Consider the following 113649-nt stretch of genomic DNA (forward strand, 5'->3'; position numbering starts at 1 on the left):
GTACGAAATGGCCCAGCTGATGCGGGAACGGCACGTCGAAACCCGCGTGAAGCTGAAGGCGGGCTCGCTTTATCACACGGTGGATCGGTTGCAGCGCAACGGTTTCATCGATGTGGTCGAGACACAGCGAGACGGAAAACGGCCAGAGCGCACGGTGTACGCGATGACAGCCGCGGGCAAAGACGCCTTCCAGGAACGAGCCCGGCAAATGCTGGGCGACGTGGTTCCGGACTACAGCGACGTGCTCAGCGGGCTCGCCGTGATCGACGACCTCGGCCGAGACGTGGCACTGCTCGAACTGGAGCACCGGATCACCCGGCTGCGCGCGGGCGTGGCCTCCGACGAGGTGATCATCGAGCGGCTGGAATCCGACGGCACCCCCGAAATCTACTGGCTCGACTTCCGGTTCAGCGCGGCACAGCGGAAGTTCGAGCTCGCGTGGATCGAGCAGCTGTTCGCGGACCTCGACAGCGGCCGGATCCCCTTCCAGGACAAGAAACTCAAGCTCAAGGACAACCATGAACGCAAGACCGGTTAACCCGTGGGCCGCGCTCAGCGCGCTCTGTATCGGGTTCTTCATGATCCTGCTGGACACCACGATCGTGTCCATCGCGGTGCCCGCCATGCTGCAACACCTCGGCGCCGGGCTGAACTCGGTGGTGTGGGTGATCAGCGTCTACCTGCTCACCTACGCCGTGCCGATGCTGTTCACCAGCCGCCTCGGCGACCGCTTCGGCCCGAAGCGCGTGTTCGTCGCCGGGCTCGTGGTGTTCACCGCTTCGTCGTTGTGGTGCGGGCTTTCCGGCAACGTCGAGATGCTGATCGCCGCCCGTGCCGTGCAAGGCCTCGGCGCCGCACTGATGACGCCGCAGACGCTGGCGTTCATCAGCCACCTTTTCCCGCCCGCGAAACGGGGCGCGGCGATGGGCGCGTGGGGCGGCGTGGCCGGCCTGGCCACGATCACCGGCCCGCTGCTGGGCGGCGTGCTGGTGCAGCACCTCGGCTGGGAGTGGATTTTCTACGTGAACGTGCCGATCGGCGTCGCCGCCATCGCGCTGACGCTGTGGCTGGTGCCGGACTGGCAGCCGAAGCACTCCCACTCGTTCGATCTGCTCGGCATCCTGCTGTCCGCGGCCGGACTGTTCTGCGTCGTGTTCGGCGTCCAAAATGGACAGCAGTACGACTGGGGCACGGTATTCGGCGGCATCACGGTGTTCGAAATCATCGGGGCCGGTGTGGTGCTGCTGATCGCCTTCGTGCTGTGGCAACGCCGCAATCGCCGCGAACCCCTGGTCCCGCTGGCCGTATTCGCCAACCGCAACTTCTCGGCGGGCACGCTCACCGCGACCACGGTCGGCTTCACGATGACCGGCATGTTCCTGCCGCTGATCATCTACATCCAGACGGTGCTCGGCCTCTCCCCCACCATGGCCGGTCTGCTGACCGCCCCGATGTCGCTGCTGTCCGGCGTGATCGCGCCGTTCGTCGGCCGCGCTTCGGACCGGATCAACGGCAAATACCTGGTGATGGGCGGCTTGGCCCTACTGGCCGCGGGCGTCGGCATCGTCGCACTGCAAGCCCGGCCGGACACGAGCCCGTGGGCGCTGATCCCGGCCCTGCTGGTGTGCGGTCTGGGCGTCGGCTGCATCTTCTCGCCGATGAGCAACCTGACGATGGCGTCGGTAGAGCCGCGGCTCACTGGAACTGCCTCAGGCATCTTCAACACCGCCCGCCAGGTAGGCGGAGTCCTGGGCAGCGCGGCGATCGGCGTTCTCCTGCAGGCGAGGATCAGCGCCTCGATCACCAGCGAGGCCACCACCGCGGCCGCGCAACTGCCGGAGCAATACCGCGCCCCGTTCACCGAAGGAATCGCCCACGCCGCCGCCTCAACCGGCGAGTTCGGCTCCTCCGGCAGTCCAGCCGCGATGCCAGGCCTCCCGGCGGACATCGCCGCGCAAGCAGGCCGCCTCGCCAGCGAAGTCGTCCACAATGGACTCACCGACGCCGCCCGCGCGACACTGATCCTGCCGATCGCGGTGCTGGTACTGGGAATCCTGTCGGCGGCAGCGCTACGCCGAGTATCGCCCCGGCCGCACACGCCAGCCCCCACCGCACCGACCCCGGAACCGGCCCGATGAATAGCTGACCTCGAAGGCCCGGCTGGGCCAGCAACCCAGCCGGGGTCGGGCGGGCAACGAGTGAGGCGAGGCGAGAGCGGGACACGGAGCAGGATTGAGCACCTGGGCACCTGGGCACCCAGGCGAGCCAGCCAGAGCGGGTCGAACGGGAACAAAGTTGAACCCATGGGCACCCACACGAGTCAGAGCGGGTCGGACGGGCAGGGTTTGGCGAGTCAAGCCGCAGAGCCAGCACGGCCCTGAATTTCCGGCCCCGAAGTCGGGGTGCCCCGAGCCCAACGGACGAGACTTAGCGAATCAAGCCGCCGAAGCAGCGCAGCCCGGACGTTCCGGCTGGGAAGTCGGGGGCGAACCGAGCCAGGCGAGGCTGAGCAAGCCAGACGCAGCCATCTGAACCAGGCGGAGCAAGGCAAGGCCCGCGGCGAGCGCCGAATGGGCCAAGCCTCGGCGCAGGAGCCGCGACTCACTGAGTCGTCCCATCTGAGCAGAGGCAACGAACCCGCACAGCGCACCCGACCGGTAACGGGCAACCCGGCGCGACCCGAGCACGCCTCGCACCACGCGGCATCGGATCTTCCGACTGCAGCACAACGCCAACCCACGCGGCGGTCTCCGCATCTGCAGCCACAAGGTCACCCGCTGCCCCAGCACCCCCCAATCCGCCGGGCGCTCATCCCGCCCAGCAACCCCAGCCCGCCAGACACACAGCCCGCCCGACAACCCCAATCCGCCGGGCACCCACCCCGCACCCACCAACCCCGCCATGCACGCTCGTCGCCCAGAAGCGACCCGGCTGCGCGACCCGGGCACCAAACCCACTCCGCCCAGATCGCACGGCGACCAGCTGCTCGTGTCCGTCACCGAGCCGCACACCGTCGTCGGCACCGGAGCCACCGAGGGGCAGCGGCAGCCAGCGCACCGCGAAACATGCCGCCCAACACGGCAGCGGGTCACGGCCCAGCACCGCACCCCACCGAGGTAGCGTTCGCACGTGCGTCTAGTCCTCGCCTCTCAGTCCCCCGCCCGCCTCGCCGTTTTGCGCAGCGCCGGTCTCGATCCGGCGGTCGTCGTGTCCGGTGTCGACGAGGACGCCGTCGCGGCTGCGCTCACCGATCCCGAGCCCGCCGAACTCGTGTTGGCTCTCGCCAAAGCCAAGGCCAACGCCGTCGTCGAGATGGTCTCCGAGCCGGACGCCGTGATCGTCGCCTGCGATTCCATGCTTTCCATCGGCGGCGAGATGGTCGGCAAGCCCGCCACCGCCGAGGTCGCGAAGCAGCGCTGGGCCCGGATGGCCGGCGGCTCCGGCGTCCTGCTCACCGGGCACACCGTGGTCCGGATCGACGGCGGGCAGCGCACCAAGGAAGCCTCCGGCACCCGGTCCACCACCGTCCACTTCGCCAACCCCACCCAGGCCGAGATCGACGCCTACGTCGCCACCGGCGAACCGCTGCACGTCGCGGGGGCGTTCACGCTCGACGCGCTCGGCGGGTGGTTCGTCGAGGGCGTCGAGGGGGACCCGTCCAGCGTGATCGGGATCAGTCTTCCGCTGCTTCGGCAACTCCTCGCCGAGGTGGGCGTCAGCGTCACCGAAATGTGGAAGTAGTTCACATATTGGGACGATGTGTCACTCGGACGAGTGATCAGGAAAAGTCGATCCCGGCCCGCACCCGGGCCAGCGGAAACTCTCGACCTCTCTGGGGTGGCACATGTCCTTCGTCAGGACGTACACCAAGCCGCGCGTGTTCGCCGCGGCCGTACTCGGCTCGCTTGTCGTGGGCGCTGGCCTCGGCGTGCTCGCGCGGACGACTGAAGCCGGCTGGCTGACCGACACCCTCGACCACATCGGCACGATCTTCACGACCCTGCTGCAGATCGCGGTGATCCCGCTGGTCTTCACGGCGATCGTGGTCGGCATCAACAGCCTCCGCGGCCTCGGCGGCGGCCGCACCGCCGCGCGACTCGGCGGCAAGACCGTGCTGTGGTTCGCGATCACGTCGTTCATCGCCTCGCTGATCGGGATCGCGATCGGCAAGCTGTTCAACCCCGGCTCCGGCGGGCTCGGCGAGGGCGTCGCGGCCACCGCGAAGAACGCCGACAAGGCCGCGAAGAGCATGAGCCACTGGGGTTCCTGGGACGCCTTCATCAAGGGCCTGCTGCCGGAGAACTTCTTCTCCGCCTTCGCCGAGGGCAGCACGCTCCAGGTGCTCTTCCTCGCCGTCGTGATCGGCGCGGCCGCCTACAGCCTCGGCGACAAGGCGAAGCCGTTCGTCGAGTTCACCACCAGCGTCTTCGAAATCGTCCAGCGCTACCTCGGCTGGATCGTGCGCCTCGCGCCCCTCGGCATCATCGGCCTGATCGGCGCCGCCGTCTCCAACTACGGCGACGCGCTGTTCCGCCCGCTGCTGTCGACCACGCTCGCGGTGTACGTCGGCTGCCTGCTGGTCCTGTTCGTCGTCTACCCGATCCTGCTGCGGTTCGTCGCGAAGGTGAGCCCGCTGACGTTCTTCGCCAAGGCAGGCACCGCGATCCAGTTCGCGTTCGCGTCGCAGTCGAGTTCGGCGACGCTGCCGCTGACCCGGCAGTCCGCGGTGAACCTCGGCGTCGACCCCGGTTACGCCGCCTTCGCCACCCCGCTCGCCAGCGCGACCAAAATGGACGGTTGCGCCGCCGTGTTCCCGGCGATCGGCGCGATCTTCATCGCCAACCTCGCCGGGGTGCCGCTGAGCTTCGGCCAGTACGTCGGCATCGTGGTCGTCGCCGTGGTCGGCGCGCTGGCCACCGCGGGCACCACCGGCTGGCTGACCGCGCTCACCCTGACCACCGCGTTCATCGGTCTCGACGCCAAGCAGGTCGCGCTCGGCATCGCGCTGATCTACTCGGTGAACCCGATCATGGACATGATGCGCACCGCCACGAATGTCGCGGGCCAGATCGTGGTCCCGACGATCGTCGCGCGCAGCGAGGGCCTGCTCGACGACGAAATCCTCGACACGCAGACCGCTCGCCCGAACCACCGCGACGAAGGCGGCGCCGCCCGGCCCGTCACCGCCTGACGCCTCGTGAGCGGCGATCCCGGGGAGAACCGGGATCGCCGCTCACGAGTTGCTGGAACAACGCCGCAGCTGGGATTTCCTCAGCTCTACGTCCGGCCAGCCGCGGAAATTCGACGGCGCGGTGACGGTGCTCGTGCAGCCCATCACCTCGCCGTCGAGTTCGTACACCTCGCCCACCACCGGAGCCGCCTCGCAGCGCGGCGTGCCGGAGACCGCCTCCGGGCATTCGTGCCGGACGACGATCACGTCCGGACGGCCGTCCTGGCTCACGTCGTAGAGCGACAGCGAACCGGCATCGGAGAAATACGGCTTCCCGTAGTCGCGCCACACCCCGCCGGACTCGGTGAGCAGTTCGCCGTACGAGCCGCCGGCCGCGTCGCCGCGGATCAGGCACGCGGCGGTCGACCCGTCGATGCAGCGCAAGGAAGTCGCCGTCAGCTTCGCGCCCATGCTCGTGATCGCCAGTTCGAACTCGGTGCCCGGCTGCTGCCCGACCTGGACCCGGCCCGATCCACCCGCCGCGTCGGCCAGCAACACGACCGGGGTACCGCCGACGCTCACCGCGGCCACCTGCCGACAGGGCCCGTTCCCGCAGGTCGAGGACGATCCGTCCACCGGAGCCGCATCGGGCTCGCGCGGCGCCATGGTGACGGCGCCGTCCGGCTTCGGGCGCAGCACGACGACCACGACGAGCGCCGCCGCCGTGACCACCGCCGCCAGAACGGCGGTGAGCAGCGCGGATCGCGGGACGCGCTTCGGCCAAGTCCGCATATCCGAGACTGTAAGCGACCTTGCACACCGTGTCCGTCTATGTTGTCGGAGTGACGAACCCTAATTTGCCCCCGGCCCTTTACCTGCCGACCGGACCCGCCGGCCCGACCACCGACGGCCAGACCGGAGCCAACGTCGAACTCCGCCGCACTCCCGACGGCCGCACCGCGCTGGTCGCGTTCACCGCGCTCGACCGGCTCGTCGACTGCTGCGGCGAGCACCAGCCGTGGATCCTCGTCAACACCGAGAACCTGGCGCTGGTGCACCAGGTCAACCCCTACGACGTCATCGTGCTGGACTCCGAACTACCGGCCGAACTGCGGCATCAGGCTCCGGCCGGACGGGTATAAACAGGACCGAACTGGGTGGTCCACCTCTCAATCCAGGCCCTGCCCTGGTCCGTAGACTCCCGGTTGACCAGCAGCGCGGCGACGGGCACGGGAGGTATGTGGTGAGCGAGCAGGACACCGCGAGCACAGGCGGTCCGGTGACCAAGGTCCTGATCGCGAACCGGGGCGAGATCGCGGTTCGCGTGATCAGGGCCGCGAAGGACGCGGGCCTGCAGAGCGTGGCCGTGTACGCGGACCCGGACCGGGACGCCCCGCACGTGCGCCTCGCCGACGAGGCGTTCGCCCTCGGCGGGACCACCGCGGCCGAGAGCTACCTCGCGATCGACAAGATCCTCGACGCCGCCAAGCGGTCCGGCGCCGACTCGGTCCATCCCGGCTACGGCTTCCTTTCCGAGAACGCCGAATTCGCCCAGGCCGTCCTCGACGCGGGCCTGACCTGGATCGGGCCGAGCCCGCAGTCGATCCGCGACCTCGGCGACAAGGTGACCGCGCGGCACATCGCGATGCGCGCGGGCGCGCCGCTCGTGCCCGGCACCAAGGAGCCGGTGAAGGACGCCGACGAGATCATCGCGTTCGCCGACGAGCACGGCCTGCCGGTCGCGATCAAGGCGGCGTTCGGCGGCGGCGGCCGCGGCCTGAAGGTCGCCCGTACCCGTGAAGAAATCCCTGAGCTGTTCGAGTCCGCGACGCGCGAGGCGGTGGCCGCGTTCGGCCGCGGCGAATGCTTCGTGGAGCGCTACCTGGACAAGCCGCGGCACGTCGAGGCGCAGGTGCTGGCCGACCACCATGGCAACGCGATCGTCGTCGGCACCCGCGACTGTTCGCTGCAGCGCCGCCACCAGAAGCTGGTGGAAGAGGCCCCCGCGCCGTACCTGTCCGACGACCAGCGCGCCCGGATCCACGAGTCCGCCAAGGCCATCTGCAAGGAAGCCGGCTACTACGGCGCGGGCACCGTCGAGTACCTCGTCGCGGTGGACGGCACCATTTCCTTCCTCGAGGTGAACACCCGGCTGCAGGTCGAGCACCCGGTGTCGGAGGAGACCACCGGCATCGACCTGGTCCGCGAGATGTTCCGCATCGCGCGCGGCGAGAAGCTCCGGATCACCGAGGACCCGACGCCGCGCGGCCACTCGATCGAGTTCCGCATCAACGGCGAGGACGCCGGCCGCGGCTTCCTGCCCGCGCCGGGCACCGTCACCAAGTTCGTCGCCCCGTCCGGTCCGGGCGTGCGCGTCGATTCCGGGGTCGAAGCCGGCAGCGTGGTCGGCGGTCAGTTCGACTCGATGCTCGCCAAGCTGATCGTCACCGGTTCGGACCGGCAGAACGCGCTCGAGCGCAGCCGTCGCGCGCTGGCCGAGTTCGAGGTCGAGGGCATGGCCACGGTGCTGCCGTTCGACCGCGTGATCGTGAACGACCCGGCGTTCATCGGCGACGAAAACGGCTTCAGCGTGCACACCCGCTGGATCGAGACCGAGTTCGACAACCAGATCGAGCCGTTCGTCGCCCCGGACGTCGAGGCCGAGGAAGAGGCGCCGCGGCAGAACGTCGTGGTCGAGGTCGGCGGACGCCGGCTCGAGGTCTCGCTGCCGGGCGGGTTCGCCCTCGAAGGCGGCGGCGCGCCCGCGGCGACGAAAGCCAAGCCGCGCAAGCGGGCCGGCGGCGCGAAGGCAGCGGTGAGCGGCGACGCGGTCACCGCGCCGATGCAGGGCACCATCGTGAAGATCGCGGTCGAGGAAGGCCAGCAGGTCGAAGCGGGCGAGCTGATCGTGGTGCTGGAAGCGATGAAGATGGAAAACCCGGTAACCGCGCACAAAGCGGGCACCGTCACCGGGCTTTCGGTCGAGATCGGCTCCGCGGTCACCCAGGGAACGCAACTCTTGGAGCTCAAGGACTGAAGTTGTGCTGAATGTCGTGGGTGCCGCGCCCTCGCGCGGCCTACCATCGACAACGTGACTGAGGTTCCGTCTCCGCAGCTGCGGATCAGCGACCAGGAGCGAGAGTCCGCGCTGAATGCGCTCGGTGAGCACATGAGCGCGGGGCGGATCGACATCGACGAGTTCGGCGAACGATCCGCCCGGATCACCGCGGCCAAAACCCGGGGCGAGCTGGGCGAGTTGTTCACCGACCTTCCGGTGCCGCATCCGGTGTTCGGTGCGGGAGCGACTGCCGCGCCCCCACCGGCCGCGGCGCCGACTCCCGTGCCGCAGCCCGCGGCGTCCGGAGAGGTGGCCGCCCGGCAGCCGGAATGGTCGCCGGCGCAACGCGCGGTCGCCGCCCTGATCCCGCTGGTGTGGATCGCGGCGATCGCCCTGATCGCCACCGGCACCGCGGGCTGGCCGGTGATTTTCGCGCCGATCGCACTCACCGCGGTCGGCCGCGCGCTCTGGGGCAAGGGTTTCGAGCACCATGACCATCACCACCACGACCGGCATCGGGAACGCCGCGAGGAGTTCCGGGCGATGCGCGACGAACACCGGCGCCAGCGCCGACTGGACCGCTGAGGCGGACCATGGCTGATCTGCGGCTGAGCGACGCCGAACGCCAGGACGCGCTCGACGTCCTCTCCGAGCACGTCCGCACCGGACGCCTCGACATCGACGAATACGGCAGCCGCTCGGCGAAGGTCACGTCAGCCAAGCTGGTGAGCGAACTGGTGCCGCTGTTCGAAGACCTGCCTTCGCCGCGCCCGAGTGCGTTGCTGGCCACCGCCCGGCCGGAACCAGTCGTGCCGTCCGCCCGCAACGGCAACGACGGCGGCGGGCTCGGCGCGTTCGTGATGCGGTATTCGCTGCCGCTGTCGATCGCGTTGGCGGTCATCGTGCTCGTCCTGACGCGCGGACGGCTGCTGATCGTGTTCGCGTTGCCGTTGCTGCTGGTCCTCTTCAGCGGATGGCGGCGGCGCTGAGCCCGCCAGAACGCACGCCGCGGCTCAGCCCGATGATGGGGTTGCGGCCGGGTTCGGTCGATCCGAGGGCCGAACGATGGGCAGGCCCGGTGTTCGCCGGGGTCGGGATTCTGGCGCTCGCGGTATGCACGATCATCGCCGCCGGCCAGCCGCACGGCGACCCCGCGCACTGGCGCGCCACTCTGCTTCTCGCCGCGGCGAGCGGACTGTGGTTGCTCTTGCTGATCCCAGTTTTCCCGCGGCGGACGCAAAGCCCGTGGCTGGCCATCGGATTCTTCGTCGTACTGCTGGCTGCCGCGACCGTGCTCACCTCCCGTCTGGATCCGTTCACCGCTTTCGCCTCGATCGGTTACCCGATCGCGTTCGTGTTGTTCCCGACGCGGTGGAGCATTTTCGCGGCGGCCGCGACGGCAGTGGTTCCATTGCTCGCCAAGGGAATTTGGCAACCGTCGCCACCGTGGATCACCGCGGTGTCGATCGTTGGGCCAATTCTGTATGCAGCGTGGTTCGTCGGTGCGGAGAACGAGCAACGCCGTCGTACCAACGAAAAACTCGCACAGTCGAACGCGCGGCTGGAAACGGCGTTGACGGAAAATGCCGCACTGCATGCACAATTGCTGACCCAAGCCCGAGAGGCAGGGGTGCTCGACGAGCGACAGCGAATGGCTCGCGAAATTCACGACACTGTCGCCCAAGGATTAACCGGAATCGTCACGCAACTGCAGGCCGCCGACCGGGCCACCGAAGCCGCGGATCGGCAACGGCATCTCGACCACGTTCACACGCTGGCGAAGGACAGTCTCACCGAGGCGCGTCGAGCGGTTCAGGCGTTGCGACCGGAGCCGTTGGCGGATTCGCACCTGCCGGAAGCGTTGGCCGGATTGGCGAATCGAGTGTCCGACACCTCCGGCGTCAAGGTGACCGCCGACGTCGAAGGAGACACGCGGCCGTTGCTGCCGGAGCTGGAAGTAGCGCTGTACCGGGTGGCGCAGGAAGCCTTGGCCAACGCGGAAAAACACGCGCGCGCCAACCGGATCGGCCTCACCCTGACCTACACCAGCGACCTGGTCATGCTCGATGTCCGGGACGACGGAAAGGGTTTCGCCCCCGGCGACCGCGGCGACGGCACCGGCTTCGGCCTGGAAGCGATGCGCCAGCGCGTGCAACGGGTCGCGGGCTCGCTGACCATCGAGTCCGCACGAGGGGAAGGGACCGCCGTGCACGCGGAGTTCCCCGCGATCTCCTCGCCCGGCACCGCTTGAGTCCGTCAACCATCCGAACGCTGCCACCCGCACAAATTTCACCCTGCGTCCACCCCGGTCGTGACGCGACACGCAGCCGTTTCGCGCCTCCGGACGGTTAGGCTCGAGTCGTGGAACCCGTGGACATCAACGCGGGCGCGTACTACCTGCGTCAACTGCGCGCGGACCGGCATCTCGACGACCGGCCCGCGCTGATGGAGGCGTTCGCGGACCCGCAGCATCGGCGGTACGTGCTGAACTACCGGTTGCGCACGCCCGACGAAGCCACCGAGTACGTGACGCTGCGCGCCGCGCAGTGGGCGTGCGACGAGCGCTGCTCGTGGGCCGTGGCCGAACCGGCGACCGGCCGGCTGCTCGGCGAGGTCGGCCTGCGCGATCTGGACCTCCGCTTCGGCACCGCCGAGGCGTCGGTGTGGACGCATCCCGCCGAACGGGGCAAAGGCATCGCCGCGGTAGCGCTTTCGGCCGCGATCCAGTTCGGGTTCGCCCGTCTGGGCCTGCACGAAATCGCCTACCGGCACGACGAAAGCAACACCGCGTCCGAGGTCGTCGCGAAGCGGGCCGGGTTCACCCGCGTCGGACCCGAAGACCGGCCCTCGCCCACCGGGGAAACGCTCATCCGCTGGGTGCTGAAGCCCTCGTGAGCGCCGGTGCTTCCCGGCACTCACGAGGAAAGGCTCAGCTGACCGGCTCGATCAATCCCGCCCGGGCCTCCGGAGCCGCGGCCCGCAGCGCGTCCGCCGACTCGTCCGTCGGCTGCAGCTGCGAATCCCGCTCCGCCTCGACCCGCGCCCGGTAGACCTCGACCTCGCGCTTGGTCTCCTCTTCCGACCAGCCCAGCACACCGGCCACCAGGTGGGCGACCTGCTCGGCGCAGTCGACGCCGCGGTGGGCGTACTCGATGGAGATCCGCGTGCGCCGCGCGAGGACGTCCTCCAGGTGCAGCGCACCCTCGTGGCTGGCCGCGTACACGACCTCCACGCCGAGGTAGTCCGGTGCCGACTCGATCGGCTTGAGCAGCTCCGGCCGGTCCGCCGCGAGCGCCAGCACCTCGTGCACCAGCGAGCCGTAGCGGTCGAGCAGATGCCGCACGCGGTACGGGTGCAGCCCGTGCTCCGCGGCCAGGTGGTCGGCCTGGTTGACCAGCGCGTGGTAGCCGTCCGCGCCGAGCAGCGGGACCTTGTCGGTGATGGACGACGGCGGGCGGCCCGGCAGGTCGACCACCGCGGCGTCGACGGCGTCGGCCGCCATCACCCGGTACGTCGTGTACTTGCCGCCCGCGATCGCGACCAGTCCCGGCGCGACCCGCGCCACCGCGTGCTCGCGCGACAGCTTCGACGTCTCTTCGCTCTCTCCGGCCAGCAGCGGCCGCAGACCCGCGTACACGCCTTCGATGTCGTCGTGCGTCAGCGGCGTCGCGAGCACCGAGTTCACGTGTTCGAGCAGGTAGTCGATGTCGTGCTTGGTCGCTGCCGGGTGCGCGAGGTCGAGGTTCCAGTCGGTGTCGGTGGTCCCGACGATCCAGTGGTTGCGCCACGGGATCACGAACAGCACCGACTTCTCGGTGCGCAGGATCATCCCCGACTCCGACACGATCCGGTCGCGCGGAACCACGATGTGCACGCCCTTGCTGGCACGCACGCGGAACCGGCCGCGGCCGCCGGACAGCCGCTGCAGTTCGTCGGTCCACACCCCGGTGCAGTTGACCACGGCTCCGGCGTGGATCTCGGTCTCGCGGCCGTCCTCGACGTCGCGCACGCGCACGCCGGAAATCCGGTCCGCCTCGCGCAGGAAGCCGACGACCTGGGTGGAGGTCCGGACCACCGCGCCGTAATGCGCGGCGGTGCGCGCGACGGTCATCGTGTGCCGGGCGTCGTCCGACTGCGCGTCGTAGTACCGGATGCCGCCGATCAGCGCCGACCGCTTGAGCGCGGGGACCATTCGGAGGGCACCCGCGCGGGTGAGATGTTTCTGGCCCGGCACCGACCGGGCACCGCCCATCGTGTCGTACATCAGCAGCCCGGCGGCGGTGTACGGACGCTCCCAGATTCGGTGCGTCAGCGGGTACAGGAAGCTCACCGGCTTCACCAGGTGCGGCGCGATCTTCGTCAGCATCAGCTCGCGCTCGTGCAGCGCCTCGCGCACCAGTCCGAACTCGAGCTGCTCGAGATAACGCAGGCCGCCGTGGAAGAGCTTGCTGGACCGGCTCGACGTGCCGGACGCCAGGTCGCGGGCCTCGACAAGGGCCACCCGCAGGCCGCGGGTCGCCGCGTCGAGCGCCGTGCCCGCGCCGACGACGCCGCCGCCGATCACGACCAGGTCGAAGGTCTCGTCGCCGAAGCGCCGCCAGGATTCCTCCCGGCCCGCCGGACCCAGCTGGGCCGGGTCGCTGCCGCTGCGCGGATTCGTCACCACTCGTTCCTCCTCGTGCTCCACCTTCCCCAGCATTGCACGCTTGCGTGATCGTCCGCTGACCCCGAGGTGACACGTGTGGCGGAACCCATGACGATCATGGTCACATTGGTTCGCCCGGCTTATGGATTGCGAGCGTACGCACCGGTAACGTGCCGCGGACTGGGGTCGGCGACGAGGCTGTGGCCGGACGTGATCGGCCCTGCACAGACTGTCCAGTGTGGAGGTGCGGAGAGCGTGAGTCAGAGTCTGAGTCCGGGCGCGATCATCGTCTGGGAACTGCTGGGCACAGCAGTGCTCCTGTTGCTGGGCAACGGCGTGGTGGCCAACGTCGTGCTGCGGAAGAACAACGGCTTTCAAGCCGGCACGCTGTTCATCACCTTCGGGTGGGGCTTCGCGGTGTTCGCGGGGGCCAGCATCGCGGCGCCGACCGGCGCGCACCTCAACCCGGCGGTCACGCTGGGGCTTGCCATTTCGGGCAAGGTTTCGTGGACGGTCGTGCCGTATTACCTGATCGGGGAAATGCTCGGCGCGATTCTCGGCGCCGTGCTGTGCTGGCTGACCTACAAACTGCAGTTCGACGACCACCCGAATCCCGAGGAGACGCTCGGCATCTTCTCCACCGCCCCGCAGATCCGGAACAAGGCGTGGAACCTGGTGACCGAGATCATCGGCACCTTCGTGCTGGTCGGCTGGATCCTGTTCAACCCGGTCTACAAGAACGCCTCGACCGGGCCGGACTTCGGCAACGCGGCGCTCGGCTACGCGGGCGTGGCGTTCGTCGTGCTGGTGATCGGCATCTCGCTCGGCGGGCCGACCGGCTACGCCATCAACCCGGCCCGCGACCTCGGCCCGCGGCTCGCGTACGCGTTCCTGCTGCCGATCAAGGGCAAGCGCGACCCCGACTGGGGCTACTCGTGGGTGCCGGTCGTCGGGCCGCTGGTCGGCGCGGCGCTGGCCGCGGTGGTGTGGCTCGGCGTGCACAACTTGACCTGATCCCCTTTCCTGGAGGAAATCCATGACTTCATATGTCGCCGCGATCGACCAGGGCACCACGTCGACGCGTTGCATGATCTTCGACCACTCCGGCCGTGTCGTCGCGGTCGACCAGCGCGAGCACGAGCAGATCTTCCCGAAGGCGGGCTGGGTCGAGCACAACGCCGAGGAGATCTGGGAAAACACCCGGGCGGTCGCGGCGGGCGCGCTCGCCAAGGCCGACCTGCGGCCGACCGACATCGCCGCGGTGGGCATCACCAACCAGCGCGAGACGGCGCTGGTGTGGGACCGCAAAACCGGGAAGCCGGTGTACAACGCGATTGTCTGGCAGGACACCCGCACCGACAAGATCGCCAGCGAACTGGGCGCGCTCGGCGGCGGCCAGGAGCGCTATCGCGCGAAGACCGGCCTCCCGCTCGCGACGTATTTCTCCGGCCCGAAGATCAAGTGGATCCTCGACAACGTCGAGGGCGCGCGGGCCAGGGCCGAGGCGGGCGACCTGGTGTTCGGCAACATGGACACCTGGGTGCTGTGGAACATGACCGGCGGCACCGACGGCGGCGTCCACGTGACGGACCCGACGAACGCGTCGCGCACGCTGCTGATGGACCTCGACACCCTGCAGTGGGACCAGGACATCGCGGCGGAGATGGGCATTCCGCTGTCGATGCTGCCGGAGATCCGGTCGTCATCGGAGGTGTACGGCAAGGTTCGTCCGCGCGGGGCCCTGGCCGAAGTGCCGATCGCCGGAATCCTGGGCGACCAGCAGGCGGCGACGTTCGGCCAGGCGTGCCTCTCGCCCGGTGAAGCCAAGAACACTTACGGCACCGGCAACTTCGTGCTGCTGAACACCGGCACGGAAAAGGTCCTGTCGGAAAACGGCCTGTTGACGACGGTCTGCTACAAGATCGGCTCGAACGACACGGTGTACGCACTGGAGGGTTCGGTCGCGGTCACCGGTTCGCTGGTGCAGTGGCTGCGGGACAACCTGGGGTTGATTTCCTCGGCGGCCCAGATCGAGGAATTCGCCCGAACGGTCGACGACAACGGCGGCGCGTACTTCGTGCCGGCGTTCTCGGGCCTGTTCGCCCCGTACTGGCGTTCCGACGCCCGAGGCGCGATCGTCGGCCTGACCAGGTTCGTGAACAAGGGCCACATCTCGCGGGCCGTGCTGGAGGCGACGGCGTTCCAGTCGCGCGAGGTGATCGACGCGATGAACGCCGACTCGGGTGTCCCGCTGAAGTCGCTCAAGGTGGATGGCGGGATGGTCGTGAACGAGCTGCTGATGCAGTTCCAGGCGGACATCCTCGGGGTGCCGGTGATCCGCCCAGTGGTGAACGAGACGACCGCCCTGGGCGCGGCCTACGCGGCCGGGCTGGCAGTCGGGTTCTGGGAGTCGGAGGACGACATCCGCACGAACTGGGCGAAGGACAAGCAGTGGGACCCGTCGATGGACGAGTCCCGGCGGGAGAAGGAATACCGGAACTGGAAGAAGGCGGTGACGAAGACCTTCGACTGGGTGGAGGACTGATCCCGGCCTGAGCAGCGGTGAGGGGAACCCTGCGGGAACTGGCTTCCTGCGGGGTTCCCCTTACTGGCTTTGTGGCCTGTGCGTGGGGACGAGGCAGCCAGCCGGTAGGTGGCTACCCGATTCTGCAACGCCGCATCACCGGGCCCGGCGCCATAACCACCCCGCCAAGATGCGGCCGATGCACCGCAGGCTCGGTCCACAGCTAGCCGCTCGACTCGGCAGCCAACGCCACCAGACGCAACTCAGCCCCGCACCGCGCCCGGCCACGCCCGGCCCGGCACCACAGGTGCGAGCGACAACTCGCCACTCGACCCGGCACCGCAACGCCACCAGGCACAACTCAGCTCGGCACCGCACTCGGCCACGCCCGGCCCGCCAGGCACAACCCAGCCCCGCACCGCGCCCGGCAACACCCGACCCGAGCGCGCAGGCTCCATTACCTCTGGCCCGATCGACAGCTGCCTGCCCAACTCCTCAAGGCCGCATCACCGGGCCCCGCCCAATAACCAGCTCGGCCCGACACACCGCAGGCTCGAGCGGCAGCTAGCCGCTCGGCCCCGCGACGCGACGCCACCAGACGCAGCTCAGCCCGGCACCGCGCTCGCCAACGCCCGGCCTGGCACCGCGGGCCCGGTCACCTCAGGACCGAGAGACAGCTCGCTGCCCGACTCCGCACCGCTGTGCCGCCAAGCCCAGCTGAGCCCAACACTGCGCTCGGCAACGCCCGGCCCGGCGCGCAGGCTCGAGCGACGACTGACCGATCAACTCGGCACCACAACGCCACCAACCGCGACTCAGTCCAGCACCGCACTCGGCCACGCCTGGCATGGCACCGCGGGCCTGATCGCCTGAGGCCCGAGAGACAGCTGGCTCTTCAACCGGCACGCAACGCCGCCAAGCCCAGCTCACCCAGCGCCGCACCCGACAACGCCCGATGCGGCACGGCAGGCTCGAGCGACAACTGGCGGATCAACCGCAACGCCACCAAGCGCAACTCAGTCCAGCGCCGCACCTGGCAACACCCGGCCCGACACCGCTGGCCCGATCAAGACCCGCCTGCTCAGCTCAGTAACGCGGTACCACGTTGGCTCAGCTCAGTCCGAGAACACGGCGACGCGGCAAGGCCCAGCACCTCGCCGCTCAACCGCCTCGCCGCTCAGCCACTTCCCCGCTCAGCCACCTCGCCCCAGCCGTTCCCGACCGGCCGACATCAGCCGTTCCCCGACCTCACCCCCACCCTTCCTGGGTCCCGGATTGGTCGTTGGGCGCCATCAACGAGAACCCCGCTCCCTGGTCGTCCACCGCGGCCACCATCCGGCCGTAGGGGGTGTCGACCGGCGGGCTCACCACCGTGCCGCCTAGTTGCGGGATGCGGGCTGCCGACTCGTCCGCGTCTGACGTCCAGAAGTAGGTCACCCACCCGGGTTGGGCGGGGCTGTCCGCGGCCAGCTCGCCGAGGCCGCCGACCGGCCGGCCGTCGATGTCCAGCGTCGCGTACGTGAAACCTGGCGCGGACATATCGCCGAAGCCGTATCCGAACACATCCGCGTAGAACTGCTTGGCCGCGGCGAAATCCCGGGTCATGCATTCGTTCCACGCGGGCGCTCCCGGCGTCAGCGTGGCCTGCGTGCCGGAGTGCCGACCTGGCTGCCACAGGCCGAACGTCGCCCCGGCCGGGTCGGTCGCGATGGCCATCCGGCCCTCGGTCAGGACGTCCATCGGCGGCGCGATGACCTGGCCGCCCGCCTCGACGATCGCGGCAGCCGTTTTGTCTACATCGGACACGGACAGGTACGTCGTCCACATCGGCGGCATGTCTGCCTGCTCCGGCGGGATCTGGCCGATGCCCGCCACCGGTTTTCCGGCTACCTGCGCCATTCCGTAATACCCGGTCTCCGGGCCGCCGGATTCGACTGTCCAGCCGAGCAGCGACTCGTAGAACGCGACCGCCTTGTCGCGGTCCGGCACCATCAAGTCGCCCCAGCACGGGGTGCCCGCGGGCCACGGTTCGGTCCTGGTGATCATGTGCGCCTCCCAGAATTGTGCCAACCGCCACAGTGTCGCACCGGGCACCGACAAAAACGGGAGCTTCTTGTTCAACGCGGTTTCAGTGCGCGCCATTCACCAGGTGGGCGTACACGATGATGTTGTCCACGTAGCTGTGCTCGGCCCGATCGAACGCGCCGCCGCAGGTGATCAGGCGCAGCTCGGGGTCCGACGTATCCCCGTAGACCGCGTCGGTCGGGAAGATGTCCTTGGGCACCTGGTCCACTTTGGTCACCTGGAAGTGCGCGGTGGTGCCGTCGCGGCGGGCGATGTCGACGTCGTCTCCCGGCTTCATTTCCTTGAGCCGGTAGAAGATCCCTTTTTGCTTGTTCCCGTCGACGTGCCCGAGCACGACCGCGGGGCCGACCTCGCCCGGGGTGGGGCCGTTTTCGTACCACCCGGCCTGCAACGGTGTGCTGACCGGCGGCACCTGCACCGAATTGTCGGGATTGAGGCCGAGCGGCACCAGGCTGGAATGCGCGTCGATGCTCGGGATGTCCAGTGAAACCGGCTCCGATTTCGGCATCGCCGCCGACGAAGCGGACGGAACGCGGGAGGCGGGTGCCGCGGTCGTCGATCCGGCCGAGCATCCGGCCAGCAGCGCGGCGAGCGCGACGGACGTCGCGGCGAGTGTCTTCCTGATCATCTGTCCCCCGATCCGCCTCAGCCTGGCCGCGGTGAAGCAGCCCGGCCCAGCAGACTAGTCAGCCACGCCGGCGGCGACGCGCCGCCACCAGCCCGGTGCCGCCGAGCGCGAGGACGCCCATCGCGCCGGCCGCGATCGGCAGGCCGAGGTTCGACTGGTCGTCCGCGACCGGACCATCCGTGCCGCCGGTCTGCGGCGCGCCGGACGGGACCTTGCTGACCTGCTTGGGCGCAGGCGCAGGCGCAGGCGCGGGCGTCGGCTTAGGGCCGGGCTTGGCACCCAGCACGGTGAACTTCGTGGCGAGGTCGGCGCTTCCGCAGGAGAACGAGACCTTGTACGAACCCGGCTTCACCCCGGCGCGGACGGTCGCGGTGCCCTGCGAGACCGGAGCCTTCGACGGGTCGTTCTGAGCGCCGACCGGGTGCAGCTTTCCGAACTGCAACGCCGCCGAATTCAGGTTCTTGATTTCCGAGGCCTCGCAGCCGACGCGCACCGTGACGCGGTCCCCGGCGCGGCCGGAGGACGGCAGCACCCGGATGAACGCCTTGGGCACGCCAGCGTTGCCGTCCGGCGGTTGTTCCGTGCTCGGAGACGGCGCGGCAGTGCTCGTCGCGGGCGGCGTGGTGGGCGCTTCAGCCGCGAAAGCGGGCGCGGCCGAAAGCATTCCGGCGGCGACGAGGGCGGAGAAAACAACGGTACGCTTCATGACACTCCCCTTTGGATGAAAATGCGGTCCCCGCCGCGCACTGGCAGCGGCTAATCCCCGCCCGGCCGGCAGTTCCCCCTGCGGCCCGGGCGTTTCGCTCCGACAACAACAACCAAGACGTCTCCGCCCGCCGCGGGGTTGCCCGGGAACGAAAAAACCGCCGGAAACAATTTCCGGCGGTTTTCGGCAAGCCTGGACGATTAGCCGGCGAGGCTTCCGTCGCCCGCTTTCGCCGCGCCCTGGGGTACCCGCGACACCTGCGCGGCGGGCACGGTGAACGTCGCGTTGTACTGCTTCCCGTCGCACGTGACGGTGAGCGGATAACTGCCGGGCTGGGTGCCGGGCACCAGGCGCGCCTGAGCGCTCATCGTGGCCTTCACCCCGATCATCTCGCCGTAGGCGTAGTCGGAGAACTTCAGCGCCGGCGAGCTGAACGTCGCCGTGCCCGCCTTGGCCCCGGGGCAGTAAGCGAGCGCCATGTTCGGGTCCGAGCCACGTTGGTAGACGTTCACCTGGCCGTGCAGCACCGCGGTGTCCTGGTTCAGCTGCACGGTCACCGGATCGGGTGCCGGACCGTCCGCCGCCACCGCCGGAACCGCTGTCCCGGCCATTCCGATCGCCGCCGCCACCGCGAAAATCGCGCTCTTGCGCACCCTCAGTCCTTCCCCGTGCCACCCGTCTTCACCCCGCAAGACGCGGCGTGCGACACGGGGTTGCCCGGAAGCGGAAAATCAGTCCAGATCGTCGTGCCGCATGAGCTGACGGCCCGCTTCGGTGATCGATCCGGACAGCGACGGGTACACCGAGAAGGTCAGCGCCAGGTGGTCCACCGTCAGCTGGTTCTGCACGGCCAGCGCGATCGGCAGGATCAGCTCGCTCGCCGACGGCGCGACCACGACGCCGCCGACCACCACGCCGGTGGCGGGGCGGCAGAACAGCTTCACGAAACCGCGGCGCAGGCCTTCCATCTTCGCGCGCGCGTTGGTGGCCAGCGGCAGCATGATCGTGCGCGCCGGGACCTCGCCGGAGTCGATCGCCTGCTGGCTGATGCCGACGGTCGCGATTTCCGGGTGGGTGAACACGTTCGCCGCGACGGTCTTGAGCTTGATCGGCGCGACGCCCTCGCCCAGCGCGTGCCACATCGCGATGCGGCCCTGCATGCTGGCCACGGACGCGAGCATCAGCACGCCGGTGCAGTCGCCCGCCGCGTAGACGCCGGGGACGCTCGTGCGCGACACCCGGTCCACCGCGATGAAGCCGCCGGGGCCGGGCTCGATGCCGACGCGGTCGAGGCCGATGTCGGCGGTGTTCGGGATGGACCCGACGGTCATCAGCGCGTGGCTTGCCTCGATCACGCGACCGTCGGCCAGGTGAACTTCGACGCCCTTTTCGGTGCGCTCGACGCGTTCCGCGCGGGCCTGCTTGGCCACCGTGGTGCCGCGCTGGGTGAAGACCTCTTCGAGCACCGCGGCGGCGTCGGCGTCCTCGTGCGGCAGCACGCGGTCGCGGCTCGACACGACGGTGACCTTCACGCCCATCTCGGTGTACGCGGAGGCGAACTCGGCACCGGTGACGCCCGATCCGATCACCGCGAGGTGCTCGGGCAGCTCAGTGAGGTCGTACAGCTGCCGCCAGTCCAGGATCCGCTCGCCGTCGGGCACCGCGCCGGGCAGCACGCGCGGGGTGGCCCCGGTGGCGATCAGCACGACGTCGGCGGACAGCGATTCCACCGTCCCGTCGGAGTGCTTGACCTCCACCGTGTGGGTGGCCAGACCGGGCTCGTCGTCGGCGAACCGGGCTTCGGCGGTGACTACGCGAACGCCCTCGCGCTGCACGCGGGCGCGGATGTCGGCCGACTGCGCGAGCGCGAGGCCTTTCACCCGTCCGTGGACAGTCGGCAGGTCGACGGTGGTGTCCGCGAGATCGGTGTTGATGCCGAGCTCGCCGAGGTCGTGCATCTTCGCGAGCGCGCCGGACGAGGCGATGAACGTCTTCGAGGGCACGCAGTCGTAGAGGACACAGGCGCCGCCGAGGCCGTCCCGCTCGACGATCGTCACGTCGGCGCCGTGCTGCGCCGCGACCAAGGCGGCTTCGTAGCCCGCCGGGCCGCCACCCATGATCACGATCCTGGTCACCTGGGTCCTCCTATGTCACACGTGCTTGGCGGTGGTCCTGACCCTACGCGGCGAACCTGACCGGCAAGCGAAGTGCCCGGACACGGCATGTGCATCCGAACGCGGCGGGGATGGGTCGCTAGGCTGTGCCGCGTGCCGTTGTATGCCGCTTACGGATCCAACATGGAGCCCGCCCAGATGCTGGAGCGCGCCCCGCACTCGCCCATGGCGGGCACCGGCTGGCTGGAAGGCTGGCGGCTGACCTTCGGCGGCGAGGACATCGGGTGGGAAGGCGCGCTGGCCACCATCGTCGAAGACCCGTCGTCGCGGGTGTTCGTGGTCCTGTACGACGTGACCGCGCTCGACGAGGAACGCCTCGACCGCTGGGAAGGCGGCGAGCTGGGGATGCACACGAAGATCCGGCTGCGGGTCCAGACGATGGACGGGTCGGTGCTGGCCTGGCTGTACGTCCTGGACGCCTACGAGGGCGGGCTGCCCTCGGCGCGGTATCTCGGGGTGTTGGCGGACGCCGCGGAGGCGGCCGGGGCCCCGGCCGATTACGTGGACGACTTGCGCACCCGGCCGTGCACCGGGATCAGCGGCTGACGCTTGCCGCCTTGACCGTCCGTGCGGGCAACCTTCACGGACGGTGATCTCCAGGGGTCCCCTCGCGGACGTTCTGCTGTTCGAGGGGCGAACCACCCCGGCGCGCGAGTGCCGGTTCGACCGCGCGACGGCGGCTGAGAACGCTCGTTTTCCGAGTCATCCACAGCCTGTCTGGACCGTCCCCAGCGGGGCTGGAAGTTGTCCCCAGCGGGACCTCCCTGTGGATAACTCCGCGTGACCCGATGATCCACAACTCCGCCGGACAACCGCCCAATACCACACGGCAGAGGCTCACCCACACGGGCATCCACCACCGCAGAGCGAAGGAAAAATCGCAGCGCGTCACCAAAGATGACGGCAGAAATACGGTCGGCGAAGCTATGCCGACCGCTCCGGATTCCACCAAAGCCGTTGCCACGCAACACGAAATCCGCTCCGGGGAGCCAAGGGCCAACCGCTAAACCCGGACAGCACAAAAGTCCGAAATGACTCTCGGTAAGCGCACCGCAGCAAGGGCACCGGCGGTCTAGACCACAGCGCGTAACTCCCCGCTGACACCCCCGCACGAGGGGTGTCTCTCACCCCTCTGAGTTATCCACATCGGCGCGGCACCTGTGGATAACTCAGGCCAGCGAGGCCAGCGCGGTGTGCACCAAAGTGCGCACTCCGACGAGCAGCGCGCGCTCGTCGAGCACGAACGTCGGGCGGTGGATGTCGGCCTGCGGAGCGGGCGGACCGGACCACACGCCGAGCCGGGCGAAGGCCCCGCCGACGTGCTCCAGGTACCAGCCGAAGTCCTCGCCGCCGGACGATTGTTCCGTCCCGGCGAGCCCCGCTTCGCCGACCGCGGCCTCGACGCCCGCGCGCATCAGCGCGGTCGACTCCGCGTCGGAAACGACGGGCGGCACGCCGCGCCGGTAGTCGAGCGAGAAGCCGACGCCGGTCGGGGCCAGTAGCGATTCCACCGACGACGCGACGAGCGGCTCCAGCGCCTTCCACACCTCGTGGTCGGCGGTCCGCAGCGTGCCGCGCAGCACGCCGTCCTGCGGGACCGCGTTCGCGGCCTGTCCGGCGTGCACCGCGCCCCACACCAGCACCGTGCCGGAGCGCGGGTCGACGCGCCGGGACAGCACCGACGGGAGCGACGTGATGACCGTGCCCAGTGCGTACACCAGGTCAGCGGTGAGATGCGGCCGCGACGTGTGGCCGCCGGGCGAGGTGAGGCGCAGTTCGATCAGGTCGGCGGCGGACGTCAGCGCGCCGACCCGGGTGCCGACCTTGCCCGCTTCGAGCCGCGGGTCGCAGTGCAGGCCGTAGATCCGCTCGACGCCCTCCAGCGCTCCCGCGGCGATCATGTCCAGCGCGCCGCCGGGCATGACCTCCTCGGCGGGCTGGAAGATCAGCCGCACCCGGCCGGGCAGCTCGGGCGCGCCGGCGAGCGCGCGGCCGGCGCCGAGCAGGATCGCGGTGTGCGCGTCGTGGCCGCACATGTGCGCCGCGCCGTCGATGGTGGAGCTGTAGGGCAGGCCGGTGTCCTCGGTCAGCGGCAGCGCGTCGATGTCCGCGCGCAGCGCGACGCAGCGCTCGCCCTTGCCGATGTCGCACACCACGCCGGTGCCGCCGGGCAGCACCCACGGCTTCAGCCCGACCCGGCGCAGGAGCGAGACGATCAGCTCGGTCGTCTCGAACTCGTTGCGCGACAGCTCGGGGTGGGCATGGATGTGCCGCCGCCACGCGAGCACGTCCGTCGCGTTCGCGCGCAGCCAGTCGTCCAGCCAGAACGGGCCGCGGCCCGCGCCAAGGTCTTCCACCGGAGCCATGCTGACGCCGGCTTCGGTCAGCAGCGCGCCGGGCGCCGCGATCGGGTTGTGGTCACCTGGAACGTCCGGCCGTGAATCGAGCACCGTCACGCCGCACCTCCTCCCGCAACACGAGCGCAGGGGAACACGCAACGTGCCGATCGATCTGTCTTACGCATTGCGGTCGATCGTGCACCATGCAGGTGGCAAGCGGCGGTACCGTGCGCTTCGACCAAGACGGCCGGTAGCGGATCTGCGGCGAACGGCTGACGAAGTTCGGCGTGGGTGAACGCCGGAAAGCTCAGCCGCCTTGGGCCTTGCGGCGCTTGATGCGGTGGCGGCGGCCGAAGAACACGATGGCGAGCAGCACGACCGCGGCACCGCCTGCGATGAGGTTCTTCTTCGTCTTCGCCGCGTTGGCCTTGTCGGTCTGCGACGGGTCCAGCACCGGTCCCGGAGGCGCCTGGCGGACCGTGTTCACCTGCGTGATCACCGTCTCGGAAGCCACGGCGGCCGCGGCCGGACCCGAGGTCGCCGCGGACGCCGCCACCGGCAGCACTCCGGTGAGCAGCACGCCGAGCAGACCGGCCAGCAGCAGTCCCCGCACCTTCGCCATGACTTCCCTTCTACGCGGTCCCCGTGCATTGTGCCCGTCGAAGCGCGGGCCCGTCAGCCGCCACGCGGTGGGACCAGGTCCGCTCGCCTCGTGCTGACGACCGCCGGGCGCAACCAGCCCCGGATACGGGCACGAGACACTTGTGCGCACAGCGTTTTCTCTTCTTGGACGACGTTCAAGAAGCGGGGTTCACGACGGTTCGGCGAACGCGGCCAAGATCCGCTCCGCGGCCAGCGTGGCGGTGAGTTCTCCGTCGCGCACCGCTCGTTCCACGTCGGCTACCTGCGCGCGAACGGCCGGATGCGCGGTGAGCCGGTCGAGCAGCTGCTCGCGGACCATCGACCACGTCCAGTCGACCTGCTGCTTCTTGCGCCGCTCGGCAAGATCACCCGATTCGGTGAGCACCTCGCGGTGCTTTCCGATCGCCGCCCACACCTCGTCGAGGCCGCTGCCCTCGAGCCCGCTGCACGTGAGGACCGGCGGCGTCCAGAGCGCGTCCTTGCCGTAGATCATCCGCAGCGCGCCCTGCAGCTCGCGCGCGGCGCGTTTGGCGTCGCGTTCGTGCGGGCCGTCGGCCTTGTTCACGGCGATGACGTCGGCGAGTTCCAGCACGCCCTTCTTGATGCCCTGCAACTGGTCGCCGGTGCGCGCCAGGGTCAGGAAGAGGAAGCAGTCGACCATGTTCGCCACGGTCACTTCGGACTGTCCGACCCCGACTGTCTCCACCAGCACGACGTCGAAGCCGGCCGCCTCCATCAGCACGATCGTCTCGCGGGTCGCGCGGGCGACGCCGCCGAGCGTGCCGGACGTCGGCGAGGGCCGGATGAACGCCTTTGGGTCGACCGCCAGCCGCGCCATGCGGGTCTTGTCGCCGAGGATCGAACCGCCGGTGCGGGTCGAGGACGGATCGACGGCGAGCACGGCGACCCGATGCCCGGCCGAGGTGAGGTCGGTGCCGAGCTGGTCGATAAATGTCGACTTGCCGACTCCGGGCACGCCGGTGATGCCGACGCGTTTCGCCCCGCCCGCGTGCGGGAGCAGCTCGACGAGCAGTTCCTGTGCTTGCCGCCGGTGGTCCTCGCGGTGCGATTCGACCAGCGTGATGGCCTTGGACAGGGTCCCCCGGTCGCCCGCGAGCACGCCCTTGGCGTAGTCGCCGACGTCGATCCGCCGCGGCAAGGTTCAGGACTCCTGCGCGGCCAGCTGCTCGAGCAGGTCGATCGCGGCGTCCGCGAGCACCGTGCCCGGGCCGAAGATCGCGGCCGCTCCCGCTTCGCGCAGCTCCGGGTAGTCCTGCGGCGGGATCACGCCGCCGACGACGACCATGATGTCCTCGCGGCCCAGTTCGGCCAGTTCCCGGCGGAGCGCGGGCACCAGCGACAGGTGCCCGGCGGCCAGCGAGGACACGCCGATCACGTGCACGTCCGCCTCGGACGCCTGGCGGGCGACCTCGGCCGGGGTGGAGAACAGCGGGCCGACGTCGACGTCGAAGCCGAGGTCGGCGAAGCCGGTGGCGATCACCTTCTGGCCGCGGTCGTGGCCGTCCTGGCCCATCTTCGCGACGAGGATGCGCGGCCGGCGGCCTTCCTCTTCAGCGAATTTCTCGACCAGCTCGCGAGCCTTCTCGACGTTGTCCGACTTCCCCACCTCTTCCCGGTACACGCCGGAGATCGTGCGGATCTGGCCGGAGTGGCGGCCCCAGATCTTCTCCAGGGCGTCGGAGATCTCGCCGACGGTGGCCTTCGCGCGCGCGGCGTTGATGGCCAGCTCGAGCAGGTTGCCGTTGTTCTGCGCGCCTTCGGTGAGGCGGCGCAACGCGTCCTCGGTGGCCTGCGAGTCGCGTTCTTCGCGCAGTCGGCGCAGCTTTTCGAGCTGCTGTGCGCGTACGCCCGCGTTGTCGACCTTCAGCACGTCGATCTGCTGGTCGTCGGTGACCTGGTATTTGTTCACACCGATGACCGGCTGTCGTCCCGAGTCGATGCGCGCCTGCGTACGCGCGGCCGCCTCTTCGATGCGCAGCTTCGGGATGCCTTCGTCGATCGCGCGCGCCATGCCGCCCGCGCCCTCGACTTCGGTGATGTGGCCCCACGCCTTGTGCGCGAGGTCGTAGGTGAGCTTCTCGACGAACGCGCTGCCGCCCCACGGGTCGATGACGCGCGTGGTGCCGGATTCCTGCTGCAGCAACAGCTGGGTGTTGCGCGCGATCCGCGCGGAGAAGTCAGTAGGCAGCGCGAGCGCTTCGTCGAGAGCGTTGGTGTGCAACGACTGTGTGTGCCCCTGGGTGGCAGCCATCGCCTCGACGCACGTACGCGTCACGTTGTTGAAGACGTCCTGCGCGGTGAGCGACCAGCCGGACGTCTGAGAGTGCGTACGCAGCGACAGCGACTTCTGCGACTTCGGGTCGAACTGCTTCACGAGCTTCGCCCACAGCAGCCGCGCGGCACGCAGCTTCGCGACCTCCATGAAGAAGTTCATGCCGATGGCCCAGAAGAACGACAGCCGCGGAGCGAACTTGTCGACGTCGAGCCCGGCCTCGACGCCCGCGCGGATGTACTCGACGCCGTCCGCGAGCGTGTACGCCAGCTCCAGGTCAGCCGTCGCTCCGGCCTCCTGCATGTGGTAGCCGGAGATGGAGATCGAGTTGTACTTCGGCATGTGCTGCGAGGTGTAGGCGAAGATGTCGGAGATGATCCGCATCGACGGCTGCGGCGGGTAGATGTAGGTGTTGCGGACCATGAACTCCTTGAGGATGTCGTTCTGGATGGTCCCCGCGAGCTGCTCCGGCTTCACCCCCTGCTCCTCGGCCGCGACGACGTACAGCGCGAGCACCGGCAGCACCGCGCCGTTCATCGTCATCGAGACGGACATCTTGTCCAGCGGGATGCCGTCGAACAGCTGGCGCATGTCGTAGATCGAGTCGATCGCCACCCCGGCCATGCCGACGTCGCCGGACACGCGCGGGTGGTCGGAGTCGTAGCCGCGGTGCGTCGCGAGGTCGAACGCGACCGACAGGCCCTTCTGCCCGGCCGCGAGGTTGCGGCGGTAGAAGGCGTTCGACTCCTGCGCGGTGGAGAACCCGGCGTACTGGCGGATCGTCCAGGGCTGGTTGACGTACATCGTCGGATACGGCCCGCGCAGGTACGGCGCGATGCCCGGGTACGTGTCCAGGAAGTCCACATCGGACAGATCGGCAGCGGTGTAGACCGGCTTCACGCCGATGCCCTCGGGGGTTTCCCAGGCCAGCGCGTCCGGACCCTTGCCGGTGGCGTCCTGCACGGCCTGCGCCCACGCGGCCCGGTCGCCCGGTTCCGGCGTGCCGAGCGGGATGTCGGCGAAATTCGGGATGCTCATGCGGAGACTCCCAGCTGTGCGTGGAGGCTGGTCAGGACTTCGAGCGCGTCGCACCCGGCGTACAGGTTGCCGCTGATTCCGTCGTAGGTTCCCTTGCCCGCCAACAGCACGCTGTCCGCGCCGAGCGACGCCGCGACGGAAGCGGCCTGTTCCTCGTACGCCGCGTCGGTGCCGCAGACGCACGCGATCTTCGCGCCGCTCTCGCGGAACGCGCCGGGCAGATCGTTGGTCGCGCCGGGGTTCACCGCCTCGATGCCGCCCGCCTGCAACAGGTTCGTCGCGAAGGACGCGCGGCCGGTGTGCGCGGCGACCGGACCCAGCGTGGCCAGGAAAACCTTCGGCCGCTCGCCGTGCTCAGCGAGGTAGGCGTCGGACGCGTCGCGCAGCTTCTCGTACTCCTCGGCGTACCGGTGCCGCGGCAGCCCGCCGTCCACAGTGGACGGAAGCGGATCGCGGGTGACCGGCTTCTCGTCCAGGTTCGGGAACTCGCTGACGCCGGTGAGCGGGTCGCGCCGGGTGGCGAGCCGGCTCGCGCGCTTCTCCCAGGTCCGCGCGAGCCGTCCGGCCAGCGCGCCGGAGGCCAGCTCGGCCTCGATGCCGCCCGCCGCCTCGATCGCGGTGAACTCGCGCCACGCGGCTTCGGCGAGGTCGTCGGTGAGCTTCTCGACGTACCAGGAGCCGCCCGCCGGGTCGATCACGCTGCCCAGCTTCGACTCTTCGATGAGGATCGCGTTGGTATTGCGGGCGATTCGGGAGGAAAACGCGTCCGGCAGGCCGATCGCCGCGTCGAACGGCAGCACGGTGACCGCGTCCGCTCCGCCGACCCCGGCCGCGAAACAGGCGACGGTGGTGCGCAGCATGTTCACCCACGGGTCGCGCTGAGTGAACATCGACGGCGACGTGACCGCATGCTGGTGCATCCCGCGTGCTTCGGCAGCCGCGCCGGAGACTTCGAGGACCCGGTCCCACAGCCGGCGCGCGGCGCGGAACTTGGCGATGGTGAGGAACTGGTCCGCGGTCGCGGCGAACCGGAATTCGATCTGCGCGGCCGCCGCGGCGACGTCCAGCCCCGCCTCGGTGAGCACGCGCAGATACGCGACGCCGGCCGCGATCGTCGCTGCGAGTTCCTGGGCGTCGGACCCGCCTGCCTCGTGAAACGGCAGTCCGTCGGCGACGATTGTGCGGACCTTGGGGTACTTGGAGGCAACCTTCACGGCCAATTCGGCGGCCGGACCGAGCGGCAGCGCCTGCCCGGTGCGCGCCGAGGTGCCGAGCGGGTCCGCGCCGAGCGTGCCGACGGCTTCGCTGGCCGGGACCTCGCGCTCGGCGAAGAGGTCGAGAAGGGCCTGAGCAGCGGTTTCGTACTCCGCACCGGCGTCGAGGACGATCGGCGCGAGACCGACGTACACCTCGTTCAGCGCGTCGGCGAGCGCGGAGATCGGGAGCGAACCCTCGCCGAGCCGCAGCCACACCGAAGACGCGCCGCCTTCGAGGTCGGCGAGGATCGCCGCGTTCGCCGCGCGGGCGTCTTCGCGCTGGTGGCGGACCCGGATGTCCCATCCGGTGTCGACGACACCTTCCGGCCGGGCCCCGCGCACGAACGGCGGCAGCCCGGGGAAGCCGAGGTCGCCGCTCGCGTCCTCGGCGGTGTACAGCGGCTGGATCTCGATGCCGTCGTAGGTGCGCGAGACGAGCTTGCTCTCCGGCGCACCCGCGAAATCCTCGGGGAGCCTGCCGCTCTTGCGCAGCACTCCCGCCACCAGCTCCTGCCACTGGGCACGGTCCGCGGTCGGGAACTCCGCCGCGAGCGCGAGCCCGGGCTCGGAGTGCGGCGCCGACTCCGGACCAGCCACGTTCGTCATACCCAGTGATGGTAGAGGCAGGCCACCACCCGCACCTGTGACTCTGCTCGCCCCCCGTACGGGTGAACTCAGGGGTAGCGGTGCTGAGTCGAAGACTGACGGCGGGGTGGGCCACAATCATGGGGTGCCCTCGGAGAACAGCGACCTGGACCAGCCCGGCAACACCGACAGCACCGGCTCCGCGAACGCCGAGCCGTCGACCGGCGGCGACCAGCCGCGGGTAGTCGCCGGGAGGTACCGGCTGCGGTCGATTCTGGGGTCCGGGTCGATGGGCACGGTCTGGTCGGCTTACGACGAGTTCCTGCACCGCCCGGTCGCGGTCAAGGAGATGAAGGTGCCGCCGGGCATCCCGGCGGAACAGGCGGACGAACTGCGCGAGCGCACGCTGCGTGAGGCACGGGCGATCGCGGTGCTGTCCCATCCGAACGTCATCACGCTGCACGACGTCGCGCGCGAGAACGACGCGCCGTTCGTGGTGATGGAGCTGCTGCCGTCGCGCAGCCTCGCGCACCTGCTGCGCGACCACGGCCCGCTGACTGTCGAACAGGCCGCGGCAGTCGGCATCGCAGTCGCCGCCGCCCTCGAAGCCGCCCACGACGCAGGCATCACGCACCGTGACGTAAAGCCGGGCAACGTCCTGGTGGCCAGCGACGGCCGGATCAAGCTCACCGACTTCGGCATCGCCCGCAACGTCTCCGAGGCCACCATGACGCGGACCGGGATCATGCTCGGTTCGCCCGCCTACATCTCGCCGGAAGTCGCTTCCGGCGGCGCGGTCACGCCCAACGCCGACCTGTGGGGCCTCGGCGCGACGCTGTTCGCCGCCGTCGAAGGCGCACCCCCGTACGACGCGGACGGCGACCCGCTGGAAACCGTCGGCAAGGTCGTCAACGGCAAGGTGCCGCGCCCGAAGCCGGGTCCCCTTGCCGACGTCATCACCGCGCTGATGAAGAAGGAGCCGGAAAAGCGGATCTCCCTGCGCGAGGTGCGGCACCGGCTGTACCCGATGCAGAACAAGGCCGCCCTGGACCTGTTCGGCCCCGAACTGTTCCGCACGCCAGACGGCAAGAAGACCGCCGCGCACCTGGACGCCACCGACACCCAGGTCATCAAAACGGTCGCCCCGAAACCGGACTCGACGAATCAACCCGCCGCACTGGCAGCGGATCCAGGCCCGCTGCCGTTCCTGCGCTCGTCGAACACTGGCTCCGCCGCCGCGTTCACCCCTGCGCCTCCACTGCCGGCTCCGCCGCCGCTGCCCGCCCCGCTGCCGCCGCCACCCCCACGCCGAAGCACCAAGGCCACGGCGATGCTGGCAGTCGCCTCAGTAGTCCTGTTCGCCCTGGCCTGCGGCGGCGGTTTCGCATTGGCCCGCCTGGTGAGCGGCCAGAACTTGCTGCCGCCGCAAAGCCCGGAGACCGGAACCCTGGCCACGCTGGGCACGGTGGACAGCTCGTCGAAGCCCCTGAAGCTGGTCCCCCAGCACGGCAACGCAAGCGCAACGGCGAACGTCTCGCGCGACAGCGAATACACCGTTTCAGTGCCCGAAGGCTGGCAACGCTTCATCGCATCGCGGAAATCAGCCTTCGGCACCTCGACGGTCGTCCAATACGTTTCCCTGGACGGCCGTCAATCCCTGCGCCTGGAACGAATCCCGAACTTCTTCGAAAAGTATTCCCAGCAAGACGCCGTAGAAGCCCTGCGCCTTTCGTCGTCGCAAGACTCGTTCACCATCGCGCAACCAGCACACCAAACCCCCAACGGCACCGAACTCACCTACCGCGCGGCCGAACGAGCACAAGCCCACTCCGAAAAACCGGACGCCGTAATCACCCGCGCGACCTTCGCACTCATCAAACAATCCGGCAACGCCGCCTGGCTACTGTCCCTGACAGTACCCACAGAACAAGAAGACAGCGGCTCCACCACCTTCAGCCAAATCGCGCCGACACTATCCTTCCCAGCATCCTCCTAACCACAAAAAACAGGCAGCGGCGCACCCAACAATCGAGGCACCCAGCCCTCCCCCACACCCCGATACGAAGCCTCCCTGCGGTTCGGGGGTGCTTGTCAAGGCATCTTTCCCGCCTTGACAAGCACCCCCGAACCGTCAGCACAATCCAGCTTCGGGGTGCCCCACGCACACACCCACCTGCAATGTCGCCGCCAGGCGACGAGCAGACCCCCCGCCCGGCCCCTCACCCCTCCGAATACCTCCGCGCAGTCTCCGCAGCCTGAGCCAACCTCCGAAACCCCTCAAACAACCGATCCCCCAACACCGTCCCCACCACCGCGGCCTCAACAATCCGATCCATAGACCCAGCCGATTCCACGGTATCCAAATCAGCCTCAGCAATCCGGTCGGCGATCTCCGCATACCGCCCGATCTGATCCAGCAATGCCTGATGCCCTAACGCACGAATCGTCGAAACAGTCCCCACCAGCAATTCCACCACCGGATCGCCCGCCCGGAATTTCCACCCGTGCTCCCGCGCGACCTCCCCCAGCAATCTCATCGCCCATTCCCGATCCCCCTCCGGGACCTCCGCGGCGGATCCGCCCAACGCCCGCTGAGCCACCCCCAGCACGTTGTACGCCGTCCGGTCCGAATCAACCGCCGCAACGACCTCCCGCACGGTCGCCACCGACAACCCGCCGACCTCGACCAACGCGCGGATCAGCTTCAGCCGCCGCACGTGCTCCTCGCCGTAGCGAGCCTGGTTGGGACTGGTCCGGTCGCCGGCCGGGAGCAGCCCCTCCCGCAGGTAGTACTTGATCGTCGCCACCGGGACCCCGGACTCGGCGCTCAGCTCTGCCATCCGCACCCGATCGACCCTACTTCCGGGAAAAACCCTGAGGACTTCTCAGCATGGATAGCTTAACTTCCCATAACGGAGAGCTTCACTATCCATTCTGGGAGGACCCACCGTGACCACCACCGTCGACCCACCCGCGACGCTGAACACCGCGCGGATGCGCACCTGGCACCGTCCCTCGCTGTGGTTCGCCGCCGCGATGGCCGTCGCGACCGTGCTGACCATCGCGGCGATGCTGATCGACCGCCGGACCCTGCTCGGCGCGCCGGTGTGGGCGAAGCTGTTCAAGTTCGCCGTGTCCGGCGGGCTCTACTTCTTCACCTGGAGCTGGCTCGTCTCGCTGCTGCGCGGACGGTTGCGCAAGGTCGCGGGCACCGCCACGACCGTTGCCGTTGTGCTGTTCGCCGCCGAATACGTGACGATGGCCTTCCAGGCGGTCCGCGGCAGACCGAGCCACTTCGCGAACACGTCGCCGTTCGACTTCGCGCTGTTCCAGGCCATGGGCGTGATGGTGGCGGGGCTCTGGCTCGCCACGCTCGTGGGCACCGTCCTGCTCATGTTCACCCGGATCGAAGACCGCGCGGTGTACTGGGCGGTGCGCACCGGCGCGGTCCTCGCGTTGATCGGCGCTGGCCTCGGCGCGACCATGACCCGGCCGACGCCGATCGAACGGGCCGAGATCAAAGCCACCGGGCATTCCGACCTCATCGGCGCGCACAGTGTCGGCGTCGCGGACGGCGGCCCCGGACTCCCGCTGCTTGGCTGGAGCACCACCGGCGGCGATCTGCGCATCCCGCACTTCCTCGGCCTGCACGCGTTGCAAGCGTTGCCGCTCTTGGCTTTCGGGCTCGCGGTGCTCGCGACGCGGCTGCCCCGATTGCGCGAGAGCGCGGTGCGCGTGCGGCTGGTCTGGACGGGTTCGGTCGGCTACGCGGGACTCGTCGGCCTGATCCTGTGGCAGGCCGAACGCGGCGAACCGCTCGTCTACCCGAGCGGCCCGACGCTGGCCGCGGCCGGTCTGCTCGTCGGTGCGATCGCGGCGGCCGCCGCGGCGTCGGTGCTGGTGCCGGTCCGGAAGGCGGTCCGGTGAGCGAGCTGACCGTCTTCGCCTGGACGTTCCCCGTCGCGGTGCCGTTCTGGGCGCTGATGATCTTCCTGCCCGGCTGGCGCGGCACTCGCCGGATCCTGGCCTCGCCGTGGGTGCCGCTGCTGCCGCTGGTCTGGTACTTCGTGCTGGCGATCCCGCATTTCGGCGAGCTGTGGCACGCCATGCAGCGGCCGGATCTCGGTGTCCTGCAAGGGTTCTTGAGCACGCCGTACGGGGCCGCGCTGGTCTGGGCGCACGTCATCGCGTTCGACCTGTTCATCGCACGCTGGATGTTCTTCGAGGCGCGCACGCACCGGATCCCGTGGTGGGTGCTCAGCCCGCTGCTCCTGCTGACGATCTTCCTGTCGCCGTTCGGCCTGGTCGCGTTCCTCGCCGTGCGCGGCGCCCGGATACGCTCGGCGGCATGAGCAACCTGGAGGAGGCGGCCGCGGCCGTCATCGCCGAGCGCACCGGCGTCGAGAAGCACGACATCGCCGTGGTGCTGGGTTCGGGCTGGCGTCCGGCCGCGGACGTGATCGGAACCGCCGACGCGGAGATCCCGTTCGGCGAGCTGCCGGGCTTCACCCCGCCCGGAGCCGTCGGCCACGGCGGCACGGTGCGGTCCCTGCGGATCGGCGACAAGCGTGCGCTGGTCCTGCTCGGCCGCACGCATTTCTACGAGGGCAAGGGCATCGACCCGGTCGTGCAGAACGTCCGCACGGCCGCCGCGGCGGGCGCGCGGACGGTGCTGCTCACCAACGCGGCGGGCGGGCTGCGCGCGGGCATGAACGTCGGGCAGCCGGTGCTGATCTCCGACCACCTCAACCTGACCGCGCGCTCCCCGATCGTCGGCGCGAACTTCGTCGACCTCACCGACCTCTACGCCAAACGGCTGCGCGACCTGGCGCGGGAGATCGACGATTCGCTGGAGGAGGGCGTCTACGCGGGCCTGCCCGGGCCGCACTTCGAGACCCCCGCCGAGATCCGGATGCTGCGCAATCTCGGCGCGGACCTGGTCGGCATGTCGACCGTGCTGGAGGCGATCGCCGCCCGCGCGGCCGGGCTCGAGGTGTTCGGGCTGTCGCTGGTCACGAACCTGGCCGCGGGCATGACCGGCCAGCCGCTCAACCACGAGGAAGTCCTCGAGGCCGGACGGCAGTCGGCGACGCGGATGGGCTCGCTGCTGAAGGAACTCGTCGCCCGCGCCTGAGCTCTCCCCGACCGATGGACGTCCGTGAAGGGCTCCTTGAGGGAATCTGATTCCTTCATGGGGCCCTTCACGAACCTCGGCCGGAGCAGTACTGCGGCAGCTGCGCGGCCACTTCCTCCGGCGAAGGCATCGCCGCGACCTCCGCCGCCAGCTCGCGCACGGCGTCTGCCACCGCGCCGTCGGCCAGCAACTGACCGGCCGTCTCGCGGACCGCGTCCGCCGTCAGTTCGTCGCCGAGGAGCTTCGCGCCCGCACCGGCTCCGACCACCGCGTCCGCGTTGGTGAACTGGTCCGCGCCCTGCGGCAGCACCAGCTGCGGCACCGCCGCGCCGAACGCGCCCAGCGTGGTCCCGCTGCCACCGTGGTGCACGACCAGATCGACGTGCGGCAGCAGTTCCGACTGCGGCACCCACGCCTCCAGCCGCACGTTCGACGGCACCTCGCCGAGCGCGGCGACGTCGACGGCCGGGCCGGTGGCCACCAGCACGTCCGCGTCGAGCGAGGCCAGGCCCTGCAACGCCGAAGTCAGCAGGTGCGCCTGGCTGGCCGGGGTGGTGCCGAGCGTCAGGTACACCAGCGGGCGGCCCCGGTCCCGGCCTTCGATGCCGGACGGCAGATCGCCCGGTTCGCTCCAGCCGACCGGGCGCAGCGGCACGCGCCGGGCCCCGGCGACGAATTCCGGCGCCTGCACCGACGGCGGACAGATGTCCACGAACGGGTGGCCCCAGAAGAGCCTGCTGCTGCCGGTGAGCCCGGCCTCGGCGGCGAACGCGTCGATCTGCTCGCTGATGCGGTCCATCGGGCCGCCGGAGGAAACCCGGCCGAAGCCGTGTCCGACCGCGGGAATCCCCGCCTGTCCGGCGGCGAACGCGCCGCCCGGATTGCCCATTTCGTACACGACCAGGTCCGGTTTCCGCTCGGCGAGCACCGGCGCGAGATCGGTCATGAACTGGGTGGGCAACAGCCGCCCGAACGCCTTGCCGATGGCCTCGTTCAGCTCTCCTTCCGGGATCTCCTTGCGGCTGCGGGTGTCTCCGGCGAACAGGCGGCCGAACGCCTCCTGCATCGTCAGCCCGGCGGCGGCGGGTTCGAGCCCGGCTTTCTCCAGGGTCGGGTGGAATTCGGACGCGGTCGCGTAAACCACCTCGTGGCCGGCGTCGCGCGCGGCGACGGCGAGCGGCAGCAGCGGATAGACGTGCCCGTAAGAGGCGAGGGAAGTGAAAAGAATGCGCACCGCACGAGCGTATCGTCAGCCATCACCGGAGTTTCCGGATCCGCGTAAGCTGGCGCGGGTGTCCGACAGCCTCGATTCCCGCCTTCGCGATTCCGTCTACCGCTGGATCACCGACGACCCGGATCCGGTCTCGCGCGAGGAACTGACCGCCGTTCTCGCCCGCGCGATGGGCAAGGAGCCCGGCGCGGCCGAGGAGATCGCCGACCGGATGGCCGGGCCGCTGGAGTTCGGCACCGCGGGTCTGCGCGGGCCGGTGCGCGCGGGTCCGAACGGGATGAACGTCGCGGTGGTCACGCGGACCACCGCGGGCGTCGCCGCGTGGCTCGCCGCGCAGGGGCACGCCGGCGGAGTGGTCGTGGTCGGTCGCGACGCGCGGCACGGTTCGGAAGCGTTCGCGACCGCCGCGGCCGAGGTGCTGACCGCCGCCGGGTTCGCGGTGAAGGTGCTGCCGGAGCCGTTGCCGACGCCGTTGCTGGCGTTCTCGGTGCTGCACTACGGCGCGGTCGCCGGCATTCAGATCACCGCGTCGCACAATCCGCCCGCGGACAACGGCTACAAGCTTTACGACGCCACCGGCGGGCAAATCGTGCCGCCGTCCGACGGCGAAATCGAGCGCGCGATCCAGTCCGCTCCGGCCGCTCGGAGCATTCCGCGCACGCCCGGCGCCGAGGTCGTCGACCCGCGCGAGGCGTACCTTTCCGCGGTCGGCGCGCTGCCGCGCGGCACGACGCGCGAGCTGCGGATCGCCGCGACGGCGCTGCACGGCGTCGGCGCGGAGACCTTGCGGGCCGCGCTGTCCCGCGCCGGATTCACTGACGTGCACCTGGTTTCCGCCCAGTCCGAACCGGACGCCGACTTCCCCACCGTCTCGTTCCCGAACCCCGAGGAGCCCGGCGCGACCGATCTCCTGCTGGCGCTGGCGTCCGAAGTGGACGCTGATCTGGCGGTGGCGCTCGACCCGGACGCCGACCGGTGCGCGCTCGGCGTCCGCGGCCCGGACGGCTGGCGGATGCTGCGCGGCGACGAGACCGGTGTCCTGCTCGGGGCACACCTTCTGTCCACAACGGACAATCCAGATCCGTTGGTGGCCACCACGATCGTATCCTCGTCGCTGCTCGGCGAGGTGGCGAAGGAAAAGGGCGCGCGGTACGCGGAAACGCTCACCGGGTTCAAGTGGCTGGTCCGCGCGGGCGAGGGATTGGTGTTCGCGTACGAGGAAGCGCTCGGCCTGTGCGTGAACCCGGGCTTTGTCCGCGACAAGGACGGCATCGCCGCCGCGGTCGCGGGCGCGGACCTGGCCGCGACGCTCAAGGCCGAAGGCCGCACGCTGCTGGACGTCCTCGACGACCTCGCGACCCGGCACGGCGTGCACCTCACCGATCAAGTGTCGTTGCGGGTCACCGATCTTTCCGTGCGCGGACGCCTCATGACCGCGTTGCGCTCGGACCCGCCGGCCGCGCTCGGCGGGGTGCCGGTGACGCTCGAAGACCTCCTGCCGGACGCCGACGTGCTGCGGCTGAGCGGCGACGGCGTGCGTGTCGTAGTGCGGCCGTCCGGCACGGAACCGAAACTGAAGGCGTACCTGCAAGTGGTGGCTCCGGTGACCGGTGAACTCGCCGACGCGCGGCGCAGCGCGACGGAAGTTCTCGACGCGGTCCGCGAGGAGATCACCGCGCTGCTGCGCTGACGGGAGAACCATGCCAACGTTGCTGATCGTGCATCACACGCCGTCGCCGTCGATGCAGGCGATGTTCGAGGCCGCGCTCGCCGGCGCGAAGCACCCGGACATCGAAGGCGTCGACGTCGTCCGCCGTCCCGCGCTCGGCGCGACGGTGGCCGACGTGCTCGCCGCGGACGGCTACCTCCTGGGTACGCCGGCGAACCTCGGCAGCATGAGTGGAGCGTTGAAGCACTTCTTCGACACCGTGTACTACCCGTGCCTGGACGCGACGAAAGGCCGTCCGTTCGGGGCGTACGTGCACGGCAACAACGACACGTCCGGGACCGTGCGGCAACTCGACGCGATCACGACCGGGCTCGGCTGGACCCGGGTCGCGGAGCCCGTGCTCGTGACGGGAGAGCCGGACAAAGCCGCACTGGAAGCGGTGACCGAACTCGGCGGAACCCTTGCCGCGACGCTCATGTGAGCGGCGGTCGCTCCGCTGAGCAGGGCCGAAAGCCTTTCCCGGGAAAGTAAAGAGGCCTGTCACCGGAAGCCCTGGGGGTCGACCTCCGGCAACAGGCCAGATCGAGGGTTCGCAACGAAGGCGATCGACCTCGACTACGCAAGGGTACTACAAAGAACCGATCATGACGACCCTGCAACGGCGACCAAGCGTGCTCGAATCAACTCCGAGGGCGCCGACCAGGTCCGCACAGCCGGGGAAACGTGGATCCTTCCCGGCCCGCGTCCCGGTCAACGGGCCTTCGGCACCCCGTCCGGCCCAGCGGACCGGCCCTTGAGTGTCCATTGTGGAGTGTCCGGCTGGTCGGCCGACTCGCCGACGGCCGACTGCGGCGAGTGACGAAATCGCACCCGATCCACCACTCGGCGAACAACCGAGGCGGGCACCGGCCCGAAGACCGATGCCCGCCTCGAGAAATCAAGCAGGCGAGACCATCGCCCGCACCGTGGCCGGGACATCGGCCACGGCGACCTGCTGCTGTTCGCGCGTGGCCAGGCTCCGGACTGTCACGCGGCCGGCCGCCCAGTCCTCCTCGCCCACGATGACGACCGCGACCGCGCCCGCCTTGTCCGCGCGGGTGAGTTCCTTGCCCAGTTTGCGCAGTTCCAGCGGGGTCGACGTGCGCAGCCCTGCCTTGCGCAACGCCGTCGCGACGTCGCGCGCCGGGTCCGCCAGGTCCTCGGTGACCGGGATGACCGTGACGTCGACCTCGCTGCGCGGCTGCGGCGTGAGGCCGTGCGTGTCGAGGAAGTCCATCAGCGTCACGTCGCCCATGCCGAACCCGATGCCGGAGATCTGCTCCTTGGTGAACATCGAGGCGAGGTTGCTGTACCGGCCGCCGCCGAACAGCGCGCGACGGTTCTGCGGCGAGGTGTCGAAGACCTCGAACACGGTCGACGTGTAGTACGCCAGCCCGCGCACGATCAGCGGCTCGTAGCGGACCAGGCTCGCCGCGCTGCTGGACAGCACCTTGATCAGGTTCGACTCGGCCTTGACCTCCGCGGGCAGCTCGTCGAGCAGCGCCGGGCCCGCGCCGAGGGTCTCGGCGAGCTTCTCGTACTGCTTGTCCGACAACCCGATCTCGGCGGCGCTCGCCGCGTGCTCCTCGGCCGAGGTCTTCTCCCACCGGTCGACGAGCGCGAACACCTGCGGCAGGTGGTCCGGCGAGATCCCGACGACGTCGGTCAGCGCCGACGACAGGAGGTTCCGGTCGTTCACCCGCACCGCGAACATGTCCGGGGTCGCGCCGACCGCGCCCATCAGGTCGTGGATCAGCTCGAACATCTCGATCTCGCAGTTCGCGCTTTCCGAACCGAAGATGTCGGCGTTGATCTGCCAGTGCTCGCGCACGCGGCCGCGCTGCGGGCGCTCGTAGCGGTGGCAGTTCGGGTGGCTGTACCAGCGCACCGGGAACGACAGCGATTTCGCGTGACCGGCGATCATCCGGGCCACCGAGGGCGTCATCTCCGGGCGCAGCGCGAGCCGCTCGCCGCCGCGCGTGGTGAGCGTGTACAGCTGCTGGTCGGCGATCTCCTGGCCGGACTTCCGCTCGTAGACCTCCGCCTGCTCCAGGATCGGGCCGTCGTAGCGGAGGTAGCCGTAGCGCTCCAGCACGTCGTAGAGATGGCCGAACACCTGCGTACGGACGGACATTTCGGCGGGGAGGAAGTCTCGGGTCCCCTTGACAGGCGCGGTCGACAGGTATTCAGGCACGTCATCCAGCTTAACGACCCGGTGCCAGCCATTTCGTCAGGGGAACGCGATGCCGTACGCGGTGAGCAGCATGGCCGCGCCGAGCAGCACCGCGCCGCCGGTGGTGACGCTCATGCCGACGCGGGTGCGCAGCATCGCGAGGAAGAACCCGCCGGACTGCGCGAGCACGCCGAACAGGAGCAGGAAGCAGACGATCCAGCGCGCGGTGTCGCCGAGTCCGCCGTGCTCGACCAGCTGCAACGCGGTGAGAGTGAGGACGAGCAGCACACCAGCGTGGGCGTGCCCGGCGCGGAAGAAGCCGCGCTGTTTCTCGGTGAGGTCACCGCGGCGCAGGACGCCGCTCAGCGCGTAACCGCCATACATGACGGTGGGCAGCGATACCAGCGCGATGACGGTGAACAACTGGACTGGGCCGTGCATGGTCGCCTCCTTGGGGTGCGACGACGACCATAACACCGTTTTAAAACACTGTCACGAAACTTCTCGCGGACGGTCACGATGTCCCTCATGGCGGTGGCTGTCACCCGACGGTCGAGGGATGTGGGCAGCGAAGCAGGCCGCGGCGCACTGAACTGAAGGTCATGACTACGACCTCGATGCGGCGCCCCGCCCGATGGGCCGGTCTCGCCTTGTCCCTCGCCCTCAGCGGCCTGTGCCTGACCGCCCTGCCCGCCCAGGCGGCCGTTCCGCAGGCCAGCGCTCCGGCAGCGCACCAGGAGGGGAAGAAAACCCCCGTCCACATCAAGGCCGGACCGGTGAAGGCCAAGGTGCACAAGGGAGAGCAGCTCCGGATCCACGGACACGTGGCGACCGGCCCAGCGGCCCGCGGCGACGGCGGCGGGACCCTGTATCTGCAGCAGGAAACGCAGGCCGGAGTCTGGGTGAACCTCGTCTCCACGTCGTGCTCGCCGGACAGCGACTTCGACCTCGGCCTCCAGCTGAACGTGTCCGGGACCCTGACGCTGCGGGTCTTCCACCCCGAATCCACCCTGTTCGCCGCTGCCGCCTCCGCCGTGTTCACGGTCGTCGTGCTCTAGGGACCGATCCAGTGGATGTCCTCGGCGCGGACCAGGCATCATGGCGGGCGTGAGCCAGCCCGGGGATGCCGCTTCGCCGCAGGACGTCGCGTTGGCCTATGCCGACCAGCTCCGCCAGCAATCGGCGACCTGCCGGTTGCTGGCGGAGAAGCAGCGCGAGAACACCGCCGCGTTCGAGGGGTTCGCCGAACGCGGCCTTCCCGGTTCCGCCGAGATGGCGATCCGCTCCGAACGCTCGGCCCGATTCCTGGTGCAGCTCGCGTCGGTGATCGCGGAACAGGCGATCGCGCACGACCAGCTGATGGCCGCGGGCGGACCGGAGAACTCCCGCGCGTATGTCGAGTACGAGGCGACGACCCGGCGGCTGCGCGCATTGCTGCCGACGGACACCCTCACCGACTGAGCGCTACGGCCGCGGAGCCTGCGCGGAGTACATCAAGCTCTCTTTCTTCCTGTACAAGAAGTTCCAGGCACGAAAGCTCAAGCACGTTGGAAGCGCAACGTGAATGTCGCGCCAGCACCCCGCTTTCCGGCCGCCGCGATCGTTCCTCCGTGCCCCGTAACGACTTCCTGCGCCAAGGCCAAGCCCTGCCCGAACCGTCGGCCCTCGCCGTTCGTCCCGTGTGCGAAACGCTCGAAAAGTCGTTCCGCTTCGTGCTGCGGGAAGCCCGTCCCGGTGACGCACACGCGCAGTGCGACGTGCCTGGCGTCCGGATGGGCGAGGATCACCTCGATCGAACCGCCGGCGGCGTGTGCCCGATCGCGGAGAACGACTCAGCCGGGGTCGTCGCCGCGGTTCACCGTGCGGATGGTGTACCTGGCACCGTCGAGCGCGCGTTCTTCCGTCCCTAGGGACGCCGGTGCCCCGCTTCCGTCGCGGGGCACCGGCTGAAGCCGCTACTTGCCCGTGACGCGCGCGAGCGCCTCCGGGTACCGCTCGCCGGCGACCGCATCGGCCGGAGCGGCCTTCTCGATCGCCGCGATGTCCTCTTCGGACAGTTCCAGCTCGGCCGCGCCGACGTTCTCTTCCAAGTACTTCCGCCGCTTCGTGCCCGGGATCGGCACGACGTCGGACCCTTTGGCCTGCACCCACGCGAGCGCCAGCTGTCCCGCCGTGACGCCCTTGTCCGCGGCCAGCGCGCGCAGCGCCTCGACGATCGCCATGTTGCGCGCGAAGTTGTCCTCGGCGAACCGCGGCAGGTTGCGGCGCATGTCGCCCTCGGGCAGCTCCTGCACCGACGTGACCGCACCGGTCAGGAAACCGCGGCCCAGCGGCGAGAACGGCACGATTCCGATACCGAGCTCCCGGCAAGTGCCGAGGATCTCGTTTTCGATGCCGCGCGTCCACAGCGACCATTCGCTCTGCAGCGCGGTGACCGGATGCACCGCGTGCGCCCGGCGGATCGTCTCCGCGCCCGCTTCGGAAATCCCGGCGTAGCGGATCTTTCCGGCCTGCACCAGTTCGGCGAGCGCGCCCCAGGTTTCCTCGATCGGCACGTTCGCGTCGACGCGGTGCTGGTAGTAGAGGTCGATGTGGTCGATCCCGAGCCGCTGCAGGGATTCGTCGCAGCACTGCTTGACATACGCGGCGTCCCCGCGCGCGGTCATGCCCTGGTCGGTGTGCACGATGCCGAACTTCGTCGCGAGAACCACCTGGTCACGACGGTCGGCGATCGCCTTGCCGACGAGCTTCTCGTTCTCCCCCGCGCCGTACACGTTGGCCGTGTCGAGCAGGGTGACCCCCAGCTCCAGCGCCCGGTGCACGGTGGCGATGGACTCGCTGTCGTTGTCGCGCACGCCGTAGGCAGCGCTCATCCCCATGCAGCCGAGCCCCTGCGCCCCGACCTCCAGTGCGCCGAGCTTCCTAGTACCGATCACGCGGAAATTCCCTCCATTTCGGGCGCTACGCCAAAGGCCTTGCGCTCGATCTGCTCGTAGTTGGCGATCTTGTAGTCCAGAATGTCGAGACAACCCTGGAGTTCGGCGATCCGGTCGGCGACGGACTGCCGCTGCTCCACGAGGATCGCCTTGCGCCGTCCCGCGCTGGCCACGCCGTGCCGGCGCAGCGAGGCGTATTCGCGCATGCTCTTGATCGGCATGCCGGTGAGCCGCAGCTTCGTCAGAAAGCCGAGCCAGTTCAGGTCTTCGTCGGAGTAGGCGCGCCGCCCCGCCGAATCGCGAGCGGGCGGTTCGAGAAGCTTGATCCGTTCGTAGTACCGGAGGGTGTCGATCGACAGGCCGCTACGTCGTGCGGCTTCCGCTATCGAGTAGCTCATGCGCTCGACAGTACGACCTGGAGCGCGCTCCAGGTCAAATCTTCCACCGGTGGTCACGCTCGCGTTTTATAACGTTGTTGCGTTACGCTGGGTAGATGCCTCGCCCCCGTACGCACGACGAAACCCTCCGGCTGAAGCTCCTGGATCGGGCAGGCGAACTGATCTCAGCCGACGGCCCGAAGGCCCTGTCGCTGCGGAAACTGGCCGCCGACTCCGGCACGTCGACCACCGCGGTGTACTCGCTGTTCGGCAGCAAACCGGACCTGGTGAACGCACTGTACGTGGAAGGCTTCCGCCGCTTCGGCGCGCGCCTGGAGAAGGTCCCGCTGTCCGGCGACGCAGTAACCGACCTCGTGCGTCTGGGCATCGCCTACCGCGAAAGCGCCCTAGCCGACCCGCATCTGTACGCGATCATGTTCAGCCGCTCCGTGCCAGGTTTCGAACCCAACGCCGAGGCCGACGAGGTCGCCCAGGCCACCCTCGCCCCGCTGATGGGCGTGGTCCGCGCCGCCGTGGCGTCCGGCCAGTTCCAAGACGTCGCGCCGGAACTGATCACCGTCAGCCTGTGGGGTTTCGTGCACGGCTTGGTGTCGCTGGAACTGTCCGGCCGCCTGCCGGATGGCTTCAGCGTTTCCGACGCCTACGAAAAAGCCTTGCACGCCAACGCTTCCGGCTGGCTTACCTAGCGCCGTACTGCCGGTCCCCCGCGTCGCCGAGCCCCGGAACGATGAACCCGGAGTCGTTGAGCCGCTCGTCAATGCTCGACGTGACGACCCGGACCGGCAGCCCAGTCTTCTCCAGATGCGCGAGGCCCTCGGGTGCCGCGAGCGCACAGATAGCGGTGACGTCCGTAGCGCCCCGATCGGTCAGCAACCGGATCGTGTACTCCATCGACCCGCCAGTCGCGAGCATCGGATCAAGCACCAGGACAGGCCGGTCCGCGAGCGACTCAGGCAGCGACTCGAGATACGGGGTCGGCTTGAGCGTCTCCTCGTCGCGAGCGAGACCGACGAACCCCATCTGCGCGTCGGGGATCAGCTTGTGCGCCTGGTCGGCCATCCCCAGCCCAGCACGCAACACCGGCACCAGCAACGGCGGACTGGCAAGCCGATACGCATCAGTGCGCGCGACCGGAGTATGAATGCGCTCGGTCCGCACCGGAGCATCGCGCGTGGCTTCATAGACGAGCATGACAGTCAACTCATGCAGCGCGGCCCGGAACGCAGCACTGTCCGTCCGAGCGTCCCGCATGGTCGAGAGACGAGCCTTGGCCAGCGGGTGGTCGACGACATGCACATCCATGCCGCACAACTTAGCCGCCCAACTCGGGGACGCCACCCGTTCCCCCGCGCCTTCGTGGGCCCGCTTACTTCACGGCCCACCGCCCCGCCGCGCTGCTCCCAACCGCGCCCGCGCACACCCACCCCTAAAAGGCCACCGATGCACCCAACAATCGAGGCACCCAGCCCCTCCCCCGCACCCCGATACGAAGCCTCCCTGCGGTTCGGGGTGCCCCACGCAACCACCCACCTGCAATGTCGCCCCCAGGAGACGAGCAGGCCCCCTACCGAGACTCAGCGAACCACCGAACCCACCACCGCTGCCAAGGCGTCTCCACCGCCCTCGGATGATGCTCCCTCCGCACCCAATCCACCGCCTCCCCAACCCCCATCCCACCCAAAGTCACCAAACAAGCCAACACAGTCCCAGTCCGACCCACCCCACCAAGACAAGCCACCTCCACGGCCTCCCCGGCAACCGCCCGGCCGTGCAACCCCACAATCTCCCGCCGCGCCCCCTCCCAATCCCGCGGCAGCAGAAAGTCCGGCCACAGCACCCACCGACGCTCCCACCCCAACGAAGCGTCGTACTTGGCCCGCATCCGCCGCGATCCCAGATACAACCCGAACTCCGGCTCCGGCCCCTCCGGTTGGGGCCGCCCCAGCCCGCGCGCCCGCACCACCACTCCGTCCGGAAGCACGAGGGTCCCCGTCAACGCAGAATCCATCGCGTCATGATCCCCCTATCCACCGTTAGATGGACCCGACGCAGACCTGACAGGGATAGGCTGCCCCAGGTGAGTGAAGACCCAGCCACGCCGGGCCCCGACCAGATGCGCGTGTCGGACGCTGATCGGGAGCAGGTCGCGCAGGTCCTGCACCAGGCCCTGTCCGAAGGCCGCATCACGATCAACGAGCTGGAGGAGCGGCTTTCCAGCGTCTACTCCGCGAAAACGTTCGCCGACCTGAAACCGGTGACCGCCGATCTGCCGGGCAGCGCCGCGCTCGCCACCAGCGCGTCGGCCTCACTGCAGGCCGCCCCCTCGCGCGCGCTCGGGTTGCCGGACAACCGCATCGGCGGGCATCCCGGTTCCGCCGTGTCGATCGGCGTGATGTCCGGGGCCGTGCGCAAGGGCAGCTGGGTTCTCCCGCAGCAGCACACGACTTTCGCGTTCTGGGGCGGTGCCGAGATCGACCTGCGCAGCGCCCGGTTCGCGGAGAAGTCGTGCACGATCACCGCGGTGGCGATCATGGGCGGGATCGAGATCACCGTCCCGGACGACATCAACGTGAATGTCACCGGCATCGGGTTCATGGGCGCGTTCATGCTGGAGGACAAGTCCGGTGCGCCGCCCGCGCCGCCGACCGCCCCGACCGTGACGATCAACGGCCTCGGCTTCTGGGGTGGCGTCGTCGTGTACCGCAAGCCGGCCAAGGACTCGAACGCACCGCAGATCGAGTCCTGAACCCGGCTGCACACGACACCGACAAAAACCGCCGCTCGCACCGCGCGACTGTGGACAACCGAGCGGCCGTGACCAGCTGTCCACAGATTCCAGTGAGCGCTCCGGCGCCTGCTGTCGCGCACCTACACTCAGCGGTATGACAGCTACCACCAGCCCGTCAGCGGCACCGGACACCCCGTCGCCGCTGACGGACGTCACTCGCGACGAAGCGAGCCTGCGGCGGTTCCTGCACGGGCTGCCCGGTGTCGACCAGGTCGGCGTCGAGCAGCGCGCAGCGGGACTCGCGACCCGGAGCATCAAAAAAGAAGCCAAGCGGTGGGCGATCGACACCGCGGTGTCGATGGTCGACCTGACCACGCTCGAAGGAGCCGACACCCGCGGCAAGGTCCGAGGCCTCGCCGCCAAGGCGATGCGGCCGGACCCCGAACGGCAGGACTGCCCGCGCGTCGCGGCCGTGTGCGTGTACCCGGACCTGGTGGAGACGGCCGTCGAAGCGCTCGCGGGCAGTGGCGTGCGGGTGGCGAGCGTCGCCACCGGCTTCCCGGCTGGCCGCACGAGCCGCGAAGTGAAGCTGGCCGACACGCGGCTGGCCGTCGAGGCCGGCGCGGACGAGGTCGACATGGTGATCGACCGCGGAGCCTTCCTCGAAGGCCGCTACCTGGAAGTGTTCGACGAGATCCGCGCCGTGAAAGAAGCCTGCGGCTCGGCACACCTGAAGGTGATCCTCGAAACGGGCGAGCTGGCGACGTACGACAACGTGCGCCGCGCGTCCTGGCTCGCGCTGCTGGCGGGCGGGGACTTCATCAAGACGTCCACCGGAAAGGTCTCGCCCGCAGCGACGCTGCCGGTCACGCACGTGATGCTGCAGGCGGTGCACGACTGGCACGAGCGCACCGGCGAACTGCGCGGCGTCAAGCCCGCGGGCGGGATCCGGACGACGAAGGACGCGATCAAGTACCTCGTCGCCGTGCACGAGGTCGCGGGCGAGCAGTGGCTCACGCCGGAGCTGTTCCGGTTCGGCGCGTCGAGCCTGCTCAACGACCTGCTGCTGCAGCGGCGCACCCAGGTGGACGGCCACTACAGCGGCCCTGACTACGTGACGGTGGACTGACATGGGCATCTTCGAATACGCGCCCGCGCCGGAATCGCGCGCACTGGCCAATCTGAAAGAACACTACAAGCCGTTCGTCAACGGCGAATTCGTCGACGGCTCGGGCGAGCCGCTGAAGACGATCAACCCGGCCACAGAGGAGATCCTCGCCGAGGTCGGCACCGCGTCGGAGTCCGATGTGGACACCGCGGTGAAGGCCGCGCGCAAGGCGTACACGTCGGTCTGGTCGAAAATGCCGGGCACGGAACGGGCGAAATATCTCTTCCGCATCGCGCGGCTGATCCAGGAACGCTCGCGCGAACTGGCGGTGCTGGAGACGCTGGACAACGGGAAGCCGATCAAGGAGTCGCGCGATTCCGACGTGCCTACCGCGGCCGCGCATTTCTTCTACCACGCGGGCTGGGCGGACAAGCTCGGTTACGCGGGCTACGGCCCGGACCCGAAGCCGCTCGGCGTCGCGGGCCAGGTGATCCCGTGGAACTTCCCGCTGCTGATGCTGGCGTGGAAGATCGCCCCGGCGCTGGCCACCGGCAACACCGTGGTGCTCAAGCCCGCTGAGACCACCCCGCTGACCGCGCTGGTCTTCGCCGAGATCTGCCAGCAGGCGGAGCTGCCGCCGGGCGTGGTGAACATCCTGCCCGGAGCGGGCGACATCGGAGCGTCCATTGTGGAGCATCCGGACGTCGACAAGATCGCGTTCACCGGCTCCACGGAGGTCGGCAAGCTGATCCAGCGCACCGTCGCGGGCACCCGCAAGAAGCTGACGCTGGAACTCGGCGGCAAGGCGGCGAACGTGGTGTTCGACGACGCACCGCTGGACCAGGCGGTGGAGGGGATCGTCAACGGGATCTTCTTCAACCAGGGCCACGTCTGCTGCGCGGGCTCGCGGTTGCTGGTGCAGGAATCGGTGGCCGAGGAGGTGCTGGAGAAGCTCCGGTACCGGGTGTCGACGCTGCGGCTGGGCGACCCGCTGGACAAGAACACCGACGTCGGCGCGATCAACTCGGCCGAGCAGCTGGCGAAGATCCGCGGCCTGGTCGAATCCGGCGACGCGGAAGGCGCGCGGCGCTGGACCAGCCCGTGCCCGGTGCCGGACCGCGGGTTCTTCTTCGCGCCGACCGTGTTCTCCGAAGTCCACCAGTCGATGCGGATCGCCCGCGAGGAGATCTTCGGCCCGGTGCTGTCGGTCCTCACCTTCCGCACGCCGGAAGAGGCCGTGGCGAAGGCGAACAACACGCCGTACGGGCTGTCGGCGGGCATCTGGACCGAGAAGGGTTCGCGCATTCTGTGGATGGCGAACCAGCTCCGGGCCGGCGTTGTCTGGGCCAACACGTTCAACCGCTTCGACCCCGCCGCCCCGTTCGGCGGTTACCAGGAGTCCGGTTTCGGCCGCGAAGGCGGACGCACCGGTTTGGAGGCCTACCTCAATGTCTGACCGGATTTCCGTCGCCAAAACCTACAAGCTCTACATCGGCGGCAAATTCCCCCGCTCGGAATCGGGCCGGGTCTACCCCGTCACCGATGCCAAGGGCTCCTTCCTGGCCAACGCGGCCCACGCGTCGCGCAAGGATCTGCGCGACGCGGTGTCCGCCGCCCGCAAGGCTTTCCCCGGCTGGTCGTCGGCAACTGCATACAACCGAGGCCAGGTGCTCTACCGCGTGGCCGAGGTGATGGAAGGCCGCCGCGCCCAGTTCGCCGCCGAGGTAGCGGCCTGCGAAGGCGTCCCGGCGAAAAAGGCGGAGTCCCTTGTGGACGCCGCCATCGACCGTTGGGTCTGGTACGCGGGCTGGACCGACAAGATCGCGTCGGTCCTGGGTGCCGCCAACCCGGTTGCCGGCCCGTACTTCTCCTTCACCACGCCCGAGCCGACCGGCGTCGTCGGCGTCCTGGCCCCGCAAGAGTCCTCCCTGCTGGGCCTGGTGACGGTCCTGGCTCCCGTCCTCGCCACCGGCTCAACGGCGGTCCTGGTCTCCAGCGCGGAGCGCCCGCTGCCCGCGATCACGCTGTCCGAGGTCCTGGCCACCTCCGACGTCCCCGGCGGAGTCGCGAACATCCTGACCGGCCGCGCCGCGGAACTGGGCCCATGGCTGGCTTCCCACGGAGACGTCAACGCCCTGGACCCGACCGGCGCCACCTCCGAGGACCGCGTCACCCTGGCCCAGGAAGCGGCCGGGACCGTGAAACGAGTCCTGTCCGTCCCCGACGCCGAATCAGACTGGACCGCCGAACCAGACCTGTCCCGCCTCCGGCGGTACCTGGAAGCGAAAACCGTCTGGCATCCCATCGGCGTCTGACCGTCGAGTTCCACGCGAACCGCCGTTCCGGTTGCCCCGGAACGGCGGTTTTTGTTTGCCGCCGTACACGTCGCCGTCCGCGCGGGCAGGACGGCAGCCGAACACACAGCACCCCCGCTGTCCGCGATCGACCTCACCGGTCGCGGACACCGGACTCGCCTGAGGACCGCCGGGCCTCAGCATTTCGCGTCTCGACTCTATCCTTTCGCGAAATTCTCTGCCAACATGTGCCATTGGGGAAATTTCGACCGCCCCGTGTCCGGTACGGGCGCTGTCAGCACGTCAGGAGGACTCCGCATGACCCTGCATCCCGCTCAGTCCGAAGAAGCACTCGACCTCGAGTTCCTCGGCACCACCAGCGCGGGCGGCAACTGCCCCAACGCTTATCGCACCAACCGCGGCACGTACGTCGTCCAGGGATACCGGGTTACCGACGAGCAGGCGCTGCGGCAACTGCACGAACGCGGCATGCCGGACACCGAGACGGCCGTCGAAATCCCCGCCGGCCTGCTCAAGTTCTTCCCGCGGGAAGCCTGAGCACGACGTGCCTGCGCGGGCAAGGCAAGGCATCCCGGCGATTCAGAGGCACTAGCCACCCAGGATTTCTCGAAACTCGACCCCAGGTGTGGGAAGATGCCCTCGGGTTCGAGGAATTCCGCATGCGATAGCGAGGGCGAGTGCCTACCAGTTTCGAGAAACGCCGGGCAGAGCTCGGCGATCGCCTGCGCCGGCTCCGGGTCGACGCGGGCTTCGAGACGGGAAAGGACTTCGCCAAGGCCATCGGCTGGAACGCGCCCAAGGTCAGCAAGATCGAAAACGGCAGGCAGACCGTCGGCGACGACGACCTCGACGCCTGGGTCGCCGCGGTCGGCGGACCTCCGGAGCTGGCCGAACAGCTGCGGGAGCAGCTGGTCGAGGTCCGCGACGCGCACGCCAGCTGGAAAGACAAAGTCCGCGAGGGACATCGGGCCCGGCAAGAGGAATCCATTGCCCGCGAGGCGCGAGCGCTACGAATTCGCGCGGTAGACCTCAGAATTGTCTCCGGATTACTGCAAACCCCGGAGTACGCACGGCATACGCTGCTTGCCCACGCCCGGATCCACGGCGGCGACCAGGACATCACCGAGGCGGTCCGGGCGCGAATGCAACGCCAGCAGATCCTCTACGAACCCGGCCGGACCATCGAACTGCTCACCTCCGAGGCCGCGCTGCGTTATCCGAACGCGCCGCGGGACGTGATGATCGCGCAGGTGCACAAGCTGCTCGCACTGCTCGGCACCCCCAATATCCGCTTCGGGATCATCCCCGCGGACGTTGTCGTGCCCTATCCGGTCACCGCGGACTTCTGGGTCGTCGACGACGTCGCGATGGTCGAAACCCCGGAGGGCGAGCACATCGCGAGCGACGTCGACCCGTACCACGAGGTCGCGGATCTACTGTGGACAGTCGCGGCCGAGGGCGACGCGGCCCGGGCGGTGCTGCTTCGGGCGCTCGATGCGCTCACCCGCGCAGCCCCGCCCGACTGACCGCGGAGAATCCCTTACGCCGCAGGCGCTTCGCCAGACGTCAGCGCGCCGACGTCGAGCGTGTGGCTGTCCGCGTTGGCGTCCACCGCACCGAAGGTCCAGTCCACCGACACATTCGGGTCGATCGGGTCCCCGTGCGGGTTGGAGTCGGCCGGAGCGGTGACGGTCACCGCGTTCGGCGTCTGCTGCTCGTCGTCGGACCCGATCGCGGTCCAGTGCAGCGGTACGTACGCCGACGAACCGTTCGCGATCAGCACCGGCGGGGCGTCGGCCGGCGCCTCGTTGTTGACCAGGACGTTGTGGGCTCCGACCAGGTCGACATCGGCCCGGCCAGGCAAGACGCACCGTTCGCCGGGGTTCGCGGTGAACTGCAGCGCCGCCTGACGCTGGCCCGCGCCTGCGCCGCCGTAGACGAGCTTGGTGCTGAACTGATTCGCCGTGCACGGCAATGCCGACGACTCCGCGGTCGTGGCGCCGGCCGTCCCCGCGAAGAGCGCGGCAGCGCCTCCGGCGACAGCGACGGCAACGGCGATCCTGCAGATGTTCTTCATGGTCGTCCCCTCTCGTGTTTCCGGCGGCTCCGCACCGGCCTTCACGAGATAAGACGTCCGCACCCGGAAGACGATGACCCGATGTGAGATCACCCCCGCCGGGGCAACCCCGGACGGCCCGTCGCGTCCCAAAAGACGGTCAGAGCAAGTCTTCCTTGCCGATCGGCCGCCCCGGCAACGGAGTGACCGGGCCGGCGCGCAGGCCGTCGATCATGATGGCGATGCTGCGGGCGGTCGCCAGCTCCGGCATCTTCAGCCGATGCGCGGGCAACTGCCGCACGATGCGGGCGAACAGCACCGCGACGTCACCCGCGCCCACGTCTTTCCGCAGCGACCCCTCGGCCTGCGCCCGGAGCACCAGGTCATCGACCTCAAGCAGAACCGCTTCGCGCAGGCGAGCCACCTCGGGGTCATTCTTGAGAATTTCGTGCGCACGCTGCGACAGCATCGCCAGCTGCATCGACAACTGCAGTTCCGCGCCTTGATACAGCAGCTGCACCAAGGCGTCCCACGCCGTCGGCGCTTCCACTGACAGCCGCTTCGCGTCGTCCAGCACGCCCGCGAAGTTGTCGACCGCCACCGCGCGGATGAGCGCGTCGCGGTCCGGGAAGCGCCGGTAGAGGGTGCCTACGCCGACACCTGCGGCGCGCGCGATCTCCTCCATCGGGACCTCGGGACCGTGGCTGGCGAAGATGGCGCGAGCCGCGGCGATGATCTGGTCGCGGTTGCGTTGCGCGTCCGCCCGCAGCGGTGTCTCGGGGTCTGCACTCATACCCGGCCTTTCCTCTTCCCGGTTGGCGCGCATTCTCGCACGCCGGACCAACTGCGCAAACGTGCCCGCAACCTGGGGCGGACAGCAATTGTCACCCCGTTGCTAGTGGACGAAGATCCTCCACTTCGGTACCTTGGGCAGTGAACCGGAATGTAATCCTCCACATTCATTCCGTAACGGGGCAAACCCACCACAGGGGGTTCAGATGACCGAAGTCGCCCAGCCCAGCCGCACACAGCCGGAGCGGGCCGCGTTCCCGATGAAGCGCACGTGCCCGTTCGCGCCGCCACCGGGCTACGACCGTTTCCGCGACGCTCGCGCGCACTACGTCGAGCTCGAACACAGCGGCCAGCGCGCCTGGGTGCTGAACCGGCACGAGGACCTCCGGGCGATGCTGAACGACCCGAGGTTCAGCTCGAACCGTTTCAACCCCGGTTTCCCGATCCTGTTCAAGGACGGCCAGCAGCGCCGCCCGAAGCTGCGCCCCTCGCTGATCGCGATGGACGCGCCGGAACACGGCCCGGCGCGGCGCAGCGTCGTCGGCGAGTTCACCGTCAAGCGGATGAAGGCGCTGCAGCCGCGCATCCAGGAGATCGTGGACCAGCACATCGACGCGATGCTGGCCGGCGACCAGCCCGCCGACCTGGTGTCGGCGCTTTCGCTTCCGGTGCCGTCCCTGGTCATCTGCGAACAGCTCGGCGTCCCGTACTCCGACCACGACTTCTTCCAGAAGCACAGCTCACAGATCCTCAACCGCGAATCGAGCGTCGAAGAGCGCGGGCACGCGGTCGAAGAGCTGCAGAATTATCTGTCCAAGCTGGTGTCCTTCAAGGAAACCGAACCAGCGGACGATCTGCTCAGCCGCCAGATCGCGAAGAAGCGCGAGGAAGGCGCCTACGACCACGACGACCTCGTGTCGCTGGCCTTCCTGCTGCTCATCGCCGGGCACGAGACCACGGCGAACATGATTTCGCTCGGCACCGTCGCGCTGCTGGAGAACCCCGACGCGCTCGCCGCGATCAAGGAGGACCCGGGCAAAACCCTCGACGCCGTCGAAGAATTGCTGCGCTACTTCACCATCGCGGAACTCGCCACCACGCGCGTCGCGCTCGAGGACGTCGACATCGCGGGCGTCACCATCAAGGCCGGCGAGGGCGTCCTCGGCCTGAGCTACGCGGCCAACTTCGACCCCGAGGTCTTTCCCGAGCCCGAGCGGCTCGACATCACCCGCGGCGGCCGCCACCACGTCGCGTTCGGCTTCGGCGCGCACCAGTGCCTCGGCCAGAACCTCGCCCGGATGGAGCTGCAGATCGTGTTCGACACGCTCTTCCGCCGCATCCCGACGCTGCGTCTCGCCGTGCCGGTCGATCAGTTGCCGTTCAAACACGATTCCGGCGTCTTCGGGCTGTACTGCCTCCCGGTGAGCTGGTGAAGGGGGAAACGATGACTGCCACTGAAGAACTCCGCATGCCGGTCGCCCGCACCTGCCCGTTCTCCCAGCCGGAGCAGTACGTCCGGATGCGCGAGGAAAGCGCGCTCACCCGGGTACAGATCCCCGGCGGCAAACAAGCCTGGGTCGCCACGCGGCACGCGGAAGCCCGGCAGATCCTCGGCGACCGCCGGTTTTCCTCCGACCGGTTCCTGCCCGGCTTCCCGTTCCTGGCCGAGGGCGGGGCCGCGATCCTCAGCAACACCAAGCAGAAAGCCATGATCGGGATGGATGCGCCCGAGCACGGCGAGGCCCGCCGGGAGGTGCTCGGCGAGTTCACCGTGAAGCGCGTCGAGGCGATGCGGCCGCGGATCCAGGAGATCGTCGACGGGCTCATCGACGAAATGCTCGCCGGGCCGAAACCGGCGGACCTGGTGGAAAAACTGTCGCTGCCGGTGCCGTCGCTGGTGATCTGCGAGCTGCTCGGCGTCCCGTACACCGATCACGATTACTTCCAGCAGCGCACGATGGCGCTCATCCGGCGCAGCACCAGTATCGAGGACCGCAAGAAGGCGTCCGAGGAACTGCGCGAGTACCTCAGCGGCCTCGTCGCGGCGAAAGAGAAAGACCCGACTGACGACCTCCTCGGCAGGCAGATCGTCAAACGCCGCGAGCAGGGCAATTACGACCACGACGCGATGATCGGGCTGTCCTTCCTGCTGCTGGTCGCCGGGCACGAGACGACCGCGAACATGATTTCGCTCGGCACCATCGGGCTGCTGGAGAATCCCGGGCAGCGCGCGACGATCGAGGCCGATCCGGGCAAGACGCTCCTCGCGGTCGAGGAACTGTTGCGCTACTTCACGATCGTCGAAGGCGCGACCGCCCGGGTCGCGACCGAGGACGTGGAGATCGGCGGCGTCACGATCAAAGCAGGCGAGGGCGTGCTCGTGCTCGGCTACGCCGCGAACTGGGACCCGGAGGTGTTCGAGAGCCCGGAAAAGCTCGACCTCGAACGCGGTGCGCGCCACCACGTCGCGTTCGGGTTCGGACCGCACCAGTGCCTCGGCCAGAACCTGGCGCGGATGGAGCTGCAGATCGTGTTCGACACGCTGTTCCGCCGCATCCCGACGCTGAAGAGCGTGCTGCCGGTCGACGAGATCCCGGTGAAGGAAGACGCCACGATCTTCGGCCTGTACCAGTTGCCGGTGACCTGGTAGAGATCAGAGTGCTCCCACCACAAGCCAGGAAGAGGCCATCATGAAGATCATCGCGGACACCGGCAAGTGCGTCGGCGCCGGCCAGTGCGTGCTCACCGAGCCCGCGCTGTTCGACCAGAGCGAGGACGACGGCACGGTCATCGTCCTCAACGACACTCCGGACGGCGAACTGGTCGAGAAGGCGCGCGAGGCCGTGAACATCTGCCCGAGCCAAGCGCTTTCGCTGGAGGAGTGACCGGCGGTCAGGACAAGCGGACGGCGGTCACCGCGGCGGTCGAGTACTTCGTCGTCAGGTGGCCGCCGCGCGCGTCGATCGCTTCGCCGACCTCGGCGAGCACCTGGTCGCGTTGCTCCGGAGTCGCCACGGTGACGCCGCCCTGCGTGGCGAGCAGGTCCAGCCACTCGTCGCGGCGGTAGTCCTGCGTCCATTCGTAATGCCAGTTCTCCGCTTCGGCGAACGCGCCGGTCCCGGCCAGGCCGGCCGCGGCCTTGTCGAGCATCGGCTGATAGGCCTGTGCGCTGGGGCTTTTCAGGTAGTTGCCGCTGAACGGCGAGTCCGGCATCGCCCGGCGCAACGCGTCCGCCAGGGCGTGCGAAATTTCTTCCGGCGGCATGAAGACGTGCCAGAACGCGACGAAGCGGCCGCCCGGACGGAGCACCCGTGCGGCCTTCGCGGCTCCCGCGCCCGGCTCGACCCAGTGCCATGCCTGTCCGGACACGAGGGCGTCGAACGTCCGTCCCGCCGGGTCCCAATCCTCGAATTTCGCGACCTCGACCGGGAAATCGCGCCGCGCGAACTCCGCCATCCGCGCGTCCGGCTCCACGCCGAGCACCACCGCGCCGCGCGCGAGGAATTGCCGCCCCTCGATGCCGGTACCGCAGCCGACGTCGAGAACTTCCTTCCCCGGGCTCGCCGCGAGGACAGCGGTCACCAACTCGTCCGGGTAACGCGGGCGGGCTCGGTCGTAGCGCTCGGGATCGACGCCGAACGATTCCGCCATGGTCCGGTGCTGATGCGGTTCGGAACCGGGTAAAGTGGGCATGTGCCCACCATAGTGGGCAAGTGCCCACTATGGCTAGAGAGGACCGTCGAGTTGCCCACCGGGATCCATCTCCGCGACGTGCGCGCCCAGCTTTTCGATGCCGCGGAACGGGTTTTGCTGCGCGAAGGGCCGAGCGGACTCACCAGCCGCGCCGTCACCACCGAAGCGGATTGCGCGAAGGGCGTGCTGCACCGGCATTTCGAGGATTTCGACGCGTTCCTCGCCGCTCTGGTGCTCGACCGGATCCATCGGCTCGAAGCCCGCGCGGACGACCTGCGCGCCGGAGCCGGAACCGGCGACGTGGTCGAAACGGTGGCCGAGGTGCTCACCGAAGTCTTCTCGTCAGTCGCGGTGTCGATCGTCGCCCTGATCACCTTCCGCGACGAACTCCGGCACCGGCTCCGGGCGGCGCGGCCGGGCCCGGGGATTCCGCTGGCGACCGACGCGGCGAACGTGCTCGCGGATTACCTTGCCGCGGAACGAAACCTCGGCCGGCTCGCTCCGGATGCCGATGTACAGACGTTGGCTCCGACGCTCATCGGGGCAGGTCATCTGCTCTTCGCCGATCGGACTGGGGAGCCTCCGAGCGAGGAAGCCGTCCGGCAGATGGCGGCCACCGTCCTCGCCGGAGCCCTCCGCTGACTCAGCCAAGACCTGTCGCGAGCGCGGCAATCGACAGCGCCAAGGCACCGAGCGCACCGAGCGCGCCGACCGCTCCGTACCGCGTCAACGTGCGCCGGTCATCGCTGCGCCTGAGGTAAAGCGCGGCGGCTCCGGCGAACGCGAGACCACCCGCGATGAACCACGGCCCCCAGAGGTAGAGATACCAGTTGACCAGCGCAGTGGGTTCGACGGCGAAGGCTCCCGTCTTGACCAGCACGCCCTGCACGACGAACAGCCCGCCGTGCCAGGTCAGCAGGATCGCCGCACCACCGCCGCAGAGCACCATCGCCCGGCTGAGCCATCGGCCGAGCGGCCGGGTCAGACTGACGCCGATCACGGCACCGAAAACCTTCAGCAGACCAGTGATCACCAGGACGGCCACGAACCACGGCACCCGGTCCTGGGCCAGTTTGACCAGCGGCGGCGACACCGTCGATTGCGCGCCGAAGGTGTTGCCGGTCGCCCAGACGAAGCTGGGGACCGCGAACAGCAATCCCCAGGCCGCGGCGACGTAACCCGGCCACTTGCTCAGCTCCGCTTGCTTCAGCGACATGCGCCAAGCCTCGCGCGAAATGCAGCGGAAAGGATCGGGCGCGCGGGGGAGGCATCTCCCCCGCGAGAGCTAGGTGTCGGTGCCGGAGAGCACCGGCACCGACACCTCCGCTCAGCCCAGCCGCAGCGTCGTCTTCGGATCGAACGCGTGCGTCTCGCCCTCGCCGCGCAACGCCACCCGGACGTTGTCGCCGATCCGGGGCGGTGTCCGTCCGTCGACCCGGACCACGAATCGGTCGTCCCCGACCTTGCCGTGCAGGTACGCGTCCGCACCCAGTTCTTCGACCAGCTCCACCACCAGCTCGAAGCCCTCGTCCGCCTCGCCGACCAGGCGCAGCGACTCCGGCCGGATCCCGAAGACGATCTCGGACAGCCCAGCCGCCGCTGTCCGCACCTCGGTGGGCAGCGGCACCACCAGGTCGCCCAGTTGCACGCCGCCGTCGGTCAGGGGCAGCGTCGCCAGGTTCATCGCCGGCGACCCGATGAAGCCGGCCACGAACGAGTTCGCCGGCTTCTCGTACAACGACCGCGGCGAATCGCATTGCTGCAGCACGCCGTCCTTCAGCACCGCTACCCGGTCGCCCATCGTCATGGCCTCGACCTGGTCGTGGGTCACGTAGATGGTCGTCGTGCCGAGCCGTTGCTGCAGTTTCGCGATGTTGGCCCGGGTTTCCACGCGCAGTTTCGCGTCCAGGTTGGACAGTGGCTCGTCCATCAGGAACACGCTCGGCTCGCGCACGATCGCCCGGCCCATCGCGACCCGCTGCCGCTGCCCGCCGGACAACGCCTTCGGCTTGCGGTCGAGGTACCGCGACAGGTCGAGCATCGTCGCGGCCTCGTCGACCCGCTTCTTGATGTCGGCCGACGAGAAACCGCGCAATTTCAACGCGAAACCCATGTTGTCGGCGACCGTCATGTGCGGGTACAGCGCGTAGGACTGGAACACCATCGCGATGTCGCGGTCCTTCGGCGGCAGGTCGGTCACGTCGCGGTCGCCGATCCGGATCGAGCCCTCGTTGACGTCCTCCAGTCCGGCGAGCATCCGCAGCGCGGTGGACTTGCCCGAACCGGACGGGCCGACGAGCACGAGAAATTCGCCGTCCGGGACCTCGAGGCTCAGCTGGTCGACCGCGCGGACGCCCGGGTTCCCGGGGTAGATACGCGACGCCTGGTCGTAGATCACTTCAGCGGACATCTGCGTTCTCCCTTACTTCACAGCGCCCATGGACAGCCCGCGCACCAGGTGGTTCTGCGCGATCCAGCCCACGATCATCACCGGCAGCGAGGCCAGCAGCGCGGCGGCGGACAGCTGGGCCCAGTACAGGCCCTCGCTCGTGATGAAGCCGACCAGGAACACCGGCACGGTGCCGGCGCGGGCGGCGGTGAGGTTGACCGCGTAGAAGAACTCCGTCCAGGAGAAGATCACGCAGATCAGCGCGGTCGCGGCGATTCCCGGCGCGACCACCGGCATGATGATCTTGCGGAGCAGCGTCGGCAGATTCGCGCCGTCGATCCGCGCCGCCTCGATCATTTCGCCGGGCACTTCCAGGAAGAACGACCGCATCATCCAGATCGCGAGCGGCAGGTTCATCGCGGTGTACAGGATGATCAGCGCCCACACCGTGTCCAGCAGGTTGGTGTTCTGCGAGATCACGTACAGCGGGATGATCGCGGCCACGATCGGCAGCATCTTGGTCGACAGGAAGAAGCCCAGCGCGTTCTTCGTGCCCTTGACCGGGGCCAGCGACAGCGCGTACGCGGCCGGAATTCCCAGCAGCAGCACGAGCAGCGTCGAGATCACCGTGACGAACGCCGAATTTCCCAGGTACGGCAGGAAACCGCTGTTGAGGACGTTCGAGATCTGGTCGAACGTCGGGCTGAAGAACAGCTTCGGCGGATCGGTGTAGGCGTCGTTTTCCTGTTTGAACGCGGTGAGAATCATCCACAGCAACGGGAAAACGAAGAGGATCGCGACGATCCAGGTCGCGACGGTCAGCGTGCCCGGACCGTAGCGGCGTTTGGTCCTGCGCCGAGAAGGCGGCGCGGTGTCGGTGGCGGCGGGCGACGCGGTGGCGGTTGCGGTGCTCACTTGACTCCTCCGTCCACGGAGAACGCGCGGAACATCAGCCGCAGCGCGAACGTGGCGACGATCATCGTCAGGATGACCACCACGACGCCCATCGCGGACGACTGTCCGATGTCGAAGCCCTCGAACGCGCGCTGGTAGATGTAGAACGGCAGGTTCGTGCTGGCCGTGCCCGGACCGCCTTGCGTCATCAGGAAGATCGCGTCGAAACTGTTCACGATGTAGATCGCGCCGAGCAGCGTGGCCAGTTGCAGGAACCGCGACAGATGCGGCAGCGTGATCGACACGAAGGTGCGCCAGCGGCTCGCGCCGTCCACCGACGCCGCCTCCAGCACCTCCTTCGACTGGCTCTGCAGCCCGGCGAGGATCAGCAGCGTCATGAACGGCGTCCACTGCCAGATGATCTGCGCCATCACCGCGGCCAGCGGGAACTGCGAAAGCCAGTCCGTGTCCGTGCCGAACACGAAATGCAGCAGCCCGTACGTCGGGTCGAACATTGTCGTCTTCCACAGCAGCGCACCGGCCGCCGGGAGGATCAGGAACGGGGTGATCAGCAGCGTCCGGACAAAGCCGCGACCGAAGAACTTCCGGTCCAGCAGGACGGCGAGCCCGAGCCCGAGCAACAGCGAAAGGAACACGCAAACCACGGTGAGCACCACTGTGTTCAGCAGCGCGCCGAGGAACGTCGTGTCGGTGAAGACGTCGATGTAGTTGCGGAACCCGACGAAATGCCGCGAGCCCGGCCGCACCAGGTTCCACGACTGGAACGAGTAGAACACGGTGAGCAGGAAGGGAATCTGCGTCACCGCGATCACGAAGATCAGCGCGGGCAGCAGCGGCAGCCGTCGTTTCCCGGCCGAACCGGTCGCTTTCCTCGCAGCGGGCTTCACGGTCGCCGGCGCGGTTCCGGCGGGGACGGAGAGGGTGCTCATCGCTGCACCTCCTGATAGGACTTTCCGACGGATTCCGCGTATTTCTGCGATTGCGCGAGCGCGTCGGCGACGGAGGTCTGACCGGCGATCGCGGCGGACAGCTGCTGGCTCACCCGGGTGCCGAGGTCCTGGAACTCCGGGATCCCGACGAACTGGATGCCCGGGTACGGCACCGGGTTCGCCATCGTCTTCTGCTGGTTGGCCGCCGCGATGCCATCCAGCGTCGGCTGGGCGTAGGCCTTCGCGGCTTCCTTGTACTGCGGGATCTCATAGGTCGACTTGCGCGTGCCCGGCGGCACCCGGTTCCAGCCGTAGGTCTCGCCGACCTTCTTCGCGTACTCCTTGTTCGTCATCCACGCCATGAACTTCCAGGCGTCGTCCTTGTTCTTGCCGACCTTCGGGATGCCCAGCGCCCAGGTGTAGAGCCAGCCGCTCGCCTGGGTCTTCTCCACCGGAGCGGCGGCGTAGCCGTTCTTGCCGACGACGTGGCTGGTCTTCGGGTCTTCCGTGGTGCCGGTCATCGACGTGGCGTCGTACCACATCGCCGCGTTGCCCTGGGCGTACTTCGTGCCGCATTCGGTGAACCCGGCGCTGGAGGCGCCGACCTCGCCGTGTTCGCGCAGCAGGTTCACGTAGAAGTTCGCTGCCTGGGTGAACTCCGGGCTGGTGAGCTTCGCGTTCCAGTTCTTGTCGAACCATTGCGCGCCGAAGGTGTTCGCCACCGTGGTGAACGGCGCGAGGCTCTCGCCCCAGCCTGGCTTGCCGCGCAGGCAGATCCCGGCGACACCGGCCTTCTTGTCGTCGAGTTTCGCGGCGAAATCGGCGATCTGCTCCCACGTCGGATGCGCCGGCATGTTCAGCCCGGCCTTCTGGAACAGGTCCTTGCGATAGACCACAAAGGACGATTCACCGTAGAACGGCACCGCGTACATCTGGTTCTCATACGACAGCGACTGCCGGATGCTCGGGATGAAGTCGGCCTCGTCGTACCCCGGCGTCGCCTTCATGTGCGGTTCGAGGTTCTCCAGCCAGCCGTTGGCCGCCCATTGCGGAGCCTCGTAATTGCTGATCATCACCACGTCGAACTCGCCGCCCTGGGTGGCGGTGGACGCGGTGATCTTCGCCCTTGCCTCGTTTTCCGGCAGGGAGACGAACTTGAGCTTGATCCCGGGGTTGGCCTGCTCGAACTCGCCCTTGAGCGAGATGGCGTCCTTCATCTGCGGATTGGACACGATCGCGACGACCAGTGTCCGCCCGCCGGTGCCGAGCGCCCCGGCTCCGGCGCATCCCGTCACTAACAACGCTGTCGCGGCCAGGAGGCACAGGAGTTTACGCACCGCCACCACCTCCGGGCAGCACCTGGATCTTGAGGCCGGACCCGCTGCGCATCTTCGCCAGCGCCTCGGGGTACTGCTCGAGCGGAAGCGTGTCGGTGATCAGCGCCTCGGTGTCGATGTAGCCGTTCGCGACCAGGTCGAGCGCGTTGCCGTAGCTGTTCAGCACAGCCATCGAACCGACGATGGTGATTTCGTCGTTGTAGATGCGGAAGGGCGAAAGCGCGACCCGTGCTTCGGCCGGGGCAACCCCGAACACGAGCAACCGGCCACCGCGGTGAAGCGCGTTGAACGCGGCTTCGATGGCGGGTGCCGCGCCAGTGCAGTCCACCGCGGCGTCGAAGCGTTCATCGTCCAATTCGGACACGTCGGAGCCCACCGCGGTCGCGCCGAGGTCGGTCGCGCGAGGCAGCCGTGCGGCGTTGCGGTCGACCATCGTCACGTGCGCACCCGCACGGAGCAGGAGCTGCTGCATGATCAGGCCCATCGTGCCCGCGCCGACCACGAGGAAGCGTTCGCCCGCCTCCACGCCGATCCGGCGCACGCCGTGCACCGCACAGGAAACGGGTTCGACCAGCGCGCCCTGTTCCCAGGTCATCGAGTCGGGCATCCGGTAGCAGGTGTCGGCGGGCACCGCGACGTACTCGGCGAACGCGCCGTTGACCGTGTCGCCGGTGGCGTTCCAGTTCGCGCAGAGGTTGCCGTGCCCGGAACGGCACGGGGTGCAGTATCCGCAGTAGATCGACGGGTCGACCGCGACCCGGTCGCCGACCTTCCACTCGGCGGGCACGTCCGCGCCGAGCTCGACGATCTCCCCGGAGAACTCGTGCCCGGGAACGATGGGATACGGGGTCGGCGGGAAGTGGCCGTCGGCGATGTGCAGGTCCGTGCCGCAGATCCCGCAGGCACCCACCTTCACGACGACCTGGCGCTCCCCGGGCTTCGGATCGGGAACCTCGCCGACCCGGATCTCCCCGGGCCGGTCCACGATCGCGGCGCGCATGCGTCATCACCTTCCAAGGTGCTCTTTTGAGCGATTTTGACTTATGCCGTAGGTAACAGGCGTAGGCATTAGAGGCCGCAACCTGGGGATCCGTCAACCAGCAAAGCTCATTTTTGCGCTATCCTGCTCATGTGAGCAGGAAAAAGGGGTCACCGCCGCTGACCGAGACGCTGCTGCTGGCGACCATGGCCAGGCGGTTCTACGTGCAGGGCGCCTCGAAGCTGGAGATCGCCGACGAGTTCGGCGTGAGCCGCTTCAAGGTCGCGCGGATGCTGGACACGGCGCTCGAGAGCGGGCTGGTGCGGATCGAGTTCGACCTGCCCGCGCCGATCGACGTCGAACTGTCCGACGACATCCGCCGCGCCTACCGGCTGGACCGCGTGCTCGTGCTCGAACGAGCAGCCGAGAAGGAACCGAGGGAGATCGTCCGCAAGAAGGTCGGCGCGCTGGCCGCCCGGCTGCTGGAGGAGATCGCCACCCCGGACGACGTCATCGGGCTGTCCTGGGCGCGGTCGGTCAACGCCATGACCGAGGCGATCCGGACCTTGCCGCGCTGCCCGATCGTGCAGTTGTGCGGGGTGCAGGCGGGGATGGACATGCGCGGCCGTTCGGTGGAGACGGTCAGCCGCGTGACGTCGGTGTCCGGCGGCGATTCGTACCCGATTTTCGGCCCGCTCGTCCTGCCCGACCGGCGGACCACCGAGATCCTGCGGCACCAGCCGGGCATCGCGGAAACGTTCGCGCAGTTCGGGAAACTCACCAAGGCCGTGGTGAGCATCGGTTCGTGGGAGGCCGGGGAGTCCACCGTCTACGACGCCCTGGACGAGGCCGAGCGCGCCGCCATCGCCGCCCGGGGCGCGACCGCCGAGGTCGCCGCGCGGCTGTTCGACGCGGACGGCAACTCGCTCGGCACCGGACTGGCGCACCACGTGCTCGCGATCAGCCACGAGGAGCTGATGGCGGTCCCCGAGGTGATCGCGATCGGTTACAGCCGGCCGAAAGCCGAGGCCGTGGACGCCGTGCTGCGGTCTGGGCTGGTGTCGACGCTGGTCACCGACGCCGCGGCGGCCGTACCGTTGCTGGAACTGGCGCGGGCGAGGCCATTGCCCTCGTGAGCTAGCTGCGCTTCGAGCACCTGATCGCCGTACTCCGCCACCCAGCGCCCGAATCCCTCGATCGGCCCGAGGAAACTCACCCCGAGTTCGGTGAGCTGATACGCCCCCGAGGCGCGCTCGACGAGCCCGTCGCGTTCCAGCTTGCGCACCGCCTCGGTGAGCACCTTCGCGCTGATCCCGCCGATGCGCGTGCGCAGCTCGCCGTGCCGCAGCGGGCCGTTCTTCAACGCCCACAGCACGACCGGATGCCAGGTGTTGCCCACCAGGTCGAACGCGAGCCGGGTGCGGCAGTCGGCGATGAACTCCATAGTTACCTTTCGGTTCCTGCCGTGGTCCATAACGTCGCTTCCGTACAACCACGCGACGACAGGAGACCTTCCCATGCGCATCGCCCTCTTCGGCACCGGCGGTATGGCGTCCGCCCTCGGCGGCCAATGGACCCGGCACGACCTGACCGTGTCCGGTCGTTCCCCGTCCTCCGCTGCTGCGTTGGCAGCGGAGCTCGGCGCGGAGGTTCTTTCTTGGGCCGACGCCGCCGCCCGAGCGGACGCCATTCTGCTGGCCGTCCCCACCACCGCCCTCGAAGCCCTGCTCACCCCGCTCGACCTGACCGGCAAAGTCCTCATCGACTGCACCAACACGCCTGGCGCGACCGGCGAACCGGTGGCCGCTCGCATCGCCGAATACGCCCCGGGTGCGTCGGTGGTGAAGGCGTTCAACCTCGCGCACGTGGACGTCTGGCGGATGACGCCGCCGCTGTTCGAAGGCCGTCCGCTCGGCGTCCCGCTCTGTGGTGCCCCGGAGGCCGTCGAAGTGGCTACGGAGCTGGTCCGAGACGTGGGCTGCACTCCCCTGCCCGCTGGCGGACTGGACCGAGCCGCCCTGCTCGAAGCCGCGGCCGGGCTGGCGATCGGCCTGTGGTTCGACGGCCTGGACGCGCGATCCATGCTCATGAGCGCCTGAATCGCTCTGTCGCAACCGACTGCGCGCGCATTTCTGTCCACAGTGGATTCGCGGTCACTTGGGCAGCCGCTCCGGCGTTACCGCCGACCCTGAGCGACCAGAGCTGACCTCAGGGTCGAATTGGGTGGTTTCACCGGATGCCCGGGTCGCCGATCGCCCGCGAAACTGGCCCGGTGACTCGGGTTTCCCCGCGATGGCGGCAAACATTGGTATGGCTCCACGTAATCTCGTCAGTAGCATGGATGAGCCAGGCGCTCTCCCTGTGCGTGCTGACGCTGGTCGCGCTCGACGGACACCACGCGGGCCCGGCGATGCTCATGGCCAAGCGCCTCGACACCGTGCTGCTGGCGCCCATGGCGAACACCGCCGCGTTCACCGGTCTGCTTCTCGCCGGAGCCACCGCCTGGGGTTTCTTCCGGCATTGGTGGGTCCTGGTCAAATTCGGCCTGACGCTCATCCAGCTGTACGCCGGGATTTTCCTGCTCTCGCCCGCTCTCACCGAGGCCGCCGCGACCGCCGCACCGGTGTGGCAGCTAGCCGCGGGCAGTGCGCTGATGGCGAGCGGATTGGCGTTCCAGGTCTGGATTTCGGTCGCCAAGCCGTGGTCGCGCACGCCGTGGTCCACCGCCGCCAAACCGCGGCCCGCGCCCACGTGGGTCTTCACCGCCGGGCTGGCCGCACCGATCGCGGACACCGCCGCCGGCATCGCACTCGGCTACCCGATGCCCGCGCTCTCGCTGATCATGCTCGCCGTGCTGCTCGTCCGGCGGCCGGAAACCCGGGTACTCAGAGCTGGTTGACGTCCACGATCCGGACCACCGCGCTGCCCGCCTCGTCCGAGGCGCGCAAATCGACCTCCGCGCTGATCCCCCAGTCGTGGTCGCCAGCCGGATCGTCGAAGATCTGCCGCACCCGCCAGAGATCCGGCTCCTGTTCGATCAGCAGCAAAGCCGGACCGCGCGCGTCCGGGCCGATGCCGAGCGAATCGTGCTCGTCGAAGTAGTCCTCGATCGCGTCTTCCCACGCGTCCGCGTCCCAGCCGGAGGCGGCGTCCAGCGCGCCCAGTTCGTCGTACGCCCGGCGCGAAGCCAGCTCCACCCGGCGGAACAACTCGTTGCGCACCAGCACGCGGAACGCCCGCTCGTTGCGCGTCACCGCGGGCGGCTCGGGCGGCGGCCGGTGCGACACCGGGCCCTCCTCGTCCGGATGCCGCAGCGCTTCCCATTCGTCCAGCAGGCTCGAGTCGACCTGGCGCACCAGTTCGCCGAGCCATTCGATGAGGTCTTGCAGCGATTCGGTTTTCGCCTCGTCCGGCACGGTGTGCCGCAACGCGTCGTAAGTGTCGGCGAGATAGCGCAGCACCAAACCCTCAGAACGCGCGAGCTGATAGAAGCCCACGTATTCCACGAAGTTCATCGCGCGCTCGTACATATCGCGCACCACCGACTTCGGCGACAGCTCGTAATCCGCCACCCACGGGTGGCCGGCGCGATACGACTGGTAGGCCGCGTTAAGCAGCTCCTCCAACGGTTTCGGGTACGTGACGGATTCGAGAAGCTCCATCCGCTCGTCGTACTCGATGCCCTCGGCCTTCATCGCCTGCACGGCTTCGCCGCGAGCCTTGAACTGCTGCTGTGACAACACCGGCCGCGGGTTGTCGACGGTGGATTCCACAATGGACACGACGTCCAGCGCGTACGACGGCGATTCCATGTCCAGCAGTTCGATCGCGGCCAGCGCGAAGGGCGAAAGCGGCTGGTTCAACGCGAAATCGAACTGCAGGTCCACGGTCAGGCGGACGATGCGTCCCTCGGCGTCCGGTTCGGGCAGCCTTTCCACGACGCCGGCGGCGAGCAGCGAACGATAGATCTCGATCGCCCGCAGGATCAGCTTCCGCTGCGTCGGGCGGTCCGAATGGTTGTCCTCGAGCAGATGCCGCATCGCGTCGAACGCGTTGCCCGGCCGCGAAATCACGTTCAGCAGCATCGAGTGGCTGACCTGGAAGCTGGACGTGAGCGGTTCCGGCTCGGCCGCGATCAGCCGGTCGAACGTGCTCTCGGTCCAGTTGACGAAGCCCTCCGGCGCTTTCTTCCGGACGATCTTCTTTTTCTTCTTCGGGTCGTCGCCCGCCTTCTCCAGCGCCTTCGCGTTCTCCACCACGTGGTCCGGGGCCTGCACGACCACGTACCCGTCGGTGTCGTACCCGGCCCGGCCGGCGCGTCCGGCGATCTGGTGGAACTCGCGCGCCTTCAGATGCCGCTGCCGCACGCCGTCGTATTTCGTCAGCGCCGAGAACACCACCGTGCGGATCGGCACGTTGATGCCGACGCCGAGGGTGTCCGTCCCGCAGATCACCTTCAGCAGGCCGGACTGCGCGAGCGTTTCGACCAGCCGACGGTACTTCGGCAGCATGCCCGCGTGGTGCACGCCGATGCCGTGCCGCACGAGCCGCGAAAGCGTCTTGCCGAACCCGGCGGAGAACCGGAAGTCGCCGAGCAGGTCGGCGATCGCCTCCTTCTCCGCCTTGGTCGTGACGTTGATGCTCATCAGCGTCTGCGCCCGCTCGATGGCCGCCGCCTGCGAGAAATGCACGACATACACCGGTGCCTGGCCGCCGTTGAGCAGCTCGGACATCGTCTCGTGCAGCGGCGTGAGCGCGTACCGGAAGGTGAGCGGCACCGGCCGCTGCGCCGACGTGACCACCGCGGTCGGCCGCCCGGTCCGCCGGGTCAGGTCCTTTTCGAAGAACGAAACGTCGCCGAGCGTGGCCGACATGAGCACGAACTGCGCGTTCGGCAGCTCGATCAGCGGGACCTGCCACGCCCAGCCGCGGTCCGGTTCCGAATAGAAGTGGAACTCGTCCGCGACGACCTGGCCGACCGGGGCGTCGGCACCGTCGCGCAACGCGATGTTCGCCAAGATTTCCGCGGTGCAGCAGATGATCGGAGCATCGGCGTTGACGCTCGAATCGCCGGTCATCATGCCGACCTGGTCGGCCCCGAAGATCTCGATGAGCTGGAAGAACTTCTCCGAGACGAGGGCCTTGATCGGCGCGGTGTAAAAACTGCGTTTGCCGTGCGCGAGCGCGGTGAAGTGCGCGCCGACCGCCACGAGGCTTTTGCCGGAGCCGGTCGGCGTCGACAGGATGACGTTGGCCCCGGAGACGACCTCGATCACCGCCTCCTCCTGCGCCGGGTACAACTCGATGCCCCGCTCCGCCGTCCACGTCGTGAAGGCTTCGAACAGGGCATCTGCGTCGGGATCCGCTGGCAGGAGGTCGGTGAGAGTCATCGCGGCACCTATCGTGCCATCCCGGGCCCGGCCGCAGGTGCAGGGGAGATCGCGGGCCCTTGCCCTAACCCGTAGGCTTCCGGTACCGCGCGTCGCCGGAGGGGCCACAGGCAGGCGGGCGCGCACACGGGCGGTACTCGCGGAGGATTCGGCAATGGCACAGGACATCATCCCGATCGAGCTCGGGCTGCCGCAGGGCGACGTGGTCACCCTCTGGGCCCCGCGGTGGCGGGAGGACGGCGAGGAGTGGGAAGCGTTCCTCGGCGACGAGGACGACCTGTACGCCTTCCCGGACGCCGCGCACCTCGCCGCCTTCGTGCGCACGTCCGAGCAGCACGACCTGCTCGACCACCCGGCGTGGGACGCGGTGCCCGCGCTGAACGTGCCCGAGCTGATCCCGGACGACGACCACTCCTACGACCTCGTCGGCGTGCCCGAGCTGGTCGCCGAGGAGCCGGACTCGTGGACGATCGGCGAACTCGCCGAGATCGTCGGCATCGTGCGTTCGCTCGCCGACGTGTGCGAGCTGGACGAGGTGCACGAGGTGCTCGACGCCTACGAGGGCTTCTCGCTGCTGGAGCAGGGCCGGCTGCCGTTCACCGGGCGCGAGGGCGAAGCGCTGTGGAACGACCTGTCGAAGGCCGTCTCCGAGAAGTGGGACACCGTGCTCGACGCGATCGACAACCTGGTGACCGTGCCGGACGTCGACGCCGCGGTGCTGGAGCAGACCGCCGAAGAGCTGGCCGCCTTCCACGAGGAATCCGCCGAGGCGGAGGCCGGTGAAGAAGACGGCGGGCCGGAAGACCTCGAAGCGGTCGACACCGAGGACGAGGACGCCGAGGACGAGCCGGTCGGCTTCTGGGGCGAGGTCGGCATCGACCCGATCAAGATCGTCACCTCCGGTGCGGAGTACTACACGCTGCGCTGCTACCTCGACGACAAGCCGGTGTTCCTCGGCAACGACGGCGAGATCGACGTGTTCAGCTCGCCCAAGGCGCTGCTCAAGGCGATCAAGGCGGGGGACGAGCTCGCCGACACCGACCTCGCCGAGGTGTCCACTTGGGACGAGGTGCGCGAGAAGGCGGCGGCCGACGAGCTCGAGATCGAGGTCGACACCGACAACACCTACGTGTTCCCCGGCCTCGACGAGGACATCGCCGAGGGCCCCGAGTCGATCGACCCGACCCAGCTGGAGCTGGCCGTCGAGCTGATCACCGACGCCGCCGAATGGGCGGGCGACGACACCGTCGAAACCGCGCTGGCGGCCAACGAAAGCCTCGGCTGGCTGGTGTCGTTCGTGCTGCGGCCGGACCCGAGCCGGCTCGAGCCGAGCGCTCCGTTCGACGCCGAGCAGAGCGCCTGGCGCAAGCTGGTGGAGGACTTCGAGAACCGCCTCACGGTGGTCTGAACCTCTAGAGGGCGTCGAACACGCTCTCGGCCGAGTCCCCGGCGGAGAACATCTTCCAGGCGACGCCGGCGATCGCATCCGGATCCAGGGTGCGGCCGCCGGCGTCGCCGTATTTTTCCCGCTGCGCGACGACCATCCGGTAGATGTCGCCGCGTTCGATCAGACCGCCGATGATGAGGCTGCCCGCGTACACGCCGGTCCCGGCCAGCCGTTCGTGCAGCGTCCGCGCGTAGTTCCGCAGGGCCGCCGACGACATCGCGAGCGCGCCGAGCGCGGGCATCGGCCGCACCGCGCTCAGCCCGCCCGCGAACAGGAACCCGCCGCGGCCGCGTTCCAGCATGCCCGGCAGCAGCTTGCCGACCACCTCGACGGCCGGATACACCCAGCTCATCGCCTTCTCGACGGCGCCGACGGTCACTTCGGTGATGTCCGTGGGCATGCGGTCCGGTTCGATCGCGGCCGGGCCGTAGTAGGCGACGTCGATGCCCCCGAAACGTTCGGCGATTTCGTCGAGCGTCGTCCCGATGCCGTTCCGGACGTCGCCGACGAACGCCTCGGCGTCGCCGAGTTCGGCCAGGTAGGCCGGGTGCCGCTCAGCGGTGCGCGAAACGAGGGCGACCTGGTACCCCTCGGCGGAGAACCGGCGTGCCATCGACATCCCGAGGCCGGGTCCGGCTCCGAGAACGACAGCGGTCGGGCGAGTGGTCATGGCTTGGCTTCCTTCCCCAGAGGTAAATCGAGGGTGCCCTCGACTTCGTCCGAAGCTACCACAAAAACCCGAGGGCACCCTCGACTTTGTACGATGGGACCCATGGCCACCGGATCGAAGCCGTTGCGCGCGGACGCCGCCCGCAACCGCGACAAGCTGCTGGCCGCCGCGACGCGCGCGTTCGGCGAGCACGGCCTCGACGCGCCGCTGGAGCAGATCGCCCGCAGCGCCGGGGTCAGCATCGGCACGCTGTACGCGCACTTCCCCACCCGGGACGCCTTTGTCGACGCGATCCTGCCCGCACGAATCGCCGCGGTGGACGACCTGGTGACGAAGGCGTTAGCGGAGCCGGACCCCTGGCAGGGCTTCACCGGATTCCTCGACGGACTATTCGTGTTGCAGGCCAAGGACCAAGGCCTCAACGACGCCCTCGCCCGGCGGCTGCCGCTGAGCCCGGCCGCGCTGGAGGCCTGCCGCACCGGGTTCCAGCACGCCGCGCGGATTATCGACCGGGCCAAGGAATCCGGTCAGCTGCGCGCCGATTTCGAACCCTCGGATCTCGCTCCGCTGGTCTCCGCGATGTCGCAGCTGATCCGTGAACCACCCGAAACCTGGCGACGGCACCTGGCGTTCTTTCTCGACGGCCTGCGCGCTTAGTCCTTTTCGGACTCCGCCCGCACTGGAACCAAACCTATTGCCAGCAAAGGGAATATGGCTGCGACGCAATAGGCCAGCGCGTACCGGCTGTCCCCGATCACCAAGCCCAGCAACGGCGGTGTGAGCGACGCGGCGATGTTCTGCGCGGTGTTCTGCGTCCCCATCGCGCGGCCGGACCACGCGACCCCGGCCAGCTCGGCCGACGCGGTGAAGCCAAGACCGTTGTCCGCCACCGTGATCACCGCCGCCAGCACCAGCGCGGCCAGCACCAGCCACAGCCACGTCGCGTCCCCGACGGCGACCAGCAGCATCACGACCGCGCTCGCGACGGCGAGCTGCCGCATCGGCCGCAACCGGCTGCCGACCCGGTCCGACCAATACCCCGACGCCAGCCGTCCGAGCGCACCGAGCACTTGAGCCACCGCGACGAACACCCCGGCCTGCGCGGCGGTCCACTGATGCTGAGACACCAGGTACACCGGCGCGAACGCGGACACCGCGAACTGCGGCACCACTAACAGCGCGCTCGCGCCGTGCACTCGCCACAGCCACGGCTTTCGGTACGGCGACGGCGGCCGCTCCCCCTTCGCCGCGCGCGGTGGCCGCGGCGGGTCGATGACGAACGCCGCCACCAACAGCGCCACGCCGACCGCCAACGCCGCGGGCAGCAGCATCGCCGCCTGGAACCCCCACTGCGCGGCCAGTGGCGGCAGCCCAAGCGCGGCCACGCCGACGCCCAGCGGCTGCGCCGTCTGCCGGATCCCCATCGCGACGCCGCGCTCGGATTTCGAGAACCAGCCCATCACGACCCGGCCGCTCGCCGCGTTCACCGAAGCCGTGCACGCACCGGCTACGAGAAACACTCCAAAGAGAAGGCCGACCGGGTGGTGCCACAGGGCGGCGTACACGAGGAGTAACCCCGATACTCCCAGGCCCAGCGCCATGATGAGCCGCTCGCCGTAACGGTCCGCAGCCGCGCCCCAGGCGATGAGCGTCAGCAGCAGGCCGATGCTGGGCGCCGCGACGACCGTGCCCGCCTGCGCCAGCGTCAGATGGTCGGCCTCGCGCATGGCGGGCACGAGAAACGGCAGCCCGTAAAGGAACGAGCAGCTGGCGGTCTGCGCGGCGAGGCCGAGCGCGAGGATCAGCCACCGTCGCGAACTGCCTTTTTGCCGCACCTGCTCCCCAGCCTCGACCTGCGCCATTCCGCCCACCGTCTCATTATTTGAGATATCTATCCTACATGGTGAACGATAGTTGGCATGGCTAACGAACGCAACCGCCTTTCGGCGGCCGCGTCCAGGAGCGGGGATTCAGCCGAGCGCCGCGTACCCGGGTTTGACGACCTTCTCGATCAGCTCGAGCCGCTCGTCGAAATCGAGGAACGCGGATTTCATCGCGTTGATGGTGAACCAGCGGAAGTCGTCGAGGCCGAAGCCGAACGTCTCGGCCAGCGCGGCGAATTCACTGGTCATCGTGCATCCGCTCATCAACCGGTTGTCGGTGTTGACGGTGACGCGGAAGCGCAGCCGGGCGAGCAGTCCGATGGGGTGTTCGGCCAGCGACGGCACGGTTCCAGTCTGGACATTCGACGAGGGGCAGATTTCCAGCGGGATCCGCCGGTCCCGCACGTAGCTCGCCAACCGTCCAAGATGGACATTTCCGTCGGCGTCGGCGGTGATGTCCTCGGCGATCCGCACGCCGTGCCCGAGCCGTTCCGCACCGCAGTACTGGATTGCCTCGCCGATCGACGGAAGACCGAACGCTTCGCCGGCATGAATAGTGAAGTGCGCATTGTTCCGGCGCAAATAGTCGAATGCGTCCAGATTGCGGGTGGGCGGAAATCCTTCCTCCGGACCGGCGATGTCGAATCCGGCGACCCCGGCGTCGCGGTAGCGCACCGCGAGTTCGGCGATCTCGAGCGCACGGGCGTGCTGGCGCATCCCGCACAACAGCGTCCGCACCCGGATCCGCCCGCCGCCCGCGGCTACCCTTCGCGTCCCCTCGGCGAAGCCTTCCTGGACGGCCTCGACCACTGCATCGAGTGACAGCCCGCGGTCCACGAACAGCTCCGGCGCGTACCGCAGCTCGGCGTAGACCACCCCGTCCGCGGCCAGGTCCTCGACCGCTTCGGCGGCAACCCTGACCAGCGCTTCCTCCGTTTGCATGACGCCACACGTATGGGCGAATGTTTCGAGATACGAAACGAGCGAACCGGAGTCGGCCGCGGCCCGGAACCAGCGGCCCAGCTCGTCCGGATCGGTCGTGGGAAGGTCCCGGTAGCCGAGATCCTCGGCGAGTTCGGCGACCGTGCCGGGGCGCAAGCCGCCGTCGAGGTGGTCGTGGAGCAGGACCTTGGGGGCACGGCGCAGGATCTCCGCGCTCAGCGGGGTTACGTCCGACATGCTCCAACGGTAGCCTCGCTGTCATTCCCCTACCTGGCCGTAACCGAGAGCACCGGAGCAACCCTCTGCTCAGCACTGTGCGCAAGGAATCGGCCATCCGGGTGGCACGGCCGTTATCCGCGTTCCCCGGGGGCCATACGCACAGCAATTTTCTTCATCGATAAGCTCCGGTCAGTCCCTTCCATTTTCCCCGCCGACGAAGGACACCGCAGTGACCACTGACAACCACATTGCCGCTCCGTCGTTCGACCGGATGCGCAACATGCTGGTGCGCGCGGCCGAGGTTCGTGAGAGCGAGCAGCAGCAGATCTTCGACGCGCTCGACGACATCTACGCCCGGCTCGCGCCGGTGGACTCCCTGGGCGCGGTGCGCAAGCGGCTGTCGGAACTGCCGGACCGGACCGAGGTCGGGGTGCTGGCGGAACGCCTCGACGAGGCGATGACCCGGCTCGAGTCGCAGGACAACGCGATCGCCGCGCTCACGCACGCGGTGGAGAGCATCGTCGACAAGCTGGCGAAGCCCTTCGCCCAGCTCGACGGACGCCTCGACGGCGTGGCGGCGCGGTTCGAGGGTGTCGCGGGCCGGATGGACGGGCTCGAGGACAAGCTGCAGAACATCCACCGCCGGCTGGACGAACTCGGCGGGCACCTGGACAAGCAGGACGCGAAGCTGGAGTCGCTGCCGCAGGCGACGCAGGGCCCGATCCGCGACCGGATCGAGATGGCCGAGGCGTCGCTGCGCGAGCGGATCGAGACCACGGACCAGGAACTGCGCTCGCGCGTCGACGAACTGGACCGCGCGACGAAGGAACGCATCGCCACCGCGACCGACGCGGTGAAGAGCGCGGTCTCCGACACCGGCGAGATGATCGACCCGGCCGCCCGCCTCGACGCGGTGGGCACGAAGCTCGAGACGATCACCCAGCGTCTCGACGACCTGTCCAGCCGCATCGACAAGGTCGAAGACGACGTCACCGGCCGCATCGGCGACCTGGACGGTTCGGTCCGCAGCGGCCTGTCGAAGGTCGAAGGCACGCTGTCGAAGCAGCCGGACACCGACGCGGTCGACTCGCTGGTGCGCCGCAGCAACGACGAATCGGTGCGCCGCATCGGCGGCCAGCTGGACGAAGCGATGGCCACGTTCGCGGAACTGATGCTGGGCGGCGGACCGGCCGTGCAGCAGATCGCCCCGCCGCCGCCCGCCCCGCGCCAGCCGCGCCGAAGCTCCCGCAACGGCCGGTCGCCCAAGGCCGCCGACGCGAAGGCGAAGACTGGCGGCGACGCCGACGAGTCGACTGACTGACCGCTTCTGAACGAAGCCCCCGTCCGGAATCCGGACGGGGGCTTCGTCGTTTCGAGCTCCAGACGGGACGTCGCCGGTGACCTCACGGCCAGACGGTGCCGCACGATCGTTCGCGACGAAGCCTGCCACTCGCACCGCGGCCTGACCTTCGAGCGCAGTGCCGTCAGGACTGACAGCTCAGCACATCGCTTGGACTGGAAAGTGCTGGATAAACCGAAACCCCCACCCACAGCCCGGGCGGAGCTTCGTCGATTCACAGTCGCGGGCGGTGCCCAATCCCCCAACCACACGGCCTCCCCAGCGCGGCGCGACTCCGCCTCCGAGTCGACGCCCACCCCCGCCCTCCTCTGGGGGGCTGCCCATGCCCAGTCTACCGGCGCTACCCGACGAAACCGGCGTTTGGAGCGAGCAGAGGCCGACTGCTCCACAACCCGGGACGGGTGTGGACAACCGGTCTGGGCAGCAAGAACAAAGCCCCCGACCAGACCTCCGGACAGGGGGCTTCGTCGTAGGCGAGCAGCAAGGCTCGCCGCACACAAGCAGCCAGGACCACCGCAGACAAGCAGCGGGGCTCACCGCAGACAAGCAACCAGGACCACCGCAAACAAGCAACCAGGCTCGCCGCAGGCGAGCAGCCAGGCTCACCACAGAGGATCAGTCAGGGCCGCACAGTCTCCAGCACGATCTCTCGCGAAGCAGGCGCCTCCGCACCCACCGTGAACCCGCCCTCCAACGCGGCGAGAGCAGCGGGCACCGCCTCCGGGGTGTCCGTGTGCAGTTCCAGCAACGGCTCCCCCGCCACCACCGCATCGCCCGGCTTCGCGTGGCACAAGATCCCCGCCGCGGCCTGCACCGGGTCTTCCTTCCGCGCCCGGCCAGCACCGAGTCGCCAAGCCGCGACCCCCACCGCGTAGGCGTCCAGCGAAGTCAGCACCCCCGAAGCAGGAGCCGGGACGACATGCACCGTCGAAGGACGCGGCAAGGGAGCCGAAGGGTCCCCGCCCTGCGCGGTGATCATCCGAGCCCACACCTCGTAAGCCTCGCCGGACGCCAGCACCTCAGCCGGATCCACGGAAATACCCGCCAAAGCAAGCATTTCCCGAGCCAACGCCACCGTCAACGCAACCACATCAGCCGGTCCGCCACCGCGGAGGACCTCAACTGCCTCCGCGACCTCCACCGCGTTCCCGACCGCCCGCCCGAGCGGCGTGCTCATGTCGGTGATCAACGCCGTGCAAGCGACGCCGTGCGCCGTGCCGATGTCCACGAGCGTCCGCGCCAGCAGCTGCGCTTCCGGCACCGTCTTCATGAACGCCCCGGAGCCAGCCTTCACATCCAGCACCAGTCCGGAAGCACCCTCGGCGATCTTCTTGCTCATGATCGAGCTGGCGATCAACGGCACCGACTCGACGGTCGAGGTGACATCCCGCAGCGCGTACAGCTTCTTGTCCGCCGGAGCCAGCCCCTCGGTCGCCGCGCAGACCACCGCGCCGACCGAGTTCAGCTGCGCCGCGATCTCGTCCAGAGACAAAGCCGCGCGCCAACCCGGGATCGACTCCAGTTTGTCCAGCGTCCCGCCGGTGTGGCCGAGCCCGCGACCGGACAGCTGCGGCACCGCGGCACCGCACGCGGCGACCAGCGGAGCCAGCGGCAAGGTGATCTTGTCGCCGACCCCGCCGGTCGAGTGCTTGTCCACGGTCGGGCGCGCGACGTCCAGCGACAGCCGCGAGCCCGAGTCGATCATCGCGCCGGTCCAGCGCGCGATCTCGCCGTCGTCCATGCCCCGCAAGAAAATCGCCATGGCCAGCGCGGCCATCTGCTCTTCCGCGACAACGCCGCGGGTGTACGCGTCGACGACCCAGTCGATCTGCTCGTCGCTCAGCCGTCCGCCGTCACGCTTCGTCCGAATGACATCTACCGCGGTGAAGGTCACGGCAGGTCCTCCGGCCCGAACGCGTCCGGCAGCACCTCCGACATCGGCAGCACCCCGCGGGGAGTGTCGACCAGGCAGGAAGAACCGCCGAGTTCGAACAGAATCTGGCGACAACGGCCACACGGCATCAGCAGCTCGCCTTCACCGCTACGGCAAGCCACCGCAATCAGCCGGCCGCCGCCGGACAGTCGCAATTGTCCGGCCATTGTGCACTCAGCGCACAAACCCAAGCCGTACGAAGCGTTTTCGACGTTGCACCCGGTCACCTGCCGACCATCGTCCACAATGGCCGCAACGCCGACGTGCAGTCCCGAATAAGGCGCGTAAGCATGCGAAGCGGCCGAAACCGCGGCCGCGCGCAAAGCTTCCCAGTCCACTTCGGACATCAGTCGCCCTCACCTCGCCGATACTGCGCACCGTCTGCCTTGGGCGGCCGAAGTCGTTGCGACGCAACGGCCAGCACAATCAGCGTCACGAAGTGCGCCGTGTACGGGATCAAGTCGCTCGGCAGCGTGTCGTTGGTCCAGTAGATCGCGTACAAGATGCCAGCGCCGACCACGCCGAGCGCAGCCGCGAGCCAGCGCTTCCGGATCAGCTGCACGATCACGATGATCGCCAGCAGGATGACCGCGCCGTACAGCAACGCCAGCACCGCGTCGCCGCCGCCGGCGAGCTGCAGACCGTCGGAGTACCCGAACAGCGCGGCCCCGCCGAGCAGCCCGCCCGGTCGCCAGTTGCCGAAAATCATCGCGGCCAGACCGATGTACCCGCGGCCGTTGGTCTGGTTCTCCAGGTAGTCCGCGCCGCCCTTGAGCAGCACCAGCGACGCACCGCCCATGCCCGCGAAACCGCCGGAGATCAGCACGCCGACGTACTTGTAGCGGTACACGTTCACGCCGAGCGACTCCGCCGCGACCGGGTTCTCGCCGCACGAACGCAGCCGCAGGCCGAACCGGGTGCGCCAGAGAACCCAGTAGCTCACCGGGATCAGCAGGATCGCGATCATGGTCAGCGGCGCGACCCCGGTCACCAGTCCGCGCAGAATGCCCGCGACGTCAGACAGCCCGACGCGCTGCTGGTTCTCCAGCGAGCCCAGCCAATCCGACAGACCGGCCGCCGAGTAGGTGTCGAACTTCGGCACTGGCGGCGACTGGCGCGGGTTTCCCGACAGCGGCTCGAAAATCAGGTTCGCCAGATACTTCGCGACGCCGAGCCCGAGCAGGTTGATCGCGACCCCGGAGACGATGTGGTTGACGTTGAACGTCACCGTCGCCACCGCGTGCAGCAATCCGCCCAGCGCGCCGAACGCGATCGCGGCCAGCAGGCCGACCCACGCGCCGCCGTAGTACGAACCCCAGGCCGCGCCCCAGGTGCCGAGGATCATCATGCCTTCGAGGCCGATGTTGATCACGCCCGCGCGCTCGGCCCACAACCCGCCCAGCGCACACAGCAGGATCGGCAGCGCCAGCCGCAACGCGGTCGACGCGGTGTTGCTCGACGTCAGCGCCGAAACGCCGGTGGCGTACGACGCGGTCGACATGACCGCGATCGCGACCACGGCCCAGATCACGCCGCGCAGCCAGCCGGGGATCCGCTGCCGCTTGCGCTTGACCGGCATCGGCGTCCCGGACTCCGGTCCCGGCCGGGAGAACTCCGTCGTGGTGGTCACACCGCACCGCCTTCCGCGACCGAGGCGCCCTTGCGGCCGTTGCCGGCGAGCGCCCTGCCCACCCTGCGCTGTTCCGCGGCGAGGTCGGCCCGGCGCACGATCTCGTACGCCACGACGACCGAGAGCACGATGATGCCCTGCATGATCGTCGCGATTTCCTTGGACACGTTGATCTGCTCCAGCGACACCGCCGAGGTGTCCAGGAAGGCCCACAGCAGCGCGCCGAACGCGATGCCGCCGGGGTGGTTGCGGCCGAGCAGCGCGACCGCGATGCCGGTGAAGCCGTACATCTGCGTCGCGGTGATGCCGTAGCTGTAGTCGCGGCCGAGCAGTTCCGGCATGGCGACCAGACCGGCCACCGCGCCGGAGAGCAACATCGCGATGAGTGTCATCTTCTTCGCGCTCACGCCACCGGCCGCGGCGGCCGTCGCGGACTCGCCGCTCGCCTTCAGCTCGAAGCCGAACCTGGTGCGGTTCAGCATGAACCAGTACGCGCCGCCGATCACGATCGCGATGAACACGAACCCGAACAGCGTGCCCGACCCGAGCGGGATGCCCGGGATCCGGCCGGACGGCGCGATCACCCTGGTCCCGATGTTGTTGCCGGTCTGCACGCCGAACTGGTTGGCGTTGATCAGGAACGCGATGATGCCGGCGACGATCGAGTTCAGCATGATCGTCGAGATGACCTCGCTGACGCCGCGGGTCACCTTCAGCACCGCCGGGATCGTCGCGTACAGCGCGCCGGAAACGATCGCCACCAGCAGGATCACGATGGTGTGGATGACCGGCGGCAGCTGCAGCGCCCCGCCGATGATCGCGGCGACCACCGCGGCGAACCGGTACTGGCCCTCGACCCCGATGTTGAACAGGTTCATCTGGAACCCGATCGCCACGGCGAGGCCGGACAGGTAGTACACCGTCGCGAGGTTCACCGTGTCGACGGCGGTGGAACCCTTGAACAGCTGGCCGATCATCGTCCCGTATGCCTGCACCGGGTCGGCGCCGGAGATGACCAGCGCGATCGCGGACAGGATCACTGCGAACGCGATCGCGAGCAGCGGCGGCAGAAGCCGCGTGCGCCACGAACTCATGAGTCTTCACCTTCTTCGGCGCCGGTCATGGCGGAACCGAGTTCCTGCGGAGTGACAGTGGCGGGGTTCGCCTCGCTCACGAGCCGCCCGCGCAGCATCACGCGAATGGTGTCGGACAGCCCGATCAGCTCGTCGAGGTCCGCGGAAATCAGCAGCACGGCGAGGCCGTCGGCGCGTGCCTGACGGATCTGCTCCCAGATCATCGCCTGCGCACCGACGTCGACCCCGCGGGTCGGATGCGAAGCGATCAGCAGCACCGGATTGCCGGAGAGCTCGCGGCCGACGATCAGCTTCTGCTGGTTCCCGCCGGACAGCGCGGCGGCCGGGACGTCGATGCCGGGGGTGCGGACGTCGTACTCGCGCACGATCCGCTCGGTGTCCTCCCGCGCGCCCGCGATGTTGAGCAGCTGTCCGCCGGACACCGGTTCCCGCGTCTGGTAGCCGAGAATCCGGTTGACCCACAACGGTTGCGTGAGCAGCAGGCTGTGCCGCGTGCGGTCCTCGGCGATGTAGCCGATGCCCGCCTCGCGCCGCGCCAGCGTGCCCAGCTTGACCAGGTCGTGCGTCTCGCCGCCGGGCGGCGTCAGCTCGATGTGGCCGCCGCTCGCCTTGCGCATCCCCATGATCGTCTCGACCAGTTCGGTCTGGCCGTTGCCCTCGACCCCCGCGATGCCGAGCACCTCGCCCGCGTGCACGGTGAAGGAAATGTGGTCCAGCACGTTGCGCTCGGAGCCCTCGGCGGACAGCCGCAGCTCACGCACCCGCAGGACCTCGCGGTCGGTCACCGTCGACTCGCGCGTCTCCGGGCTCGGCAGCTCCGAACCGACCATCATCTCGGCCAGTTCGCGGCTGGTGATCTTCTTCGGATCCGCGGTGCCGACCGTGGTGCCGCGCCGGATCACGGTGACCGTGTCCGCGATCGCGCGCACCTCGTCGAGCTTGTGCGAGATGAAGAGGAACGTGTAACCGTCGGCCTGCATCTCGCGGACCGTGGTGAACAGCGCGTCCACTTCCTGCGGCACGAGCACGGCGGTCGGCTCGTCGAGGATGATGATTTTCGCGCCGCGGTAAAGGACTTTGACGATCTCGACGCGCTGGCGGTCGGCCACGCCGAGTTCCTCCAGCAGCGTGTCCGGCTTCGCGTGCAGCCCGGTCCGCTTCGACAGTTCCTGCAGCCGCGTCCGCGCCGCGCGGCCGATGCCGTGCAGCGATTCCGCGCCTAGGAATACGTTTTCCGCGACGGTCAGGTTGTCGGCGAGCATGAAGTGCTGGTGCACCATGCCGATCCCGGCACGGATGGCGTCCTGCGGGTTGCGCAGTTTCACCTCGGCGCCGTTGATGGCGATGTTGCCCTCGTCGGGCTGCTGCATCCCGTACAGGATCTTCATCAGGGTCGACTTGCCCGCGCCGTTTTCCCCGCACAGCGCGTGCACCTCGCCCGCCGCGACGGTGAGGTTGACGTCGGAGTTCGCGACCACGCCGGGAAACCGCTTGGTGATCCCGGTCAGCTGGACGGCCGGCACGCCCCGGTCGGGGACGGCGTCGGCCTCGATCTCGGTCATCGGAGGGGACATCCCGTTCTGTCGAAACGCGTGAGGGCCCGGAAGGAAGATCCTTCCGAGCCCTGCCGCGTCATGAGCGTTACTTGGCCGGCTTGTCCGAAACCTTGATGGCGCCGGAAATGATCTGGGCCTTGTACCCGTCGAGCACGTCCTTGATGTCGTCGACCTTGCCACCTGAGGTGGAGTAGCCGACGCCGTCGGCCTTGAGGTCGAACCGCTTGGGCACCGTGCTCAGGTCGCCCTTCGCAACGGCCTGCAGATACTCGAAGACCGCGACGTCGACGCGCTTGATCATCGAGGTGATGATGACGTCCTTGTCGGCGGCGACGGTCTTCTGGTTGTACTGGTCGGAGTCGACGCCGATGGCCAGCGCGTTGTTCTGCTTCGCCGCGTCGAACACGCCCTTACCGGAGGCGCCCGCCGCGTGGTAGACGACGTCCGCGCCGCGGGAGATCTCGGCCGCGGCCTTCGCGTTGCCCTTCGGCGGGTCCTGGAAGCCGGAGAAGTCGCCGGCCGGCGTCAGGTACTCGTCTTCGATCTTGATCTTGCTCGAAACGGCCTTCGCGCCCTGCAGGAAGCCCGCCTCGAACTTCTGGATCAGCGGGGTGTTCACGCCGCCGACGAAGCCGACGTGGCACTTCTTGCTCTTGTACGCGGCGGCGACGCCGGCCAGGAACGAGCCCTGCTCCTCGGCGAAGACCAGCGGCGTGACGTTCGGCAGGGTGATCGAGTCGTCGTCGACGATCGCGAACTTGGTGTTCGGGTACTTGGCGGCGACCGCCTTGACCGACGGCGCGTAGGCGAAGCCGACCGCGATGATCGGGTTCAGGCCCTGCTGCGCCATCTGCTCGAGCCGCTGCTGCTTGGCGGCTTCGCTCTCGCTCGCGCTCGCGGTGCTCTCGTTGACGGTCGGGACGCCGAGGTCGGTCTTCGCCCGGTCGGTGCCCGCGGCGGCCGCGTCGTTGAAGGAAGCGTCACCGCGACCGCCGACGTCGAAGGCCAGGCCGACCTTGAGCTTGCTGCCGTCGACCTTGCCCGAGGCGGCACTGCTGCTCGTGGCGGCGGCCGGAGCGGCGGGCGGCTTCGGGGCGGTGATGCAGTTCGACCCCGCATTGCCGTCCGAACCGGACGCGTTGTTGTTGCTTCCCCCGGTGTCCTTCGCGCACCCGGCCAGTGCAAGCACCCCAGCCATGGTCGCGGCGGCCAGCGCGGTTCCACGCATGCGACGCAACGTGTGTCTCCCTCCCCGCTGATCCAGCGGACGATCCAGGAACGGCCCGGTCACGGTCGCCGGGCTCAACCGCCAGACCGTACCCAACCGCCGGGTAACCGCCATAGGAACGGCACGCTACGTAACACAAACGTTTACTCGGAGGGTCGATCCGCGACCAATCCGGCGCCGACTGTGATCAAGTGCCCCGGCCGCCCGCGCACCCATCACTCACCGTGCCCCTCCTCGTTCCGGGAAAGGTCCGTGAAGGACTCCCCGAGGGAACCTGATTCCCGGAAGGAGTCCTTCACGGACCGCTTCAACGTGCTCCAGACCACACGTCCGAGTGGTCTGCCGTGGTCACCGGTGTCTGGTCCATCACAGACAGGAACCCGGAGGTGAGCCGGGCGTATGGGTCGGGTCTAGCATCCATGCATCCACGCTCGATGGCCCCTGATCTCGGCACCGTCGCCGGAGTTGTCCCCAGTGGACCGACCCCGGCCGCGGGTGCGGACCTCACCGGTCACCCGGGCACGACAGTCATGACGTTGGAGGCCGTTCACCGATGTCCACCACGGCGAGCACTGCCACCGAAAGCGGGGCAGGAGCTAGCGATCGGGCGGGTGCCTCACGCCGGCAGGGAACCTTCTACCGGGGCGACCCCGGCATGTGGTCCTGGGTGCTTCACCGCATCACCGGCGTGCTGACCTTTTTCTTCCTGTTCGTGCACGTGCTCGACACCGCGCTCGTGCGCGTGTCGCCGAACACCTACGACCAGGTCATCGAGACGTACAAGACGCCGATCGTGAACCTGCTCGAGGTCGGCCTTGTCGGCGCGGTGCTGTATCACGCACTCAACGGGCTCCGCGTCCTGCTGGTCGACTTCTGGGCCAAGGGCCCGAAGTACCAGAAGACGATGCTCTGGGTCATCGGCGTCGTGTGGGTGGTCGTGATGGTTCCGGGTGCGTTCTTCATGCTGAAGCGCACCGTCGAGACGCTTTTCGGGGGTGCCTGATCCCATGGCCGACGCTCTGATCCTCGACAAGCCGCGCTCGCCGCGGCGCCCGGCCGCCCGGCGCAGCAACTTCGAGCTCTACAGCTGGCTGTTCATGCGCATCTCCGGGCTCGCGCTGATCATCCTGGTGCTGGGCCACCTGTTCATCATGAACATCCTCGACGGCGGCGTGCACCGCATCAACTGGGGTTTCGTCGCCGGCCGCTGGGCCTCGCCGTTCTGGCAGTTCTGGGACCTGGCGATGCTGTGGCTCGCCGAGATCCACGGCGGCAACGGGCTGCGCACGATCATCGACGACTACGCGCGCAAGGACTCCACCCGGTTCTGGCTGAAGATCCTTCTCTACGTCTCGATGGTGCTCATCCTGGCCGTCGGCACGATGGTGATCTTCACGTTCGACCCCGAGATGCCTGCCTCCTGAGGCGCACCCACCACTAGCTAGCGGAGTCTTTCCCTATGCAGTTCCACAAGTACGACGTGGTGATCGTCGGCGCGGGCGGCGCCGGCATGCGCGCGGCCATCGAGTCCGGTCAGCGCGCCCGCACCGCGGTCCTCACCAAGCTTTACCCGACCCGGTCCCACACCGGCGCGGCCCAGGGCGGCATGTGCGCCGCGCTGGCGAACGTCGAAGAGGACAACTGGGAATGGCACACCTTCGACACCGTCAAGGGCGGTGACTACCTGGTCGACCAGGACGCCGCGGAGATCATGGCCAAGGAGGCCATCGACGCCGTCCTCGACCTGGAGAAGATGGGCCTTCCGTTCAACCGGACACCCGAGGGCAAGATCGACCAGCGCCGGTTCGGCGGGCACACCCGCGACCACGGCAAGGCCGCGGTGCGCCGCGCCTGCTACGCCGCGGACCGCACCGGCCACATGATTCTCCAGACGCTGTACCAAAACTGCGTCAAGCACGGCACCGAGTTCTTCAACGAGTTCTACGTGCTCGACCTGGTCCTGTCCGAGGGCGAGGACGGCACCCCGGTCGCCTCCGGCGTGGTCGCCTACGAGCTGGCCACCGGCGAACTGCACGTGTTCCAGGCGAAGTCGATCGTGTTCGCCACCGGCGGCGCGGGCAAGATCTTCAAGACCACGTCGAACGCGCACACCCTCACCGGCGACGGCCTCGGCATCATCTTCCGCAAGGGCCTTCCGCTGGAGGACATGGAGTTCTTCCAGTTCCACCCGACCGGCCTCGCCGGACTGGGCATCCTGATCTCCGAGGCGGTGCGCGGCGAGGGCGGCATCCTCCGCAACGCCGACGGCGAGCGGTTCATGGAGCGCTACGCCCCCACCATCAAGGACCTCGCGCCGCGCGACATCGTCGCGCGGTCGATGGTCCAGGAGGTGCTGCAGGGCCGCGGCTGCGGGCCGAACAAGGACTACGTCGTCCTCGACGTGACGCACCTGCCGGTCGAGGTCCTCGAGACCAAGCTGCCGGACATCACCGAGTTCTCCCGCACCTACCTGGGCGTCGACCCGGTCAAGGAGCCGGTGCCGGTGTTCCCGACGTGCCACTACGTCATGGGCGGCATCCCGACGAACGTCCACGGCGAGGCGCTGCGCGACAACGAGCACGTCATCCCGGGCCTGTACGCCGCGGGCGAGGTCGCCTGCGTGTCGGTGCACGGTTCGAACCGGCTGGGCACGAACTCGCTGCTGGACATCAACGTGTTCGGCCGCCGCGCGGGCATCGCCGCCGCGGAGTACGCGCTGGCGCACGACCACGTCGAGCTTCCGGAGAACCCGACCGCACTGGTCGAGGACCAGCTGAAGCTGCTGCTGTCGGAGCACGGCGACGAGCGCGTCGCCGACATCCGCAAGGAAATGCAGCAGACGATGGACTCGCACGCTTCGGTGTACCGCACCGAGGACACGCTGAAGCAGGCGCTGACCGACATCCAGGCGCTCAAGGAGCGCTACCAGCGGATCACCGTGGCGGACAAGGGCAAGCGGTACAACACCGACCTGCTCGAGGCCGTCGAGCTCGGCTTCCTGCTCGAACTGGCCGAGGTCCTGGTCGTCGGCGCGATCGCGCGCAAGGAGTCCCGCGGCGGGCACGCCCGCGAGGACTACCCGAACCGCGACGACACGAACTTCATGCGGCACACCATGGCCTACAAGCAGGGCGAGGGGCTGTCGGCCGACATCCGGCTCGACTACAAGCCGGTCACCTTCACCCGCTACGAACCGATGGAGCGGAAGTACTGATGACGACGGCCACCCCTGAGGCGCCCTCCTCGAAGGCGTCCGACGAGCACACTCCGATCCAGGTCGCGCTGAAGATCCTGCGGTTCAACCCGGAGGTCGACTCCGAGCCGCACTGGGAGACCTACGACGTCCCGGCGCAGCCGACCGACCGCGTGCTGAACCTGCTGTTCTACGTCAAGGACTACATCGACGGCACGTTCTCCTTCCGCCGTTCGTGCGCGCACGGCGTGTGCGGTTCGGACGCGATGCAGATCAACGGGATCAACCGGCTGGCCTGCAAGGTGCTGCTGAAGGACCTGCTGGAGAAGAACGGCAAGAAAACCGAGATCACCATCGCCCCGATCAAGGGCCTGACGACGTTGAAGGACCTCTACGTCGACATGGACCCGTTCTTCGAGGCGTACCGGGCGATCAAGCCGTACCTGATCACCTACGGCAACGAGCCGACCCGCGAGCGGATCCAGTCCCAGGCCGACCGCAACCGGTTCGACGACACCACCAAGTGCATCCTGTGCGCCTGCTGCACGTCGTCCTGCCCGGTGTACTGGAACGACGGCTCGTACTTCGGCCCGGCGGCGATCGTGAACGCCCACCGCTTCATCTTCGACTCCCGCGACGAGGGCGCCGAGGAGCGGCTGGACATCCTGAACGACGGCGAAGGCGTGTGGCGCTGCCGCACGACGTTCAACTGCACCGACGCCTGCCCGCGCGGCATCCAGGTGACCAAAGCCATCCAGGAAGTAAAGCGCGCGCTCCTCTTCAAGCGCGTCTGATCTTCTGACGGTCCGTGAAGGGCTCCTTGAGGGAATCTAATTCCCTCAAGGAGCCCTTCACGGCTTTTGGCCGACGTATCCACAAGCCTTCGGGTTGTCCACAGATCCGCGCTGGGCGGCCTTCCGGCATCGCTGGGTGCGGCACATTCGTGAGATGCAGCGACAAGGCCGCTGGGCGAACGAACCCGACGTACTCTCGCAGTACAGCGTTCATCAGGTGATCCGAGCGAAGACGCTGGAATCACTGGACATGAACAGCAAAGTCATCTATCGGAAATGCCTGCCAGGGGGCCCGTGGCGACGGCTGTTGCCCGGAGTCATCCTCCTCCACAACAACGATCCGACACCGGATCAGCTCGTGCACGCCGCCCTGCTTTACGCCGGTGCCGCCGCGATCGTCACCGGCGAAGAAGCCTGCCGCCGATACGGGCTGCGCCTGAACGTTCCCGCCCCGAGCGAGCACCGGATCCATGTGCTGATCCCCCATCATCTCAAGAGGATCAGCACTGACTTCGTCACCGTCGAACGCACGAAACGGCTGCCTCGACCTTGGCTGCGCGCAGGTGTCCCTCTTGCGCCGCTGGCCAGAGCCACGACGGATTTCGTCCGTCGAATTCGGATCGTCAACGTCGTCGGGCAGGCCATGATCGAAGCAGTCCAACGAGGCGGCTGTACCCCGCAAGCACTCGCGGAAGAACTCGACCGCGGGACCAAGCGCGGTACGGCGCTTCCTCGGCGGCTCCTCTCCGAATGGGCCCGTGCCAGGTCGGTCGCCGAGGCTGAAGCCCAGAAACTGGCGAGGGCGCTCCCGCACCCGCCGACCCACCAGAACGAAGTGCTGTACGACCATGCTGGCGACTACGCGGGCCGCCCGGACTTCTGGTGGGACGACGTGGGGCTGGCGTGGGAAATCGATTCTCTGGATTTCCACTTCCGTTCAGCTGACTACGCACGGACGTTGCGCCGGAACAGTCGCTACGCCTCGCTGGGGATCGCAGTCGTCCAAACACTGCCGTCGAGGCTTCGCACCGAACCGAAGGCCGTTCTGGACGAGCTGCGCGCCGCCTATGCCACCGCGCTTACCCGGCCTCGCCCATCAGTTTCCGTGGGCGAACCGCCGTGACGCCCGCACAGCCCTGATGTCCGTGAAGGGCTCCTTGAGGGAATCTAATTCCCTCAAGGAGCCCTTCACGGACGTAGAACGGGTCAGTGAACCGCGTCGAGGGCGTTGACTAGGCCGTGCCCGTAGTACGAGTTGTTTTGCTTCGGCCCTTCGCACGCCGACACCTCGCAAGCCACCGGATCCGCCTCCGCGGTAAGCAAAGCCGTCAAAGCCCGCGGCGGTGCGTTCCGATGTGTGGAGGCCAGCAAAGCCGCAACCCCAGCCGCGTGCGGGGAAGCCATTGAAGTGCCGCACTTAGTGCCGTAAGCGCCGTTGAACACCGTCGACAGCGGGCAGCCCTCGCCCTGTCCAGAAGGCGGCAGCTGTGCGAAATCCCCGCCCGGCGCGGTGACCGTGACAGCGCCGTAGTTGGAGTAAGAAGACTTCGTGCCCGCGTAACCAACCGCGGACACCGTCACGACCCCGTCGATCGCCTTCGGCAGGATGCCGCACGAAGAGTCGATCCTGTGCGGGCGATTCGGGTCGACAGTCTGCGTCCGGACGTCGAAACCGGAGTTGCCCGCCGCAGCGACGTTCAGAGTCCCGCGCTGCGTCGAATAAGTCACGGCGCGCCGTACGGCCTCGTACGCGGCAGCGTCGCCAGCTTCGTTGCGGCAGTAGAACATCCCGGGGTCGATGTAGTAGCTGTTGTTCGTCACCTGGAAACCGTGCTGCGCGGCCCAAACAAAGCCACAGACAGCCGCCTCCGGGAAGATGTAGCCGTCGTCGTTCACGACCTTCACCGACGCCAGCCGCACGCCCGGCGCGATGCCGGTGAAGCCGCGCGCCGGGTCCTTGCCCGCGATGGTGCCGGCGACGTGTGTGCCGTGGTCGGAGTTCGTGGGTGCCCAAGCGGAAGCGTCCGGCGCGCCGGTGACGCAGCCGGTCGAGGACCGCGTGTCTACGGCGTGTGCGAGCGCGGGGTGTTTGGCGTCGATGCCGGAATCCAGCACGCCGACGGTGACCGACCGCGAACCGGGGTTGATCTTGTTCGCCTCCGGAGCGTGGATCACCCGCATGTCCCACTGCTGAGTCGACAAATCGCCACCGGCGGCGACGCTCTCCGTCCGCTCCAGCATCCCGATCGATGACCGAAGTCCGGCGCGCGCGGCGGCTTTCGCGGCGACGTCCTTGCCCGCCGAGTACGCCCGCTTCACGCCGATCCGGTCGGCGAAGTCCGCGTTGCGCGAGCTGGCGACCGCGACGCCGATCTCCGGGTAGTACGCGATCCGCTTGCCGCATTTGGCGGTCAGCTCCGCGTCGACCGAACGCTGCTTCTCGCCCGGCTGGTACAGCACGACGTAGCTGTACTGCTTGCTGGTGGTGTCACACGACGGCGCTGGCGCGGCAGACGCCGGCACGGCCACCGCGCCGACGGCGACCCCGGCCACCGCGACCGGAACGAGCAATCGACGTAAACGGGACATTGAGCCTCCATGGTCGCCTCGCCCGAAACTAAGGCAGCCCGGACGCGCCCGCTACCGACCAAAGGACCCATCAGGTGTTCGCGCGCTCCTTCGAGGTCGCCCGGATGCCGCGCCAGCCGAGCACCCCGATGGCGGTGCCGAGCACGAACGAAACCACCGTGAGAATCGCGTGCACGATGAAGTACCCAGTGGGGGAACCGTCGGCCGCCCACGACTGGCTGCTGGCCCACAGATTCTTCGCGAACGTGATCCAGATGATCCAGGACCAGATGCCGAAAGCGAACAAGGCCATCGCTGTACCTCGTGAAATACGCATGTCTCGAGTATGCCGCCGGGCCATCGGCGCTAGATTGCGTGGGTGCACCCTGCTTTCGCCCGGTCGCTGCGAGCGTTCGCCGCGCCACTCGCCGCAGCCCTCGTAGCCGTCGCCGCGCCCGTCGCCCTCGCCGCACCGGCGCTGGCGGAGCAATGCACAGAGCACGCCGCGCCGCCGGCTCCGGTGGACACGTCGGAGAAGCCGAAGCCGGGCCAGACCGTTCCGCCGCCGCTTCCGATGCCCGCCCAGCCGGTCGGCGGCGACCGCTTGGGCGGCTGCGGCCCGATCCTCCCGCCGGGTGCGCCCCCGCTGCCTCCGGGCGACACGTCGGCGTCGTGGGTGCTGCAGGATCTCGACACCGGGGCGATCGTCGCGGCGAAGGACCCGCACGCGCGGGAGCGGCCGGCGTCGCTGATCAAGACGCTGCTCGCGCTGGTCGTGGTCACCGAACTTAAGCCGGACCAGGTCATCATCCCGACGAAGGAGGACGCCGAGCAGGAATGCACCTGCGTCGGCATCACCGCGGGCGGGCACTACACGGTGGACCAGCTGCTGCACGGCCTGCTGATGCACTCGGGCAACGACGTCGCGCACGCCCTCGCGACGGCGCTGGGCGGCGCCGACACCGCGGTCGCCAAGATGAACGCGCTCGCCACCCGCATCGGTGCGACCGACACCCGTGCGGCGACCCCGTCCGGCCTCGACGGACCGGGCATGTCGACCTCGGCGTACGACCTGAGCCTGGTTTTCCACTACGCGATGAAGCAGCCGGAGTTCGCCAAGACGGTCGCGACGAAGACGTACGCGATCCCGGCCATCGACGGGAAACCGCCGATCCCGCTGATCAACGACAACAAGCTGCTCGGCGTGTACCCCGGTTTCCTCGGCGGGAAAACGGGTTTCACGGACGACGCGCGGCACACCTACGTCGGCGGTGCGGAACGCGACGGCCACCGCCTCGCGATCGTGCTGATGCGGGCCGAACAACGTCCGACCAAGGTGGTCGACCAGGCGGCGAAACTGCTCGACTACGGCTTCGCGCTGGAGAAGAGCGGCGCGCAGCCGGTCGGCCAGATCGCCTACCAGCCGCTGACCGCCGACGCCGCCCCGATGTCGGACAAGGAAGTCACCCCGGCGGGCTCGACGACCGCGGCGGCGCAGAAGCCGGACCCCTTCGGCACGACCGGCTGGGTGCTGACCCTGGTGGTGCTTGTGGTCATCGTGGCCGGGTTCGTCATCGCCTATCAGCGGAAGCGCAACGCCCGCGCGTAACGACCGGAAAAAAGGGCCTCCTTGATTCGCTCAAGGAGGCCCTTCGTCGTTGTGCGGTCAGCCCTTCCGTTTGCCGAGCCAGGCCAGCAGGGCGCCAGCGCTGAACGCGCCCGCCACGGAGCCGAGCCCCAGCCCCTGCTGCACGGTCACCCGCGGCTCCAGCAACACCGGAGCAGGCGGCTGGACCACGCGCCGCTGGTTCTCCCGCGCGGTCGCCGTCCACGCCGTCACCAGCAGCAGGAACCGCGACACCAGGTTCGCGAACACCAGCAACCCGATCACCGGCCCGAACAACGCGAACGACGGCGACTTCGTGACGCTCGCCAGGTACACCGTCGCGACCTTCTGCAGGATCACGAACCCGACGGAGGCGAAAATCGCGCCCTTGACCGCGCTGCGCAACGCGACGTGCTCCCGCGGCAGCCGGGCGATCACCCACAGGAACACCAGCGTGTTGGCGATCAGGCCGAGCACGATCGTCGCGATCTGCAGCAGGACCTTCGCCCACTGCTGGCCTTCCAGACCGACCAGCTTCAGCAGCAGCTCGCCGACGCCGCTGCCCGCCGCGGTCAGCGCGAACGACACGACCAGCGCCAGCCCGAGCCCGATCAGCGACAGCAGATCCTTGATCGTCTTGCTGACGAACTGCTCCGTCTTCTTCTCCTGGCCCCACTGCGCGGTGAGTGCGTCGCGGAGGTTGGCCATCCAGCCGACGCCGGAGTAGAGCGCCAGCAGCAGCCCGAAGACCCCGATGCCGCTGCCGGACTTCAGCGCCGCGTCGGTGATCTGTTTGACCAGGCCGCGCAGGCCCTCCGGGACCGAACTGTCGATCCCGTGCGTCAGCTGGGCGATCACCGCGTCGTTGTGCCCGAACACCATGCCGACGATCGCGAACGCCACCATGAAGATCGGGAACACCGACAGCACGCTGAAGTACGTGATCGCCGCCGCGTAATGGTTGCCGTAGTTTTCGTTGAAGGAGTCGTTGGCGCGGATCAGGTGATCCAGCCACGGGTATTTCCGCCGCAGCCGGGGCAGCAGCTTTTCCTTGTCACCGGTCTCTTTCGCCACTGGAAAACGCTAACCACGCCAACCCGGCCCCGCAACGCGAGCGTCGCCGAACGGTTACTGCTCGTGGAAGGCGGAGATCATCTTCTGCGCGGCGGGCACCAGCAGCCGGGTCGCGTCCGCCCCGCTGATGCCGTTCGGAGCGGCGCTGTGGTCGGCCAGGTAGAGCTTGAACACGAAGCGGCCCTTGCGGAACAGCACCTCGCCGTTGGTCTCGCCCTTGCTGCGCACCTGCGCCTCGTCTCCGACCTGCGCGGGCACGGACTGGCCGTCGTTCGGCGCGGACGCGACATAGCCCTTCGCCGCGTCGTCGCTGAGGAAGCTGAGCGCGGTCAGGTGCAGCGCGCGCCGGTCGATGCCGTTGTCGTGCCCGGTGCCGCGTTCGCAGTCGATCTGCACGTAATTGTGCTGGGTGCTGTTGGCCATGATCATGTCGCCGACCGCGGTGCCCGGCGATTCGGCAACCATCGGCGAAGCGTCCGTGCCGATCGCCGGGGTCACCGCGTCCGGCGTGAGCATCGGGCAGGGCTGCGCGACCGATTTCGGGAACGCCGCGCTGTCGTAGCCGATGATGTTCGCCCCGGCCGGAGAGTTCACCTGCTTCGCGAAGTTCTCCGCGATCTTCTTGCCGAGGTCCTGCAGCTTCGCGGCGTTCTTGTCCGCTTTCAGCTCGAAGTCGAAGTCGACCAGCGTGTCTCCCAGAACCAGCACGGCGTCCCCGGAAGCGTCCGACGGGCTGTCCGTCTTACGGCGCTTCGAGAAGACCTTCACCGGGCCGACAGTCAGGCTGGGATCCCCGTCGTCGAGGTAGGGCTTGGTGTCCACGGTCGGCACGTACGCCGGCTGGGACACCGCGACCGCCAGCTCCTCGTGCGTCTGGTTGCCCTGGTTGTCTTGCAGGGTGTACACACAGTGGTTCACGCCCGAGGTCAGCGCCTGGGCGTAGGTGAGTTCGGACGACCGCAGCGGTCCCGAACCGTCGCCAACCAGGTAGCGGCGCTCGAAGGCGGCCCCGTTCGCGTCCGGCCGCGAGTCGATCTGGATCCCGAGCGCGGAAAGGTCCGCGACGGTGAGCACGTTGCAGGCCTGGATCACCGGCTTGCCGCCGATCTGCACCGCTTGCGGGTTCGCTTGTTCCTTGATCGGAGCGGGGTCCGGGTACTGCGAGTTCGCATAACCCGGCCGTTGCACGGTCTGGCCGTCGCCGTTCGGGTCCTTCGCCTTCTCGCTGCCCGATCCGGACATTCCGCTGCACGACGCGACCAGCACCAGCGTCGCGACGCCGATCGGCCACAAACCAGTCTTCAGTTTCACGGTTGTGCTCCCCCCCCCACAGGATTTTCGTGATGTGCGCCCGCTCAGCCGGCGGGCAGGAACCCGATCCGCTCGTAAACCGATGCGAGCGTCTTGGCGGCGACCTCGCGCGCCTGGTGCGCCCCCGCGGCGAGGATCCGGTCCAGCTCGGCAACATCGTCCAAATAGGACTGAACGCGTTCCTGCAGCGGCGTGACCCAGTCGACGAGCACCTCGGCGAGGTCCTTCTTGAGATCGCCGTAGCCCTTGCCCTCGTAGGCGGTTTCGAGGTCGGCGACGGTGCAGTCGGTCAGCGCGGAGTAGATCGTGAGCAGGTTGGAGACGCCCGCCTTCTCCTCGCGGTCGAACCGGACCTCGCGGCCGGTGTCGGTGACCGCGGAACGGATCTTCTTCGCCGAGCGCTTCGGGTCCTCGAGCAGTTCGATGAGGCCGTTGCCGGTCGCCGCCGACTTGCTCATCTTCGCCGTCGGTTCCTGCAGGTCGTAGATCTTCGCGGTGTCCTTGACGATGAAGGGCTCCGGCATCACGAACGTCTTGCCGAACCGGCTGTTGAACCGCTGCGCGAGGTTGCGGGTCAGCTCGAGGTGCTGCCGCTGGTCCTCGCCGACCGGCACCGCGTTCGTCTGGTAGAGCAGGATGTCCGCGGCCATCAGCACCGGGTAGGTGAACAGGCCGACGCTCGCGTGGTCGCTGCCCTGCTTGGCGGCCTTGTCCTTGAACTGGGTCATCCGCCCGGCCTCGCCGAAGCCGGTCTGGCATTCGAGGACCCAGCTCAGCTGAGCGTGCTCGGGCACGTGGCTCTGCACGAACAGCGCGCTGCGGGCCGGGTCGACCCCGATGGCGAGCAGCTGCGCGGCCGAACGCCGCGTCCGCTCCAGCAGCACCTTGGGGTCCTGCTCGACGGTGATCGCGTGCAGGTCGACGACGCAGTAGAAGGTCTCGTGGGTGTCCTGCAGCCGCACCCACTGGCGCAGGGCGCCGAGGTAGTTGCCGAGGTGGAAGGAGTCGGCAGTGGGCTGAATCCCGGAAAGCACCCGCAGGCGACCGTTCTGTTCGTCAGACACGCCCGAGATTCTTTCAGGCTGGACAGGAGGCGCTGCCGCGGGCCCGGCGGTTCGCGGCCCGGACGGGCAGACGGGACGTTTCGGCGCGCTCCGCCCGGGTATCTGCCTGCGGGAAGGAGTTCAAGCGCAGGCGGCCAGAGGAAAGGAGTCAGGAACTGCACAGCGGACTGACGCCCCGCGCCCGGGAGATCTCGACTGCCGGAGAACCCGCCAGGCTGACTAGGACTGCCGCAGGTTCAGTGCGGCCGGGACCGGTTCCAGCGGCCGGGTCGGCTCCTCGTCCAGAGCACCTGCCGCGGCCACTGCCTCGATCTCCTTCGCGCGCGCCTTGCGTCGCTGCCGGACGACGCCCAGCGCCATCCCGATGACGCCGAAGCCCACCGCGACCAACCCGACCGGCCCGAGCATCCCGAAACCGGTCGACGTCGTCTCCGCTTGGACGACCCCGTTGTCGGCGAACGCCGTCGCGCCCGTTCCGACGACCGCGATCAGGATCGTCGCCAGCACCGCCAGGACCCGCCCCGCCGGCGCCAGGGAACGGCGGGAGCCGGCCGCCACAGCACCGCGACCGTCGCGAGCCGGAGTCCGTTCGGCCGCCCTCGTCGCGGACACCCCCGATGGGGTGACGGACGAGCGCAGCGCTGGACGGCCAAGAGCCAGCGTGGACCGTGTCACGAACCGGCCTGGGTTGCGCACCGGAGTGCCTCCCGCGAGGTGACTGTCTGAGCGAGCGTCTCACCCGTACGGATGAGTTCTCGTCGTGCTACTGGTCAGAAAACTACCGAGCGTGTCAAGACCTGTCGGATCTGATCAACTCGGACGCCGAGGCTAGCGCCCACTCGGGGAGTAACCGAGGGCACCCCTGCCCTCTCGGCGTCGTCGGTGGTCAGCGCCGTGCGCCCTCCGCGGGACCACGCACAGTGTGCTCAACCCCGGCGAAACCGGACGGAATCACCCCTCAGAACAGACCAGAACTACCCACAGCAGGTTATTCATCCACTCGTCACCAGCAGGACAACCCGGCTCAGCCCGGGAACGGCACGTCGTACGTCGCGGTGACCGGCGCGTGGTCCGACCAGCGCTGGTCGTAGGACTCCGCCCGTTCGACCACCACCGACTTCACCTTCTCCGCGAGGCCGGGCGTCGCCAGCTGGCAGTCGATGCGCCAGCCTGAGTCGTTGTCGAACGCCTTGCCCCGGTAGGACCACCACGTGTACGGGCCCGGCCCCTCGGGGTCGAGCCGGCGCTGGACGTCGGAGTAGCCCGCCTCGTAGACCCGGCCCATCCACTCGCGCTCCTCCGGCAGGAAGCCGGAGTTCTTCTGGTTGCCGCGCCAGTTCTTGAGGTCGACGGTGTCGTACGCGATGTTCCAGTCGCCCACCACGACGACCTCCCGGCCTTCCGCGGCCGCCTTCGCGCGCAACTCGACCAGATACGGCAGGAACGCGGCCATGAAGCGTTCCTTCTCGTCCTGGCGCTCTGTGCCGACGTCGCCGCTCGGCAGGTACAGGCTCGCCACCACCACGCCGGGCAGGTGCATTTCCAGGTACCGCCCGCTGTCCTCGAACTCGGGCTCGCCGAACCCGGTCCGCACCTCGTCCGGTTCGACGCGGCTGTACAGGGAAACCCCGTTGCGCCCCTTCGCGGCCGAGGGCGCGTGCGCGGCGAACCATCCCTCCGGCGCGACGACGGACGCGGGCAGCTGCGCGGCCTCGGCCCGCACTTCCTGGCACGCGACGACATCCGCCTCAGTGGCGGCCAGCCACTCGACGAAGCCCTTCTTGACGGCGGCCCGAAGGCCATTGACATTGACAGTGGAGACGATCAGCACCCCGCGCACGCTACCCGCCGGGTCCGACAATTTTCCGGGCACGGCCGGGTCCGGCGAGGACCAGAATGGCCGCCATGCCTCGCTTGACCGTCCTCGGCAGCTGCGGCGCCTGGCCGGAAGCCGGTCGCGCCTGCGCCGGATTCCTCCTGTCCCACGAGGACTTCCACGTCGCGCTCGACCTCGGTTACGGAGCCGCCCCGCAGCTCTTCCGGCACGTCCCCGCCGACCGGCTCGACGCGATCGTCGTGACGCACGAGCATCCCGATCACCTCGCGGACGTCAGCGCACTCGGCCGAGCCCGGCACTACACCACCGACCGCAAGCTCCCGATGCACTGCACCCGCGGCACCGTGCGCCGGCTCGCCGCGATGGAGCCCAACCCGGCCCCCGCCGAGATCTTCGACCTCCACGACCTCGGCCCGGAGACCGACCTCGGCCCGTTCCGGCTCGCCGCCGCGCTCCTGCCGCACCACGTGCCGAATTACGGAGTCCGGTTCACCACTCCCGGTACACCCTCGCCTACACCGGCGACACCGGTCCCGCTCCGCAACTGACCGACCTGGCCCGCGACGCCGACGTCCTCATCTGCGAAGCCACCCTGCAAGGCGCGCCACCAGACAGCCCCCGTCACCTGATGACCGCCGCGGAAGCAGGACAGCTCGCCGCCTCGGCGAATGTCGCGACGTTGCTGCTCACGCATTTCTGGCCGGGTTCCGATCGAGCAGTTTCGGTGGCCGAAGCTCGCACCGAGTTCTCCGGGGAAGTGCTCGCCGCGGAAGAAGGACTCATGCTGAATCACGCATAATCGCGCTTTCGGCGCCTCAAACGCGATCAATGTTCACGCTGAACGCTTTAGCCCCGACACCACCCAGCGCAAAGAGCAAACCGAATCGGGGGTAGGTGTCGTAAAAGCTTCCGGCAATCGCGAGCATCCCGATCCGTACGGCGGCATCGGTTCAACCGACCGGGCGAATTCCGGGTTGGACAACCGAGGCCGTCCCACCCCACGAGACGAAGCTGCGACTAATCGCGCGAGCTAATGCACACCCATCCGAACGTGCCCGGTCCACGTTCAGGTCCCCACGCGAACCCAAGCCCGGCATGCCACTCCGCGCAGACCGACCGCACCGCAACCGAACGCTCAGGGCCTCAGTGCGGCCACCCGAACCCAAGCCCGGCAAGGCCAGCAGCCCGAACGCTCCGCGCCACAGTGAGGTTTTCTCAGCAGCGCGATGTGCTGCGGGTTCGCCGTTCGCGATGGCGGCCACGGCCGGAGCACCGACTGGAACGAGCCAGGCCCGCATGACTCGCTCCCACGGAAGTCTATGAGGACCCTGGCATCGCGCACAGGGCTGGTCGGCAGAACGAGACCAGCGCACTGCCGAGAAACCCTCAGCCAGGTTCCCGTACTCACCGGACTCAGCACTTGGCCCCGGACACCGGCGTCACGAAGCTGTCCGCGACCCACTTGCCGTCGGCGATCTTCCGGAACCCGTTCTGCACCACGGGTTGTGCGTCGAATTCCGCGCCGCGCAAGTACTTCCCGACGACTTTGCCGTTCCCCGCCGCGGTTTCCCGCGCGTTGAGCACGTCCGCGGTCACCGAGACCTTGCAGCCGGTCGGGGATCCCTGCGCGTCGGCCTGGCCTTTCTGACCGAGCGCGTAGATGACCACAACCGCCGCGACGACTCCGATAATCATCAGTGTCTTCTTGGGCAAACCCAGAATCACGGCCGCTCCTCAGTCGCGAAAACCCCTTGTCCAGAGTAGGCAGTCCGCCCGTGCCCGAACAGGTTCTCGCTCCCATTCCACCCGGAGGTGCCAATCCAGTCATCAGCACAACACGAAGAGTGACAAAAAAGAAGGGCACCTCGGAAGACTCCTCCGAGGTGCCCTTCTCTTAAACGGCTAAAGAAAGATCAGCCCTGCGCGATCTTCTTGGCCAGGTTCTCGTCCAGCGTCGCGAGGAACTCCTCGGTCGTCTGCCATTCCTGGTCCTTGCCGACCAGCAGCGCGAGGTCCTTGGTCATCTTGCCGCCCTCGACGGTGTCGACGACGACCTGCTCCAGCTTGTTCGCGAAGCCGATCAGCTCGGAGTTGCCGTCCAGCTTGCCGCGGTGCTCGAGGCCCCGGGTCCACGCGTAGATCGAGGCGATCGGGTTCGTGGAGGTCGGCTTGCCCTGCTGGTGCTGGCGGTAGTGCCGGGTGACCGTGCCGTGCGCGGCCTCGGCCTCGACCGTCTTGCCGTCCGGCGTGCGCAGCACCGAGGTCATCAGGCCGAGCGAACCGAAGCCCTGCGCGACGGTGTCGGACTGGACGTCGCCGTCGTAGTTCTTGCACGCCCAGACGTAGCCGCCCTCCCACTTGAGCGACGCGGCGACCATGTCGTCGATCAGCCGGTGCTCGTAGGTGATGCCCTTGGCGTCGAAGTCGGCCTTGAACTCGGTCTCGAAGATCTCCTGGAACACGTCCTTGAACATGCCGTCGTAGGCCTTGAGGATCGTGTTCTTGGTCGACAGGTAGACCGGGTACTCGCGGTCGAGGCCGTACTGCAGCGACGCGCGCGCGAAGTCCTCGATCGACTTGCGGAAGTTGAACATCCCCATCGCGACGCCGCCGCCCTCGGGGAAGTTCGCGACCTGGAACTCCATCGGCTCGGAGCCGTCTTCGGGGGTGTAGGTCATCGTCAGGGTGCCCGGGCCGGGGACCTTGAAGTTGGTGGCCTTGTACTGGTCGCCGTGCGCGTGGCGGCCGATGATGATCGGCTTGGTCCAGCCGGGTACCAGCCGGGGCACGTTGCGCATGACGATCGGCTCGCGGAAGATCACGCCGCCGAGGATGTTGCGGATGGTGCCGTTCGGGGACACCCACATCTTCTTGAGGCCGAACTCCTCCACGCGCGCCTCGTCGGGCGTGATCGTGGCGCATTTGACGCCGACGCCGTGCTGCTTGATGGCGTTGGCGGCGTCGACGGTGATCTGGTCGTCGGTGCGGTCCCGCTCCTCGATGCCCAGGTCGTAGTAGTCCAGGTTGACGTCCAGGTACGGGTGGATCAGCTTGTCCTTGATGAACTGCCAGATAATGCGGGTCATCTCGTCGCCGTCGAGTTCGACAACGGTGCCCTGGACCTTGATCTTGGCCATGAGCAGCGGTGCTCCTTCCGCGGATCTTCGCGTTCGCTTCTTCGCTCTCCGATAGCGGTACAAGCGTACTGCTTAACAGAGCTGGATGGTTCCAGAAGTGGTCGGAATCAAGTCTCTACCACCCTTGACCCGGCCTTCCGACCGGGCGCTGTCCGGCCCGCCCGGCCGTGGGGGAACCGGACGAGTCCGGCGATCATCCCATCGCGCAACCACCGCCTGGGAGGTCACCGTCCTGTCGTACCCCACGCCCTGCCTCGCCCAATCAGCGACGGACAGCCGCGCTCGGCGCTTGGTCGTCGGCCTGGCCGATCGTCGGCGGGGTGCCCTGGGGCGTGCTGCCCGGGGCGGCCACGCTCGTGTCGCCGCGGACGGGAATCGACCTGCTGCGCCTGTTGCCGGGCGACGAGCTGGCGGCCGGATTCGGCGGGCGGCTGGTTCCTCGGCGCCGGATTCCTGCTGGTCGGCACGGGCCTCGCGGCGACGCTAGCGCGACAGCGCAGGTAGCGGCAGCGCGGTGCCGGCCCGGTGAGACTATTTGCAGATGGGATTGTTCACCGTAGCCGAGGCCCGCGCCGAACTCGCCCGGCTGCTTCCCGTGCTCGCCGAGCTGATCCGGGTCCGCGCCGACGCCGCCGAACTCGCCGCGTCCCTGCGTCCGGGCGGGCGGGACACGAGCCTCGGCGGCCTGCCGGAGTGGAAGGCCGCGCAGGCGCGGCTGGACGACCTGATGACCGCGATCCAGGCGACCGGGGCGGAGCTGAAGGGGTTCGCCCCGCTGCTGGTGGACTTCCCGGCCTCGCTCGACGGCGACGACGTGCTGCTCTGCTGGCTCGAAGGCGACCGCGAACTGTCCTGGTACCACCGGGCCGACCTCGGTTTCGCCGGCCGTCGCCGCTTGCCCGAATAATCACTGGTCAAGCGCACTACGGTGGCTGGGTGAGCACACTTTTCGACGCCGACGCGGCGGGATACGACGAGGACACCTTCCACCCGTATGTGGCCGAGCAGCTGATCAGCGGCCTCCCCCAGAAGCCCGGCCTGCTGGTCGATGTCGCCGCGGGCACCGGCGCCGCGGCCTTCGCGGCACTGCGGCTGGAACCGGCCGCGGTGTTCGCGATCGACCTCTCCCCCGCGATGATCGAGATCGCCCGAGCCAAGGCCGCCGACCGCGACCCGTCCGGCCGCATCACCTGGCACGTCGGGTCCGCGGTCCCGCTGCCGATCGGAGACGGCGAAGCCGACGCGGTCGTCTGCGCGTCCGCACTGCACTTCCTCGGCCCGAGCGCCTTGACCGACTGGCGGCGAGTGCTGCGTCCGGGCGGCAAGCTGGCGTTCAGCGTGGTGTCGTCGGAACGCTTCAAGCCGGGCGGCAAGTTCGCCGAGGTGATCCCGCGAGACCTGCGCATCCCGGGCACCCTCGACGAAGCCGCCGCGCTGGCCACCGACGCCGGGTTCAGCTCGGCGAAGGCACAGCACGTGACGCTCGATCAGGGCGACCGGGTACGGCAGGTTTTCGCGGTGTTCGCGGAGGCTTAACGGTGGAAGTGCGCTTCGCCGCGGGTCACTGCGGCGGAGCAGCGCAGGACAAAGGTGACGTCGAGGTCGGTCACCGCTCCGTCGGCCGCGCGGGTCAGGCGGGAAACGGTGTAGTCGGCCGTCGCTCCTGGGGCGGCGCAGGCACCCGTGCCGCCCGCCCGGGTTCCGCGAAACGCGATGAAGCCGGGCGTCGCGAGCTGGGGCGAGTTCTGCTGCCGGACAGCGGCGTTCGAGTAAGTCCCCTCGTGCAGCTGCTGTCCGGCAGGCGCGCTGAGTTCCCGCCGGGCCCAATCCCAGCCGTCGGGCGACTCGGCGTCCACCTTCACCGCGCCGCCGTACTCCCATGCCGTGACCGCGTCGGCGGTCCACGAAGCACTGCCTTCAAACGGATATGCGCCTTCGTCCGAGGTGTAGCCGAACCCGACCGTCGGGTCCGCGTGCGCGACCGATGCGGTGCCGAACGCGATACCCGCGGCAGCGACGACCGCCAAGGTTTCCGCATGATTTCCCTCCCCTGGGCTGCTTCCGATCTCGGCAGGATTCCTGGCCCTGCGGCGAAAACCCCCCGTTCAGTCGTGCAGCCGAGCGCCCTTGAGGATCTTGTCCACCGCGTTCTTCGGCCCGTGCACAGCCATCCCCGCCAACGCCAGTTTCTCCCTCGGCACCGCCCGCACCGCCGCGCGATTGTCGACGTCATTGCCGGTCTGGAACAGTTCATCGGTGAAGATCGAGAACCGCAGACCCCGCGTGAGCGCGCGGCTGTGCGCCAGCGCGAGCGTCTCGGCGGAGCCGGAGAACACGAGTACCGGCTGGCGGAACATCGGCAGGTACTCGGTGTCGTCGGCGTCGAGGTAGGGCTCGCCGATCAACTCGGGCGTCGTGTGGGCCACGCCGCTCACCAGGAACGCCGTGACGTTCAGCCGTTGCCACGAGGCCAAGTCGTCCCGCAGCAGCACGGCGATCTTCGTGTCGAATCGGTTCATGCGCGACAGCATCGGCTCGGCGCCGCGCACGGGTCTTGTACGTTTTGAACATGACGGTGTCGGCCTGGCGTCCTTCGGTGCCCGGAATCGCCGAGGCGTTCCATGCCCGGTTCACCGACCACGCCTACCCCGCGCACACGCACGACACCTGGACGCTGCTGATCGTCGACGACGGTGCCATCAGCTACGACCTCGACCGCCATCATCACGGCGCGCTAGGCACCGCTGTCACGCTGCTGCCGCCGAACGTCGCACACGATGGGCGCGCCGCGACCAGCTACGGCTTCCGCAAGCGCGTGCTCTACCTCGACGCCGACGTCCTCGGCGAAGACCTGATCGGGGCCGCCGTCGACCAGCCGAGCCTGGCGGATCCATTGCTGCGCACCAGGATCCACCAGCTGCACCAGTCGCTCGCCGAACCGCTGGAAGCCGAAAGCCGCCTCGCGCTGGTCGCCCAGCGACTCCGTAGCCACTTCGGCCGCCCGACGAGCACGCCGCCCGACCGCGGCCTGGCCGACGACCTGCGCGACCTCCTGGACGAGCGCCTCCCCGATTCCCTGACTCTGGCCGACGCCTCCGAGGTACTGGGTGCGCACCCCGTCCACCTGGTCCGCGCCTTCGGCCGCCGCTTCGGACTGCCGCCGCACCGGTACGTCACCGGCCGCCGCGTCGACCACGCCCGCCGCCTCCTGCTCGACGGCACCCCGCCCGCCGCCGTCGCGACCACGGCGGGGTTCACCGACCAGGCGCACCTGACCCGGCACTTCCGCCGCTACCTCGGCACCACCCCGGCCCGCTTCGCACGCGGCTGACCGGGCGGTTTGTGCGAAGATGGCCCCATGCTGCGCGAACTGCACCTGACCGGCGACCCGGCGGCCGACAAGCTGCTCAACGACGACCCGTTCGCCCTGCTCACCGGCATGCTCCTGGACCAGCAGTACCCGATGGAGCACGCCTTCGCGGGCCCGCGGAAGATCGCCGACCGGATGGACGGCTTCGACCTGCGCAAGATCGCCGCGACGGACGTCGACAAGTTCGTCGAGATGTGCGTGGTGCCGCCGGCCATCCACCGCTACGGCGGCTCGATGGCGCGCCGGGTGCACGCGCTCGCGCTGCACATCATCGAGAACTACGACGGCCGCACCGAGGGCATCTGGCTCGACGGACGCCCCAAACCGGACGGCCAGGAAGTGCTGAAGCGGCTCAAGGCACTGCCCGGTTTCGGCGAGCAGAAGGCGAAGATCTTCCTGGCGCTGCTGGGCAAACAGCGCGGAGTGGCCCCGAAGGGCTGGCGAGAAGCCGCCGGTGCCTACGGCGACCGCGGCTCGCGTCGGTCCATCGCGGACGTGACGGACGCCAAGACGCTCGGCGAGGTGCGCGCGTTCAAGAAGGCCGCGAAGGCCGCCGCCAAGGCGAACTGACTCAGCCTCGCGCGAACCACACCACGTCCGGTTCTCCGCGCGGCACCGGAATCTCCACCACGTCCACCTCGGCGAACCGCTCCCGCAACCGAGCCGTGAACCCCGGTGCCGCGCCCGCGCTCCACACCGCCAGCACCCCGCCCGGACGCAGCAGTTGCGACAATCGCTCCAGACCGGAAGCCGCGTACAGCGAGGCATTCCCTTCGGTGACCGTCCACTCTGGACCGTTGTCGATGTCCAGGCACAGCGCGTCGAACGTCTCGCTCGTCGTCCGCAGCCACTCCAGCAGATCCGCCTCGACCACCGTCACTCGCGGATCGTCCAAGGCCGCGCCGTGGACTTCACGCAGCGGACCAGTCCGGTTCCAGGCGATCACCGCTGGCTCGCGCTCCACGACCACCACGGAACCGACCGCACGGTGATCCAGCGCGGCACGCAGCGAGAACCCGACGCCGAGGCCGCCGATCAGCATCCGCGCGCCGGGCGCGAGCCGGTCGGCCGCTCCGGTCACGAGCAGCCGTTCCGACTCGCCATTGCGGGTGTCCATCAGGAACACGCCGTTTTCGATCACCTCGAACTCGGTGCCGTCGCGCCGCAGCACCAGTTCGCCCCCGTGCCCGGGCACGGTTTCCAGTACCTCCGCCACGTCCGGCAGCTTCTCAGACCGCGACCTCCTCGCGGACCTCAACCCGCTTGCGCGCGCCCCAGAAGAACAAGACCACGAGCATCGCCGCGGCGGCGAGGACCGCGGCGACCTCCGGCAGGACGGTCGGTCCGGCCGAGGTCAGCACCGCACCGCCGACGACGCCGGACAGCCCGACGCCGAGGTAGATCGCCGACGCGTTGAGCGACAGCGCGAGACCGGCGTGCCCCGGCGACAATTCGATGAGCCGGTGCTGCAGCGGCGGGCTGAACGACCAGTTCGCCAAGCCCCACACGAACAGCGTGATCCCGGCCCCGACGACGGTCGTCGCGGTGAACGGCAGCAGCACCATCACGACGGTGAACCCGACGAGGATGATCAGCAGCGGCTTGCGTGGTCCCCACTTGTCCGCCGCACGGCCCCCGGCGAAGTTGCCGATCGCGCCGCCGATGCCGTAGCAGAAGAGCAGCACCGTGATCGTTCCGCCGGAGACACCGGCCGTAGCGGACAGGACCGGCGACACCAGCGTGTAGACCATGAACGCGGCCAGGCAAGCGAGCGTCGTGGTGACGAGCAACGCGACCACCCGCTTGTCCCGCGCCACCGCGAACCGCTCGGCGAGCCCGACGACTGGCGGCGGAGCGACCTTCGGCAACGCGACCTGCACGCCGATCGCGCCGAGCAGCGAGAGGATGCCGACGAACAGGAACGCGCCCTCGTAGCCGAACTGCTGGGAGATCACGCTGCCGAGCGGCACGCCGAAGATCAGTGCGATGGTGAGCCCGCCGAATACCAGGGAAACGGCTCGCCCGCGACGTTCCGGCGTGGTCAGTTCAGCGGCGACGGCGGTGGCAGCCGGGGTGTAGACGGCAGCCCCGACCGCCGTGACGACCCGTGCGATCAGCAGCGTGGTGTACCCCGGCGCGACGGCCGCGAAGACGTTCCCGACCGCGGCCACCGCGAGGGCGGCGACCAGCAGCGTGCGCCGCTCCCACCGGCCGGTGGCGGCGGCGAACAACGGCGAGCCCACCGCGTACGCGATGGCGAACGACGTGACGAGCTGCGCCGCGGCCGTCGCGGAGATGTGCAGCTCAGAGGTCAGCGCCGGCAACAACCCGGCCACGATGTAGCCGCTGGTGCCGACGCCGAAGGCCCCGAACGCGAGCACCGAGTTCCGGGCCGCCGCCGAGGACGAGACGCTGGACATGAGTCCCCCAATGAGACCTGAACGGATAGTTCGACGAACGTCGTAGTTCGATGATGACCGTACACGCACCCACCGACAAATTCGAGAACCGTCGTACTATGGACGCATGCCCGCTCACGCCTCCCTCCCTCCGCTCGCCTACCCCGAGCGCGACGAGATCACCGTCGAAGCAGTGCTCCGCGCGCTGGCCGACCCGGTGCGGCTGGCGATGGTCCGGCAGCTGGCGAACTCCGAAACCGAGATCTCGTGCAACGGTTTCGAGGTGCCGGTGACCAAGTCCACACTCAGCCATCACCTCGCGACCCTGCGCCAGGCCGGAGTGATCGCCGGCCGCCAGGAAGGCACGACCCGGTACAACTCGTTGCGCCGCAACGATCTCGACGCACTCTTCCCCGGCCTGCTCGACGGCGTGCTGGCCGCGCCGCGCTGAGCGGTCGCACTACGTGGCGGTCCTCACCCGAATACCGGGATGACAAGCCCGCCCTCCATCGGTTCAACTAGAGCGAGACAGCACGACGACGTCGGGGCTGTCTAGTTTTTTGCCCTCGTTCTAAAGCGCTTCAGAAGCCTGCTGGCCAGGCGCTGAGCAATCGATTTCTTGAGGAAGGGAGAGCCGTGCCCGTCGCGTTGCTCGCGCTCGCCGTCGGTGCCTTCGGCATCGGGACCACCGAGTTCGTGATGATGGGTGTGCTGCCTCTGACCGCCGCGGACTTCCACATCGACATCCCGTCCGCGGGCTACTTCATCTCCGCCTACGCGCTCGGCGTGGTGATCGGCGCGCCGCTGCTCACCGCGCTGGCCGTCCGGTTGCCGCGCAAAACCATGCTGCTGGCGATGATGGGCCTGTTCACGGTCGGCAACGCGCTGTTCGCGCTCTCGCCGAACCAGGACTTCGGCATCGCGTTCCGGTTCCTCGCCGGCCTGCCGCACGGCGCGTTCTTCGGCGCGGGCGCGGTCGTCGCGTCCAGCCTCGCGCAGCCGGGCCAGCGCGCGAAGGCCGTGTCGATGATGTTCATGGGACTGACGCTGGCGAACGTCATCGGCGTTCCGCTCGGCACGCTGCTCGGTCAGCAGGTCGGCTGGCGCGCGACGTTCGGCGTCGTCGCGGTGATCGGCCTGCTCGCGATCGCCGCGATCGCGAAACTGGTGCCGCACCAGGGCCGCCCGGCCGACCCGTCGATCCGCGGCGAACTCGGCGCGTTCCGCCGCCCGCAGGTGTGGCTGGCGCTGGCGATCGTGATGTTCGGTCTCGGCGGCGTGTTCGCCTGCATGTCCTACATCGCGCCGATGCTGACCGACGTCGCCGGATACTCGCCCGCCAACGTCACGGTGCTGCTTTCGCTGGCCGGGGTCGGCATGACGATCGGCAACTACCTCGGCGGACGGCTCGCGGACAAGGCACTGATGCCGAGCCTGTACGTCGCGCTGCTCGCGCTGGCCACCGTGCTCGCGATCTTCACCGTGACCGCGCAGGGCAAGGTCGGCGCGGCTGTCACGATCTTCTTCGTGGGCGTCGCGGGCTTCATGATCGGCCCGATGATGCAGGCGCGGATCATGGAGAAGGCGGGCGGCACGCCGTCGCTGGTCTCGGCCGCGGTGCAGTCGGCGTTCAACATCGCCAACTCGATCGGCGCGTACCTCGGCGGCCTGGTCATCGCGGGCGGCCTCGGTCTGCTGGCCCCGAACTGGGTCGGCGCGCTGCTGGCCGTGCTCGGCGTGTCGATCGCCGCGGTGTCCGGATTGCTGGACCGGCGCGAGGCACGGGTCCAGAAGGAACTCGCGCTCGCGTCCTGACGGCTGCTCAGGAGGAGGCGTCGAACGGTCCGCCGACGATCGTCAGCGAGATGTAGAGCACCGCGGCGCACAACGCGCCGTAGGTGAGGATGTCGACGGCCTTGCCGCGAATCGCGAGCAGCCCGGCGCGCTCCTCCGGCAGCACCGCGCGCAGCACCCCGGCCACGAACAGGGCCACGCCGACCAGCACCGCGCCCTCGCGCCAGTGGTACTGGACAGCGCGCACCACGGCCGCGGCCAGCAGCAGCAGGATCACCGCGAACGGCGCGTGAACGAGCCAGGGGCGATCGCCGCGGTGCCGTTGCCCGGTCATCGCCATCAGCGCGCGGCCGCGCGTTCCGCAGCCTCGACCACGTTGGTCACCAGCATCGCCCGCGTCATCGGGCCCACGCCGCCGGGGTTCGGCGACAGCCAGCCGGCCACCTCGGCGACCGCCGGGTCGACGTCGCCGGTGAGCTTGCCGTCGACGTGCGAAACGCCGACGTCCAGCACTGCGGCACCGGGTTTGACCATGTCCGGTTTGATGATCCCCGGCACGCCCGCCGCGGCGATCACGATGTCCGCGCGGCGCACTTCGGCGGCGAGGTCACGGGTGCCGGTGTGGCAGAGCGTGACGGTGGAGTTTTCGCTGCGCCGGGTGAGCAGCAAGCCGAGCGTGCGGCCGACGGTGATGCCGCGGCCGACGACGGTGACCTGCGCGCCGTTCAGCTCGACGCCGTGCCGCTTGAGCAGCTCGATGATCCCGTACGGGGTGCACGGCAGCGCGCCTGGTTCGCCGAGCACGAGCCGGCCGAGGCTGATCGGCGCGAGGCCGTCGGCGTCCTTCTCCGGGTCGATGCGCTCCAGGACGCGGTTCGCGTCGAGGTGCTTCGGCAGCGGCAGCTGGACGAGGTAGCCGTGGCAGGCCGGATCGGCGTTCAGCTCGTCGATGACGGCCTCGAGCTTCTCCTGCGAGATGTCCGCGGGCAGGTCGCGGCGGATCGAGTTGACGCCGATCTTCGCGCTGTCCGCGTGCTTCATCTTCACGTAGGAGTGGGAACCGGGGTCGTCGCCGACCAGCACCGTGCCCAGCCCAGGGGTGATCCCCTTCTCCGCGAGCGCGGCCACCCTCGGGCGCAGCTCTGCGAAAATGGCGTTCTTCGTGGCCTTGCCGTCGAGAATCTTCGCCGTCACGGCGGCCATTGTCGCAGAGCCGCCGGAGGCTGCCGGTCAGGAGTGGGTTCTGCACTCTGTGTGCCCGCGACACCACCCGATCGGCCCGCGCGTCTTACGTCGAATCAGCCGTCCCGGGTCTTAAACTGGAGACGCTCCACCGCATCACCCACCCGGGCGTGTGACCCGTGCCATATCGCGTCCGCCGAGGTCAGCGCGCTCGTCCACCGGCCCGAGGGTGGCAAAAGCCCTATGCGGGGTGCGTTCGTGCGCGCGAACAGTCAAAATGTTCTCTGTGGCACAACCGACGACGCAGCTGAACGCGACGGAGCAGGACACTCTGGTCAAGCAGATCGGACTGGCCCTGCTTCGCGCCGCCCCCCGCGACTGGCGCAAAGTCTCCGCGGAGTACCGAGCCGTCGGCAGGTACCACGAGCTGACCGGCGAGATCGTGCTCGAGGACGGCTCCACGCAGGAATGGATCGCGACGCACGACATCGCGACCCTCTTCGGGAGGCTCCGCGCAGGCATGTACCGCGACGGCCGCGGCACGTGGTTCAACGCGCGCTACCAGCTGGACCACCCCTCCAGCTACAACCTCGAGTACAACCGCGACGAGCCGGCGTGGCACCTCGCCCCGCCGCCGCAGGCGTACTCCGACGAGCTGCGCATGTTCCCGCGCACCGAGGAGAACGTGCCGGAGTGGCTGATCCGCCGGATGTCCGGCCTCGGCCCGGAACAGCCCGGACCGCACTTCCGCATCGCACGGATCTTCGACACCATCGGTCCTGCCGGCCGCCCGGTCATCAACCGTCCTGACCTGGACGTCGACGAGCAGGACCGGCTGCTGGACTACCTCGACCACGCACCCGTCGTGGTCCAGGACCGCGGCTACGACATCGACCGGCTCGCGCAGACCCCCGAAGCGACGGTCCCGGTCGCCTTCCACAGCGACGGCCACTGGATCTGGCCTGCCGCGGTGAACTTCTACCTTCGCACGTACGGCGTCTCGCCGGAAGCGGACCTGATCGAGCACATCCGGGCGAATGGCTTCCAGCTTCCGCAGGTGGACGACCTGACCCTGCAGGGGGCGGCGGCGTATCTGACCCGTGGAAGCCAGACCCCGCAGCAGCGACCCGCTCCCGGGGGCGGTCCTGGCGCCGGTGGTCCTGGCGCAGGCGGACCGGGTGCTGGTGGTCCTGCTGGCGGTGGGCCTAACGCCGGTGGTCCCGGGGCTGGTGGTCCCGGTGGTCCCGGTGCCGGTGCTCCTGGCCCGGGCGGACCTGGCGCCGGTGGCCCTGCCGCGGGTGGTCCTGGCGGCCCTGGTGCCGGTGGCCCTGGCGGACCGGGTTCGGCTGGTGGTCCCGGTGGTCCCGGTGGTCCTGGAGCTCCGGGTGGTCCTGGCGGCGCGGGCAGCGCCGGTGGTCCCGGTGCGCCGGGCGGACCGGGCGCTGGCGGACCGAACGGCATCGCCGGACCCGGCGGACCCGGTGCCCCGGGCGGCCCCGGCGGCGAATTCGACGGCAACGGGCCTCGTTCGGGCGGCCCTGGTGGCGAGTTCGACGCCAACGGACCTGGTTCCGGCCGCCCCGGCGCTGACGGACCCGGTTCCGGAAGGCCTGGCGGCTCTGGCGCAGCCGGAGTCGGCGCAGCCGCGGCCGGACTCGGCGCGGCAGGTCTCGGAGCAGCCGCGCTCGGCGCGGCAGGCGGGTCCCACGGGCCCAGCCAGCCCAGCGGACCGGGCAATCCCGACGACTTCCGCCCAGCCGACGAATTCGCCAGGCCCGGCACAGCCGGTGGGCCGAACGGTCCTGGCCCCGACGGTTTCGACTCGGCAAACGAGTTCGGCGCCCCCGGCTCCCGCAGGCCCGGCGCGACCGGCGGCCCAGGCGGCCCCGCTCCCGACCGGCGCGGCCCTGCCGACGAATTCGACAGCCCCGGTTCCGGCAGGCCCAGCGCAGCTGGCCGACCCGACGGTCCCGACAACTTCCACCCGGCCAACGAATTCGACAGCCCCGGTTCCGGCAGGCCCAGCGCGGCTGGCCGACCGGACAGTCCCGACAACTTCCACTCAGCCGACGAATTCGGCGAGCCCGGCGCAACGGACGAACCCGGCTTCGACGATCGCGGCGCACACAGCGGCTCGGAGGATCACTTCGAGCCCAATGCGCCAGCCCACGGCGGTTCGGACCGGCGCGACCGGCCTGGTCCGCAGCAGGGCGCTCCGGGTGCCGCAGGCGGGCCAGGCGCGCCTAGCGCTCCGCAGGGCACGCGAGTGTCCGGCCCGGACAGCCCCGGCGGGGCACACGGCCTGGGCGTCGCCGCTGCCGCGGCAGGAGCGGCGGGAGTCGCGGGCGCAGTGGGAGCCGCCGCGAGCCACGCTCACGCCGCACCCGGCTCCGACGAGCACCCCGACGCGTCCGGCTACGACGACCGAGCCCACGACGCCGTCGGTTACGCCGACCCCGGCCACCACGACGCTGGCTACGAACAGCAAGGTCACCCCGACGCCGACCAGCACGGTCATGCCGCCGGTTACGACCAGCACGGCCACGCGGAGGACTACGACCGGCAAGACCGCGGCGAAGGCCAGCAAGGCCACGGCGAGCACTACGACCAGCACGACGACGGTTACGAAGAGCCTGGCCACGACGGCGGCTACCGCGCGCCCCACGGCGAGTACGACGAATCCGCACCGCACGACGCCCGCGGATACGACGCCGAGCCGTACGACGAGAGCGGTTACTCCGACCAGCACGGGTACGAGGACGCCGCATCCCACGAGGCTTACGCCGAGCCGCACGGATACGACGAAACCACTGGTCAGCACGGCCATGCCGAAGCGGGTTACGACGCGCCCGCGCACCACGCCGACGCCCGCAGCCGCGACGCGGCGGCCGACTACGACGACGACCACGGGTACGACGACCACCTCGACGCACACGAGAGCAAGATCCCCGGCGTCGGCGCGTTCGAGCAGCCCGCTGCCCCGAACGCGGAGGACGGGCTGGTCGGCGCGGATGGCCTCATCGGTGCCGACGGGCTCATCGGCGCGGACAGCTCCGCCGACGAACCCGCCGCCCCGCACCGGCACAACGCCGAGCCGGACGCGGGCCGTCGCAGCGCGGCACCGGACGACGTCCGCGCTGGCGATCAGGAAGGTGGCCGTCGGCGAGCCCAGCCGGACGCCGAAGCGGACGACAGCCGCCGGGAAGACGTGCCGCTGAACGCCGAGGACGGCGGACGGCGCGGGGCCGAACCCGAGGGCCAGGCCGAACCAGCGAACGAGCACGGCAGTCACGTCGGCGCGGCTGCCGCCGGGGTCGCCGCGGCTGGCGGGTTGGCCGCGGCGGGTCTTGCCGCCGCGCACGACCGGGGTCGCCAGAAGGAGGCCGAGGGTCGCCACGGCACCGCGCCGGAGCGTCCCGCGGAGCCGCCGTTCGAGCAGGACTTCGACGACGCGCAGTACGACCGCCACGACGAAGGCCATTACGACGACGACGACCACACCGACGTCCACCACGACCTGGTCTCCGGCCGCAACGGCACCGGTCCGGGCCACGCGGACGCCGACGAGGACGACACCGACGTTCACCAGCCGGTCGACGCCGAGGAGCCGGTGCTCTTCACGCACGGCAACGAACCGTCCCGCGACGACGACGAGCAGCGTGCCGAACTGTTCACGCACTCCAGTGGGTACGAGGACGACAACCGCCGCGCGGCCGAGTACGACGCGGGCCCGCCCACCGCGATGATCATGCCGGGGTCCGAGATCCCCGGCGGCCTTCCGGTGCCGGAGATGCCGGTGCCCCCGCCGTCCGGCGGGCGGCGCGCGGCACGGGAGCAGGCCGAACCGGCTCCGGTCGCCCGGCGGGAACAGCCTGTCCAGCCGGAGCTGACCGACCTTCAGGCGAAGCTCGACGAGCTGAACGTGCCTGAGGCCGCGTACCGGCTCGGCGGCCCCACCGAACGCGGATGGAGCGTCGAGCAGGTGGGCGAAGGCTGGCGCGTCGGCTGGTACGACGGCGAGCTGATCAACCCGGCGGTGTTCGGCGACGCGGAGGACGCCGCGGCGTTCATGCTCGGCAAGGTGCTGCTGCACCCCGACGGGTACGTCGCGGCGGAAGCCCCCGCGCCGGCTGCGCAGCCAGTCGCGAACGCGCCGAAGCCGCCGGTGGTGGCGACGTTGTCGCCCGAGGTCGCGACGGGCTCGTTCCCGGTCCGGCCGCGCGAGAACGTGCCGCCGCAGGAGCAGACCGCGTTCACGCCTGCCGATCAGCTGCTGGCCGACGACGAACCACCGTCCCGGCAGACCCCGCCGCCTGCCCCGCCGACGCAGGTCTCGGCACCGGTGAGCCCACCGACCCAGGTGGCTCATCCGGTCGGTGCCCCGCCGACGCAGGTCGCCTCGCCGGTCAGCGCACCGCCCACCCAGGTCGCCCCGCCGGTCAGCCCGCCGCCGCGGCGGGAACCGCCGGCCCGGCGCGAGGAACCGGTGCGCGCCAACGGAACCGGCGGCAGCGGGCAGTGGCCGATCGCGCCGCTGTCCGGGGAGCCGCCGCTGACCCTGTTCCGCGGCAAGGAACTGCGCGAACTGCCCGCGGGCAGCGAGCTGGACCGCTTCGGCGGCCCGAACGGCAACCTGACCTACGCGGCGGGCACCCCGTTCGAGGAGCGTTCGCTGGTGCCGGAGTGGGTGAACCGGCCGTACCACGTGTACCGGGTGCAGCGGCCGCTCGAAACCCTGGCCGGGGTCGCGATCCCGTGGTTCAACCAGCCGGGCGGCGGGTCGGCGTACCTGCTTCCGGCGAGCATCGAAGAACTGCTCGCCGAGGGCGACCTGATCGAACTCGACCCGGGCGAGCCGCCGATCGACTGAGGACGCGGAAAAGGGGCGGGGCCAGCGGGCTTCGCCCCTTTTTCGTGCCTGGAAGAGCTGGAAGCGCGCTACTTGACGACCAAGCCGTTGGCCGCGGCGAACGCCACCGCCAGTTCGACGTCCACGTAAGCGCCGCGCAAGTCCGCCTGCACGAGCCCGTTCGCGTCGACCGCCGCGCCGCGCAGATCGGCTCCGGAAAACTTCGTGCCGAGCATTCGGGACCCGGACAGATCCGTGCCCCGCAGATCGGAATCCGTCAGATCCGCCTCGTTGAGGTTCACTTCCCGCATCCGCAGACCCGACAGGTCCAGTTTCCGCAACCGGCCGCGCGCGAATGACGCCAGCGACAGATCGCATTCGGTCAGCGCGATCCCGGTGTAGCGACAGTCCACAAAGGACGAACCAAGCAGCGAGCACGACGACCATCGGCTGTCGGCGAGCACCGAGCGGTCGAACGTGCACGAGCGGAACGCCGACGCGTCGTGCCGCGAACCGGCGAGGTCGACCTTGGTGAAGTCGCAGTTGTCGAAGGTGCAGCCGCGGGTGCGCAGGTCGCGCAGGTCGGCCTCGGTGAAATCGCAACCCGCGAACTGGCGTTTTTCCCACCACTGGCCGGAAAGTCGCGCTTCGGTGTAGTCCTCGCCGGTCTCCGTCACCCCGACAGGATGACATCAGCCCCGGTGCCGCGTTGTCGACGGGGTGGCTGCGGGCCGCCATAAGGCGTGTGTCCACGAACTGTCCGCTGGTCATCGGAAGTCTCGCGATCTCGTGGGGATCCGCAGCCTCAGCTGCTCCAGTTTCTGCGCGCGCACGCTCGCGACGCCGTCCGCTTTTTCGAGCACTCCGTGCACCAGCAGCGCCGCGCTCCCTCGCGCGATCCGGTGGAACCGCTGCCACAGCCCGAGTGTGCAGATTACGTTCACCATGCCGGTCTCGTCCTCGAGGTTCAGGAACGTGACTCCGCCGGCGGTCGCGGGCCGCTGGCGGTGCGTGACCGCTCCCCCGACGAGCACTCGCTCCCCGTCGGACCGGTCCAGCAGCTTGTCGGCGGTGATGACGCCGAGCGCGTCGAGCCGGTCGCGGATGAACTCCGTCGGATAGCTGTCCGGCGAGATCCCGGTGGCCCACACGTCGGCGGCCGCGACCTCGAGCCCGTCCATCCCGGGCAGCATCGGCGCTTCCACGCCGACGCCGGTGCCGGGCAGTTTCTCCGGCCGGTCCTGCGCGACCGCGCCCGCGGACCACAATGCCTGCCGCCGGTCCGGTCCGAACGCGCTGAACGCGCCCGCGGTGGCCAGCGCTTCCAGCTGAGGCGTGGTGAGCCGGACACGCCGGCCGAGGTCGGACATGCTCTCGTACCGGCCGTTCGCCTGCCGTTCCGCCACGATCGTCTTGGCCAGCGTTTCGCCGATCATCCGGACAGTGCTGAGCCCACCGCGTACCGCGTGGAGTTTTCCGTTGTCCGGCAACGCTTCCAGCGTCGCATGCGGAAGACTCAGGTTGATGTCCGGGCCGAGCGTGGTGACGCCGTGCCGACGCGCGTCCGCCACCAGCGACTGCGGCGAGTAGAACCCCATCGGCTGCGCCCGCAGCAGGCCCGCGCAGAACGCGTCCGGGTGGTAGTACTTGAAGTACGCGCTCGCGAACACCAGATGCGCGAAGCTCAGCGCGTGGCTTTCCGGGAAGCCGAAGTTGGCGAACGCCTTGAGCTTCTGGAAGATTTTCTCCGCCAGCTCCGCGTCCAGCCCGTTGGCGACAGCTCCGTCGAGGAACCGCTTGTGCAGCCGTTCCATTTTCCGCTGCGACCGCTTCGACCCCATCGCGTGCCGGAGCTGGTCGGCCTCGGCCGGGGTGAAGTTCGCGACGTCCAGGGCGATCTGCATCATCTGCTCCTGGAACAGCGGCACTCCCAGCGTCTTCGACAGAGCTTTCTCCAGCAGCGGATGGTCGTACTCCCACTTCTCGCGCTCCTGTTTGCGGCGGATGTACGGGTGCACCGAACCGCCTTGGATCGGGCCGGGGCGGATCAGCGCGACTTCCACGGCCAGGTCGTAGAATTCCTTCGGCCGCAACCGCGGCAACGTCGCCAGCTGGGCGCGGCTTTCCACCTGGAACACGCCGATCGCGTCGGCGC

Annotated in this window: 108 protein-coding genes and 2 pseudogenes (2 of these 110 cut by a window edge); 52 read left to right on the forward strand and 58 right to left on the reverse strand. The window is 68.9% G+C overall.

Annotated elements, in window-relative coordinates; all coding sequences use genetic code 11:
• From ATK30_RS13085 to ATK30_RS13100, 4 genes are all read left to right on the forward strand, one after another.
• Positions 1–538, forward strand: the 3' portion of a protein-coding gene (locus ATK30_RS13085) for a PadR family transcriptional regulator (protein ID WP_101435842.1). Its footprint begins 71 nt before the window's first position; only the last 538 of its 609 coding nucleotides appear in the window; the start codon falls outside the window, past its left edge; the stop codon is at positions 536–538.
• On the forward strand, positions 519–2138 hold the full coding sequence (locus tag ATK30_RS13090; protein ID WP_101435843.1) for a DHA2 family efflux MFS transporter permease subunit: 1620 nt from the start codon (positions 519–521) through the stop codon (positions 2136–2138). The genes ATK30_RS13085 and ATK30_RS13090 overlap by 20 nt, the downstream gene beginning before the upstream one ends.
• Positions 2139–3129: 991 nt before the next feature.
• Positions 3130–3741 (forward strand): Maf family protein, encoded by a 612-nt coding sequence (locus ATK30_RS13095; protein ID WP_101435844.1) that lies wholly within the window; start codon positions 3130–3132, stop codon positions 3739–3741.
• Positions 3742–3844: 103 nt separating this feature from the next.
• Positions 3845–5191 (forward strand): dicarboxylate/amino acid:cation symporter, encoded by a 1347-nt coding sequence (locus tag ATK30_RS13100; RefSeq protein ID WP_167441900.1) that lies wholly within the window; start codon positions 3845–3847, stop codon positions 5189–5191.
• A gap of 42 nt (positions 5192–5233) precedes the next feature.
• Here the strand turns inward: ATK30_RS13100 and ATK30_RS13105 are convergent, their stop codons facing one another.
• Entirely contained in the window at positions 5234–5962 is a 729-nt protein-coding gene (locus tag ATK30_RS13105) for a hypothetical protein (RefSeq protein WP_101435845.1), read from the reverse strand.
• Between the two features lie 29 nt (positions 5963–5991).
• Here ATK30_RS13105 and ATK30_RS13110 point away from each other — a divergent pair, with 29 nt between their 5' ends.
• From ATK30_RS13110 to ATK30_RS13135, 6 genes are all read left to right on the forward strand, one after another.
• Positions 5992–6312 (forward strand): SAV_915 family protein, encoded by a 321-nt coding sequence (locus ATK30_RS13110; protein WP_101440796.1) that lies wholly within the window; start codon positions 5992–5994, stop codon positions 6310–6312.
• A 101-nt stretch (positions 6313–6413) separates the two neighbouring features.
• A complete protein-coding gene (locus ATK30_RS13115) occupies positions 6414–8207 on the forward strand; it encodes an acetyl/propionyl/methylcrotonyl-CoA carboxylase subunit alpha (protein ID WP_101435846.1) in 1794 nt (597 codons plus the stop codon).
• Positions 8208–8261: 54 nt separating this feature from the next.
• Complete coding sequence (locus ATK30_RS13120) at positions 8262–8813, forward strand: DUF1707 SHOCT-like domain-containing protein (protein ID WP_101435847.1); 552 nt, start codon at positions 8262–8264, stop codon at positions 8811–8813.
• 8 nt (positions 8814–8821) lie between these two features.
• Entirely contained in the window at positions 8822–9217 is a 396-nt protein-coding gene (locus ATK30_RS13125; RefSeq protein WP_101435848.1) for a DUF1707 SHOCT-like domain-containing protein, read from the forward strand.
• Positions 9202–10479, forward strand: coding sequence for a sensor histidine kinase (locus tag ATK30_RS13130; protein ID WP_101435849.1), 1278 nt, complete (start codon positions 9202–9204; stop codon positions 10477–10479). Before ATK30_RS13125 ends, ATK30_RS13130 begins: the two co-directional genes overlap by 16 nt.
• Positions 10480–10589: 110 nt before the next feature.
• Positions 10590–11123 carry a GNAT family N-acetyltransferase gene (locus ATK30_RS13135; protein ID WP_208637339.1) on the forward strand — a complete coding sequence of 178 codons (534 nt, stop codon included), beginning with the start codon at positions 10590–10592 and terminating at the stop codon, positions 11121–11123.
• 34 nt (positions 11124–11157) lie between these two features.
• Here the strand turns inward: ATK30_RS13135 and ATK30_RS13140 are convergent, their stop codons facing one another.
• Positions 11158–12927, reverse strand: a complete 1770-nt coding sequence (locus ATK30_RS13140; RefSeq protein ID WP_101435851.1) for a glycerol-3-phosphate dehydrogenase/oxidase — start codon at positions 12925–12927, stop codon at positions 11158–11160.
• Positions 12928–13140: 213 nt separating this feature from the next.
• Between ATK30_RS13140 and ATK30_RS13145 the strand changes: the two genes are divergently transcribed.
• Both ATK30_RS13145 and glpK read left to right on the forward strand, forming a co-directional pair.
• Entirely contained in the window at positions 13141–13887 is a 747-nt protein-coding gene (locus ATK30_RS13145) for an MIP/aquaporin family protein (protein WP_101440797.1), read from the forward strand.
• 22 nt (positions 13888–13909) lie between these two features.
• Complete coding sequence (gene glpK, locus ATK30_RS13150) at positions 13910–15418, forward strand: glycerol kinase GlpK (protein WP_101435852.1); 1509 nt, start codon at positions 13910–13912, stop codon at positions 15416–15418.
• An 874-nt stretch (positions 15419–16292) separates the two neighbouring features.
• Here glpK and ATK30_RS45020 read toward each other — a convergent pair.
• The 6 genes from ATK30_RS45020 to ATK30_RS13175 form a co-directional block, all read right to left on the reverse strand.
• Entirely contained in the window at positions 16293–16430 is a 138-nt protein-coding gene (locus ATK30_RS45020; protein WP_158242466.1) for a hypothetical protein, read from the reverse strand.
• Positions 16431–16645: 215 nt separating this feature from the next.
• On the reverse strand, positions 16646–17443 hold the full coding sequence (locus ATK30_RS13155; RefSeq protein ID WP_101440798.1) for a VOC family protein: 798 nt from the start codon (positions 17441–17443) through the stop codon (positions 16646–16648).
• A gap of 82 nt (positions 17444–17525) precedes the next feature.
• Positions 17526–18110, reverse strand: coding sequence for a class F sortase (locus ATK30_RS13160; protein ID WP_101435853.1), 585 nt, complete (start codon positions 18108–18110; stop codon positions 17526–17528).
• 58 nt (positions 18111–18168) lie between these two features.
• Positions 18169–18816: a hypothetical protein gene (locus ATK30_RS13165; RefSeq protein ID WP_101435854.1), complete on the reverse strand. Its 648-nt coding sequence runs from the start codon at positions 18814–18816 to the stop codon at positions 18169–18171.
• A gap of 200 nt (positions 18817–19016) precedes the next feature.
• Complete coding sequence (locus ATK30_RS13170) at positions 19017–19469, reverse strand: hypothetical protein (RefSeq protein ID WP_101435855.1); 453 nt, start codon at positions 19467–19469, stop codon at positions 19017–19019.
• A gap of 78 nt (positions 19470–19547) precedes the next feature.
• A complete protein-coding gene (locus ATK30_RS13175; protein WP_101435856.1) occupies positions 19548–20951 on the reverse strand; it encodes an NAD(P)H-quinone dehydrogenase in 1404 nt (467 codons plus the stop codon).
• A 132-nt stretch (positions 20952–21083) separates the two neighbouring features.
• Between ATK30_RS13175 and ATK30_RS13180 the strand changes: the two genes are divergently transcribed.
• The gene (locus ATK30_RS13180) at positions 21084–21536 is read left to right on the forward strand and encodes a gamma-glutamylcyclotransferase (protein WP_183124553.1); all 453 of its coding nucleotides are present in this window, start codon (positions 21084–21086) and stop codon (positions 21534–21536) included.
• Between the two features lie 623 nt (positions 21537–22159).
• Here ATK30_RS13180 and ATK30_RS13185 read toward each other — a convergent pair.
• From ATK30_RS13185 to ATK30_RS13205, 5 genes are all read right to left on the reverse strand, one after another.
• Complete coding sequence (locus tag ATK30_RS13185) at positions 22160–23446, reverse strand: amidohydrolase (RefSeq protein WP_101435857.1); 1287 nt, start codon at positions 23444–23446, stop codon at positions 22160–22162.
• Between the two features lie 190 nt (positions 23447–23636).
• Complete coding sequence (locus ATK30_RS13190; protein ID WP_101435858.1) at positions 23637–23951, reverse strand: hypothetical protein; 315 nt, start codon at positions 23949–23951, stop codon at positions 23637–23639.
• A gap of 189 nt (positions 23952–24140) precedes the next feature.
• The gene (meaB, locus tag ATK30_RS13195) at positions 24141–25130 is read right to left on the reverse strand and encodes a methylmalonyl Co-A mutase-associated GTPase MeaB (RefSeq protein ID WP_101435859.1); all 990 of its coding nucleotides are present in this window, start codon (positions 25128–25130) and stop codon (positions 24141–24143) included.
• A 3-nt stretch (positions 25131–25133) separates the two neighbouring features.
• Positions 25134–27302 (reverse strand): methylmalonyl-CoA mutase, encoded by a 2169-nt coding sequence (scpA, locus tag ATK30_RS13200; RefSeq protein ID WP_101435860.1) that lies wholly within the window; start codon positions 27300–27302, stop codon positions 25134–25136.
• Positions 27299–29164 (reverse strand): methylmalonyl-CoA mutase family protein, encoded by a 1866-nt coding sequence (locus ATK30_RS13205; protein ID WP_208637340.1) that lies wholly within the window; start codon positions 29162–29164, stop codon positions 27299–27301. The genes scpA and ATK30_RS13205 overlap by 4 nt, the downstream gene beginning before the upstream one ends.
• 268 nt (positions 29165–29432) lie before the next feature.
• Here ATK30_RS13205 and ATK30_RS13210 point away from each other — a divergent pair, with 268 nt between their 5' ends.
• Positions 29433–31139 (forward strand): serine/threonine-protein kinase, encoded by a 1707-nt coding sequence (locus tag ATK30_RS13210; RefSeq protein ID WP_244194928.1) that lies wholly within the window; start codon positions 29433–29435, stop codon positions 31137–31139.
• A 223-nt stretch (positions 31140–31362) separates the two neighbouring features.
• On the opposite strand, the gene ATK30_RS13215 is transcribed toward ATK30_RS13210, so the two are convergent.
• Positions 31363–31983 (reverse strand): MerR family transcriptional regulator, encoded by a 621-nt coding sequence (locus tag ATK30_RS13215; protein ID WP_101435861.1) that lies wholly within the window; start codon positions 31981–31983, stop codon positions 31363–31365.
• 196 nt (positions 31984–32179) lie between these two features.
• Between ATK30_RS13215 and ATK30_RS13220 the strand changes: the two genes are divergently transcribed.
• Genes ATK30_RS13220 through ATK30_RS13230 form a run of 3 tightly spaced genes read left to right on the forward strand, consistent with a single transcriptional unit; the run spans position 32180 to position 34277 of the window.
• Positions 32180–33070 (forward strand): hypothetical protein, encoded by an 891-nt coding sequence (locus ATK30_RS13220; protein ID WP_463672418.1) that lies wholly within the window; start codon positions 32180–32182, stop codon positions 33068–33070.
• Positions 33067–33495, forward strand: coding sequence for an ABA4-like family protein (locus ATK30_RS13225; RefSeq protein ID WP_101435863.1), 429 nt, complete (start codon positions 33067–33069; stop codon positions 33493–33495). The genes ATK30_RS13220 and ATK30_RS13225 overlap by 4 nt, the downstream gene beginning before the upstream one ends.
• Positions 33492–34277: a purine-nucleoside phosphorylase gene (locus ATK30_RS13230; RefSeq protein ID WP_101435864.1), complete on the forward strand. Its 786-nt coding sequence runs from the start codon at positions 33492–33494 to the stop codon at positions 34275–34277. The genes ATK30_RS13225 and ATK30_RS13230 overlap by 4 nt, the downstream gene beginning before the upstream one ends.
• A gap of 67 nt (positions 34278–34344) precedes the next feature.
• On the opposite strand, the gene ATK30_RS13235 is transcribed toward ATK30_RS13230, so the two are convergent.
• On the reverse strand, positions 34345–35511 hold the full coding sequence (locus ATK30_RS13235) for a glycosyltransferase (RefSeq protein ID WP_101435865.1): 1167 nt from the start codon (positions 35509–35511) through the stop codon (positions 34345–34347).
• 58 nt (positions 35512–35569) lie between these two features.
• On the opposite strand from ATK30_RS13235, the gene ATK30_RS13240 reads away from it, so the two are divergent.
• Positions 35570–37198, forward strand: coding sequence for a phospho-sugar mutase (locus ATK30_RS13240; RefSeq protein ID WP_101435866.1), 1629 nt, complete (start codon positions 35570–35572; stop codon positions 37196–37198).
• Between the two features lie 10 nt (positions 37199–37208).
• Entirely contained in the window at positions 37209–37658 is a 450-nt protein-coding gene (locus ATK30_RS13245) for a flavodoxin family protein (RefSeq protein ID WP_009072659.1), read from the forward strand.
• A gap of 456 nt (positions 37659–38114) precedes the next feature.
• On the opposite strand, the gene hisS is transcribed toward ATK30_RS13245, so the two are convergent.
• Together hisS and ATK30_RS13255 are read right to left on the reverse strand one after the other, a co-directional pair.
• Positions 38115–39410, reverse strand: coding sequence for a histidine--tRNA ligase (gene hisS, locus ATK30_RS13250; protein ID WP_101435867.1), 1296 nt, complete (start codon positions 39408–39410; stop codon positions 38115–38117).
• Positions 39411–39446: 36 nt separating this feature from the next.
• Positions 39447–39830 carry a hypothetical protein gene (locus tag ATK30_RS13255; RefSeq protein ID WP_101435868.1) on the reverse strand — a complete coding sequence of 128 codons (384 nt, stop codon included), beginning with the start codon at positions 39828–39830 and terminating at the stop codon, positions 39447–39449.
• A 161-nt stretch (positions 39831–39991) separates the two neighbouring features.
• On the opposite strand from ATK30_RS13255, the gene ATK30_RS13260 reads away from it, so the two are divergent.
• Both ATK30_RS13260 and ATK30_RS13265 read left to right on the forward strand, forming a co-directional pair.
• Positions 39992–40447 (forward strand): hypothetical protein, encoded by a 456-nt coding sequence (locus tag ATK30_RS13260; protein ID WP_101435869.1) that lies wholly within the window; start codon positions 39992–39994, stop codon positions 40445–40447.
• Positions 40448–40487: 40 nt separating this feature from the next.
• Positions 40488–40850, forward strand: coding sequence for a hypothetical protein (locus ATK30_RS13265; protein WP_101435870.1), 363 nt, complete (start codon positions 40488–40490; stop codon positions 40848–40850).
• Between the two features lie 77 nt (positions 40851–40927).
• On the opposite strand, the gene ATK30_RS13270 is transcribed toward ATK30_RS13265, so the two are convergent.
• From ATK30_RS13270 to ATK30_RS13280, 3 genes are all read right to left on the reverse strand, one after another.
• The gene (locus ATK30_RS13270) at positions 40928–41176 is read right to left on the reverse strand and encodes an ATP-binding protein (RefSeq protein WP_312878447.1); all 249 of its coding nucleotides are present in this window, start codon (positions 41174–41176) and stop codon (positions 40928–40930) included.
• 168 nt (positions 41177–41344) lie between these two features.
• Positions 41345–42325, reverse strand: a complete 981-nt coding sequence (locus ATK30_RS13275) for an aldo/keto reductase (RefSeq protein ID WP_183124559.1) — start codon at positions 42323–42325, stop codon at positions 41345–41347.
• Positions 42322–42723 (reverse strand): MerR family transcriptional regulator, encoded by a 402-nt coding sequence (locus tag ATK30_RS13280; protein WP_009072633.1) that lies wholly within the window; start codon positions 42721–42723, stop codon positions 42322–42324. Before ATK30_RS13280 ends, ATK30_RS13275 begins: the two co-directional genes overlap by 4 nt.
• 95 nt (positions 42724–42818) lie before the next feature.
• Here ATK30_RS13280 and ATK30_RS13285 point away from each other — a divergent pair, with 95 nt between their 5' ends.
• Positions 42819–43409: a TetR/AcrR family transcriptional regulator gene (locus ATK30_RS13285; RefSeq protein ID WP_101435871.1), complete on the forward strand. Its 591-nt coding sequence runs from the start codon at positions 42819–42821 to the stop codon at positions 43407–43409.
• Here ATK30_RS13285 and upp read toward each other — a convergent pair.
• Entirely contained in the window at positions 43402–44025 is a 624-nt protein-coding gene (upp, locus tag ATK30_RS13290) for a uracil phosphoribosyltransferase (protein WP_101440802.1), read from the reverse strand. The two genes, ATK30_RS13285 and upp, sit on opposite strands and share 8 nt — an antisense overlap.
• Positions 44026–44836: 811 nt before the next feature.
• On the opposite strand from upp, the gene ATK30_RS13300 reads away from it, so the two are divergent.
• The 6 genes from ATK30_RS13300 to ATK30_RS13325 all read left to right on the forward strand — a co-directional run bounded on the left by ATK30_RS13300 (position 44837) and on the right by ATK30_RS13325 (position 50400).
• The gene (locus ATK30_RS13300) at positions 44837–45469 is read left to right on the forward strand and encodes a DUF1707 SHOCT-like domain-containing protein (RefSeq protein WP_101435873.1); all 633 of its coding nucleotides are present in this window, start codon (positions 44837–44839) and stop codon (positions 45467–45469) included.
• A gap of 136 nt (positions 45470–45605) precedes the next feature.
• Positions 45606–46580 (forward strand): deoxyribose-phosphate aldolase, encoded by a 975-nt coding sequence (gene deoC, locus ATK30_RS13305; protein ID WP_101435874.1) that lies wholly within the window; start codon positions 45606–45608, stop codon positions 46578–46580.
• A gap of 1 nt (position 46581) precedes the next feature.
• Positions 46582–48015, forward strand: a complete 1434-nt coding sequence (locus ATK30_RS13310; protein WP_101435875.1) for an aldehyde dehydrogenase family protein — start codon at positions 46582–46584, stop codon at positions 48013–48015.
• The gene (locus ATK30_RS13315; protein ID WP_101435876.1) at positions 48008–48874 is read left to right on the forward strand and encodes an aldehyde dehydrogenase family protein; all 867 of its coding nucleotides are present in this window, start codon (positions 48008–48010) and stop codon (positions 48872–48874) included. Before ATK30_RS13310 ends, ATK30_RS13315 begins: the two co-directional genes overlap by 8 nt.
• A gap of 297 nt (positions 48875–49171) precedes the next feature.
• On the forward strand, positions 49172–49411 hold the full coding sequence (locus ATK30_RS13320; protein ID WP_101435877.1) for a hypothetical protein: 240 nt from the start codon (positions 49172–49174) through the stop codon (positions 49409–49411).
• Between the two features lie 140 nt (positions 49412–49551).
• Complete coding sequence (locus ATK30_RS13325) at positions 49552–50400, forward strand: helix-turn-helix domain-containing protein (protein WP_101435878.1); 849 nt, start codon at positions 49552–49554, stop codon at positions 50398–50400.
• 14 nt (positions 50401–50414) lie between these two features.
• On the opposite strand, the gene ATK30_RS13330 is transcribed toward ATK30_RS13325, so the two are convergent.
• Positions 50415–50951, reverse strand: coding sequence for a DUF4232 domain-containing protein (locus tag ATK30_RS13330; protein WP_101435879.1), 537 nt, complete (start codon positions 50949–50951; stop codon positions 50415–50417).
• Positions 50952–51090: 139 nt separating this feature from the next.
• Entirely contained in the window at positions 51091–51723 is a 633-nt protein-coding gene (locus ATK30_RS13335; RefSeq protein WP_101435880.1) for a TetR/AcrR family transcriptional regulator, read from the reverse strand.
• A gap of 205 nt (positions 51724–51928) precedes the next feature.
• Here ATK30_RS13335 and ATK30_RS13340 point away from each other — a divergent pair, with 205 nt between their 5' ends.
• Genes ATK30_RS13340 through ATK30_RS13350 form a run of 3 tightly spaced genes read left to right on the forward strand, consistent with a single transcriptional unit; the run spans position 51929 to position 54607 of the window.
• Positions 51929–53155, forward strand: a complete 1227-nt coding sequence (locus tag ATK30_RS13340; protein WP_101435881.1) for a cytochrome P450 — start codon at positions 51929–51931, stop codon at positions 53153–53155.
• A gap of 11 nt (positions 53156–53166) precedes the next feature.
• Positions 53167–54372 carry a cytochrome P450 gene (locus ATK30_RS13345; protein ID WP_101440803.1) on the forward strand — a complete coding sequence of 402 codons (1206 nt, stop codon included), beginning with the start codon at positions 53167–53169 and terminating at the stop codon, positions 54370–54372.
• A 40-nt stretch (positions 54373–54412) separates the two neighbouring features.
• A complete protein-coding gene (locus ATK30_RS13350) occupies positions 54413–54607 on the forward strand; it encodes a ferredoxin (RefSeq protein ID WP_037356317.1) in 195 nt (64 codons plus the stop codon).
• A 7-nt stretch (positions 54608–54614) separates the two neighbouring features.
• Here ATK30_RS13350 and ATK30_RS13355 read toward each other — a convergent pair whose 3' ends face one another.
• The gene (locus ATK30_RS13355; protein WP_101435882.1) at positions 54615–55415 is read right to left on the reverse strand and encodes a class I SAM-dependent methyltransferase; all 801 of its coding nucleotides are present in this window, start codon (positions 55413–55415) and stop codon (positions 54615–54617) included.
• A gap of 51 nt (positions 55416–55466) precedes the next feature.
• Between ATK30_RS13355 and ATK30_RS13360 the strand changes: the two genes are divergently transcribed.
• The gene (locus ATK30_RS13360) at positions 55467–56057 is read left to right on the forward strand and encodes a TetR/AcrR family transcriptional regulator (protein WP_101435883.1); all 591 of its coding nucleotides are present in this window, start codon (positions 55467–55469) and stop codon (positions 56055–56057) included.
• 1 nt (position 56058) lies between these two features.
• Here the strand turns inward: ATK30_RS13360 and ATK30_RS13365 are convergent, their stop codons facing one another.
• The 6 genes from ATK30_RS13365 to ATK30_RS13390 all read right to left on the reverse strand — a co-directional run bounded on the left by ATK30_RS13365 (position 56059) and on the right by ATK30_RS13390 (position 61985).
• A complete protein-coding gene (locus ATK30_RS13365; RefSeq protein WP_101435884.1) occupies positions 56059–56631 on the reverse strand; it encodes a DUF3995 domain-containing protein in 573 nt (190 codons plus the stop codon).
• Between the two features lie 111 nt (positions 56632–56742).
• Positions 56743–57825 (reverse strand): ABC transporter ATP-binding protein, encoded by a 1083-nt coding sequence (locus ATK30_RS13370; protein ID WP_101435885.1) that lies wholly within the window; start codon positions 57823–57825, stop codon positions 56743–56745.
• Positions 57826–57837: 12 nt separating this feature from the next.
• On the reverse strand, positions 57838–58626 hold the full coding sequence (locus ATK30_RS13375; RefSeq protein ID WP_101440804.1) for a carbohydrate ABC transporter permease: 789 nt from the start codon (positions 58624–58626) through the stop codon (positions 57838–57840).
• Between the two features lie 89 nt (positions 58627–58715).
• A complete protein-coding gene (locus tag ATK30_RS13380) occupies positions 58716–59648 on the reverse strand; it encodes a carbohydrate ABC transporter permease (RefSeq protein WP_101435886.1) in 933 nt (310 codons plus the stop codon).
• The gene (locus ATK30_RS13385) at positions 59645–60991 is read right to left on the reverse strand and encodes an ABC transporter substrate-binding protein (RefSeq protein ID WP_101440805.1); all 1347 of its coding nucleotides are present in this window, start codon (positions 60989–60991) and stop codon (positions 59645–59647) included. The genes ATK30_RS13380 and ATK30_RS13385 overlap by 4 nt, the downstream gene beginning before the upstream one ends.
• On the reverse strand, positions 60978–61985 hold the full coding sequence (locus tag ATK30_RS13390) for a zinc-dependent alcohol dehydrogenase family protein (protein WP_101435887.1): 1008 nt from the start codon (positions 61983–61985) through the stop codon (positions 60978–60980). Before ATK30_RS13390 ends, ATK30_RS13385 begins: the two co-directional genes overlap by 14 nt.
• 185 nt (positions 61986–62170) lie before the next feature.
• Here ATK30_RS13390 and ATK30_RS13395 point away from each other — a divergent pair, with 185 nt between their 5' ends.
• Positions 62171–63100, forward strand: coding sequence for a sugar-binding domain-containing protein (locus ATK30_RS13395; RefSeq protein WP_101440806.1), 930 nt, complete (start codon positions 62171–62173; stop codon positions 63098–63100).
• A 5-nt stretch (positions 63101–63105) separates the two neighbouring features.
• Here ATK30_RS13395 and ATK30_RS13400 read toward each other — a convergent pair.
• Positions 63106–63408, reverse strand: a pseudogene (locus ATK30_RS13400) (winged helix-turn-helix transcriptional regulator); the annotation flags it as partial.
• Between the two features lie 73 nt (positions 63409–63481).
• Between ATK30_RS13400 and ATK30_RS13405 the strand changes: the two are divergent.
• Both ATK30_RS13405 and ATK30_RS13410 read left to right on the forward strand, forming a co-directional pair.
• Positions 63482–64063, forward strand: coding sequence for an NADPH-dependent F420 reductase (locus ATK30_RS13405; protein WP_101435888.1), 582 nt, complete (start codon positions 63482–63484; stop codon positions 64061–64063).
• A 242-nt stretch (positions 64064–64305) separates the two neighbouring features.
• A complete protein-coding gene (locus ATK30_RS13410; RefSeq protein ID WP_244194603.1) occupies positions 64306–64863 on the forward strand; it encodes a hypothetical protein in 558 nt (185 codons plus the stop codon).
• Here the strand turns inward: ATK30_RS13410 and ATK30_RS13415 are convergent.
• Positions 64850–67354, reverse strand: coding sequence for a DEAD/DEAH box helicase (locus tag ATK30_RS13415; RefSeq protein ID WP_101435890.1), 2505 nt, complete (start codon positions 67352–67354; stop codon positions 64850–64852). The two genes, ATK30_RS13410 and ATK30_RS13415, sit on opposite strands and share 14 nt — an antisense overlap.
• Positions 67355–67508: 154 nt before the next feature.
• Between ATK30_RS13415 and ATK30_RS13420 the strand changes: the two genes are divergently transcribed.
• Complete coding sequence (locus ATK30_RS13420; protein WP_101435891.1) at positions 67509–68762, forward strand: primosomal protein; 1254 nt, start codon at positions 67509–67511, stop codon at positions 68760–68762.
• A gap of 4 nt (positions 68763–68766) precedes the next feature.
• Here the strand turns inward: ATK30_RS13420 and ATK30_RS13425 are convergent, their stop codons facing one another.
• Complete coding sequence (locus tag ATK30_RS13425) at positions 68767–69471, reverse strand: SDR family NAD(P)-dependent oxidoreductase (protein WP_101435892.1); 705 nt, start codon at positions 69469–69471, stop codon at positions 68767–68769.
• A gap of 102 nt (positions 69472–69573) precedes the next feature.
• Between ATK30_RS13425 and ATK30_RS13430 the strand changes: the two genes are divergently transcribed.
• Entirely contained in the window at positions 69574–70128 is a 555-nt protein-coding gene (locus ATK30_RS13430) for a TetR/AcrR family transcriptional regulator (RefSeq protein WP_244194604.1), read from the forward strand.
• Here ATK30_RS13430 and ATK30_RS13435 read toward each other — a convergent pair.
• On the reverse strand, positions 70125–71342 hold the full coding sequence (locus ATK30_RS13435) for an MFS transporter (protein WP_416332677.1): 1218 nt from the start codon (positions 71340–71342) through the stop codon (positions 70125–70127). The two genes, ATK30_RS13430 and ATK30_RS13435, sit on opposite strands and share 4 nt — an antisense overlap.
• A 99-nt stretch (positions 71343–71441) precedes the next feature.
• Positions 71442–72533, reverse strand: a complete 1092-nt coding sequence (locus ATK30_RS13440) for an adenosine deaminase (RefSeq protein ID WP_101435895.1) — start codon at positions 72531–72533, stop codon at positions 71442–71444.
• A 211-nt stretch (positions 72534–72744) separates the two neighbouring features.
• Here ATK30_RS13440 and ATK30_RS13445 point away from each other — a divergent pair, with 211 nt between their 5' ends.
• Positions 72745–73836 carry a PA containing protein gene (locus tag ATK30_RS13445; protein ID WP_101435896.1) on the forward strand — a complete coding sequence of 364 codons (1092 nt, stop codon included), beginning with the start codon at positions 72745–72747 and terminating at the stop codon, positions 73834–73836.
• A gap of 658 nt (positions 73837–74494) precedes the next feature.
• On the opposite strand, the gene ATK30_RS13450 is transcribed toward ATK30_RS13445, so the two are convergent.
• The 6 genes from ATK30_RS13450 to ATK30_RS13475 form a co-directional block, all read right to left on the reverse strand.
• Positions 74495–75769, reverse strand: coding sequence for a thymidine phosphorylase (locus ATK30_RS13450; RefSeq protein ID WP_101435897.1), 1275 nt, complete (start codon positions 75767–75769; stop codon positions 74495–74497).
• Complete coding sequence (locus ATK30_RS13455) at positions 75766–76155, reverse strand: cytidine deaminase (protein WP_101435898.1); 390 nt, start codon at positions 76153–76155, stop codon at positions 75766–75768. Before ATK30_RS13455 ends, ATK30_RS13450 begins: the two co-directional genes overlap by 4 nt.
• Positions 76155–77387 carry an ABC transporter permease gene (locus ATK30_RS13460; protein ID WP_101440807.1) on the reverse strand — a complete coding sequence of 411 codons (1233 nt, stop codon included), beginning with the start codon at positions 77385–77387 and terminating at the stop codon, positions 76155–76157. The genes ATK30_RS13455 and ATK30_RS13460 overlap by 1 nt, the downstream gene beginning before the upstream one ends.
• 47 nt (positions 77388–77434) lie before the next feature.
• Positions 77435–78532 carry an ABC transporter permease gene (locus ATK30_RS13465; RefSeq protein WP_101435899.1) on the reverse strand — a complete coding sequence of 366 codons (1098 nt, stop codon included), beginning with the start codon at positions 78530–78532 and terminating at the stop codon, positions 77435–77437.
• Positions 78529–80094 (reverse strand): ABC transporter ATP-binding protein, encoded by a 1566-nt coding sequence (locus ATK30_RS13470; protein ID WP_101435900.1) that lies wholly within the window; start codon positions 80092–80094, stop codon positions 78529–78531. Before ATK30_RS13470 ends, ATK30_RS13465 begins: the two co-directional genes overlap by 4 nt.
• Before the next feature lie 79 nt (positions 80095–80173).
• On the reverse strand, positions 80174–81316 hold the full coding sequence (locus ATK30_RS13475) for a BMP family lipoprotein (protein WP_101435901.1): 1143 nt from the start codon (positions 81314–81316) through the stop codon (positions 80174–80176).
• 553 nt (positions 81317–81869) lie between these two features.
• Here ATK30_RS13475 and sdhC point away from each other — a divergent pair.
• The 5 genes from sdhC (at position 81870) to ATK30_RS13500 (ending at position 86426) form a co-directional block, all read left to right on the forward strand.
• Positions 81870–82319 (forward strand): succinate dehydrogenase, cytochrome b556 subunit, encoded by a 450-nt coding sequence (gene sdhC, locus ATK30_RS13480; protein ID WP_009072553.1) that lies wholly within the window; start codon positions 81870–81872, stop codon positions 82317–82319.
• A 4-nt stretch (positions 82320–82323) separates the two neighbouring features.
• Positions 82324–82740 carry a succinate dehydrogenase hydrophobic membrane anchor subunit gene (locus ATK30_RS13485; protein WP_101435902.1) on the forward strand — a complete coding sequence of 139 codons (417 nt, stop codon included), beginning with the start codon at positions 82324–82326 and terminating at the stop codon, positions 82738–82740.
• A 35-nt stretch (positions 82741–82775) separates the two neighbouring features.
• Positions 82776–84530 carry a succinate dehydrogenase flavoprotein subunit gene (gene sdhA / locus ATK30_RS13490; protein ID WP_101435903.1) on the forward strand — a complete coding sequence of 585 codons (1755 nt, stop codon included), beginning with the start codon at positions 82776–82778 and terminating at the stop codon, positions 84528–84530.
• Positions 84530–85303, forward strand: coding sequence for a succinate dehydrogenase iron-sulfur subunit (locus ATK30_RS13495; RefSeq protein WP_101435904.1), 774 nt, complete (start codon positions 84530–84532; stop codon positions 85301–85303). Before sdhA ends, ATK30_RS13495 begins: the two co-directional genes overlap by 1 nt.
• A gap of 154 nt (positions 85304–85457) precedes the next feature.
• Positions 85458–86426 (forward strand): hypothetical protein, encoded by a 969-nt coding sequence (locus tag ATK30_RS13500; protein WP_244194605.1) that lies wholly within the window; start codon positions 85458–85460, stop codon positions 86424–86426.
• Positions 86427–86509: 83 nt separating this feature from the next.
• Here the strand turns inward: ATK30_RS13500 and ATK30_RS13505 are convergent, their stop codons facing one another.
• Positions 86510–87892 (reverse strand): S8 family peptidase, encoded by a 1383-nt coding sequence (locus ATK30_RS13505; protein ID WP_101435905.1) that lies wholly within the window; start codon positions 87890–87892, stop codon positions 86510–86512.
• Between the two features lie 70 nt (positions 87893–87962).
• Positions 87963–88208 (reverse strand): SCO4848 family membrane protein, encoded by a 246-nt coding sequence (locus ATK30_RS13510; RefSeq protein WP_101435906.1) that lies wholly within the window; start codon positions 88206–88208, stop codon positions 87963–87965.
• 42 nt (positions 88209–88250) lie between these two features.
• Between ATK30_RS13510 and ATK30_RS13515 the strand changes: the two genes are divergently transcribed.
• Positions 88251–89480: a D-alanyl-D-alanine carboxypeptidase family protein gene (locus ATK30_RS13515; protein ID WP_101435907.1), complete on the forward strand. Its 1230-nt coding sequence runs from the start codon at positions 88251–88253 to the stop codon at positions 89478–89480.
• 57 nt (positions 89481–89537) lie between these two features.
• On the opposite strand, the gene yhjD is transcribed toward ATK30_RS13515, so the two are convergent.
• The 5 genes from yhjD to ATK30_RS13540 form a co-directional block, all read right to left on the reverse strand.
• Positions 89538–90551: an inner membrane protein YhjD gene (gene yhjD, locus ATK30_RS13520; protein WP_101435908.1), complete on the reverse strand. Its 1014-nt coding sequence runs from the start codon at positions 90549–90551 to the stop codon at positions 89538–89540.
• A 54-nt stretch (positions 90552–90605) separates the two neighbouring features.
• Positions 90606–91862: a hypothetical protein gene (locus ATK30_RS13525; protein WP_101435909.1), complete on the reverse strand. Its 1257-nt coding sequence runs from the start codon at positions 91860–91862 to the stop codon at positions 90606–90608.
• 44 nt (positions 91863–91906) lie between these two features.
• Positions 91907–92926: a tryptophan--tRNA ligase gene (gene trpS / locus ATK30_RS13530; protein WP_101435910.1), complete on the reverse strand. Its 1020-nt coding sequence runs from the start codon at positions 92924–92926 to the stop codon at positions 91907–91909.
• A 219-nt stretch (positions 92927–93145) separates the two neighbouring features.
• Entirely contained in the window at positions 93146–93433 is a 288-nt protein-coding gene (locus tag ATK30_RS46140) for a hypothetical protein (protein WP_341867344.1), read from the reverse strand.
• A gap of 517 nt (positions 93434–93950) precedes the next feature.
• Positions 93951–94766, reverse strand: coding sequence for an exodeoxyribonuclease III (locus tag ATK30_RS13540; protein ID WP_101435912.1), 816 nt, complete (start codon positions 94764–94766; stop codon positions 93951–93953).
• Positions 94767–94831: 65 nt separating this feature from the next.
• Here ATK30_RS13540 and ATK30_RS13545 point away from each other — a divergent pair.
• Positions 94832–95562: pseudogene (locus ATK30_RS13545) on the forward strand (MBL fold metallo-hydrolase).
• 614 nt (positions 95563–96176) lie between these two features.
• Here ATK30_RS13545 and ATK30_RS13550 read toward each other — a convergent pair.
• Together ATK30_RS13550 and ATK30_RS13555 are read right to left on the reverse strand one after the other, a co-directional pair.
• Positions 96177–96458 carry an SH3 domain-containing protein gene (locus ATK30_RS13550; protein WP_183124582.1) on the reverse strand — a complete coding sequence of 94 codons (282 nt, stop codon included), beginning with the start codon at positions 96456–96458 and terminating at the stop codon, positions 96177–96179.
• Between the two features lie 218 nt (positions 96459–96676).
• Positions 96677–97900 carry an NADP-dependent isocitrate dehydrogenase gene (locus tag ATK30_RS13555; protein ID WP_101435914.1) on the reverse strand — a complete coding sequence of 408 codons (1224 nt, stop codon included), beginning with the start codon at positions 97898–97900 and terminating at the stop codon, positions 96677–96679.
• Between the two features lie 541 nt (positions 97901–98441).
• Here ATK30_RS13555 and ATK30_RS13560 point away from each other — a divergent pair.
• Positions 98442–98807 (forward strand): DUF2203 domain-containing protein, encoded by a 366-nt coding sequence (locus ATK30_RS13560; RefSeq protein WP_101435915.1) that lies wholly within the window; start codon positions 98442–98444, stop codon positions 98805–98807.
• A 29-nt stretch (positions 98808–98836) separates the two neighbouring features.
• Positions 98837–99436: a class I SAM-dependent methyltransferase gene (locus ATK30_RS13565; protein ID WP_101435916.1), complete on the forward strand. Its 600-nt coding sequence runs from the start codon at positions 98837–98839 to the stop codon at positions 99434–99436.
• Here the strand turns inward: ATK30_RS13565 and ATK30_RS13570 are convergent.
• Together ATK30_RS13570 and ATK30_RS13575 are read right to left on the reverse strand one after the other, a co-directional pair.
• On the reverse strand, positions 99433–99927 hold the full coding sequence (locus tag ATK30_RS13570; protein ID WP_101435917.1) for a hypothetical protein: 495 nt from the start codon (positions 99925–99927) through the stop codon (positions 99433–99435). The two genes, ATK30_RS13565 and ATK30_RS13570, sit on opposite strands and share 4 nt — an antisense overlap.
• A gap of 78 nt (positions 99928–100005) precedes the next feature.
• Positions 100006–100419: a DUF2000 domain-containing protein gene (locus ATK30_RS13575; protein ID WP_101440809.1), complete on the reverse strand. Its 414-nt coding sequence runs from the start codon at positions 100417–100419 to the stop codon at positions 100006–100008.
• A 50-nt stretch (positions 100420–100469) separates the two neighbouring features.
• On the opposite strand from ATK30_RS13575, the gene ATK30_RS13580 reads away from it, so the two are divergent.
• Together ATK30_RS13580 and ATK30_RS13585 are read left to right on the forward strand one after the other, a co-directional pair.
• Complete coding sequence (locus ATK30_RS13580) at positions 100470–101231, forward strand: AraC family transcriptional regulator (protein ID WP_101435918.1); 762 nt, start codon at positions 100470–100472, stop codon at positions 101229–101231.
• Between the two features lie 27 nt (positions 101232–101258).
• Positions 101259–101840: an HhH-GPD-type base excision DNA repair protein gene (locus ATK30_RS13585; RefSeq protein WP_101435919.1), complete on the forward strand. Its 582-nt coding sequence runs from the start codon at positions 101259–101261 to the stop codon at positions 101838–101840.
• A 1-nt stretch (position 101841) separates the two neighbouring features.
• Here the strand turns inward: ATK30_RS13585 and ATK30_RS13590 are convergent, their stop codons facing one another.
• Together ATK30_RS13590 and ATK30_RS13595 are read right to left on the reverse strand one after the other, a co-directional pair.
• Positions 101842–102486, reverse strand: coding sequence for a spermine/spermidine synthase domain-containing protein (locus ATK30_RS13590; RefSeq protein ID WP_101435920.1), 645 nt, complete (start codon positions 102484–102486; stop codon positions 101842–101844).
• A gap of 13 nt (positions 102487–102499) precedes the next feature.
• The gene (locus ATK30_RS13595; RefSeq protein WP_101435921.1) at positions 102500–103690 is read right to left on the reverse strand and encodes an MFS transporter; all 1191 of its coding nucleotides are present in this window, start codon (positions 103688–103690) and stop codon (positions 102500–102502) included.
• A 106-nt stretch (positions 103691–103796) separates the two neighbouring features.
• Between ATK30_RS13595 and ATK30_RS13600 the strand changes: the two genes are divergently transcribed.
• Both ATK30_RS13600 and ATK30_RS13605 read left to right on the forward strand, forming a co-directional pair.
• The gene (locus ATK30_RS13600; RefSeq protein WP_101435922.1) at positions 103797–104120 is read left to right on the forward strand and encodes an ArsR/SmtB family transcription factor; all 324 of its coding nucleotides are present in this window, start codon (positions 103797–103799) and stop codon (positions 104118–104120) included.
• Between the two features lie 185 nt (positions 104121–104305).
• Complete coding sequence (locus tag ATK30_RS13605) at positions 104306–105484, forward strand: MFS transporter (protein WP_101435923.1); 1179 nt, start codon at positions 104306–104308, stop codon at positions 105482–105484.
• Between the two features lie 7 nt (positions 105485–105491).
• Here ATK30_RS13605 and ATK30_RS13610 read toward each other — a convergent pair whose 3' ends face one another.
• Both ATK30_RS13610 and ATK30_RS13615 read right to left on the reverse strand, forming a co-directional pair.
• The gene (locus ATK30_RS13610) at positions 105492–105803 is read right to left on the reverse strand and encodes a DUF3017 domain-containing protein (protein WP_101435924.1); all 312 of its coding nucleotides are present in this window, start codon (positions 105801–105803) and stop codon (positions 105492–105494) included.
• Complete coding sequence (locus ATK30_RS13615) at positions 105803–106657, reverse strand: bifunctional methylenetetrahydrofolate dehydrogenase/methenyltetrahydrofolate cyclohydrolase (RefSeq protein ID WP_037356515.1); 855 nt, start codon at positions 106655–106657, stop codon at positions 105803–105805. The genes ATK30_RS13610 and ATK30_RS13615 overlap by 1 nt, the downstream gene beginning before the upstream one ends.
• Positions 106658–106922: 265 nt before the next feature.
• Here ATK30_RS13615 and ATK30_RS47095 point away from each other — a divergent pair, with 265 nt between their 5' ends.
• A complete protein-coding gene (locus ATK30_RS47095) occupies positions 106923–111515 on the forward strand; it encodes a glycohydrolase toxin TNT-related protein (protein ID WP_341867345.1) in 4593 nt (1530 codons plus the stop codon).
• A 68-nt stretch (positions 111516–111583) separates the two neighbouring features.
• On the opposite strand, the gene ATK30_RS13630 is transcribed toward ATK30_RS47095, so the two are convergent.
• Positions 111584–112171 carry a pentapeptide repeat-containing protein gene (locus tag ATK30_RS13630; protein ID WP_101435925.1) on the reverse strand — a complete coding sequence of 196 codons (588 nt, stop codon included), beginning with the start codon at positions 112169–112171 and terminating at the stop codon, positions 111584–111586.
• A gap of 90 nt (positions 112172–112261) precedes the next feature.
• On the reverse strand, positions 112262–113649 hold the end of the coding sequence (locus ATK30_RS13635) for an error-prone DNA polymerase (protein ID WP_101435926.1). The gene runs 1945 nt beyond the window's last position; only the last 1388 of its 3333 coding nucleotides appear in the window; its start codon lies beyond the right edge, outside the window; the stop codon is at positions 112262–112264.

Origin of the sequence: Amycolatopsis echigonensis (assembly GCF_002846615.1) — a bacterium.
In the GTDB taxonomy this organism is placed as follows: domain Bacteria; phylum Actinomycetota; class Actinomycetes; order Mycobacteriales; family Pseudonocardiaceae; genus Amycolatopsis; species Amycolatopsis echigonensis.

Bases quoted from the DNA above. Each gene is read 5' to 3' on its own strand.
- ATK30_RS13600 (WP_101435922.1), top strand. From the start codon at position 103,797: ATGCCCGCTCACGCCTCCCTCCCTCCGCTCGCCTACCCCGAGCGCGAC.
- ATK30_RS47095 (WP_341867345.1), top strand. From the start codon at position 106,923: ATGTTCTCTGTGGCACAACCGACGACGCAGCTGAACGCGACGGAGCAG.
- ATK30_RS13090 (WP_101435843.1), top strand. From the start codon at position 519: ATGAACGCAAGACCGGTTAACCCGTGGGCCGCGCTCAGCGCGCTCTGT.
- ATK30_RS13475 (WP_101435901.1), bottom strand. From the start codon at position 81,316: ATGCGTGGAACCGCGCTGGCCGCCGCGACCATGGCTGGGGTGCTTGCA.
- deoC (WP_101435874.1), top strand. From the start codon at position 45,606: ATGACAGCTACCACCAGCCCGTCAGCGGCACCGGACACCCCGTCGCCG.
- ATK30_RS13165 (WP_101435854.1), bottom strand. From the start codon at position 18,816: ATGAAGCGTACCGTTGTTTTCTCCGCCCTCGTCGCCGCCGGAATGCTT.
- ATK30_RS13395 (WP_101440806.1), top strand. From the start codon at position 62,171: ATGGCCAGGCGGTTCTACGTGCAGGGCGCCTCGAAGCTGGAGATCGCC.
- ATK30_RS13310 (WP_101435875.1), top strand. From the start codon at position 46,582: ATGGGCATCTTCGAATACGCGCCCGCGCCGGAATCGCGCGCACTGGCC.
- ATK30_RS13255 (WP_101435868.1), bottom strand. From the start codon at position 39,830: ATGCACGGCCCAGTCCAGTTGTTCACCGTCATCGCGCTGGTATCGCTG.
- sdhC (WP_009072553.1), top strand. From the start codon at position 81,870: ATGTCCACCACGGCGAGCACTGCCACCGAAAGCGGGGCAGGAGCTAGC.
- ATK30_RS13230 (WP_101435864.1), top strand. From the start codon at position 33,492: ATGAGCAACCTGGAGGAGGCGGCCGCGGCCGTCATCGCCGAGCGCACC.
- ATK30_RS13495 (WP_101435904.1), top strand. From the start codon at position 84,530: ATGACGACGGCCACCCCTGAGGCGCCCTCCTCGAAGGCGTCCGACGAG.
- glpK (WP_101435852.1), top strand. From the start codon at position 13,910: ATGACTTCATATGTCGCCGCGATCGACCAGGGCACCACGTCGACGCGT.
- ATK30_RS13390 (WP_101435887.1), bottom strand. From the start codon at position 61,985: ATGCGCGCCGCGATCGTGGACCGGCCCGGGGAGATCCGGGTCGGCGAG.
- ATK30_RS13335 (WP_101435880.1), bottom strand. From the start codon at position 51,723: ATGAGTGCAGACCCCGAGACACCGCTGCGGGCGGACGCGCAACGCAAC.
- ATK30_RS13595 (WP_101435921.1), bottom strand. From the start codon at position 103,690: ATGTCCAGCGTCTCGTCCTCGGCGGCGGCCCGGAACTCGGTGCTCGCG.
- ATK30_RS13125 (WP_101435848.1), top strand. From the start codon at position 8,822: ATGGCTGATCTGCGGCTGAGCGACGCCGAACGCCAGGACGCGCTCGAC.
- ATK30_RS13610 (WP_101435924.1), bottom strand. From the start codon at position 105,803: ATGGCGATGACCGGGCAACGGCACCGCGGCGATCGCCCCTGGCTCGTT.
- ATK30_RS13455 (WP_101435898.1), bottom strand. From the start codon at position 76,155: ATGTCCGAAGTGGACTGGGAAGCTTTGCGCGCGGCCGCGGTTTCGGCC.
- ATK30_RS13550 (WP_183124582.1), bottom strand. From the start codon at position 96,458: ATGATTATCGGAGTCGTCGCGGCGGTTGTGGTCATCTACGCGCTCGGT.
- ATK30_RS13460 (WP_101440807.1), bottom strand. From the start codon at position 77,387: ATGCCGGTCAAGCGCAAGCGGCAGCGGATCCCCGGCTGGCTGCGCGGC.
- ATK30_RS13245 (WP_009072659.1), top strand. From the start codon at position 37,209: ATGCCAACGTTGCTGATCGTGCATCACACGCCGTCGCCGTCGATGCAG.
- ATK30_RS13470 (WP_101435900.1), bottom strand. From the start codon at position 80,094: ATGACCGAGATCGAGGCCGACGCCGTCCCCGACCGGGGCGTGCCGGCC.
- ATK30_RS13280 (WP_009072633.1), bottom strand. From the start codon at position 42,723: ATGAGCTACTCGATAGCGGAAGCCGCACGACGTAGCGGCCTGTCGATC.
- ATK30_RS13580 (WP_101435918.1), top strand. From the start codon at position 100,470: ATGACGGTGTCGGCCTGGCGTCCTTCGGTGCCCGGAATCGCCGAGGCG.
- ATK30_RS13220 (WP_463672418.1), top strand. From the start codon at position 32,180: ATGGCCGTCGCGACCGTGCTGACCATCGCGGCGATGCTGATCGACCGC.
- ATK30_RS13285 (WP_101435871.1), top strand. From the start codon at position 42,819: ATGCCTCGCCCCCGTACGCACGACGAAACCCTCCGGCTGAAGCTCCTG.
- ATK30_RS13410 (WP_244194603.1), top strand. From the start codon at position 64,306: ATGAGCCAGGCGCTCTCCCTGTGCGTGCTGACGCTGGTCGCGCTCGAC.
- ATK30_RS13415 (WP_101435890.1), bottom strand. From the start codon at position 67,354: ATGACTCTCACCGACCTCCTGCCAGCGGATCCCGACGCAGATGCCCTG.
- ATK30_RS13440 (WP_101435895.1), bottom strand. From the start codon at position 72,533: ATGTCGGACGTAACCCCGCTGAGCGCGGAGATCCTGCGCCGTGCCCCC.
- ATK30_RS13355 (WP_101435882.1), bottom strand. From the start codon at position 55,415: ATGCCCACTTTACCCGGTTCCGAACCGCATCAGCACCGGACCATGGCG.
- ATK30_RS13190 (WP_101435858.1), bottom strand. From the start codon at position 23,951: ATGGCGAAGGTGCGGGGACTGCTGCTGGCCGGTCTGCTCGGCGTGCTG.
- ATK30_RS13575 (WP_101440809.1), bottom strand. From the start codon at position 100,419: ATGAACCGATTCGACACGAAGATCGCCGTGCTGCTGCGGGACGACTTG.
- ATK30_RS13315 (WP_101435876.1), top strand. From the start codon at position 48,008: ATGTCTGACCGGATTTCCGTCGCCAAAACCTACAAGCTCTACATCGGC.
- ATK30_RS13420 (WP_101435891.1), top strand. From the start codon at position 67,509: ATGGCACAGGACATCATCCCGATCGAGCTCGGGCTGCCGCAGGGCGAC.
- ATK30_RS13345 (WP_101440803.1), top strand. From the start codon at position 53,167: ATGACTGCCACTGAAGAACTCCGCATGCCGGTCGCCCGCACCTGCCCG.
- ATK30_RS13340 (WP_101435881.1), top strand. From the start codon at position 51,929: ATGACCGAAGTCGCCCAGCCCAGCCGCACACAGCCGGAGCGGGCCGCG.
- ATK30_RS13300 (WP_101435873.1), top strand. From the start codon at position 44,837: ATGCGCGTGTCGGACGCTGATCGGGAGCAGGTCGCGCAGGTCCTGCAC.
- ATK30_RS13260 (WP_101435869.1), top strand. From the start codon at position 39,992: ATGACTACGACCTCGATGCGGCGCCCCGCCCGATGGGCCGGTCTCGCC.
- ATK30_RS13210 (WP_244194928.1), top strand. From the start codon at position 29,433: ATGGGCACGGTCTGGTCGGCTTACGACGAGTTCCTGCACCGCCCGGTC.
- scpA (WP_101435860.1), bottom strand. From the start codon at position 27,302: ATGAGCATCCCGAATTTCGCCGACATCCCGCTCGGCACGCCGGAACCG.
- ATK30_RS13160 (WP_101435853.1), bottom strand. From the start codon at position 18,110: ATGATCAGGAAGACACTCGCCGCGACGTCCGTCGCGCTCGCCGCGCTG.
- ATK30_RS13140 (WP_101435851.1), bottom strand. From the start codon at position 12,927: ATGCTGGGGAAGGTGGAGCACGAGGAGGAACGAGTGGTGACGAATCCG.
- ATK30_RS13205 (WP_208637340.1), bottom strand. From the start codon at position 29,164: ATGACGAACGTGGCTGGTCCGGAGTCGGCGCCGCACTCCGAGCCCGGG.
- sdhA (WP_101435903.1), top strand. From the start codon at position 82,776: ATGCAGTTCCACAAGTACGACGTGGTGATCGTCGGCGCGGGCGGCGCC.
- ATK30_RS13350 (WP_037356317.1), top strand. From the start codon at position 54,413: ATGAAGATCATCGCGGACACCGGCAAGTGCGTCGGCGCCGGCCAGTGC.
- ATK30_RS13100 (WP_167441900.1), top strand. From the start codon at position 3,845: ATGTCCTTCGTCAGGACGTACACCAAGCCGCGCGTGTTCGCCGCGGCC.
- ATK30_RS13500 (WP_244194605.1), top strand. From the start codon at position 85,458: ATGCAGCGACAAGGCCGCTGGGCGAACGAACCCGACGTACTCTCGCAG.
- ATK30_RS13105 (WP_101435845.1), bottom strand. From the start codon at position 5,962: ATGCGGACTTGGCCGAAGCGCGTCCCGCGATCCGCGCTGCTCACCGCC.
- ATK30_RS13505 (WP_101435905.1), bottom strand. From the start codon at position 87,892: ATGTCCCGTTTACGTCGATTGCTCGTTCCGGTCGCGGTGGCCGGGGTC.
- ATK30_RS13405 (WP_101435888.1), top strand. From the start codon at position 63,482: ATGCGCATCGCCCTCTTCGGCACCGGCGGTATGGCGTCCGCCCTCGGC.
- ATK30_RS13380 (WP_101435886.1), bottom strand. From the start codon at position 59,648: ATGAGCACCCTCTCCGTCCCCGCCGGAACCGCGCCGGCGACCGTGAAG.
- upp (WP_101440802.1), bottom strand. From the start codon at position 44,025: ATGGATGTGCATGTCGTCGACCACCCGCTGGCCAAGGCTCGTCTCTCG.
- ATK30_RS13465 (WP_101435899.1), bottom strand. From the start codon at position 78,532: ATGAGTTCGTGGCGCACGCGGCTTCTGCCGCCGCTGCTCGCGATCGCG.
- ATK30_RS13430 (WP_244194604.1), top strand. From the start codon at position 69,574: ATGGCCACCGGATCGAAGCCGTTGCGCGCGGACGCCGCCCGCAACCGC.
- ATK30_RS13330 (WP_101435879.1), bottom strand. From the start codon at position 50,951: ATGAAGAACATCTGCAGGATCGCCGTTGCCGTCGCTGTCGCCGGAGGC.
- ATK30_RS13320 (WP_101435877.1), top strand. From the start codon at position 49,172: ATGACCCTGCATCCCGCTCAGTCCGAAGAAGCACTCGACCTCGAGTTC.
- ATK30_RS13365 (WP_101435884.1), bottom strand. From the start codon at position 56,631: ATGTCGCTGAAGCAAGCGGAGCTGAGCAAGTGGCCGGGTTACGTCGCC.
- ATK30_RS13510 (WP_101435906.1), bottom strand. From the start codon at position 88,208: ATGCGTATTTCACGAGGTACAGCGATGGCCTTGTTCGCTTTCGGCATC.
- ATK30_RS13425 (WP_101435892.1), bottom strand. From the start codon at position 69,471: ATGACCACTCGCCCGACCGCTGTCGTTCTCGGAGCCGGACCCGGCCTC.
- ATK30_RS13215 (WP_101435861.1), bottom strand. From the start codon at position 31,983: ATGGCAGAGCTGAGCGCCGAGTCCGGGGTCCCGGTGGCGACGATCAAG.
- ATK30_RS13555 (WP_101435914.1), bottom strand. From the start codon at position 97,900: ATGGCCAAGATCAAGGTCCAGGGCACCGTTGTCGAACTCGACGGCGAC.
- ATK30_RS13560 (WP_101435915.1), top strand. From the start codon at position 98,442: ATGGGATTGTTCACCGTAGCCGAGGCCCGCGCCGAACTCGCCCGGCTG.
- ATK30_RS13585 (WP_101435919.1), top strand. From the start codon at position 101,259: ATGCTGCGCGAACTGCACCTGACCGGCGACCCGGCGGCCGACAAGCTG.
- ATK30_RS13265 (WP_101435870.1), top strand. From the start codon at position 40,488: ATGGCGGGCGTGAGCCAGCCCGGGGATGCCGCTTCGCCGCAGGACGTC.
- ATK30_RS13485 (WP_101435902.1), top strand. From the start codon at position 82,324: ATGGCCGACGCTCTGATCCTCGACAAGCCGCGCTCGCCGCGGCGCCCG.
- ATK30_RS13370 (WP_101435885.1), bottom strand. From the start codon at position 57,825: ATGTCCGCTGAAGTGATCTACGACCAGGCGTCGCGTATCTACCCCGGG.
- ATK30_RS13155 (WP_101440798.1), bottom strand. From the start codon at position 17,443: ATGATCACCAGGACCGAACCGTGGCCCGCGGGCACCCCGTGCTGGGGC.
- ATK30_RS13130 (WP_101435849.1), top strand. From the start codon at position 9,202: ATGGCGGCGGCGCTGAGCCCGCCAGAACGCACGCCGCGGCTCAGCCCG.